At 71.2% G+C, this 114,323-nt stretch carries 105 protein-coding genes, 1 tRNA gene and 1 pseudogene; 47 read left to right on the plus strand and 60 right to left on the minus strand.

The annotated features are described in order from the left end of the window. Positions 1-57: 57 nt before the first annotated feature. The 3 genes from I2501_RS33040 to I2501_RS33050 all read right to left on the minus strand — a co-directional run bounded on the left by I2501_RS33040 (position 58) and on the right by I2501_RS33050 (position 3,301). Complete coding sequence (locus I2501_RS33040; protein ID WP_196196812.1) at positions 58-717, minus strand: hypothetical protein; 660 nt, start codon at positions 715-717, stop codon at positions 58-60. Positions 718-955: 238 nt separating this feature from the next. Then, on the minus strand, positions 956-2,038 hold the full coding sequence (locus I2501_RS33045) for a hypothetical protein (protein ID WP_196196811.1): 1,083 nt from the start codon (positions 2,036-2,038) through the stop codon (positions 956-958). A 210-nt stretch (positions 2,039-2,248) separates the two neighbouring features. Continuing rightward, positions 2,249-3,301, minus strand: coding sequence for a hypothetical protein (locus I2501_RS33050; protein WP_196196810.1), 1,053 nt, complete (start codon positions 3,299-3,301; stop codon positions 2,249-2,251). A gap of 209 nt (positions 3,302-3,510) precedes the next feature. On the opposite strand from I2501_RS33050, the gene I2501_RS33055 reads away from it, so the two are divergent. Continuing rightward, a complete protein-coding gene (locus I2501_RS33055; protein WP_196196809.1) occupies positions 3,511-3,873 on the plus strand; it encodes a hypothetical protein in 363 nt (120 codons plus the stop codon). A gap of 50 nt (positions 3,874-3,923) precedes the next feature. On the opposite strand, the gene I2501_RS33060 is transcribed toward I2501_RS33055, so the two are convergent. Both I2501_RS33060 and I2501_RS33065 read right to left on the minus strand, forming a co-directional pair. After that, positions 3,924-4,130, minus strand: a complete 207-nt coding sequence (locus I2501_RS33060; RefSeq protein WP_196196808.1) for a hypothetical protein — start codon at positions 4,128-4,130, stop codon at positions 3,924-3,926. Positions 4,131-4,234: 104 nt separating this feature from the next. Then, a complete protein-coding gene (locus I2501_RS33065) occupies positions 4,235-6,100 on the minus strand; it encodes an ArnT family glycosyltransferase (protein WP_196196807.1) in 1,866 nt (621 codons plus the stop codon). Between the two features lie 504 nt (positions 6,101-6,604). Here I2501_RS33065 and I2501_RS33070 point away from each other — a divergent pair. The 7 genes from I2501_RS33070 (at position 6,605) to I2501_RS33095 (ending at position 10,553) form a co-directional block, all read left to right on the plus strand. After that, the gene (locus tag I2501_RS33070; RefSeq protein WP_196196806.1) at positions 6,605-6,787 is read left to right on the plus strand and encodes a hypothetical protein; all 183 of its coding nucleotides are present in this window, start codon (positions 6,605-6,607) and stop codon (positions 6,785-6,787) included. A gap of 66 nt (positions 6,788-6,853) precedes the next feature. Beyond that, positions 6,854-6,988, plus strand: a complete 135-nt coding sequence (locus tag I2501_RS40405) for a hypothetical protein (RefSeq protein ID WP_268926987.1) — start codon at positions 6,854-6,856, stop codon at positions 6,986-6,988. A gap of 548 nt (positions 6,989-7,536) precedes the next feature. Further along, positions 7,537-7,926: a hypothetical protein gene (locus I2501_RS33075; protein ID WP_196196805.1), complete on the plus strand. Its 390-nt coding sequence runs from the start codon at positions 7,537-7,539 to the stop codon at positions 7,924-7,926. A 41-nt stretch (positions 7,927-7,967) separates the two neighbouring features. Then, positions 7,968-8,690, plus strand: a complete 723-nt coding sequence (locus tag I2501_RS33080) for a hypothetical protein (RefSeq protein ID WP_196196804.1) — start codon at positions 7,968-7,970, stop codon at positions 8,688-8,690. Between the two features lie 39 nt (positions 8,691-8,729). Next, positions 8,730-9,050: a type VII secretion target gene (locus tag I2501_RS33085; RefSeq protein ID WP_196196803.1), complete on the plus strand. Its 321-nt coding sequence runs from the start codon at positions 8,730-8,732 to the stop codon at positions 9,048-9,050. Beyond that, positions 9,050-9,790 carry a hypothetical protein gene (locus I2501_RS33090; protein ID WP_196196802.1) on the plus strand — a complete coding sequence of 247 codons (741 nt, stop codon included), beginning with the start codon at positions 9,050-9,052 and terminating at the stop codon, positions 9,788-9,790. The genes I2501_RS33085 and I2501_RS33090 overlap by 1 nt, the downstream gene beginning before the upstream one ends. Before the next feature lie 229 nt (positions 9,791-10,019). After that, positions 10,020-10,553, plus strand: coding sequence for a hypothetical protein (locus I2501_RS33095; RefSeq protein ID WP_196196801.1), 534 nt, complete (start codon positions 10,020-10,022; stop codon positions 10,551-10,553). A gap of 284 nt (positions 10,554-10,837) precedes the next feature. Here I2501_RS33095 and I2501_RS33100 read toward each other — a convergent pair whose 3' ends face one another. Further along, entirely contained in the window at positions 10,838-12,622 is a 1,785-nt protein-coding gene (locus I2501_RS33100; protein WP_196196800.1) for an ABC-F family ATP-binding cassette domain-containing protein, read from the minus strand. Positions 12,623-12,833: 211 nt separating this feature from the next. On the opposite strand from I2501_RS33100, the pseudogene I2501_RS33105 reads away from it, so the two are divergent. From I2501_RS33105 to I2501_RS33115, 3 genes and pseudogenes are all read left to right on the plus strand, one after another. Continuing rightward, positions 12,834-13,025 (plus strand): annotated as a pseudogene (locus I2501_RS33105) (Uma2 family endonuclease); the annotation flags it as partial. Between the two features lie 88 nt (positions 13,026-13,113). Next, positions 13,114-13,689: a Uma2 family endonuclease gene (locus I2501_RS33110; RefSeq protein WP_328806658.1), complete on the plus strand. Its 576-nt coding sequence runs from the start codon at positions 13,114-13,116 to the stop codon at positions 13,687-13,689. 53 nt (positions 13,690-13,742) lie between these two features. Continuing rightward, the gene (locus I2501_RS33115; RefSeq protein ID WP_196196798.1) at positions 13,743-14,477 is read left to right on the plus strand and encodes an SDR family NAD(P)-dependent oxidoreductase; all 735 of its coding nucleotides are present in this window, start codon (positions 13,743-13,745) and stop codon (positions 14,475-14,477) included. 11 nt (positions 14,478-14,488) lie between these two features. On the opposite strand, the gene I2501_RS33120 is transcribed toward I2501_RS33115, so the two are convergent. From I2501_RS33120 to rsmI, 7 genes are all read right to left on the minus strand, one after another. Further along, entirely contained in the window at positions 14,489-15,469 is a 981-nt protein-coding gene (locus I2501_RS33120) for a 4-(cytidine 5'-diphospho)-2-C-methyl-D-erythritol kinase (RefSeq protein WP_196196797.1), read from the minus strand. 109 nt (positions 15,470-15,578) lie between these two features. Then, entirely contained in the window at positions 15,579-16,454 is an 876-nt protein-coding gene (rsmA, locus tag I2501_RS33125) for a 16S rRNA (adenine(1518)-N(6)/adenine(1519)-N(6))-dimethyltransferase RsmA (protein WP_236047287.1), read from the minus strand. A gap of 191 nt (positions 16,455-16,645) precedes the next feature. Beyond that, entirely contained in the window at positions 16,646-17,392 is a 747-nt protein-coding gene (locus tag I2501_RS40845) for a transglycosylase family protein (protein WP_328806657.1), read from the minus strand. Between the two features lie 121 nt (positions 17,393-17,513). Further along, on the minus strand, positions 17,514-18,392 hold the full coding sequence (locus I2501_RS33135) for a TatD family hydrolase (protein WP_196196795.1): 879 nt from the start codon (positions 18,390-18,392) through the stop codon (positions 17,514-17,516). A gap of 178 nt (positions 18,393-18,570) precedes the next feature. Then, a complete protein-coding gene (gene metG / locus I2501_RS33140) occupies positions 18,571-20,172 on the minus strand; it encodes a methionine--tRNA ligase (protein WP_196196794.1) in 1,602 nt (533 codons plus the stop codon). A gap of 121 nt (positions 20,173-20,293) precedes the next feature. Next, positions 20,294-20,788 carry a hypothetical protein gene (locus I2501_RS33145; RefSeq protein ID WP_196196793.1) on the minus strand — a complete coding sequence of 165 codons (495 nt, stop codon included), beginning with the start codon at positions 20,786-20,788 and terminating at the stop codon, positions 20,294-20,296. A gap of 303 nt (positions 20,789-21,091) precedes the next feature. Beyond that, positions 21,092-21,949, minus strand: a complete 858-nt coding sequence (gene rsmI, locus I2501_RS33150) for a 16S rRNA (cytidine(1402)-2'-O)-methyltransferase (RefSeq protein WP_196196792.1) — start codon at positions 21,947-21,949, stop codon at positions 21,092-21,094. A 171-nt stretch (positions 21,950-22,120) separates the two neighbouring features. Between rsmI and I2501_RS33155 the strand changes: the two genes are divergently transcribed. Next, on the plus strand, positions 22,121-23,947 hold the full coding sequence (locus tag I2501_RS33155; protein ID WP_328806656.1) for a dolichyl-phosphate-mannose--protein mannosyltransferase: 1,827 nt from the start codon (positions 22,121-22,123) through the stop codon (positions 23,945-23,947). 172 nt (positions 23,948-24,119) lie between these two features. Further along, the gene (locus I2501_RS33160; protein ID WP_196196791.1) at positions 24,120-25,796 is read left to right on the plus strand and encodes a penicillin-binding transpeptidase domain-containing protein; all 1,677 of its coding nucleotides are present in this window, start codon (positions 24,120-24,122) and stop codon (positions 25,794-25,796) included. 28 nt (positions 25,797-25,824) lie between these two features. On the opposite strand, the gene I2501_RS33165 is transcribed toward I2501_RS33160, so the two are convergent. The 4 genes from I2501_RS33165 to I2501_RS33180 all read right to left on the minus strand — a co-directional run bounded on the left by I2501_RS33165 (position 25,825) and on the right by I2501_RS33180 (position 31,477). After that, complete coding sequence (locus I2501_RS33165; RefSeq protein WP_328806655.1) at positions 25,825-27,387, minus strand: N,N-dimethylformamidase beta subunit family domain-containing protein; 1,563 nt, start codon at positions 27,385-27,387, stop codon at positions 25,825-25,827. 161 nt (positions 27,388-27,548) lie between these two features. Next, a complete protein-coding gene (locus I2501_RS33170; protein ID WP_196196790.1) occupies positions 27,549-28,817 on the minus strand; it encodes a glycosyltransferase 87 family protein in 1,269 nt (422 codons plus the stop codon). A gap of 298 nt (positions 28,818-29,115) precedes the next feature. Next, positions 29,116-29,913, minus strand: coding sequence for a response regulator (locus I2501_RS33175; protein ID WP_196196789.1), 798 nt, complete (start codon positions 29,911-29,913; stop codon positions 29,116-29,118). Continuing rightward, complete coding sequence (locus I2501_RS33180) at positions 29,906-31,477, minus strand: sensor histidine kinase (RefSeq protein ID WP_196196788.1); 1,572 nt, start codon at positions 31,475-31,477, stop codon at positions 29,906-29,908. The genes I2501_RS33175 and I2501_RS33180 overlap by 8 nt, the downstream gene beginning before the upstream one ends. A 245-nt stretch (positions 31,478-31,722) precedes the next feature. Here I2501_RS33180 and I2501_RS33185 point away from each other — a divergent pair, with 245 nt between their 5' ends. Next, on the plus strand, positions 31,723-33,060 hold the full coding sequence (locus tag I2501_RS33185) for a glycoside hydrolase family 18 protein (protein ID WP_196196787.1): 1,338 nt from the start codon (positions 31,723-31,725) through the stop codon (positions 33,058-33,060). A gap of 61 nt (positions 33,061-33,121) precedes the next feature. Here the strand turns inward: I2501_RS33185 and I2501_RS33190 are convergent, their stop codons facing one another. From I2501_RS33190 to I2501_RS33230, 9 genes are all read right to left on the minus strand, one after another. After that, positions 33,122-34,621, minus strand: coding sequence for an APC family permease (locus tag I2501_RS33190; RefSeq protein ID WP_236047243.1), 1,500 nt, complete (start codon positions 34,619-34,621; stop codon positions 33,122-33,124). Between the two features lie 67 nt (positions 34,622-34,688). After that, positions 34,689-35,594, minus strand: coding sequence for a ribokinase (gene rbsK, locus I2501_RS33195; RefSeq protein WP_196196786.1), 906 nt, complete (start codon positions 35,592-35,594; stop codon positions 34,689-34,691). Between the two features lie 44 nt (positions 35,595-35,638). Further along, complete coding sequence (locus tag I2501_RS33200; protein WP_196196785.1) at positions 35,639-37,162, minus strand: penicillin-binding transpeptidase domain-containing protein; 1,524 nt, start codon at positions 37,160-37,162, stop codon at positions 35,639-35,641. Continuing rightward, positions 37,159-38,706, minus strand: coding sequence for an FtsW/RodA/SpoVE family cell cycle protein (locus I2501_RS33205; protein ID WP_196196784.1), 1,548 nt, complete (start codon positions 38,704-38,706; stop codon positions 37,159-37,161). Before I2501_RS33205 ends, I2501_RS33200 begins: the two co-directional genes overlap by 4 nt. 195 nt (positions 38,707-38,901) lie before the next feature. Further along, the gene (locus tag I2501_RS39945) at positions 38,902-39,405 is read right to left on the minus strand and encodes a DUF1269 domain-containing protein (protein ID WP_196196783.1); all 504 of its coding nucleotides are present in this window, start codon (positions 39,403-39,405) and stop codon (positions 38,902-38,904) included. Between the two features lie 44 nt (positions 39,406-39,449). Then, positions 39,450-40,928 carry a HAMP domain-containing sensor histidine kinase gene (locus tag I2501_RS33215; protein WP_196196782.1) on the minus strand — a complete coding sequence of 493 codons (1,479 nt, stop codon included), beginning with the start codon at positions 40,926-40,928 and terminating at the stop codon, positions 39,450-39,452. A gap of 31 nt (positions 40,929-40,959) precedes the next feature. After that, positions 40,960-41,685, minus strand: a complete 726-nt coding sequence (locus tag I2501_RS33220) for a response regulator transcription factor (RefSeq protein ID WP_196196781.1) — start codon at positions 41,683-41,685, stop codon at positions 40,960-40,962. Between the two features lie 201 nt (positions 41,686-41,886). After that, positions 41,887-42,147, minus strand: coding sequence for a hypothetical protein (locus I2501_RS33225; protein ID WP_328806654.1), 261 nt, complete (start codon positions 42,145-42,147; stop codon positions 41,887-41,889). Positions 42,148-42,315: 168 nt separating this feature from the next. After that, positions 42,316-42,786, minus strand: a complete 471-nt coding sequence (locus I2501_RS33230; protein ID WP_236047241.1) for a helix-turn-helix domain-containing protein — start codon at positions 42,784-42,786, stop codon at positions 42,316-42,318. A 206-nt stretch (positions 42,787-42,992) separates the two neighbouring features. Here I2501_RS33230 and I2501_RS33235 point away from each other — a divergent pair, with 206 nt between their 5' ends. The 10 genes from I2501_RS33235 (at position 42,993) to I2501_RS33280 (ending at position 52,550) form a co-directional block, all read left to right on the plus strand. After that, positions 42,993-43,211: a hypothetical protein gene (locus I2501_RS33235; RefSeq protein ID WP_196196779.1), complete on the plus strand. Its 219-nt coding sequence runs from the start codon at positions 42,993-42,995 to the stop codon at positions 43,209-43,211. 75 nt (positions 43,212-43,286) lie between these two features. Next, positions 43,287-43,505, plus strand: coding sequence for a hypothetical protein (locus I2501_RS33240; protein ID WP_196196778.1), 219 nt, complete (start codon positions 43,287-43,289; stop codon positions 43,503-43,505). A 141-nt stretch (positions 43,506-43,646) separates the two neighbouring features. After that, a complete protein-coding gene (locus I2501_RS33245) occupies positions 43,647-45,578 on the plus strand; it encodes a hypothetical protein (RefSeq protein WP_236047239.1) in 1,932 nt (643 codons plus the stop codon). Between the two features lie 23 nt (positions 45,579-45,601). Beyond that, positions 45,602-46,324, plus strand: a complete 723-nt coding sequence (locus tag I2501_RS33250) for a hypothetical protein (protein ID WP_196196777.1) — start codon at positions 45,602-45,604, stop codon at positions 46,322-46,324. 108 nt (positions 46,325-46,432) lie between these two features. Beyond that, a complete protein-coding gene (locus I2501_RS33255) occupies positions 46,433-46,828 on the plus strand; it encodes a RidA family protein (protein WP_196196838.1) in 396 nt (131 codons plus the stop codon). Between the two features lie 29 nt (positions 46,829-46,857). Then, positions 46,858-47,697, plus strand: coding sequence for a sulfurtransferase (locus I2501_RS33260; protein ID WP_196196776.1), 840 nt, complete (start codon positions 46,858-46,860; stop codon positions 47,695-47,697). After that, positions 47,694-48,275 (plus strand): hypothetical protein, encoded by a 582-nt coding sequence (locus I2501_RS33265; protein ID WP_196196775.1) that lies wholly within the window; start codon positions 47,694-47,696, stop codon positions 48,273-48,275. The genes I2501_RS33260 and I2501_RS33265 overlap by 4 nt, the downstream gene beginning before the upstream one ends. A 50-nt stretch (positions 48,276-48,325) precedes the next feature. Next, the gene (locus I2501_RS33270) at positions 48,326-49,243 is read left to right on the plus strand and encodes an Lrp/AsnC family transcriptional regulator (RefSeq protein WP_196196774.1); all 918 of its coding nucleotides are present in this window, start codon (positions 48,326-48,328) and stop codon (positions 49,241-49,243) included. A gap of 149 nt (positions 49,244-49,392) precedes the next feature. Then, a complete protein-coding gene (locus I2501_RS33275; RefSeq protein ID WP_196196773.1) occupies positions 49,393-50,886 on the plus strand; it encodes an APC family permease in 1,494 nt (497 codons plus the stop codon). Further along, a complete protein-coding gene (locus I2501_RS33280) occupies positions 50,883-52,550 on the plus strand; it encodes an amidohydrolase (protein WP_196196772.1) in 1,668 nt (555 codons plus the stop codon). The genes I2501_RS33275 and I2501_RS33280 overlap by 4 nt, the downstream gene beginning before the upstream one ends. Positions 52,551-52,578: 28 nt before the next feature. Here the strand turns inward: I2501_RS33280 and I2501_RS33285 are convergent, their stop codons facing one another. The 9 genes from I2501_RS33285 to I2501_RS33325 all read right to left on the minus strand — a co-directional run bounded on the left by I2501_RS33285 (position 52,579) and on the right by I2501_RS33325 (position 59,790). Next, the gene (locus I2501_RS33285; protein ID WP_196196771.1) at positions 52,579-53,184 is read right to left on the minus strand and encodes a GNAT family N-acetyltransferase; all 606 of its coding nucleotides are present in this window, start codon (positions 53,182-53,184) and stop codon (positions 52,579-52,581) included. Positions 53,185-53,436: 252 nt separating this feature from the next. After that, positions 53,437-53,510, minus strand: a tRNA-Ala gene (locus I2501_RS33290). A 46-nt stretch (positions 53,511-53,556) separates the two neighbouring features. After that, positions 53,557-54,624, minus strand: coding sequence for a divisome protein SepX/GlpR (gene sepX / locus I2501_RS33295; RefSeq protein ID WP_196196770.1), 1,068 nt, complete (start codon positions 54,622-54,624; stop codon positions 53,557-53,559). A 78-nt stretch (positions 54,625-54,702) separates the two neighbouring features. Then, positions 54,703-55,326 carry a GNAT family N-acetyltransferase gene (locus I2501_RS33300; RefSeq protein WP_196196837.1) on the minus strand — a complete coding sequence of 208 codons (624 nt, stop codon included), beginning with the start codon at positions 55,324-55,326 and terminating at the stop codon, positions 54,703-54,705. After that, a complete protein-coding gene (locus tag I2501_RS33305) occupies positions 55,323-55,874 on the minus strand; it encodes a MogA/MoaB family molybdenum cofactor biosynthesis protein (RefSeq protein WP_196196769.1) in 552 nt (183 codons plus the stop codon). The genes I2501_RS33300 and I2501_RS33305 overlap by 4 nt, the downstream gene beginning before the upstream one ends. Next, positions 55,871-56,497 carry a cyclic pyranopterin monophosphate synthase MoaC gene (gene moaC, locus I2501_RS33310; protein WP_196196768.1) on the minus strand — a complete coding sequence of 209 codons (627 nt, stop codon included), beginning with the start codon at positions 56,495-56,497 and terminating at the stop codon, positions 55,871-55,873. The genes I2501_RS33305 and moaC overlap by 4 nt, the downstream gene beginning before the upstream one ends. 50 nt (positions 56,498-56,547) lie before the next feature. Continuing rightward, entirely contained in the window at positions 56,548-57,975 is a 1,428-nt protein-coding gene (gene glp / locus I2501_RS33315; RefSeq protein ID WP_196196767.1) for a molybdotransferase-like divisome protein Glp, read from the minus strand. Between the two features lie 166 nt (positions 57,976-58,141). Further along, positions 58,142-59,095, minus strand: coding sequence for a UTP--glucose-1-phosphate uridylyltransferase (locus tag I2501_RS33320; protein WP_196196766.1), 954 nt, complete (start codon positions 59,093-59,095; stop codon positions 58,142-58,144). Beyond that, the gene (locus I2501_RS33325; protein ID WP_196196765.1) at positions 59,092-59,790 is read right to left on the minus strand and encodes a GGDEF domain-containing protein; all 699 of its coding nucleotides are present in this window, start codon (positions 59,788-59,790) and stop codon (positions 59,092-59,094) included. Before I2501_RS33325 ends, I2501_RS33320 begins: the two co-directional genes overlap by 4 nt. A gap of 104 nt (positions 59,791-59,894) precedes the next feature. On the opposite strand from I2501_RS33325, the gene I2501_RS33330 reads away from it, so the two are divergent. Next, entirely contained in the window at positions 59,895-60,533 is a 639-nt protein-coding gene (locus I2501_RS33330) for a 5-formyltetrahydrofolate cyclo-ligase (protein WP_196196764.1), read from the plus strand. 18 nt (positions 60,534-60,551) lie between these two features. On the opposite strand, the gene I2501_RS33335 is transcribed toward I2501_RS33330, so the two are convergent. Then, a complete protein-coding gene (locus I2501_RS33335; protein WP_196196763.1) occupies positions 60,552-63,404 on the minus strand; it encodes a penicillin acylase family protein in 2,853 nt (950 codons plus the stop codon). A gap of 409 nt (positions 63,405-63,813) precedes the next feature. On the opposite strand from I2501_RS33335, the gene I2501_RS33340 reads away from it, so the two are divergent. From I2501_RS33340 to I2501_RS33350, 3 genes are all read left to right on the plus strand, one after another. Beyond that, a complete protein-coding gene (locus tag I2501_RS33340; protein WP_328806650.1) occupies positions 63,814-65,313 on the plus strand; it encodes a potassium/proton antiporter in 1,500 nt (499 codons plus the stop codon). 95 nt (positions 65,314-65,408) lie between these two features. Next, positions 65,409-65,732: an FmdB family zinc ribbon protein gene (locus I2501_RS33345; protein WP_196196762.1), complete on the plus strand. Its 324-nt coding sequence runs from the start codon at positions 65,409-65,411 to the stop codon at positions 65,730-65,732. Positions 65,733-65,933: 201 nt separating this feature from the next. After that, positions 65,934-66,212: a hypothetical protein gene (locus I2501_RS33350; protein WP_196196761.1), complete on the plus strand. Its 279-nt coding sequence runs from the start codon at positions 65,934-65,936 to the stop codon at positions 66,210-66,212. Positions 66,213-66,221: 9 nt separating this feature from the next. On the opposite strand, the gene I2501_RS33355 is transcribed toward I2501_RS33350, so the two are convergent. Beyond that, complete coding sequence (locus I2501_RS33355; RefSeq protein WP_196196760.1) at positions 66,222-66,404, minus strand: hypothetical protein; 183 nt, start codon at positions 66,402-66,404, stop codon at positions 66,222-66,224. Positions 66,405-66,527: 123 nt separating this feature from the next. Next, positions 66,528-67,499 carry a sigma-70 family RNA polymerase sigma factor gene (locus tag I2501_RS33360; protein ID WP_196196759.1) on the minus strand — a complete coding sequence of 324 codons (972 nt, stop codon included), beginning with the start codon at positions 67,497-67,499 and terminating at the stop codon, positions 66,528-66,530. Between the two features lie 318 nt (positions 67,500-67,817). Here I2501_RS33360 and I2501_RS33365 point away from each other — a divergent pair, with 318 nt between their 5' ends. Next, positions 67,818-68,525 carry a phosphatase PAP2 family protein gene (locus I2501_RS33365; RefSeq protein WP_196196758.1) on the plus strand — a complete coding sequence of 236 codons (708 nt, stop codon included), beginning with the start codon at positions 67,818-67,820 and terminating at the stop codon, positions 68,523-68,525. A 100-nt stretch (positions 68,526-68,625) separates the two neighbouring features. On the opposite strand, the gene I2501_RS33370 is transcribed toward I2501_RS33365, so the two are convergent. Next, positions 68,626-69,912: a bifunctional glycosyltransferase family 2/GtrA family protein gene (locus tag I2501_RS33370; RefSeq protein WP_196196757.1), complete on the minus strand. Its 1,287-nt coding sequence runs from the start codon at positions 69,910-69,912 to the stop codon at positions 68,626-68,628. Between the two features lie 153 nt (positions 69,913-70,065). On the opposite strand from I2501_RS33370, the gene I2501_RS33375 reads away from it, so the two are divergent. Next, positions 70,066-71,043, plus strand: coding sequence for a DUF5996 family protein (locus I2501_RS33375; RefSeq protein ID WP_328806649.1), 978 nt, complete (start codon positions 70,066-70,068; stop codon positions 71,041-71,043). Positions 71,044-71,065: 22 nt separating this feature from the next. Here I2501_RS33375 and I2501_RS33380 read toward each other — a convergent pair whose 3' ends face one another. Further along, positions 71,066-72,652, minus strand: coding sequence for a FadD3 family acyl-CoA ligase (locus I2501_RS33380; RefSeq protein ID WP_196196756.1), 1,587 nt, complete (start codon positions 72,650-72,652; stop codon positions 71,066-71,068). A gap of 166 nt (positions 72,653-72,818) precedes the next feature. On the opposite strand from I2501_RS33380, the gene I2501_RS33385 reads away from it, so the two are divergent. From I2501_RS33385 to galE, 4 genes are all read left to right on the plus strand, one after another. Further along, positions 72,819-73,961, plus strand: coding sequence for a lipid-transfer protein (locus I2501_RS33385; RefSeq protein ID WP_196196755.1), 1,143 nt, complete (start codon positions 72,819-72,821; stop codon positions 73,959-73,961). A gap of 36 nt (positions 73,962-73,997) precedes the next feature. Further along, positions 73,998-74,459, plus strand: coding sequence for a Zn-ribbon domain-containing OB-fold protein (locus I2501_RS33390; protein ID WP_196196754.1), 462 nt, complete (start codon positions 73,998-74,000; stop codon positions 74,457-74,459). A gap of 289 nt (positions 74,460-74,748) precedes the next feature. Further along, positions 74,749-75,471 carry a polyprenol monophosphomannose synthase gene (locus tag I2501_RS33395; RefSeq protein ID WP_196196834.1) on the plus strand — a complete coding sequence of 241 codons (723 nt, stop codon included), beginning with the start codon at positions 74,749-74,751 and terminating at the stop codon, positions 75,469-75,471. 36 nt (positions 75,472-75,507) lie between these two features. After that, positions 75,508-76,485, plus strand: a complete 978-nt coding sequence (galE, locus tag I2501_RS33400) for a UDP-glucose 4-epimerase GalE (protein ID WP_196196753.1) — start codon at positions 75,508-75,510, stop codon at positions 76,483-76,485. Positions 76,486-76,692: 207 nt separating this feature from the next. Here galE and I2501_RS33405 read toward each other — a convergent pair whose 3' ends face one another. Then, positions 76,693-79,014, minus strand: coding sequence for an outer membrane protein assembly factor BamB family protein (locus tag I2501_RS33405; protein ID WP_196196752.1), 2,322 nt, complete (start codon positions 79,012-79,014; stop codon positions 76,693-76,695). Positions 79,015-79,351: 337 nt separating this feature from the next. Here I2501_RS33405 and I2501_RS33410 point away from each other — a divergent pair, with 337 nt between their 5' ends. Beyond that, complete coding sequence (locus I2501_RS33410) at positions 79,352-80,752, plus strand: SAM-dependent methyltransferase (RefSeq protein ID WP_196196751.1); 1,401 nt, start codon at positions 79,352-79,354, stop codon at positions 80,750-80,752. 59 nt (positions 80,753-80,811) lie between these two features. Continuing rightward, complete coding sequence (locus I2501_RS33415) at positions 80,812-81,459, plus strand: TetR family transcriptional regulator (RefSeq protein WP_196196750.1); 648 nt, start codon at positions 80,812-80,814, stop codon at positions 81,457-81,459. 334 nt (positions 81,460-81,793) lie between these two features. Here I2501_RS33415 and I2501_RS33420 read toward each other — a convergent pair whose 3' ends face one another. Beyond that, complete coding sequence (locus I2501_RS33420; protein ID WP_236047489.1) at positions 81,794-82,249, minus strand: nitroreductase family deazaflavin-dependent oxidoreductase; 456 nt, start codon at positions 82,247-82,249, stop codon at positions 81,794-81,796. 11 nt (positions 82,250-82,260) lie between these two features. Continuing rightward, positions 82,261-83,469, minus strand: coding sequence for an acyl-CoA dehydrogenase family protein (locus I2501_RS33425; RefSeq protein WP_196197298.1), 1,209 nt, complete (start codon positions 83,467-83,469; stop codon positions 82,261-82,263). A 127-nt stretch (positions 83,470-83,596) separates the two neighbouring features. Here I2501_RS33425 and I2501_RS33430 point away from each other — a divergent pair, with 127 nt between their 5' ends. Next, a complete protein-coding gene (locus tag I2501_RS33430; RefSeq protein ID WP_196197299.1) occupies positions 83,597-84,841 on the plus strand; it encodes a thiolase C-terminal domain-containing protein in 1,245 nt (414 codons plus the stop codon). A gap of 48 nt (positions 84,842-84,889) precedes the next feature. Here I2501_RS33430 and I2501_RS33435 read toward each other — a convergent pair whose 3' ends face one another. From I2501_RS33435 to I2501_RS33450, 4 genes are all read right to left on the minus strand, one after another. Next, the gene (locus I2501_RS33435) at positions 84,890-85,846 is read right to left on the minus strand and encodes a beta-ketoacyl-ACP synthase III (protein WP_196197300.1); all 957 of its coding nucleotides are present in this window, start codon (positions 85,844-85,846) and stop codon (positions 84,890-84,892) included. Between the two features lie 106 nt (positions 85,847-85,952). Continuing rightward, the gene (locus I2501_RS33440; RefSeq protein ID WP_236047491.1) at positions 85,953-86,861 is read right to left on the minus strand and encodes a L,D-transpeptidase family protein; all 909 of its coding nucleotides are present in this window, start codon (positions 86,859-86,861) and stop codon (positions 85,953-85,955) included. A gap of 297 nt (positions 86,862-87,158) precedes the next feature. After that, on the minus strand, positions 87,159-87,590 hold the full coding sequence (locus I2501_RS33445) for a Zn-ribbon domain-containing OB-fold protein (RefSeq protein ID WP_196197301.1): 432 nt from the start codon (positions 87,588-87,590) through the stop codon (positions 87,159-87,161). Between the two features lie 33 nt (positions 87,591-87,623). Further along, positions 87,624-88,079, minus strand: a complete 456-nt coding sequence (locus tag I2501_RS33450) for a DoxX family membrane protein (RefSeq protein ID WP_196197478.1) — start codon at positions 88,077-88,079, stop codon at positions 87,624-87,626. Positions 88,080-88,237: 158 nt separating this feature from the next. Here I2501_RS33450 and I2501_RS33455 point away from each other — a divergent pair, with 158 nt between their 5' ends. From I2501_RS33455 to I2501_RS33465, 3 genes are all read left to right on the plus strand, one after another. After that, positions 88,238-90,406 (plus strand): acetate--CoA ligase family protein, encoded by a 2,169-nt coding sequence (locus I2501_RS33455; protein ID WP_196197302.1) that lies wholly within the window; start codon positions 88,238-88,240, stop codon positions 90,404-90,406. 20 nt (positions 90,407-90,426) lie between these two features. Then, entirely contained in the window at positions 90,427-91,233 is an 807-nt protein-coding gene (locus I2501_RS33460; protein ID WP_196197479.1) for an enoyl-CoA hydratase/isomerase family protein, read from the plus strand. 78 nt (positions 91,234-91,311) lie between these two features. Further along, complete coding sequence (locus I2501_RS33465) at positions 91,312-91,929, plus strand: flavin reductase family protein (protein ID WP_196197303.1); 618 nt, start codon at positions 91,312-91,314, stop codon at positions 91,927-91,929. Positions 91,930-92,135: 206 nt separating this feature from the next. Here I2501_RS33465 and I2501_RS33470 read toward each other — a convergent pair whose 3' ends face one another. Genes I2501_RS33470 through I2501_RS33485 form a run of 4 tightly spaced genes read right to left on the minus strand, consistent with a single transcriptional unit; the run spans position 92,136 to position 96,885 of the window. Then, positions 92,136-93,203: a Zn-dependent alcohol dehydrogenase gene (locus tag I2501_RS33470; protein ID WP_196197304.1), complete on the minus strand. Its 1,068-nt coding sequence runs from the start codon at positions 93,201-93,203 to the stop codon at positions 92,136-92,138. A 34-nt stretch (positions 93,204-93,237) separates the two neighbouring features. Next, positions 93,238-94,749 carry an aldehyde dehydrogenase family protein gene (locus I2501_RS33475; RefSeq protein ID WP_196197305.1) on the minus strand — a complete coding sequence of 504 codons (1,512 nt, stop codon included), beginning with the start codon at positions 94,747-94,749 and terminating at the stop codon, positions 93,238-93,240. Positions 94,750-94,786: 37 nt separating this feature from the next. Then, entirely contained in the window at positions 94,787-95,956 is a 1,170-nt protein-coding gene (locus tag I2501_RS33480; protein WP_196197306.1) for an acyl-CoA dehydrogenase family protein, read from the minus strand. A 20-nt stretch (positions 95,957-95,976) separates the two neighbouring features. Further along, positions 95,977-96,885 (minus strand): SDR family oxidoreductase, encoded by a 909-nt coding sequence (locus I2501_RS33485; protein WP_196197307.1) that lies wholly within the window; start codon positions 96,883-96,885, stop codon positions 95,977-95,979. A 104-nt stretch (positions 96,886-96,989) separates the two neighbouring features. Between I2501_RS33485 and I2501_RS33490 the strand changes: the two genes are divergently transcribed. Next, on the plus strand, positions 96,990-97,925 hold the full coding sequence (locus tag I2501_RS33490; RefSeq protein WP_196197308.1) for a cyclase family protein: 936 nt from the start codon (positions 96,990-96,992) through the stop codon (positions 97,923-97,925). Between the two features lie 360 nt (positions 97,926-98,285). On the opposite strand, the gene I2501_RS33495 is transcribed toward I2501_RS33490, so the two are convergent. The 5 genes from I2501_RS33495 to I2501_RS33515 all read right to left on the minus strand — a co-directional run bounded on the left by I2501_RS33495 (position 98,286) and on the right by I2501_RS33515 (position 103,627). Continuing rightward, positions 98,286-99,332 carry a GDSL-type esterase/lipase family protein gene (locus tag I2501_RS33495; protein ID WP_196197309.1) on the minus strand — a complete coding sequence of 349 codons (1,047 nt, stop codon included), beginning with the start codon at positions 99,330-99,332 and terminating at the stop codon, positions 98,286-98,288. A gap of 88 nt (positions 99,333-99,420) precedes the next feature. Then, positions 99,421-99,897: an ATP-binding protein gene (locus I2501_RS33500; protein ID WP_328806721.1), complete on the minus strand. Its 477-nt coding sequence runs from the start codon at positions 99,895-99,897 to the stop codon at positions 99,421-99,423. 268 nt (positions 99,898-100,165) lie between these two features. Continuing rightward, entirely contained in the window at positions 100,166-101,095 is a 930-nt protein-coding gene (locus I2501_RS33505) for an acyl-CoA dehydrogenase (protein WP_196197310.1), read from the minus strand. 2 nt (positions 101,096-101,097) lie between these two features. After that, positions 101,098-102,246, minus strand: coding sequence for an acyl-CoA dehydrogenase family protein (locus I2501_RS33510; RefSeq protein ID WP_196197311.1), 1,149 nt, complete (start codon positions 102,244-102,246; stop codon positions 101,098-101,100). Positions 102,247-102,397: 151 nt separating this feature from the next. Further along, positions 102,398-103,627: an amidohydrolase family protein gene (locus tag I2501_RS33515; protein ID WP_196197312.1), complete on the minus strand. Its 1,230-nt coding sequence runs from the start codon at positions 103,625-103,627 to the stop codon at positions 102,398-102,400. Positions 103,628-103,718: 91 nt separating this feature from the next. On the opposite strand from I2501_RS33515, the gene I2501_RS33520 reads away from it, so the two are divergent. From I2501_RS33520 to I2501_RS33530, 3 genes are all read left to right on the plus strand, one after another. Further along, positions 103,719-104,420 (plus strand): isochorismatase family protein, encoded by a 702-nt coding sequence (locus I2501_RS33520; RefSeq protein WP_196197313.1) that lies wholly within the window; start codon positions 103,719-103,721, stop codon positions 104,418-104,420. After that, complete coding sequence (locus I2501_RS33525) at positions 104,417-106,006, plus strand: class I adenylate-forming enzyme family protein (protein ID WP_328806722.1); 1,590 nt, start codon at positions 104,417-104,419, stop codon at positions 106,004-106,006. The genes I2501_RS33520 and I2501_RS33525 overlap by 4 nt, the downstream gene beginning before the upstream one ends. A gap of 156 nt (positions 106,007-106,162) precedes the next feature. Then, positions 106,163-107,257 (plus strand): alpha/beta hydrolase, encoded by a 1,095-nt coding sequence (locus tag I2501_RS33530; RefSeq protein ID WP_196197314.1) that lies wholly within the window; start codon positions 106,163-106,165, stop codon positions 107,255-107,257. A 78-nt stretch (positions 107,258-107,335) separates the two neighbouring features. Here I2501_RS33530 and I2501_RS33535 read toward each other — a convergent pair whose 3' ends face one another. Together I2501_RS33535 and I2501_RS33540 are read right to left on the minus strand one after the other, a co-directional pair. After that, the gene (locus I2501_RS33535) at positions 107,336-109,483 is read right to left on the minus strand and encodes a bifunctional glycosyltransferase/CDP-glycerol:glycerophosphate glycerophosphotransferase (RefSeq protein WP_196197315.1); all 2,148 of its coding nucleotides are present in this window, start codon (positions 109,481-109,483) and stop codon (positions 107,336-107,338) included. Positions 109,484-109,604: 121 nt separating this feature from the next. Then, a complete protein-coding gene (locus I2501_RS33540) occupies positions 109,605-109,961 on the minus strand; it encodes an STAS domain-containing protein (RefSeq protein ID WP_196197316.1) in 357 nt (118 codons plus the stop codon). 271 nt (positions 109,962-110,232) lie between these two features. On the opposite strand from I2501_RS33540, the gene I2501_RS33545 reads away from it, so the two are divergent. The 3 genes from I2501_RS33545 to I2501_RS33555 all read left to right on the plus strand — a co-directional run bounded on the left by I2501_RS33545 (position 110,233) and on the right by I2501_RS33555 (position 112,654). After that, positions 110,233-110,889 carry a sigma-70 family RNA polymerase sigma factor gene (locus I2501_RS33545; protein ID WP_196197317.1) on the plus strand — a complete coding sequence of 219 codons (657 nt, stop codon included), beginning with the start codon at positions 110,233-110,235 and terminating at the stop codon, positions 110,887-110,889. Continuing rightward, the gene (locus tag I2501_RS33550) at positions 110,886-112,019 is read left to right on the plus strand and encodes a zf-HC2 domain-containing protein (RefSeq protein WP_196197318.1); all 1,134 of its coding nucleotides are present in this window, start codon (positions 110,886-110,888) and stop codon (positions 112,017-112,019) included. The genes I2501_RS33545 and I2501_RS33550 overlap by 4 nt, the downstream gene beginning before the upstream one ends. A 161-nt stretch (positions 112,020-112,180) precedes the next feature. Next, positions 112,181-112,654: a carboxymuconolactone decarboxylase family protein gene (locus I2501_RS33555; RefSeq protein ID WP_196197319.1), complete on the plus strand. Its 474-nt coding sequence runs from the start codon at positions 112,181-112,183 to the stop codon at positions 112,652-112,654. Positions 112,655-112,707: 53 nt separating this feature from the next. Here the strand turns inward: I2501_RS33555 and purU are convergent, their stop codons facing one another. Both purU and I2501_RS33565 read right to left on the minus strand, forming a co-directional pair. Beyond that, the gene (gene purU, locus I2501_RS33560; protein WP_328806723.1) at positions 112,708-113,577 is read right to left on the minus strand and encodes a formyltetrahydrofolate deformylase; all 870 of its coding nucleotides are present in this window, start codon (positions 113,575-113,577) and stop codon (positions 112,708-112,710) included. Positions 113,578-113,650: 73 nt separating this feature from the next. After that, positions 113,651-114,100 carry an SCO4402 family protein gene (locus I2501_RS33565; protein ID WP_196197321.1) on the minus strand — a complete coding sequence of 150 codons (450 nt, stop codon included), beginning with the start codon at positions 114,098-114,100 and terminating at the stop codon, positions 113,651-113,653. Positions 114,101-114,323: the final 223 nt, after the last annotated feature.

Genomic DNA, 114,323 nt, shown 5'->3' on the forward strand with positions numbered 1-114,323 from the left:
TACCTTCGAGATCACCCCGCCAGGCAACCCCATCAGACTGAGCTGACACGCTCACAGTCAGTCACTAATCGGGCTTGACACCTTCATTGGGAATCGGTAGTGCGCCTGGGGCTTCAGTGTGGGCACTGCGGACGGGAAGTCCAAGTGGTTGGTGCAGGGAATCTCCGCCGCCGCGACCTTCGCCAGCTTCAGGGCGATGTTCGCGAACCCGTTGAGTGCAGCCGCTGACATCGAGCCGTTCGGGTCGACGCCACCGTTCATAGATTGCGCGCTCACTACGCCGTACGTCCATCCACCCTGGATTCCAGTACAACGGAAGTAGATTTTCGGTACGACCGCATAGGGAGTCATCACCACTCCAGGAGCCAGGGGCAGCAAGGTGTCACCGGACGCGGCAACGCTGAGGGCATCGCTGCTGGCACCCGAGACGTCGGCCTCGGCAACCACGGCTCCGTTCCACCTGATATCGCACTCGTCCGGACCTAGCGTTTGGCGATTCGCGTACTTCAATGGAGGCGGCACCAGGGGGCCGGTAGTCACGGCGGTGACCTCACCGCTTATTCCTACCACAGGACGGATGTCGCTCTGATCGAGAATGCCCCAACAGGCGCTCTGGGGAAGCTTGACGATCGTCGACTGCCAGGGCTTCCACCACAGTCCGACGACCGCGCCAACGGCTACCACAGCAATCGCGGACAGCACCATGGATCTGCGCATTCGGGATATCTCCTTCCTCAACCTCTCTACTCCTCCGTCCTGCTGTCACTCGAAGCCCCGACCGTGTAGCTGTCCTGTGCCTGGGTTCCCGCATAGTCCTGGTAGTCATCGCCGCCGGAGTTCCATTGAGGTCCGGAAACTGCTTCTGAGCTGCCGGTGTCATGTTCCCGGACTTGTCGAACATCCAAGGAGGTGCTTCCTGGCGTGTTCGCTCCGTCGGCACCGGCGCGACGCACCCTCAGCTGAAGTTCGGGCCGAAGTGGCCGTCGTCGGCGACGTGCTGGATCCAGGCCGCCTTCGCGCCCGGCGAGGAGGCGACGCTCTGGACCGCTGCGAAGCCGCCGAGGAGAACGTCCACGTAGTAGGCGTTGCTCTGGGTCGGCGTGGTAGTCCAACTCCCGGTCAGTTGCTGGCCGGTGCGGATGTCGGCGCAGTGGGCGGAGAGGGAGAGCGGGTAGCTGACGCCGCCCGGGTCGGTGTACCAGTCGGACGCCGTCGCTTGGCCCGGCCCGCTGGGCTCGCACTCGAAGACCTGGCCGCTCGCGGTGGTCCGCGTGAGGATCCCCCTGATCGAGCCGTCAAGCTCCGGGAAGACGTAGAAGGTGGTGGCGGAGCCGTCGGCGTTGACCGACTGGGCGTAGTAGTAGCCGTTGTGCGGGGCCGGCACGATCGGCGGCGCGCCGAGTTCGAAGCTGCCGGACTGCGTCTCCTGCTCCGCTCCCCAGTTCGTGACGGCGGTCTTCGCCGTCTCGCCGGGGAAGATGATCCAGCCGTTGACCGTGCCGGTGCCGAGCGACTGGTTCCAGAACGAGGTCTGCCCGTCCCACATCGTCGGGTCGGTCAGGCCGCCGACCGGGCCGGAGAACCACAGGTCAGCGGCGGCGCCGAGGCTGATGTTCAGCTGGAGGTGGTAGGCGTGGCGTGCCGGGTCGTAGACGACCGACCCCTCGGGCGAGACGATCGACGGCGGGTTGTCCGAGACGGAGTAGCCCAGGGGAACCGGAACGGGCTCTTCGAACCAGCCGTTGGAGCCCTGCAGGGCCTGGTCGTCCGGCGGCACCGACCCGACCACGACGATCGCGGGGACCGGTGATCCCAGCGCCGGGGTGGTGTTGTAGCTCAGGAGCAGCTTCGCGCGACTGTTCGGATCCTGGGCGGCGAACCATACTTCGTTGTCTGCCTGGTCGGCCCGGTCGACGATCCCGGACGTAGAGCCGATACCGAAGGCACTCGGAGGCTCGGCCGCCCACGCCCCGACAGCCGCGAGCAGCGTCATGGCGAGCGCCGCCGCGAGGGCTCCGATGATGCGGCGAATGAGCATGTTCCGTCTCCTCCGAGGGGCCCTAGAGGCCAGGGACGCGATCCGGACGGGCATCGTGCGGCAGTCGGAGTCGGACGGGACTCCAACGGTCGGGGACCGCGTACCCACGGTCGGCTGAGGAAAACGACAGGGCCGAAACTCCCTAATGTCATCACATCTGAAGTGATGGCATATCAAATATGGTTCACCACAACCGTGTTGTGAATTTCTTCAGAGAGCGGCCGCGGCTGCGACGCCGACCGTTGATCCGCATGCTCGCGCAGGCGTGAGTGCCCCTCTCCCGTATGCGCAGGTCCCGGCCACGGCGGTGGGCCGGGCGCTGCGGAGGGCGGCTCGGACACGGGCGATGCCACGGGCGGTGACGGATGGGCCGATCGCCGGGTCGATGCCGCCGACGGGTGTACGTGGGCCCAGCCCTGCGCAGGAGCGGCAGATCCCCGGCCGCGGGGTCGGGGCGGCGCACGTGCCGCACGTGGGCGGTTGTCCTTGTGCCGGGACGGCGAAGCCGGGCGTGGGCGGGCGCTTGCGGGTGAGGCGGTTGCGGAGGAGCTTGGCCGGGGCGTGGAGAGGCGTGGGCAGGTCCGGCAACAGCGCATCGGCGAGGTCGCGTTCGGTCGCGCCGCGCACCAACCACTCGGCGACCAGCGGCGCGAGGGCCAGGGCCTCCGGCTCACCCACGCGCAGGCGCGGCTCCGACCGCAGGACGCGGAACAGCAGGGAGACCGCCTCCCGCACCACCGGCGTGACCTCGGCCTCGGCTACGGCCACGGAGGTAGCGGGCGCGGCAGGCGCAGTTGTCGCGGCGGGCGCCTCGTCATGGAGGGCCGGGAGGGAGGGAGGGTTTTCTCCCGGTCCTTTGTCTCCGTCCTTTGAAAGGGCGGCTGCGCGGCCGGTGCGCAGTTCACCGGATCCCGACTTCCCGGCAACCGGCTTCCCGCGGCTCAACGTCCGGCCGTCGCTCGGCACCGGAACCTGGGGTGTGTCGAAGACGTGGGCCTCACTGATGATCGTTCCGTCCGATTGGCGGACCTTCTCGACGCGGTAGTACCCGAAGCGCGCGAGCTCGCGCAGCGCCCGCGCGACCGCGCCGCGTCCCGTCGGGCTGGAGTCGGCGATGTGCCGGCCGTCCTCCCGCCACCCGTCCGGGCGGGACAGAAGGTCGACCAGGATGCCCTTGGCCAGGTACGACAATCGTCGGTCCTGCAACAGGAAGTTGGGCAGGACAGTGAAACCGCTCTTCCAGCGGGTACGATGAATACGCACGGGAGGTTCTGCTCCTGGTGCCGGACCCCGGGGTGTTACAGCACCGCCGGGGTCATCTATTCGGTTGGTGGACTAATGACGCTACCACCCCGGGCGGGCACCAATCACTTTTTCTGCATACATTGTGATCGAACGTCAGTATGGTGCCCTGGCGTTGCGGTGGAATCGCGAAGTTGACGCTCAATCAAACTGGCACAGGAGAGTCCCACATGGACGACGACAGAGAGACCATTCGCCAGGAAGCCTGCAGGGATGCGCTCGACACCATCCTGACCGTGGCCGACCGTCTCGACGTGGTCCGGCGCACGGAAGGCAACAGGGTGGACTCCCACATCACCTCGGCGCTGCACGCGATTCGGTTCGCTGCCGCGATCCTTCAGCCGACCGTCCCAGGTGCCCCACCCCTGGGCTTCCAATTCGCCGACGACAGCGAACACTTGCTGAGCCTGGCCGCGAGGTGGCGCGAAGCTGCCTTGGAACTGGGCGAGTTCGCGCCCGAGCCTCCCGAGCAGCCCGAGCGCCCCGAACGCAGCTCTCCGCTGCGGCTCGTCAGGCCGGTCGACCCGGCGTGAGGCAGCGAGGCGGTGAGGCGACCACGTGAGGCGACCACGTCGGACCGGATTCACATGAGGTGGACTTCCACGTTGAACCCCTGCGCCAGGACGGAGTTGAGGTGCTCTGCATGGGCGCCGAAGTACTGCCGCGCGTTGCTCTCCTCGGACGACAGCTCCAGCACCACGTAGTCGTCGGCGCTCTCGGTCTGCTGGCCGCAGATACAGCACCGAAGCCGCTGGTCGGGTCCCTTCGGTCCGGCCTGGCTGTCGTTCATTCCCATCTGCCCTTCGCAATCTGGTTGTCGACGTACGCCTGACGGGATGGCCGGCAACTGCCGGTCGGGGCCGGCGAAACCGTGGGTTCGGGTTCGGGTCCGCGTCAGCGTCGCCAGACGACGAAGCCCTCGCCCCGGTCCACCTTGGCCACGTGCCAGCCGTGCGGGACGTGGGGCCAGCTCGACGTGGCCGGGGCTCCACGTCGGGCGGGCAGTACGGCGACGTCCGCCGTCGGCGGGACCGGGGCCCGGCGGAAGTCGAGGATCCACATGCGCTCCTGGTAGAGCTCGAAGGGCTGCTCGCACTTCAGGACCCACGGCAGGCTGTAGCTCATGGCGACCCTGTCGCCGCTGTGCAGGCCGGCAGCGCGGGTGAATCCCATCGACAGCCAGCGCGGTACCTGCTGCGGCTCGGAGATCTCCACGGTGATCACCGTCGTCGCGGCCACGGCGAACCCGGCGAGGAGGACCACGGCGGAGCGGACACCTCGTCGCCGACCGAGCAGAGCGGTGGCCGCCACGCACACAGCGAACACAGCGACCGCCGCAAGTGTCGTCCGCACCAGGTGAAACGTCTGGTAGTCGCCCGCGAGGAAGGAGGAGTCCGGCAGGCCCCACAGCACGAACAGGTCGTGTCGCAGCCGCGTCCCCGCAAGCAGGAACACGCCTCCGCCGCACACCCCGATCAGTGCGAGCGCGCCCGCCGCGTACCGGAGCAGCGCCGTGCGCCGGAGGCGGTACAGGGCGGCGACGCCGACCACGAACAGCGCCGGGGCGAAGACCGAGAGATAGCGGGCGTAGACGTTGTCGTCGAGCCGGTGGTCCTCGGGCAGGGCCGTGGCAGCCGCACCCGCCACCAGCACCACGGTGATCAGCAGGACGGCGCTGACGACGCGGTCGGCCGGGGTCGCCCGGCGGCGCACCGCAACGGCCGCGCAGAGCGCTGCGCCGAGGGCGCCGATGCCCCACGTCGACGTGATGAGGTACCAGATCTGGCCGAGCACCCGGCCGGTGCTCCGGCCCAGCAGCGAGGTGTTGAGCAAGCCGTTCAGCGCGAACTGCCCCACGGTCGCCGGAGGGGTGTCGGAGAACCGTTGCTGCAGGTAGGCGGCGAGCAGTTCCGCGCCCAGGACCGCGACGGCCAGCGCGACACCCGCGGCAAGCGCGGCCCGCGACGGCACCCAGCGGCGGACCAGGGCGACCAGGAGCACCCCGATGCTGACCACAACCAGCACCACGCCGCGGTCGTGCACCGACATCGCGTAGCCCGCCGCGAGTCCGAAGCCCACGCCGTACCGTGCGCGAAGTTGAGTCCGGTCATCCTGGCGCTTCTGATGATCAGTCAGCAGTCCGTGCAGGCAAAGCAACCAGGCCAGCACAACGGATGGCAGGACCGACTCGGTCATCGCGAACTGCGAGTAGAAGACCACCGGCGGCAGCAGTCCGACCGTCCCCGCGACCGCCAGCGACGACCGACGCCCGATCCGCATCCGCCGCAGCGCCACAAACGCGAGCGGCACGATCAGCGCGCTGAGCAGCGCATTGGTGACCAGCACCAGCCGGTAGGCCGTGACCGGATTGCCCGCGATCGCCAACGCGGGTGCGATGAGCAGCGGGTAGCCCCCGGGGACCACCACCCCCGCAGGGCTGGCGGTGACCGATCCGCCCGCCAGAACGCGGGCGACGACCAGGTACGCCTCCTCGTCCGGGCCCACACTCGGCGCGACCTCGCCCCGGACCAAGTACAGCCGGAAGGCGACCTCGACGAGGTAGACCGCGAGGATCACGGCCGCCCAGAAGAACCGCTGCCGGGCCACCGGCCGGTCGGACCTGCCAAGATTCCGGAGCTTGCCGAGACTCCCGAGCCTGCCGCCTCTCCCGAGTTCGCCGAAGCTTTCGATCCGGGCGGGCGTGCGTGGGCGGGTGATCGACTGCACGAGTTCCGGCACCTCGGTGGTCGAGTCAGGCATGCAGGTTCACTTCCGCCAGGGGCCACGGTTACGCCGACCATTTCGGCGCACAGCCCATTCTGCGGTCTGCACAGCAACCTGACAGACACCGCCATGGTCGGGATTTCGGATGAACCGAGGCCAATTGCAGGTCAGACAGCGATAATTAGCCGACTCCTTTCCAGATTCTCACCATAATGAGACGCACATGGCGTTCCGAAGCCATCGAGCGTTCACGCATGGTCGGGCTTCCGAACGCGTCTTCCTCGACGCGCACGTACTGTCCAGACGCGACGTCACCGGCTGAGCCGGCGTCCGCCCCTCTGCGCTGGAGTGCCCACACTGACGCGACGACCGACCGGATGGCCCCGAACGCACACCTCGTCCCGCCGCCCGACCTGTAACGATGTCGCCGCCCTCGGGGTGGTCGATGGCGTGCCGGGTGCCACCGTTATCGTGTTCCGCACTCAACCGCGCCGGCATCTGCGGACGCGGAACGTGGGGAATGAGAACGGGGAAACGCAGTTGCTCATCCAGCAGCAGCAGTACGAAGTGAATCCGGAGGCCCTCCTGGGCCTTGCCGGGATGTACGACGGCGAGGCGTCCGCGCTCAACGGGCAGGTGGGGTCGTTCGCGGGCAGCGCCGAGGCCATCGGGCTGCTCGGCATCTGCGACGGGGCGCCTCAGGGGAAGCCGCAGCGACGCTAGACGGTCAGGATCCGAAGCTCAACGCAGCTGGCAACCAGCTATGGCATGCGACAGGGACTGCTCCTGGTGATCGACACGATCAACCCCAATCACCCGGCGACCTGGCATGGGTTCGTGTCCACGCTGGGCTTCCTTGCCTCGCTCGTGTTCCTGGCGCCTGGGGTGATCCTGCTCGTCAAGTTCCCCCAGCATGGAACGTAGGGCCCGCGCGTACGGGCCGGGTCTCGCTCTGATCGTCCTGGTTGCGCTGGTTGCGCTCGGCGGGTACGCGCTCGTGTGACCTGATGCCGACAATGGCTGACGCCGCGCCGATCTCAGCGGTGGAGCTTGGTTCAGTGGGCGTAGAGCTCACGGGGCAGGCTGACTTTGGCACCTGAATGACTTCTTTCAGGACGTGCAACGCCAGGTCGACGGGCGTTCGCCTCGGCATAGAGCAGCCTCGGGCCGACCCGCTTAAAGTCCCGTTCGGTACAACTTGCTGACCTGCTGTCAGCCTTGGAGTCCGCAGCTACTCCCTGATGCGCACACTAAGAACTCCCATGTTCTGCACAAATGAAAGCGCTTGTTGGCAGATGCATCCCATGGCCATGGCTGGAAGCCTCCAATGCACCACGGTTTCCACTTCGTCCTACTGCCGTGCGCCCCCTGGCCTGCAGCCCAGGGTCTGACCGTCCAGACGACCTCCGGTCGAACCCTTCTGCTACAATCGCCCGCTGACGAACAAGAGGCAACAGCGGGGGCTGGAAGACTTGCCTGCATCATCGAAGAACAAGCGCGGCATCGACAGCACTCTGCTGATCGTCGCCGGACTCATTGCTGAAATCGGCCTTGCACTGGCCCTGCTGATTTGGCATCAGAACTCAGCGTCCATTCAACATGGAGCCGTTCCGACCAGGTACGCGGTCACCTTGCTGCTGATTGCGTTGGTCGCGGTTCCCTTGACTTGCGCTGTAGCCCTGGCAAGGTTCCGCGTCTCCCAAGCTTGGCGCACCCTTCTCGGGATACTCGGCGCCGTGGTGGCAGGCTCTCTAGTACTCACAGCCTTCACTTCGTCCACCGCAGGCGTCGGGTATCTCTTGATCCCCCTTGCTGCGCTGCCCCTAGGCGTCATCGCCAAGTCCCTCTGGGAGACGAAGTAGTCACGTCCTCGATGACATGACTCAGGTGTATTGGAGAGTCCATGGCTGATCTTCCCGACGACTTCCGCCGGATGATGTCCCACGTCACGCAGCTCAACAGCGTGCTCGCTGCCGCCAAGTCCGCGGTGCCGGAGTCCTGTGAGGGTTCCGACCAGAGCGGCGCTGTCCGCGTCTTCTCGGGCCAGGGTGATGTCCCCCAGCAGGTCCAGCTAGCCACCGACTGGGAGCGTCGGCTGGGAGCGGGACAGCTGGGGGCCGCTGTGCTCGAGGCCGCCCAAGCGGCCGCCATGAAGCGACTCCAGGCCTGGGCGCAGGACTTCGGCGCAAGCAACTGGAAGGAGCGGGTCGGGGACGTACAGTCTGCCCCCACCGAGGAGACTCATTTCGAGACCGCAGACGCCATGTTGGACCTGTCCCAGGTAAGGCCAAGGCCGCTCGGGGAGCTTGCGGAGGAAGTGATGACCAGCCTGGAGCGGGTGTCGTCCAGTCTCTCAACTCCGTTGGAGGGCCGTGGCCAGGGCGGAGGAGGTGGAGTCGAAGTAGTAATCACGAAGAGTGGTCTAGCCTCTTGCGAGGTCAACGAGCGCTGGGCGGCTGGGCGCACGTCGACGGCAATTTCGCAGGCGCTCAACTCTGCTTTCGACTCTGCACGGCTGGCACTCACGGAGGCGGAGGCCAGCGCGCCAGCCGCGGGCGCAGACCGGTTGCTACGTGAAGCACTAGCTCTACTCAGCGACCGCAGTCGCCTGGCCGAAGGTTCCTGAGGGACTTCCAGTTCCACGGATGAGAAGAGGGGGACTGTGGTGGCAGGCAACAACGGCTACCAGGTCACGACGGACGACCTGCGCACGGATGCGAATGCCTGGGAACAGCAGGCAGAGCAGATGGGCGCCGTCGTGAGCAGAGTAAACGAGCTCAAGATGGACCGCGTCCAGGCAGGAATCTTCCAGTTGGCAGTCAGCCCGTATGTCGAAGTCATTCAGGCCGTCCAAGAGCGTTCGCAGGAAGGACAGAAGGCGATGAACGATATCGCAGGTGGACTTCGACAGGTTGCCGCCAACTATGAACACCAGGAACAGAGCCACGTCGCATCGTTCCGGAACATCGGCTCGGGGATGAACTAATGGCAGCTTTCAGCGAGGCTCAGTACAAGTCCGTCGTCAACGACCTGACTTCTGGCCTAGGAGATCTGTCCGCAAAGCTCGCCACAGTGCCTGGCAAGACCAGTGCCGCGGCGAACCGCTGGTGGATCCCCGAGCCGGTGGCCGAAGCAATCGTATGGTGCGGCAATAAGCTCATTGAGCTGGGCGAATGGCTCCTCAAGAACATCAAGGAGCTCCTCGAGGGGGCTGTGGCACCAGTCTACATGTTCATCCACGGATACCAGTGGGAGAGCATCAAAGGCATTGCCAACTCGGTCTCGGGCAACATTCAGCCCAGCGTTCTCGGTGCTACCGGCAGTTGGCAAGGAGACGCCGCGACCGCGTATGGCAACGAGATCACCCCTCAATCCACCGCTGCAGCCTCAATTGGCACCATGGCCGACTCGACATCTACCGCGCTCTATGTCTGCGCCGGCGCAGGTCTGGCCTTCTACATCGCCCTCGGTGCGATCGTGGTTAAGTTCATCGGCGCGCTGGCGACGGCGATCATCGCCCTTGGAACGGCTGTCTTCTCCTGGGCTGGTCTCCTTATCGTGGTTGAGGAAGCTGGTGTGAATACCGGGCTGATCGGCGCCGCAGTGGCCGGGCTGCTCACCGTGCTCGGGGCTGAGGCCAACGAAATGGGGGCACTGCACGGAACGGCGGTCGGCAGCACGGCCTTCCCGCTGGGTCACTGGCCCGTTGCAATCGCCGGAACTTGACCGAAGCAACTCCTCAGCTCTGTCGTTGCTTCGCAAACAGCGTCCTGGCTCATGGGTATTGATTGCCTGTGCCCTATTCACGCGCCCACAGCAAACAGCGAGCCCTCACCGCAATCAGGCGGTGAGGGCGTCGGCTGTCCAGAAGTGCAGGTGCTCGAGGCGTTAGTCGAGGCCCCGACGCAACGCCTTACCTCGGACACCAGCACACACTCAGACGGACAGTGACGGCATGCGAGAAACAACCCTGAACGAGTTCGCTGTGCAGATGCTGTCCCTGGCACCGAACGCCAGATTCTCCGCGCGTATCAGCTCCGCGCCACGGCCGTTCTCGCTCGCCGTCTGGCTCGGGCGTCTTTACGGGTATATCTACAGCGAAGCCGAGCAGCCTGTGATCACAACCGGGCGCTATGAGAACTACCTTGTGGGTTACGAGCTGATCTTCACGCGCAACGACGAGCCCGGTGCGCGACGACGCGCTGAATGGATGCGCAACCCCGCTGGCGATCCTATCTACCGACCGCCAGTCGTCTGGCACCTGGACGGCGGCATGGGCTTCTGCCCTCCCGGCTGGCACCCCGCGACGCGACTCATCATCACTCCCGAGGTCGAGGCGTCGCTCCGCTACGACGACGAGCAGTTCATCCGCACGCTCAACCTTCCATGGACGAGCAAGGTAGGTCGGGGTCACCTGGCCCCACTCCCCCCGTTGCCTCCTCCCCCGCCTCCACCGGGCACCATCGCCTACCCGGATGAGCATCGATGAGTCCACCCGGTTGAAAGGGGCACCTGGCAGAGAGGCCCTGCCACCGCGAACCCCATCTCGTGCCTGTCGTGGATTTTTCCCAGCCGTGGACGGCCGGTCTCATCCCAACGACGGTCTTCACACCGGTGGATGAGCCAGCAGCACGCCGACGGGCCGGGAAGATGCGCAACTCCGCAGCCGATGCCGCCTACCCAGCACCCGTAGCCTGGCATCTCAACGGCGGCGCGCGGCTCTGCCCGCCCGGCTTGACTGGAGCCTCCCACCCCTAGACCCGCCGGGGACGCTCACGCGTCCTCGGCGAGCTCCAGCCACTGCATCTCCAGCTCGTCGCGCTCGTCCTTCACGGCCCGCAACTGCGCGTCCAGCTCCGCAATCTTGCCGAAGTCGGCGGCGTGCTCGGCCATCTGGGCGTGGAGCTTGGTCTCCTTCTCCTCCAGCTTCGAGAGCTGACGCTCGATCCGCTGGAGTTCCTTCTTCGCCACGCGCGTGTCGCCGCCGGTCTTCTTCGGGGCCGGGGCCGGGGCCGTGGCCTCGACCAGGGCGGCGCGGCGTTCCAGGTACTCGTCGATGCCGCGCGGGAGCATCCGCAGGCGGCGGTCGCCGAGCAGTGCCCAGACAGTGTCCGTGGTCCGCTCGATGAAAAAGCGGTCGTGGGAGATCACGACGAGCGAGCCGGGCCAGCCGTCGAGGAGGTCCTCCAACTGGTTGAGGGTCTCGATGTCGAGGTCGTTGGTCGGCTCGTCCATGAACAGGACGTTCGGCTCGTCCATCAGCAGACGCAGCAGCTGCAGCCGACGGCGCTCACCACCCGACAGGTCGCTGACCGGCGTCCACTGCTTCTCCTTGGTGAACCCGAAGGTCTCGCACAGCTGACTTGCCGACATCTCCCGGCCCTTGCCGAGGTCGACGCGGCCGCGGATCTGCTCGACCGCCTCCAACACGCGCAGCGTGCCCGGGAGTTCGGCGACCTCCTGGGACAGGTAGGCGAGCTTGACGGTCTTGCCGACGACGACCTTGCCGCTCGCCGGCTGCTTCTCGCCGTCGCTCGCCCACGCCGTCTGCATCGCGCGCATCAGCGAGGTCTTGCCCGCGCCGTTGACGCCGACCAGGCCGATGCGGTCGCCCGGGCCGAGCTGCCAGGAGAGACGTTCCAGCAGCAGCTTGTCACCGGCCTTGACGGTCACGTCCTCCAGGTCGAAGACGGTCTTGCCGAGCCGCGAGTTGGCGAACCCCATCAGCTCGACCTTGTCGCGCGGCGGCGGCACGTCCGCGATCAGCTCGTTGGCCGCCTCGACGCGGAACCGCGGCTTGGAGGTGCGGGCGGGCGCGCCGCGGCGGAGCCAGGCGAGCTCCTTGCGGACCAGGTTCTGCCGCTTGGTCTCCTCCGTCGCCGCGATGCGGGCGCGCTCGGCGCGGGCGAAGACGTAGTCGGAGTAGCCGCCCTCGTACTCGTGGACGGCGCCGGACTGGACGTCCCACATGCGGGTGCAGACCTGGTCGAGGAACCAGCGGTCGTGGGTGACGACGACGAGCGCGGTGCGGCGCTCCTGCAGGTGGCGGGCGAGCCAGGCGATGCCCTCGACGTCGAGGTGGTTGGTGGGCTCGTCGAGGACGAGCAGGTCGTGGTCCTCGATCAGCAGCTTCGCGAGCGCGATGCGGCGGCGCTCGCCACCGGAGAGCGGGCCGATGACGGTGTCGAGGCCCTGCGGGAAGCCGGAGAGGTCCAGGCCGTCGAAGAGGCCGGTGAGCACGTCGCGGATCTTGGCGTCGCCCGCCCACTGGTGGTCGGCCTTGTCGCCGACGACCTCGTGGCGGATGGTGGCCTTCGGGTCCAGCGCGTCGCCCTGGGCCAGCACGCCGATGCGCAGGCCGGTCACGTGCGTGACGCGGCCGCCGTCCGGCTCCTCGCTCTTGGCCATGATCTGCGTCAGCGTCGTCTTCCCGTCGCCGTTGCGGCCGACGACGCCGATCCGGTCACCCTCGCTGACGCCGACGGACACGCCGTCGAGCACGGCTCGGGTGCCGAAGATCTTGCTGACACCTTCGACGGTGACGAGGTTGACTGCCACGAATGCTGCGCTCCTGAGCGACTACGCGTACTTCGGATGACTACGACGGATGACCGACGTCCCAGCCTAGTCGCCCCGCGCCACCCCCGTCCGCGCGGTTGTTCGTGGCGTGCCCTGGCACCGTGCGTATCGTTGGACAAGGCGACTGTCCGCGTCCACGCGGCAGCGGGGAGGAGCGCCACGGTGACCATCGCACTTCACGACGACAGGGTCCGTCTACGCGCTCGCGAAGGGGCCGGTCTACCTGATCGTCGACCCGTACACGGCCCAGTGCCACGTGTTCACGCTGCCCAAGGACGGCGAGTACCGGAACGAGCTGACGCTCGACTTCGGCGACCCGGTCGACCTGACCGGGACGGTCGTCGGCCTCGTCCTCACGACGGACCAGTTCCCGCGCGACTGAGCGTTCAGTGATGTCGCTCGGTGAGCGCCGTCCGTGCCCACCGTCGTGACATGCTGGGTCGGAAGGCTGTCGACGGATGGAGCGTGCCTTGAGTACCGCACTGCCGGCATGGATGTATCCCCCCCGCGAGAGCGGCTGGGAGGCAGATGACCTCGATCTGCTCCCACCCGACGCGCCCCGCCACATCGAGCTGCTGGACGGAGCTCTGGTCTTCAACATGTCACCCCAGCGCAGTTGGCATGACCGGGTGATCCGTCGGCTCACAGCGGCCTTGGAGGGAACCATCCCGTCGGGCTGGACCGTCGAGGCGCAGATGACGATCAAGCTGAACCGGCGCAGCAGGCCTGAGCCCGATGTCATCGCCGCCTCCGTGCCTTACACCCCGGACCGCACGCGATTCCTGCCGGAGGAGGTGGCGCTCGTCGTCGAGGTCGTCTCCGCTGAGTCGGAGGACCGGGATCGCCGGTACAAGCCCGTGCTTTACGCCGATGCCGGCATCCGGCACTTCTGGCGCATCGAGGACGAGAGCGGCAGCCCGGCCGTCCACACCTACGAACTGGACGACACCACTCGCGCGTACGTCGCCACCGGAGTCCACCGTGAACGCCTGGACCTGCCGGTTCCCTTCAAGATCAGCGTCGACGTGGCGGATCTCGCACGCTGAGGCTTGATCGAAAGCTCGAAGGCCTCAGGCTGACGGGGAGGGGACGCGAAGCGATGGCGCGCACAGTCGTGGTGACGGGCGGAAGCAGTGGGATCGGCCGGGCGGTGGCTGCCCGGTTCGTGGCGGAGGGCGACGGGACGCGGGTGTTCGTGACCGGGCGTCGCAAGGAGCGGCTGGACGAGGTCGCCGCCGAGCTCGGGGTCACCGGCGTGGTGTGCGACGGCACCGACCCGGCGGCCGTCGCCCGGCTCGCGGAGCAGGTCCGCGAGCAGACCGGCGAGCAGGGCGGCGAGCGGGTCGACGTGCTGGTGAACGCGGCGGGCGGGCTCGCGTCGACGCCGGAGGGCGGCGGGCTGCTGGAGCAGTGGGAGGCGATGTACCGGCTCAACGTGATGACCGCCGTGCTCACCACGGACGCGTTGAAGGACCAACTCGTGGCCGGGAGCACGGTGATCAGCATCGGCACCATCGGCGCCGAGCGGCGCGGCGGCTCCTACGGCGCGGCGAAGGCGGCGTTGCAGGCCTGGAACGGGTTTCTCTCAGCGGAGTTGGGCCCGCGCGGGGTCACCGCCAACGTGGTCTCCTGCGGCTACATCGCCGACACCGAGTTCTTCCAGGGCGCGATGACGCCGGAGCGCCACGCCGCGCTGGTCGCCGAGACCCACAACGGCCGTCCGGGCACGCCCGCCGACGTCGCGGAGACGATCCACTTCCTCGCCTCCCCGGGCGCCCGCCACATCACCGGGCAGACGCTGCACGTCAACGGCGGGGCCTTCACGACACGCTAGTTGACGTGACGTCAGCTCAGCTGTGCTCCGGGAACGGGCCCGACCGCAGTCCTGACGTTGCGACAGGTGCCGGACGCGGCAAGGGCGCTGGCGACAGCGGCGGCGTCCGACGCGTCCTTGGTCAGGAAGGCGCAGGTCGGGCCGGAGCCGGAGACGAGGGCGCCGATCGCGCCCGCGTCCGTGCCGGCGCGGAGAGTGTCCGCGAGCGAGGGACGGAGCGAAAGAGCCGCCGCCTGAAGGTCGTTGCTGAGTGCCGCGCCCAGCGCGGCGGGGTCGCCGGTGGCCAGGGCGTCCAGCAGGGCGCGGTCCGCGGCGGGGGTCGGCACGTGGGACTCGTCCGCTCCGCCCGGGCCACCGGCCAGCTCGCGCAGGCGGTCACACTCCCCGTAGACGGCGGGCGTGGAGAGGCCGCCGTCGGCGACGGCGAAGACCCAGTGGAACGCGCCCTGCGTCGGCACCGGCGTCAGCTGCTCGCCGCGTCCCTCGCCGAGGGCGACCCCGCCGTGCAGCGAGAACGGCACGTCGCTGCCGAGCTCAGCGGCCAGCGCGAACAGCGTCTCGCGCGGGGTGTCGAGCCCCCACAGCGCGTCGCAGGCCAGCAGCGCCGCCGCGCCGTCCGCGCTGCCGCCGGCCATGCCGCCCGCGACCGGGATGTCCTTGGCGATGTGCAGCCGCACGTCCGCCGCGACGCCGTGGTGCGTGGCCAGCGCCTGCGCCGCGCGGGCGGCGAGGTTGGTGCCGTCGGTCGGCACGACGCCGGCGTCCGGACCCTCGACGGTGATCGTCACGCCTTCACCCGGCTCGCCCGGGCGGGCGGTGACCTCGTCGAAGAGGCCGACCGCGAAGAAGACCGTGGCCAGCGCGTGGAACCCGTCGGCCCGTCGCCCGCCCACCGCGAGCTGCACGTTGACCTTGGCAGGCACGCGGACGGTGACGGGGGCGGCAGTGCCTGCGTCGATGCCTGCGTCGGCGTGGTGATCGGCGGCGGTCATGGCGGAGGAACTCCTGGCGCTCATCAGGTGGACATCGGAACGAGGGGGATCCGGGGTGACGGGGTGGCTGAGGTGACCGGCCGGGTGACCGCCACAGCGGGCGTGACCGCTACAGCGGCGGGTGTTCGGAGGCGGGCTTCGCTGCCGGTTCCGGCTTGTGCTCGGCGATCGCCACGAACTGTTCCACCGTCAGCGCCTCGCCGCGCAGCCGGTGGTCGACGCCGGCCGCACTCAGCGCGGCCTCGGCGGCGGCCGGGCTGCCCGCCCACCCGGCGAGCGCGGCGCGCAGCGTCTTCCGGCGCTGCGCGAAGGCCGCGTCGACGACCGCGAAGACGTCCTCGCGCGCGGCGCTGGTCTTCACCGGCTCGTCGCGGCGGATCAGCGAGACCAGCCCGGAGTCGACGTTCGGCGCGGGCCAGAAGACGTTCCGCCCGATCGCCCCGGCGCGCTTGACGCGCGCGTACCACTGGGCCTTGACCGACGGGACGCCGTAGACCTTGTTGCCGGGCTGCGCGGCGAGCCGGTCCGCGACCTCCGACTGCACCATGACGAGGGTGCGCTCGATGCTCGGGAAGGTCTCCAGCATGTGCAGCAGCACCGGAACCGCGACGTTGTAAGGGAGGTTGGCGACCAGCGCGGTCGGCGCGGGGCCGGGCAGCTCGGTCACGGTCATCGCGTCCGCGTGCACCAGCGCGAAGCGGTCCGCGCGCTCCGGCATCCGGGCGGCGATGGTGGCGGGCAGATGCTGGGCGAGCAGCGGGTCGATCTCGACGGCCGTCACCCGGTCGGCCACCTCCAGCAGCCCGAGCGTCAGCGACCCGAGCCCGGGCCCGACCTCCACCACGACGTCCTTGGGCCCCACCTCGGCGGCCCGGACGATGCGGCGCACGGTGTTGGCGTCGATGACGAAGTTCTGCCCGCGCTGCTTGGTCGGCCGCACGCCGAGCGCTCCGGCCAGCTCACGGACGTCGGCGGGGCCCAGCAACGCGGAGTCGGCGGCGGGCGCCGACGCGCCGGAGGACTCGGCAGCGGACTCGGCGGATTCGGGATCGGTGGTGCTCACCCGGCAAGGATACGGGCCGGAGGACACGCTCAGCGCTGGGTCGGAGTCGCGGCGGTGCCGCGCCGCGCGCCGCGCGCCGAGGGACGTGCGGAGGGACGTGCGGAGCGAAGGGATCAGCGCTCGGCGCGGCGGCCGCAGGTGGGCCAGGGCGAGATGCCGCGTTCGCGGTAGAGGGCGCGGGCGCGGGTGGTCTGTTCCGACGGGGAGGCGTCCTGGGGCAGGCCGTGGCCACCGAGGCTGTGCCAGGTGTGGGCGTCGAACTGGTAGAGCCCGCCGTAGCGGCCGCTCGCGTCGGTGACGTGCGCGTTGCCGCCGGACTCGCACCGCGCCAGCGCCGCCCAGTTCAACCCCCCGCCGGTGAACGGGATGTCCTCCTCGGACCGCCCGCGATGGCGTCCGCGCGGTGTGGACTCCTCGCCCCAGGAGTTCTGCGCCGCGGACTCCGCAGCGGACTCCGCGGCCGACTCCGCACCGAAGGGGTCCATCGAGCGGCGGTGCGGCCGGGCGTGCCGGGCGCGGTGCGCCCGGGTCGAGGCGTCCGACGCGTCCGACGCGGCGGCAGGCTCGTTGACGTGGTGCGGGGCGAGCAGCTCGCGCAGCAGTGGGGTGTCGGCGGGCGCGGTCGGCATCACGGTGCCAGGACCCAGCTGCTGGGTGGGAACCGGGTCCGCCACCGTGTCCGGCGTCGTGTCCGCGGCCTCGCTGACACGGTCGGCGTCACCCGCGTGCGGCGGCTGCTCCGCGAGGAACGCGCCGGTCCCGCCCACCAGGAGGGCGAGAATCAGCGCCTGCGGCAGCGCGCGCGGCGAACGGACAGCCGAATGGGCAGCCGCGTGGGCACCGGTCGAGGGCTTGTTCACGGGTTGCCCAACGAGCGCGTCGCGACGGCGGTCACTGGGCCGGTCGGGTGGCGACGCGTTCGCTCGCCTGCTCGGAGGCCGAACTCAACGTCGAGCTCAGCAGTCGAGCTCAGCGTCGAGCTCAGTAGTCGAAGGCGCGCGCTGTGTTGGCGTCGACGGCGGCGGCCATCTCGTCCTCGCCGATGCCCCTGACCTCGGCCATCGCCCGCAGCGTCACCGGGATCAGGTACGGCGCGTTCGGCCGCCCACGGAACGGCGCGGGGGTGAGGAAGGGCGCGTCGGTCTCGACCAGAATCCGGTCCAGCGGGGTGACCGCGAGCGCGGCGCGCAGGTGCTTGTTGGCCGGGAAGGTGACCGGCCCGGCGAAGGAGAGGTAGTAGCCGGCCTCCGCGCAGACCTTGGCCATCTCCTCGTCGCCCGAGTAGCAGTGGAAGACGGTCCGCTCCGGCGCGCCCTCCTCGACCAGGATGCGCAGCACGTCCTCGTGCGCGTCCCGGTCGTGGATGACCAGGGCCTTGCCGTGCCTCTTCGCCAGGGCGATGTGACGTCGGAACGACTCCTGCTGCACCTCGACGCCCTCGGGCCCGGTCCGGAAGTAGTCCAGCCCGGTCTCCCCCACACCGCGCACGTGCGGCAGCGCGGCCAGCGCGTCGATCTCCTCGATCGCCGCGTCCAACGCGGCCATGCCGCCGGGTCCGCGCTTCTGTCCGCTCCACCCGTCCGGGTCACCGAGGACGATCCGCGGGGCCTCGTTGGGGTGCAGGGACACGGTCGCGTGGACGTTCTCGTGCTTCTCCGCGAGCTCGGCGGCCCAGCGCGACCCCGGGATGTCACACCCGACCTGTACGACGGTGGTGACGCCGACGGACGCGGCCTTGGCGAGGATCTCCTCCGGCGTCGCGTCCTGCATGTCCAGGTGCGTGTGCGAGTCTGCGACCGCGACCCGGAGCGCGTCGGGCACCGGCGGCGGCGTGCGGTCTTCGCTCTTCGAGCGGGCCACGGGGAGATCCTTTCAAGACGGGGGACGTTGCAATCAGCCAGGGGCGCGGGGCTCTACTGATATGCGGCTCCGCCGCGCGGGCGCGACAAGCCACTCAATGTGGTGTGTCGCCGAACGAGCAGGCCCATCCCCACAGGGTGGTTGCTCGCGCAGTTCCCCGCGCCCCTGGACGGTGCAACTACTTCTTGTCTTCGAGGCGCGGGAAGAGGATCTCGCCCTTGGTGACGGTCACCCCCGCCGGGAGCGTGCCCCAGCGCGCGGCCTCGTCCACCCGCTGCGCGCCGAGCGCGCCCAGCACGCTCTCCGCGCCGAGGGAGTCCCAGAGCAGGCCGGCGACCCGCGGCATGACCGGGTTCAGCAGGACGGCCAGCGCCCGGAGCGACTCCGCCGCCGCGTAGAGGATCGTGGCGAGGCGGGCCTGGCCCTCGGGCGACTCGTCCTTGGCGACCTTCCACGGCTCCTGCTCGGTGAGGTAGCCGTTGACCTGCTTGACGAAGTCGAAGATCGCGCCGATGCCGCCCGCGAAGTCCAGCTTCTCGCCGATCTTGTCGTCCGCCTCGGCGACGGCCTTGGCCAGGCCCTCCACCAGCGCGGCCTCGGCCGGGCCGGACGCGGTCGCCTCGGGCAGGACGCCGCCGAAGTACTTGCCGACCATCGCCGCGACGCGCGAGGCGAGGTTGCCGAAGTCGTTGGCCAGCTCGGAGGTGTAGCGGGCGGAGAAGTCCTCCCACGAGAACGAGCCGTCCGTGCCGAACGGGATCGCGCGCAGGAAGTAGTAGCGGTAGGCGTCCACGCCGAAGTGCTTGGTCAGGTCCTGCGGCGCGATGCCGGTCAGGTTCGACTTGCTCATCTTCTCGCCGCCGACCATCAGCCAGCCGTTGGCGACCACGCGCTTGGGCAGCGGCAGGCCGTTGGCCATCAGCATGGCGGGCCAGATCACCGCGTGGAAGCGGAGGATGTCCTTTCCGACCAGGTGCACGTCGGCCGGGAAGGTCGCGTCGAACTTCGCCTGGTCGGAGCCGTAGCCGACGGCCGTGGCGTAGTTGAGCAGGGCGTCGACCCACACGTAGATGACGTGCTTCGGGTCCCAGGGGATCTGGACGCCCCAGTCGAAGGTGGAGCGGGAGATGGAGAGGTCCTGGAGGCCCTGCTCGACGAAGCGGACGACCTCGTTGCGTGCGGACTCGGGCTGGATGAAGCCCGGGTTGGCCGCGTAGAACTCCAGCAGCTTCGGGCCGTACTCGGAGAGCTTGAAGAAGTAGTTCTCCTCCTTCAGCATCTCCACGGGCTTCTTGTGGATCGGGCAGAGCTTCTGGCCGGCGAACTCGCCCTCGCCGTCCAGGAGTTCACCCGGAGCCTTGTACTCCTCGCAGCCGACGCAGTACGGGCCCTCGTAACCGCCCTGGTAGATCTCGCCCTTGTCGTAGAGGTCCTGGACGAACTCCTGCACCCGGGCCGTGTGGCGGTCCTCGGTGGTGCGGATGAAGTCGTCGTTGGCGATCTCCAGGTGCTCCCAGAGCGGCTTCCAGGCCTCCTCGACCAGCTTGTCGCACCACTCCTGCGGAGTGACGCCGTTGGCCTCGGCGGTGCGCATGATCTTCTGACCGTGCTCGTCCGTGCCGGTGAGGTACCACACCTGCTCGCCGCGCTGGCGGTGCCAGCGGGTCAGCACGTCGCCTGCGACGGTGGTGTAGGCGTGGCCCAGGTGCGGGCGGTCGTTGACGTAGTAGATCGGCGTCGAGACGTAGTAGCTCTTACCGGGATTCTGGACGGCGGTCATGCCGTAATGGTATCGGGCCGGGCCCTGCCCCTCGTCCGCGTGATCAGCCCTTGAGAGGGACGCTCAGCGGGAGGGGCGGGAGCGACCCGGAATCAGCCTGCTCAGCCCTGCTGAGCCGCGTTCACCCGTGGCGACGGCGCAGGTGCCAGTGGAACGGGAGGTGCAGCCGGCGCCTCGGACGGGGCTCCGCCGGCGCGAGCGGGGTGGGCCCCTCGACGCCCTCCGCGTTCCCCTCCGCATTCACCTCCGCCGCCTTCTCCCCGCTCGTCGCCTTCGCGGCGGCCCGCGGGTGGCGCGGCTCGCGCGGCGGACGCGGAGTCGCGGGGGCCGCGGCCTGGGCCGCGCTCCAGCTGGCGACGGCCGAGGCCACCCGGCCGGCGGCCATGATGCGGACGTGCTCGCCGCCGCAGCCGGGGCAGGACGGGTGGGTCAGCGGGGACGGGACCGGCACGCCGTTGGCCCGGTAGCGATAGACCATCCGACCGTTGACGTCGACCGCATGCTCGATCTCGTACGCCTGTTCCCAGCCGTAGCCGCAGTTCAGACAGGCGAAGGAGTAGGCCTCATGGGCCGTCTCCATGGGCGGTCGGCTGCTCGGCGCGGAGGTTTCGCTCATCACGTGCTCCCGGTGCCCGCCGGAGCCCTCGCCCCGGCCGGGACTTTCTCGTCCCATGGTTTCCCGGAGAAATGCCGTCGATCACGGTGGCGCGAATTCTTTGGGGAGAGTTGGTTCTTCTTGACGCGGCCGGGATCTGCACAGATGGATTCCGGGGCGTTTCTTTAGCCGTTATTTGCCTATTCCGACACCGTACGCCCCTTTCACTCCGGACGTAAGCGGGGACGCCACAGCCTGAGCCGCACTCGAACGGCGCAGAGAAGTCGCAGACCAGGACCCCTCCGTACACGGCGCATGCGCCGGTTACGCACGCCCCGGAGCGGCGCTCTTCGCGGCCACCACCGCGTCGAAGACCTCGCGCTTGGGAAGGCCCGCCTCGGTGGCCACGGCGGCGATCGCCTCCTTGCGGTGCTCGCCCGCGTCCACCCGGACGGCGACCCGGCGGGCCAGCTCTGCGGCGTCCACCGCGGCGGGTGCGGCGGCTGGGGCGCCCGAGACGACGACGGTGATCTCGCCCCGGACGCCCTCCTCGGCCCACGCGGCGAGCTCGGCCAGCGTTCCGCGCTTGACCTCCTCGTACGTCTTGGTCAGCTCGCGGCAGACGGCTGCGGCCCGCTCCCCGCCGAACGTCTGGGCCATCGCGGTCAGCGAGTCGTCGATCCGGTGCGGCGACTCGAAGAAGACCATGGTCCGCGGCTCGGCCACGAGCTCACGCAGCCGCGCGGAGCGCTCCCCGCCCTTGCGCGGCAGGAAGCCCTCGAAGCAGAACCGGTCCACCGGCAGCCCGGACAGTGCGAGCGCGGTCAGCACCGCGGACGGGCCGGGGACAGCGGTGATCCGCACGCCCGCGTCGACGGCCGCCGCGACCAGCCGGTACCCGGGGTCGGAGACCGAGGGCATCCCCGCGTCGGTGACCAGCAGCACCCGGGCGCCGTTCTGCAGCGCCTCGACCAGCTCCGGGGTCCGGCCGACCTCGTTCCCCTCGAAGTACGACACCACCCGCCCAGTGGGGGCCACGCCCAGCGCCTGCGAGAGACGGCGCAGGCGCCGCGTGTCCTCGGCGGCGACGACGTCGGCCTCGGCCAGCTCCTTGGCGAGACGCGGCGGGGCGTCCTCGACGTCGCCGATGGGGGTGCCTGCGAGAACGAGTAGACCAGTCACCCGCCCATCGTCCCATCCTCTCGCCGCTTCCTCCGCGAGCGGGACAGTCGTGCGCGAATCCCGACAAGACCACCACCGGTCCCACCCGTCCCGCGTCCGTCACGCGCCGGTCCGGCGCCTGTCCGGGATCCGGACCCTCGCGTCGACAGGTTCCGCCCCTACGATGCTCGCGTGGATGAACACAGGACGGACACGCTGACCGCTGCGGCGCCCGGGGACGCCCGGGACGACGGCACGCCCGGTGCGAGCCCGCGCCGTCGGCATCCGCTGACGACCTGGCAGCGTCGGCTCGGCCGGTACGGCTACCGCGCCGCCGACCCGACGCCGCTGCGGGAGCGGCTGGTGCCGCCGATGCCGGACGGCCCCGGCGTCGACGTCGGCGCGCCGTCGCCGGTGCTGGCCAGGCTGGGTCTGCGGATCCCGCCGGGGCTGTGGCTGTTCCTGTGCCGCTGGGCGGGGTGGATCGGGCCGCTGGCGATCACTCTGGTCGCCGGGATCACGATCTTCTGGAACCTGGGCAACCCGCACGCGATCATCTTCGACGAGACCTACTACGCCAAGGACTCCTGGTCCATCTGGCACTTCGGGTACGAGCGCAACTGGGCGGACAACGCCAACACGCTGATCATGCAGCACCCGCAGAAGATCCCGACGCCGACCGGCGCCGAGTTCATCGCGCACCCGCCGGCGGGCAAGTGGGTGATCGGCATCGGAGAGATGATCTTCGGGCTCAACCCCTTCGGCTGGCGCTTCATGGTCGCCGTGCTGGGCACCCTGGCCGTGCTGATGGTCTGCCGGATCGGCCGCCGTCTGTTCCGCTCCACGCTGCTGGGCTGCGTCGCCGGTCTGCTGCTGACCTGCGACGGCATGCACTTCGTGATGAGCCGGACCGGCCTGCTGGACCAGGTGGTCATGTTCTGGGCGCTCTGCGCCTTCGGACTGCTGCTGATCGACCGGGACCGCAGCCGGGCGCGCCTGGCCGACCTGGTCGGCGCGACCGCCGACAACCCGGACGCGGCGCCGAACGACGAGCTGGCCACCGCCGCCCGCCTGGGCTGGCGTCCCTACCGGCTGCTGGCGGGCGTCTGCCTGGGCCTGGACTGCGCCACCAAGTGGAACGGCCTCTGGTTCGTCGCCTTCTTCGGCGTGATGACGGTGCTGTGGGACGCGGGGGCACGCAAGGCCGCGGGTGCACGGCGGCCCTACCGGACCGCGCTGCTCCACGACACGCCGCTGGCGTTCGTCTGGATGGTGCCGGTGGCCCTGGTCACCTACGTCGCGGCCTGGTCCGGCTGGCTGTTCACCAGCGGCGGCTACGACCGCACCTGGGCCGACGGCCGCAAGGGCCTGTCCCCCTCGTCGATCGGCCCGCTGCACAACCTGCCGCAGTTCGACATGAGCTGGGTGCCCGCGCCGCTGCGCAGCCTGTGGCACTACCACTCGGAGATCTGGAACTTCAACACCAACCTGCACACCCCGCACACCTACATGTCCAACCCCTGGAGCTGGTTGGTCAACGGGCGGCCGGTCTCCTTCTACTACGAGTCGCCGACCAACGGTCAGAGCGGCTGCCACGTGGCGCAGTGCTCCAGCGAGGTGCTGGCGATCGGCACCCCGCTGCTGTGGTGGACGGCGACCTTCGCGCTGGTCTACTGCCTGTACCGGTGGCTGCTGCGCCGCGACTGGCGGGCGGGCGCGATCGCCTGCGGCATCCTGGCGGGCTACCTGCCGTGGTTCCAGTGGCAGCAGCGGACGATCTTCCTCTTCTACACGATCGCCTTCGAGCCGTACCTGGCGCTCGCGGTGGCGTTCCTGATCGGCGCGCTGCTCGGTTCGGCGCGGGCGCGGGGGGACCGGCGACTGCTGGGCGGCATCGCGGCGGGCGTGCTGGTCGTGGCGATCATGGCCAACTTCCTCTACTTCCTCCCGCTTTACGACGCCCAGGTCATTCCGATCGACAGTTGGCGCGCGCGGATGTGGTGGCCGACCTGGATCTGACCTGCCGTCGGATTCCCCGCTCACCATCCAGATCTGGATTCAGGGGGCACGAACGGGTCACAGAGTCCGCACAAGTTCATCGATTCCCCCTGCCATGACCGGCCTGGCACGCATACGATCCGATTGATTGGGTCGTATGTGTGCCATCAGGCACGGGGGGATTCGGCAGACAATGAACAAAGCGGCGAAAATCGCCGTCGCCACCACGGTGACGGCCATGCTGGCAGGCGGCGCGTACGCCGCGTTCAACATCGTGCACGCCGTGGTCGGGGGCGGCGGTGACAGCAGCGACACGAGCTCGGCGGCGAACGTCGATCCGACCGCGATGGCCACCAAACCGCCCAGCAACACGGACGCACAGAAGCTCGCCACCGCCTTCCTGCAGACCTGGCAGAGCGGCCCCGCCCACTACGGCGGCGCGGCCAGCGACACCGACTTCCCCACCAACGCACTAGCGGCACTGCAGAGTTACCACGACGGGCTGGCCCTCACCGGCATCGCCTTCACCGGCATCACCGCCGCAGGCCCCGACCCGCAACTGACCGGCGCGACCAAGGTGAACTTCACCGTCACGGCCCAGGTCAAGGGCGGCACCTGGACCTATCCGGGCACGCTGGACGTGGTGCAGAGTGCCAGCGGCGGCACCCAGGCCGTGCACTGGGCGTCCTCCGTGCTCTACCCCAAGCTGACTGACGGCCAGAACGTCACGGCCGGGCCGATCCCCAATGCCTCCGGCGGGTCGGCCACCGTCCTGGACGACAAGGGCAAGCCGCTCACGGCTGCGCAGTTCCCGTCCCTGGCGGACATCCTGAACCAGCTGCGCGCGAACGGCGCGGGCCTGGCCACCGGGTCGTCCGGCAGCGGCGTGTCTGTCGTCGACTCCGCCGGCAGCCCGGCCGGCATCACCGCCACGGTCTTCCAGGCGCCGACCGGGGCCGTCCTCAAGACCACCCTGGACGCGGGGCTCCAGGCCGCCGCCGAACGCGCCGTGCAGGACAACCACATCAACGGCATGCCCTCCGGCGTGGTGGCGATCGACCACCACACCGGGGAGATCCGGGCGATCGCCTACAGCGGCAGCACCGACCTGGCCATCAACGACTGGTCGGCCCCCGGCTCGACCATGAAGATCATCACTGCTGCCACGCTGATGGACCAGGCGGGCATGAACCCGGACACCCCGGCCTCCTGCCCGCCCACCACCCAGGTCAACGGCCAGCTCTTCCACAACGTGGACAACGAGCACGCAACCGGCTCCGACATGCGGACCGCGTTCGAGATGTCCTGCAACACCGCCTTCATCGACCTGCTCGACAACGCCTGGGGTACCCACAACCAGCCGCACCTGGACTCGGTCGCCAACGAGGCGACGGACGTCTTCGGCATCGGCAGCTGGCACATCGGTGTCGCCAGCAGGGACCCGCAGATCCAGGCCGCGCCGAACCGCAACTTCCTGGCCGGGGACGCCATCGGACAGGGCGACGACGCCGCCAGCCCGTTGGTGATGGCCTCGGTGGCGGCCACAGTCGCCCACGGCGGGTTCCTGCAGCCGATCCTGGTCCCCGGGCTGCCGCAGACCCCGGCGCCGCAGCAGATGAACCCGACGACCGCACAGAACCTGCGCGACATGATGCGCGACACCGCCCAGTACGGCACCGCCGCACCCCGCACCGCGGGCATGAGCGGCGTCGGCGCCAAGACCGGCACGGCCGAGGTCGGCAACAGCACGAACGGCTGGTTCGTCGCCTTCGACGACAACATCGCGGTGGCGGCCGAGGTGGTCGGCGGCAGCACGGGCGTGGGCTCCGCCGGCTATGTCGCCACGGACGTCCTCCAGGCCGACCAGTGACGGTCCGTCAATCGACGTTGCCGACGCGTCAGACGCTCGACCCGTAGACGTCCTGCAGGTTGTCCCTCGGGGCCGGGCGGTGGTTGGCCGCCGGGCCCTGGGCGAAGGCGGTGAGCAGGTTCTCCGTCGCCTTGGTGACGAAGCGCGCCGTGCGCGCGTCCATGCCGTGGTCGCCGTAGTCGTCGTGGCCGCCCGCCATCAGGCCCTCGACCCAGCGCATCGTGCCCGAGGCGAAGACGCCCGCACCGCTGCGGGCGGTGTAGTAGGCCGTGTCCGAGTGGCTGTGGTTGCCGTTGCAGACCAGCGGCGAGTGGGCCAGGATCTCGATCGGCCGCGGCGTCGGCGCGCTCGGGGTGACCCGGTCGTACTCGACGCCGATCAGGTGCGCGAACGAGTCGCCCGCCTTCACCCCCGTGCCCGCGAAGAGCCAGTGGTCGGGGGTCTGCACCACGTAGGGGGCGTCGGTCGGGTAGCCCTCGTAGAAGACGCCGGTCATCGACGACTCCGGGTCGGGGGCGGGGCCGGAGCGGAAATCGGTGGTGGTCAGCGCCCGGTCGGTCCAGTAGACCGGGTCGTCGCGGTAGTCCGTCTTGTAGCAGACCACCGTCCGCCCGGCGTCCTCGATCCGAATCCGGCGGAAGCAGGTGTTCGCGCCGAGGAAGGCAACGTTGGTGCCGGTGTCCCTGGCCTTGGTGACGTAGCCGCGCTGCTCCGGGGTCCAGTACTCGTCGTGGCCGAGGGAGATCAGCGCCGTCGCCCCGCTCAGGATCGACGGATCGTTGTGCACGTCGACGCCCGTCGTGTAGGCAACCGGCAGGCCGAGCCGCTCCGCGAGGACGACCAGGGCGCGCTCGTAGACCAGGAACTTGACCGCACCGTTGTCGTCGTAGGGCCGGGCGAAGGAGACCTTGAGCGCCCGGGCGTCGTAGCTGCCGTCCGCACCCTGGTAGAGGCTGGTGCCGCCCCAGGTGTTGTACGCCTGCCAGGTCGCGGTGCCGTGCATCACCAGCACCTTGCCCTGGGCGGACGCCGACCGGACCACCAGCGGGATCCAGCGCTGAGCGCGGTTCTCGGCGTCCAGGCGCAGCAGGTAGGCGCCCTCCGGCCAGCCGGTGGTGTCGACGGTGAGGCTGGGCTTCCAGCGGACCTGGACGGTGCGGGTCGCGCCGACGATCTGCGACGGCGGCTGCCGGTGTCCGGCGATCCGCCCGGACTTCCAGACCAGCCGGGCCTGGTCGCCGCCGTACCAGCCGACGCGGTAGGCGGAGACGGTGAAGCCGGGCGCCGTGGTGGAGACGCGCAGCGTCAGCTTCTCGCCCGGACGGAGGGACGCCTGGTCGGCGAAGCCCTCGACGTCCTCCTGCGCGCCCTGGTGGGTCATCCGCCAGTCGGCAGCGCCGGGCTTGGCGTTCTCGCGGGCGGTCGCGTTCGCCGCGGAGGCGGGCGACGCGTCCACCGACTTGGCGGACGTCGCGTGCGTGGCCGTCGAACCGGAGTCGCACGCGGCGAGACCCAGCCCGGCCCCGGTGGCGGCTGCTGCCGCTCCCAGCACCGTCCGACGCCGCACTCCCCGCCGACCTTCGTCCTGCACCGCCGGTTCCCCTTCCCACAACCGTTGCTACGAACATTCCATGTGTTTCCTGAATGTTCGACTCCCCGCGACGACGATACGCCGGGGGACCGACTCCGGCGTCCGGGAATCGGCCGCGTGGAAGAGCGCCGCAGGTGGGAGAGGTGGCCGCAGATGCCGCGTCAGGACTCGCCGACGCCCGCCAGGACCCCGGTGCCGTCCTCGTCGTCCGTGCGGTCGAACGGCCCCGGTTCGGCGTCCGGCGCGTCCGGGCCGGCGTGGAGCGCGAGCCTGGGCCACAGGAAGAGCAGCGCGGGCAGCTGGAGGTAGCCGAACCGCCCCGCCGGGGCCAGTAGGAACGCGGTGGCGACGCCCAGCGCCAGCCGGTCGCACGCGGCCCGCGCGTTCTGCGGCGGGCGAACCACCAGCCACACGCAGATGGCCAGGCCACCCAGCCCGAGCAGGGCGAGCGAACCCATGCGCCCGGCCGGGCCCAGCTCCGCCAGCAGATGGCCGGGCAGCGGGCTGTCCGCCGGGGTCCGCACCGAGGAGAGGCCGAGCGGGAACCGGATCACCTGCTCCAGCATCGTCCCCGGGAAAGCGACGGCGAACGGAACCACCAACACGCCGCCCACGATCGCCGTCCACAGCGCACTGCGGCGCACCGCGCGCCAGCCGCCGACCTGGTAGAGCAGCAGCAGACCGACCGGCACCGCCGGCCAGGCGGTCCACTTGATCGCGCAGACCAGCCCCAGCACCACGCCCGCCCGGGCCGCGTACCCGCGTCCGGCCAGCGCCATGGCGAAGCAGCAGCCGCCGATCATCGGAAGGTCGACACCGCTGACCGCCGCGGGCAGCGCGACCAGCGGCGAGGCGAGCACCGCTCCCAGCGGCACGGCCAGCCCCGCGGTGCTGCCGCCGCGCAGCAGCTTCCAGGTGGCGACGAGGAAGCCCAGGAAGGCGAGCAGGAACCAGATCCGGACGTCCCCCAGCGCCCCCGGCAGCACCAGGTGCGGCAGGCCGAACAGGGCCATGCCGGGCAGATAGGGCGTGTAGCCCCGCCAGTCCTGCGGATGGAGTATGTAGGGCGACCCGGTGTGCAGCAGCCTGGTCGCCGACTGCTGAACCACCCAGATCTCCGACTGCCCCTCGTTGCGGGCCAGCAGCACGGCCATCGGCACGACCAGCGCGAAGGTGAGCGCCAGCGCGACCGCGACCCGGAACGCACGCGCGCGAGGCAGCAGCGCCGCCGCCAACGCGGCGAGGCCGTACCCGACGGCGGCGGACCAGCCCCAGTAGCGCTGGGCCGGGATGTTGGAGATCAGCGGGAACCCCAGGGCCCAACCGCCGCAGACGAGGGCGCCCAGCACCCAGAGCGTGCGACGGACCAGCCAGGTGCCCTCCGGGCCGACGAAAGCGGCGGCGAACCGCTCGACGCGCGGCCGCGGCACCCTGAGGCGGGTGGCGGCTCTGCTTGCCTCCCCCAAGCGCGCCCGCAAACGCTGCCTCGAACGCTCCCCCGACCGGGCATGAGTCGTCGTCACGATCCCAAGCCTAGAAAGGGACATACCGCGCTGTCGTCACGCTGAAGGGTTGTTCACCCATCCACCCCCAGGTAGGGGTCCGCATGGTCCCGTAAGCCGACCACGAACGGGTTCACTCCCCGGGTTCACGCCCCGGTTGATTCCGGTTCCCTGTCGACGCCGTACGCCGTTCATTCGGGCTGTGCGGTTCACCGGGCTGCGCCGTTCACTCGGGCTGGTCGGTGCCGCCCGCGAGGCCGTGCTCGTAGGCGAAGACCACGGCCTGGGTGCGGTCGCGCAGCTCCAGCTTGGCCAGGATCCGGCCCACATGGGTCTTGATGGTCTGTTCGGAGAGGACCAGCTCGTCCGCGATCTCCGCGTTGGACAGCCCGCGGGCCACCTGGCGCAGGACGTCCAGCTCGCGCGCGGTGAGCGCGGAGACCGCCTCCGGCCGGAGGTTCCCCGCGCGGCGACGGCGTGCCACGTCGGCGATCAGACGCCGGGTCACCGACGGGGCGAGCAGCGCCTGCCCGGCCGCGATCACCCGGACGGCGTTGATCAGGTCCCGTGCGGGCGCGTCCTTGAGCAGGAATCCGCTGGCCCCGCGCGCCAGTGCCTCGTACACGTATTCGTCGAGGTCGAAAGTGGTCAGGATGAGGACGCGCGGTCCGTCCTCCCCGGCCGCGTCGATGATGGCGCCGGTGGCCGTCAGGCCGTCCATGCCCGGCATCCGGATGTCCATCACCACGACGTCGGGCCGGAGTTCACGCGCCAGCCGGATCGCCCGGACGCCGTCGCCGGCCTCGCCGACCAGCTCGATGTCGGACGCCGTGCACAGCAGCGCGCCGAGCCCGTCCCTGACCATCTCCTGGTCGTCCACGAGCAGCACCCGGATCGGGTCGCCCGAGCGGTCCAGCACCTGCCGGGCCTGCTCGTGGGCCTGCTCCGCGCCAGGTTGAGCGCCCCGTTCTGCGCCCGGTACTGCGCCCGGTTCCGCGCCCGGCTCCGGAACCGCCTCAGCCATCGCCCCCGCCCCGGTCATCGATCACCTCGCCCGTCAGGCCGCCCGTGCGGCGGTTCCTGTCCGATTCTCCATGGCGATGGCGTCTCCAGGGCGCCTGGCCGTCCACCGACACGTCGGAGAGTTCGCGAGTGTCGTCGTCCTGCGTCCGTTCGGCCTCAGGCAGCTCGGCGGCGGGAGGCGGTGCGAAGGCCTCGTCCGGCGTCGCGAAGAGGAGCCGGTTCAGCCGCTCCTCCAGGCTGCCGTCGAGACCAGCGGGGAGACCGGCGGCGGCCAGGCCGCCGTCCACCGGCCCGTCCGTCGGCAGTTCGGCGCTCACCTCGAAGCCGCCGTCGGCACGCGGCCCCGCCCGCAACGTGCCGCCGAGCAGCGCGGCGCGTTCGCGCATGCCGGTCAGTCCGTGCCCGCCGTTGCCGCCCGGCGGGACCGCCTCGACGCGGGCGACGGTGCCGCCGTCGTCGGCGACGTTGACCCGGACTTCGGAGCGGGTGCGGTGCACCTCGATGGCAACGCGGGCCCCGGGCGCATGGCGGCCCGCGTTGCTCAGCGCCTCCTGGACGATCCGGTACGCCGAGACGTCGACCACGCCCGGCGTCCGCTCCGGGCCGCCGGTCAGTGTGAGGTCGACCTGCATGCCCGCCTGGCGGGCGGCGCGGACCATGTCGGGGATGCTGTCGATCCCCGGCTGCGGCGCGCGCTCGGCGCCCTCGTCCTCCTCGCGGAGCAGCCCGATCACCCGGCGCATCTCGGTGAGCGCGGTGGTGGACGCCTCCCGGATGGCGGCCAGGGTGCGCCGGGTCTGCTCGGGCAGGCCCGGCTCCTTGTACGGCGCGGCCTCGGCCTGGATCGCGATCATCGACATGTGGTGGGCGACGACGTCGTGGAGCTCGCGGGCGATCCGGCTGCGCTCCTCCAGCACCGCCTGCCGCGCCAGCCCGGCTCTGCGCTGCTGCTCGGCCTGCTCCAGATGGCGCTCCGCCTCCAGCCGGGAGTGGATCGACTCCCCCAGCACCAGCACGAGGGTCACCGCCACCACCGCGACGGCGAAGACCACCGGCGGCATCCCGACCAGCAGCGTCGCGGGCAGCAGTACGGCGCCCGCGACCAGCACGTCCACCGCGAAGGCGATCTCGCGGCCGTAGCGCTGCGCGACCACGAAGAGCAGCACGACGTAGCCGCAGCAGGAGCCGACCGGCCAGGGCCAGAACGGTGTGGGGACGTGCCCCACCTCGGCGAAGGTCGCCAGCGTCATGCCGAGCGTGCAGATCCGCCAGGCGGCCAGCGGCCGGGCGACGACGAGGAGCAGCGGCAGCGTCTGCACCGCCGCGAGCGCCCAGGCCAGGCTGCCGGGCACCAGCCCGGTCAGCTGCTCGTTGGCCGTCACGGCCAGGACCGCGACCACCAGCGAACCGGCCACGGCGAGCCCGATCCGCGCGGACAGGTTCAGCCCGGGGGCCAGTGCCACCGGCCGGTCCGGCGCCGCCCACGCGGCATCCCGGATCAGCCGCGCGCCGCGGCTACCCCGCCGCCAGACCCGCGCTGCCTGCTCCTGCAGTGCTCCGCCCATGACGACTTCAGCGTAGGCCCTGACGGGCCGCAACGGCCGGACGACGGACGGTCGGGGCGGCCGCGTCCCGTCACTGCTCGGGAGGCGCGCGGCAACCCACTCACAGCATCAGAACGCGGCCATTGACCCTCTGCCAGATTGGCCTATACCTTCCCTCTCATTGGTCTATGCCAATGCCGCTGCTCCGCACCGTCTCGCGGTCCTCCCCGCACCGCCTCCGCGCTCCATCCCGCCGAGGAGAGTCCATGCCTGCGATCCGTCGCGCCTCCGTCAGAAGAACCGCCGTCGCCACCGCCGCGGCGGCCTGCGCCCTCGCGCTGCTCGGTGGAGCACCCGCCCACGCCGCCGCGCCTGCCTCCAGCACCAGTAGCAGTGACCGCGGCAACAACCAGAAGCAGCTGATCGGTTACTTCACCCAGTGGGGCATCTACTCCGGCTTCGACGAGAAGAACCTGATCACCTCCGGTGAGATCAAGCACCTCACCGAGCTCGACTACGCGTTCAGCAACATCTCCGCCGACGGCCTCTGCGCGAGTGGCGACAGCTGGGCCGACTACCAGCGTCCGTTCGCCGCCACCGAGTCCGTCAACGGCCAGGCCGACGCCTCCGGCCAGGCGCTGATGGGCAACTTCAACCAGCTGCGCGAGCTCAAGGCCGCCTACCCGCACCTCAAGATCGTGATGTCGATCGGCGGCTGGTCCTGGTCCGGCAACTTCTCCGCAGTCGCCGCCACCGCCGCGTCGCGGCAGAAGTTCGTCGCCTCCTGCGTCGACCAGTACCTCAAGGGGGACATCCCCGGCCTGCCCGCCGGGGCCGCCGCCGGGATCTTCGACGGGTTCGCGATCGACTGGGAGTACCCGGACGAGCCCGGCAACGGCAACCCCTACGGGCCCCAGGACACCGCGAACTTCACCTCCCTGATGCAGGAGTTCCGCACCCAGCTGACCGCCGCCGGGGCGCAGAGCGGCGAGCGCTACCTGCTCACCGCCAACACCTCGGCCAGCCCTGCCGTCGCCGCCAAGGTGCAGCTCCGCCAGGTGGCCAAGGTCGTCGACTGGTTCAACGTCATGACCTTCGACTACCACGGCAGTTGGGAGCCTGCCGGCCCGACCGACTTCGCCTCTGGGTTGACCCAGGACCCGCGCGACCCCAACCCGGCGAACAACCGGTTCAGCGTCGCCCAGGCCGTGTCGTACTACGAATCCCAGGGCGTCCAGCCGAGCAAGATCGGCATCGCCATCCCCTACTACGCCCACGAGTGGACCGGCGTGGCCCCGGGACCGAACGGGGACGGCCTCTTCCAGACCGCCACCGCGGGCGGCGGCACGCCGAACTACAACCAGGTCGTCACCGCACCCGGCAAGACCTACTGGGACCCGCTGGCCCAGGAGCCCTACAAGTACGACGCGGCCTCCGGCACCTTCTACACCTACGACAACCCGCTCTCCGTCTTCATCAAGGGCCGGTACATCCAGGACCAGGGCCTGCGCGGCACCTTCGTCTGGTCCATGGACGGCGACACCAGCGACGGCAGCCTGACCGCCGCTCTCGGCGCAGGGCTCGGCATCGGTTCCGACAACTGACCCTCCGACATTTGCCCCTCCCACCACCGTCCCTGCGCGGCGCGGACCGACACCCGACCCGTCAGTCCGCGCCGCGTAGGCGCGAGTGCTTGATGCTGTACCCGAAGTAGATCAACGCCGCCCCCGTGAGCCACGCCGCGAAGAACCCGAAGGTCAACGTGTGCAGCCCCGAGATCACATAGATACACGCCGCCACTGACAGCAGCGGTGTGACCGGGAAGCCCGGCACCCGGAACCCGCGCGGCATGTCCGGGTGCGTGCGGCGCAGCACCATCACGCCGATCGAGACGACGGTGAACGCCACCAGCGTGCCCAGGCTGGTCAGGTCGGCGAGCACGTCGAGCGGCACGAAACCGGCCAGCAGCGACACGCCGATGCTCACCACCACGGTGTTCCAGACCGGCGTCCCGGTGCGCGGCGAGACGCTGGCGAAGGCGGGCGGCAGCATCCCGTCCCGGCCCATCGTGTAGAGGATGCGGGTCTGGCCGTAGATGACGACGAGGGTGACGCTGAAGATCGAGGCGATCGCCCCCAGCGCGAACATGATGGACGGCCAGGTCTGTCCGGTGACGTCCCGCAGGATCTGGGCCAGGCCCGCCTGCTGGCCCTGGAACAGCGTCCACTTCTGCGCGCCGACGGCCGCCAGCGCCACCGCGATGTACAGGGCGGTGACCACGATCAGCGCGATGAGGATCGCGCGGGGCAGCGTCCGGTGCGGCTCGCGGACCTCCTCGCCCGCCGTGGAGACGGCGTCCAGCCCGATGAAGGAGAAGAAGATGCTGGACGCGGCGGTGCTGATGCCCGAGAAGCCGAGCGGCGCGAAGGGCTTGAGGTTGGAGCTCTGGAAGCCACTGAAGGCGATCGCCACGAACAGCAGCAGGACGACGAGCTTGACCCCGACCATCACCGCGTTGAGCGTCGCGGACTCCTTGGTGCCGCGCACCAGCAGCAGGCAGCAGAGCGTCACCAGCACCATCGCCGGCACGTTGACGTAGCCGCCGTCGCCGGGCGGCTGGGCGATCACGTTCGGCAGGGTGAATCCGAAGGCGTCGTGGAAGAACTCGTTGAGGTACTGCCCCCACCCGACCGACACCGCCGAGGCAGACACCCCGTACTCCAGCAGCAGGCAGGCCCCGACCCCGAACGCGACGATCTCGCCGAGCGTGGCGTAGGCGTACGAGTACGAGGAGCCGGACACCGGGATCGCCGAGGCCAGTTCGGCGTAGCAGAGCGCAGTGAGCCCGGCCGTGATCGCCGCGATGACGAAGGAGACGACGACGGCCGGACCCGCCTCCGGCACCGAGGTGTTGAGCACGAAGAAGATGCCGGTGCCGACGGTCGCGCCGATCCCGATCGCGGAGAGCTGCAGCAGCCCGATCGACCGCGTCAGATGCGGGCCGGTCCCCGCCGGCGTCCCACCGGCCCCCGGTGGCGGGGTCTCGATGTCGCCGCTGCTCTCGGCCATCAGCTGGGCCACCGACTTCCGACGCAGCAGCTGCTTGGCCAGCGGAGTGGAGGGCGGCGTGGGCGGGGTGGCCAAAGGGACGTTCGGGGGCGTCATATGACGTATCGTCGCATGAAAAACGGACAAACTCTGACAAACAATACGGGCCAGCGGCCGTCGCCCGTCAGAGTTCGCCGAGCTCCCTGGCCAGCTCCTCGCGCGTCGGCAGCGACGGCTGCGCGCCCGCGAGGGTCGTGCTCAGCGCGGCGGCGACGTTGGCCCGCCGGACCGCCTCGTGCAGCTCACGTCCCTCGACCAGACCGGCGGCCAGCGCCCCGCAGAACGCGTCGCCCGCCGCCGTGGTGTCCAGCGGCCGGACCGGGTGCGGCGGGACCAGCAGCACCGCGCCGTCCTCGCAGAGCAGCGCGCCGTCCGCGCCGAGGGTGACCACGACCGCCGCAGGACCGCGCAGTTGGCGGGCCGCGTCGGCGACGGCGTGCAGGTCGGGGAGCGGATGGCCGACCAGCGCGGCCAGCTCGGCGCGGTTGGGGACCAGGATGTCGACCATGTGCAGCAGGTCGACGGTCAGCTCCCGCGCGGGAGCGGGGTTGAGCAGCACGGTGCCGCCCGCGAGCCGTGCCGCGGCGGCCACCGTCTCCGGCGGGATCTCGTGCTGCAGCAACGTCACCGTGGCGTCCCGGAGCAGGGATCCCTCGGTGGCGCAGTGCTCCGGGTGCAGCGCGTTGTTGGCGCCGGGGCTGACGATGATGGAGTTCTCGCCGGTCAGCTCGTCGACCGCGATCAGCGCCCGCCCGGTCGGCACCCCGTCGACCGGCTCGACCCGGGTGACGTCCACGCCCTCGCGCTCCAGCGCGCCCCGCATCCGCGCGCCCGCCTCGTCCGCGCCCACCCGGCCCAGCATGGCCACGGCCGCGCCCAGACGCGCGGCGGCGACGGCCTGGTTGGCGCCCTTGCCGCCCGGATGCTCGGCCAGGTCCCCGCCCAGCACCGTCTCCCCCGGCAGCGGATGCCGCGCCACCGGGACGACCAGGTCGAGATTGAGGCTTCCGACGACTGCGATCTTCGGCATGACGCCCACCTTAGAGGCTGCCGGGTCCGTCCGACGCAGACATGTCAGCCGTTGAGCACGGCCTGCATCACGGCCTTGGCGATCGGGGCCGCCAGGCCGCCGCCGCTGATGTCCGCGCGGTTGGCGTTGCCGTCCTCGATCACCACGGCCACCGCGACGGGCGAGGGCGCGGACGCGGTCGGCTTGGCGTAGGAGATGAACCAGGCATACGGCGTACCGGAGTTGCCGACCCCGTTCTGCGCCGTCCCGGTCTTGCCACCCACGACGACGCCCGGGATCTGCGCGTTGGTCCCGGTGCCCTGGTTGACCACGTTCACCATGGCCTGCTGGATCTCGGACGCCACCTGAGACGAGACCGGCCGGCTGAACGTCCGGTCACCGAAGGTCTGGACAGTCGTGCCGTTGCTTCGGGTGATCCGGTCCAGCAGCCGGGGTTGCATCAGCGTCCCGTTGTTCGCGACCGCCGCCGCGACCTCCGCCATCTGCAACGGCGTCGCGGCCGTGTCGTACTGGCCGATCGAGGAGAGCGCGAGGAAGGCCTGGCTGGTCAGGCCGGTGTCGAAGTTGCTCTTCACCACACCGACGGGAACCGTCTGGTTCGTCTGGTTGAAGCCGAAGGCCTGGGCCGTCTTCACCATGCCCGCCTCGCCGACGTCAACGCCGACCTTGGCGAAGACGGTGTTGCAGGAGACCTGGAGCGCGTAGTCGAGCGTCGCGTCGGCGCACGGCAGGCCGGGGTTCTCGTTGGTGATCGCGTGGTTCGTGTCGTTCGGGGTGAACGGGTCGGGCGAGTTGGTCGGCACGTCGATACCGGTGTAGAGACCGTTCTGCAGCGCCGCGGCGAGCGTGACCACCTTGAACGTCGAGCCGGGCGGGTACGTCTGCCGCAGCGCGCGGTTGAGCATCGGCGTGGTGCTGTCCGCGTTGAGCGTGGTCCAGTCGTCGACCGTCGACTGGCCCGCGCCGGTCAGGCCGTTGGGGTCGTAGGAGGGCGTGCTGGCCAGCGCCAGGATCCGGCCGGTCGTCGGGTCGATGGCGGCGACGGCGCCGCGCTTGTTGCCCAACCCCTGGAAGGCGGCCTGCTGCGCCTGGGGGTTGATGGTGGTGAAGACGTCGCCGCCGGGCACCTTGGCCCGGGAGACCGCGTCCCACAGCGCGTTGGTGGACAGCCTGCTGTCCTGGCCGGTGAGCACGTCGTCCTCGACGCCCTCCAGCAGCGTGTTGCCGTAGGTCTGCGAGGAGAATCCGGTGACGGGCGCGTAGAGCGGGCCGTCGGTGTAGGTGCGCTGGTAGTCGTAGAGTCCGCCGGTCGCCTTGGAGCCGGTGACCGCTCTGCCCGCGACGTAGATGTCGCCGCGCGGCTGGCCGTAGCGGGCGATGACGCTGCGCTGGTTGGCGGTGTTGTCGTTCAGCGACTTCGCCTGGAAGAACTGAAGCCGCGTCATGTTGACCAGCAGCGCGAGGATCAGGACGAGGCAGAACAGGCCGGCCCGGCGACCGGTCCGGCTGAGCGACAGCCGGACCGCCCCGCGCGCAGGCGTCTTCGGGCTGCCGGGGCTGCTGCTCATACCTTCGGCACCCCCTGCGTCTCCTCGCCGTCGGGGCCCTCGCCGTCGCCGTCTTCGGTTTCTTCCCGCTCCGGCCCGTCCGGTCCGGCCTTGCGGAGGCGTCTGGGCCACACAGGCCGCCTCGCCTCGCGGCTCTCCCTGCTCTCCCTGCTCTCGAGGGCCTCCTGGATCTCCTCGATCTCGTCCGGTTCCATCGGCGCGACCGGCGCCTCCGGGCGGCGGGCGGCATCGCTCAGCCGGATCAGCAGCGCGATCAGGATCCAGTTGGTGACCAGCGACGATCCGCCCTGCGCCAGGAACGGCATGGTCATCCCGGTCAGCGGGATCAGGTCCGTCACGCCACCCCCGACCACGAAGACCTGCAGCGCCAGCAGCGTCGCCAGGCCGATCGCCAACAGCCGCCCGAACGGGTCCCACAGCAGCCGCCCGGTCCGGTAGCCCCGGACGACCAGGATCGCGTAGAGCAGCAGCAGTGCCGCCAGGCCGACCAGGCCGAGCTCCTCGCCGAAGGTCGCCAGGATCCAGTCGGACTTCATGGCGAAGCCGATCAGGTAGGAGTGGCCGAGCCCCAGGCCCGTGCCGAGCAGGCCACCGGCCGCGAAGGCGAACATCGACTGCGCCAACTGGCTCGGCCCCTGGCCCTGTTGGATGGTCCGCATCGGGTTGAGCCAGTCGACGAAGCGGACGTGCACGTGCGGCTCCCAGAGCGCCACCGGCACGACCGCGATCCCGACCAGCACCAGGCCGACGGCGATCCAGCCGATCCGGCCGGTCGCCACATAGAGCATGACCACGAAGAGGCCGAAGAAGAGCAGCAGCGTCCCCAGGTCCTGCTCCAGGAAGAGGATCGCCGCGCTGGCCAGCCAGATCAGCACGATCGGGCCGAGGTTGCGGCCCCGCGGCAGCTCCAGCTTCCACACCTTGCGGCCGGTCAGCGCCAGGGCGTCCCGGGCGACGGCCAGATAGGCGGCGAAGAAGATCGCCAGCGCGATCTTCGCGATTTCCCCGGGCTGGAACGAGAGCGGGCCGATCTTGATCCAGATCTTCGCCCCGTAGACCGCGGGCAGGAAGATCGGAACGATCATCAGCAACAGCGTGGCGAAGGCCAGCACGTAGGCGTAGCGCTGCAGCACGCGGTAGTCGCGCAGCAGGAGCACCACGCCGATGAAGCAGAGCACCCCGACGGCCGACCAGACCAGCTGGGTGGGCGCGGAGGCGCTGCCGGGCGTGGCCCGGTCCAGTCGGTAGATGACCACCAGGCCGAGGCCGTTGAGCAGCACCGCGATCGGCAGCAGCAGCGGATCGGCGTAGCGGGCCCGGAACCTGACGGTCAGATGGGCCGCAAGCGCCAGGACGCCGAGTCCCACCGCGTACTTCACCGTGTCCGACGGGACCTTGCCGTCGATGTCGTAGCCGACGTCGGCGTACCCGTACGCGGAGATCGCCACCGCGACCACCACCAGGGCCAGTTCGATCCAACGGCGGGAGCGGGGCTTCGGGGCGGCGTCGGGTGCGGGGGTCGCCTGGGCGGCGGTCGCTGCCATCGAGGAATTCTCGGTCGCTTCGATTCGGTCAGTCGAGAGGTCGGTACATCGCTGGGTCCGTCAGTCGACAGGTCGGCACAGACAGCGGCCTCGGCTGGACGGACGGCTGCCCGAGGCGGCCCAGGAGCGACACCGTCCGGGCAGCCGGGATGTCGGCTGCCCGGACGTGCGTGTCGCCGCGCGGGGGCGGAGGGGTCAGGCGTGGGCCGCGGACTGGGCAGCGGCCACGGCCTCCTTGAGGTGCTCCTCGTCGGCCGGGCTGAGGGAGGTCTGGATCAGCTGGCCGCCGAAGGGGGCGAGCTCCGGCAGGACCTTCTCGGTCACGGCGTCGCTGACCAGGGTGAAGACCGCCGCCGCGCCCGGCGTCAGGTGCTGGCCGACCTGGCGCATGAAGTTGTCGTCGACGCCGAAGTCCTGGGCCGAGCCGACTGCCGCGCCCGTCGCGCCGCCGATGGCCGCGCCGAGGAACGGCATGAAGAAGAGGAGGCCGATCAGGCCGCCCCAGAGCGCGCCGCCCGCTGCGGCCGCACCCGTGGTGCTGACGGCCTGGTGGAGCTTGACCTTGCCGTCGGGGCGGCGCTCGACGACGACGGCGTCCTCCACCTTGATCAGCTTCTGCTTCTGCAGCTCGATCAGCTTGTTGCGGACCTGCTCGGCGGTGGCCACGTCGGGGTAGGCGACGGCGATGAGGTTGCTCACGGGGGTCCTTCCCAGCGTCCAGAGAATGGGTCTCTGGTGGGAATCTACCGAGCTACTCCTGATTTGTCCGATTTATTCTCCGCGTGTCGGGCCCGCAGCCCGAGCGTCGGCAGATCCGCGCGACCGACCGCCGGAGGAGCGGGCTGGGGCTCGCGCAGCGTGAAGCCGATCTCCGCGCCGCCGCCGACCCGGTTGCGGGCGAAGACCTCGCCGCCGTGCTCCTCGACCACCTCGCGGACGATGGAGAGCCCCAGGCCCGAGCCGGGCAGACTCCGGGCGGCCGTGGCCCGGTAGAAGCGGTCGAAGATCCGGTCCAGGTCCTCCGGGTCGACGCCAGGACCCCGGTCCAGGACGCTGATCCGGTCGGCGCGGACCACGACCAGGATCTCCTCGGGCCCGCTGGAGAACTTGGCCGCGTTCTCCACCAAGTTGGTCAGCGCGCGCTGCAACGCCTGCGGACGCACCGTCCGCACCACCGGGAGCGCGTCCACCACGATCTCGCGTCCGGTCCGACGACGCGTCAGATCGGCGACGCGTTCGGCCAGCTCGTCGAGCTCGGTCTGGGTGGGCAGCTCGGTGCTGCGGCGGTCGTTGGCCAGCTCCACCAGCTCGTTGACCAGGACCGTCAGCTCCCGCGTCTCGGTCTCCAGATCGTCAAGCAGCGCGGCCCTGGACGCCGGGGGGAGCCGGTCCATCCGGCGCAGCGCCGCGATGTTGGTGCGCAGCGAGGTCAGCGGGGTGCGCAGCTCGTGGCCGGCGTCCTGGACCAGGCGTCGCTGGTCGTCCTTGGAACGGGCCAGTCTGCCGAGCATGTCCTCGAAGGCGCGGGCGAGTCTGCCGATCTCGTCCCGGCCGCGCTGCGGCACGTCGAGAGAGAGCTCCCCGGTGATGGCGACCTGTTCGGCGGTCGCGGTCAGCCGCACCAGCCGTCGGGTGATCCGACCGGCCACCCACCACCCCGCGGCACCGGCCGCGACGACCACGGCTCCCGCCAGCGACGCGATGCGCAGCATCAGCGAGTCGAGCAGCGCGTCCGTGGCGCTGAGCCGCTCGGAGATCATCACCGCTCCGCGTCCGCCGCCCAGCGAGACCGTGACGACCCGATAGCGGTCGCCGCCGGTGAACTCGGTGATGTCGCGGCTGCGGCCGGGCTGGTGGGCTGCGGCGAGCTCCTTGTCCTGCTTGCTGACCGGGAGCGGGTCCGGCTTGCCCCACTGGAGCACGCCGCCGTCCTCGCCGAGGACCTGGATGCCGATGTCACCGGACTGGGTCACCTGGTCGGAGAGCTGGTCCTTGCTCTCCTGCTTGGCCAGGAAGTCCTGCGCGGTGAGCGTCATCGAGCCGACGTCGCTCTTGAGCGTGGTGAGCGACTGCGAGAACTCCTTCGCCCGGTCGTTGCGGATCAGCGCCGCGGCGGAGCTGTAGCCGAGCGCCCCGACCAGCACCGCGACGAGCGCCGCCAGCGCAGCGAACGCGACGGCGAAACGGACTCTCAGGCCGACGTCGGCCCGCACCCAGTTCATCCCTGGACCTTACGGCAGTTCATACCCGGCCTTACGGCTCGCGCAGCGTGTAGCCCACTCCGCGGACGGTGTGGATCAGCGGCGTGCGCTCCGGGGTGTCCAGCTTGCGGCGCAGGTAGCCGATGTAGACGGCCAGGTTCTTCGAGCCGGGGCCGAAGTCGTAACCCCAGATCCGGTCGTAGACCGTGCTGTGGTCCAGCACGATGCCCGCGTTGCGGGCCAGCAGCTCCAGCAGGTCGTACTCGGTGCGCGAGAGCTGGATCTCCTCGCCGCCGCGCCAGACCCGGCGGGCGGTCGAGTCGATCTTGAGGTCGTCCACCTCGATCAGGTCGTGCCCGGCCAGGATGCCCTCGGCCTCGGACCCGTTGTCGTCCGAGGTCACCGCGGGCGCGGCGGCACGCCGGAGCAGGGCACGGAGCCGGGCCAGCAGCTCCTCCGCCTCGAAGGGCTTGACCATGTAGTCGTCCGCGCCCGCGTCCAGACCGGCGACGCGGTCGGAGGTCTCCACCCGCGCCGTCAGCATCAGGATCGGCACGTGGTCACCCTCGGCGCGGAGCACGCGGCAGACGGCCAGACCGTCGATCCCGGGCATCATGACGTCCAGCACCACCACATCCGGGCGTTGCTTGTGCACGGAGGCCAGCGCCTCGATGCCGTCGGACACCGGAGTCACCTGGTAACCCTCCAGCGTCAGCAGGCGGTCCAGCGAATCACGGATGGCCCGGTCGTCCTCGGCCAGCAGAACAGTCGACGTCACGACACCGATTGTCCACGACAGGATGAGGAAGGGGTAAGAGACACCCGTTCACCGGAGGTTCACCCCTGCCCCGGCTGGGCCGCCCCATCAGCCCTCGGTCCGGCCACGGCGGCGGAGACTGCCGTCGCGTCCATGGAGGGCGGAGCCGGCGAGCTGGTCCTGACCCATCGTGTGACGGTGCGTCAGGCCATCCTGGGCCGTTCAGCCCGCGTAGACCGTGAGCACCGCCCCGTCGATCTCGACCCGGCGCGTCCCGCTGACGTCGCCACGGCGCAGGGCCTCCAGGCAGCGGCGGAACAGCACCATCTCCCCACTGTCCAGGACGGCGGCAGCCAGATCCAGCACCTCCACCAGATTCTGATCCGTCAGATCCGCGGGCAGCTCCCCCGACAGCAGCACCACGGACTCCCCCGTACGCCCCCGGACCACAGCGGTGGTGGGGCCTCCTTGCACGACCAGCACGTTTCCCCCTGGCCTTCGCGCCATTGAGCGCAGGAGTCTCCGGCAGCCCCGGAGCCCCTGTGGCGCAGACGGTAGCCCGGTTCATGCCGGTTTGCCCGGGGCAATCGCCGAATTCCCTCTTTCCGGTCGGACTCGGACAGCGACGCAACCGTTTCCGTCAGCCGCGCGTCAAGGTACGACCGTGTCGCCTGCACCGCCCGCATCGTCTTCGGTGTCGTCGGTGCGCCGGCCGCGCTCCAGCAGGGATTCGACCAGCGCCGCCACATGCCGCCGGTCCTGCGCCGAGAGCTGCTGCACGCTGGCGATCAGCACATCGACCTCGGGGTCGGGCGCCGCCTCGTAGACGTGGATGCCGCACGCCTCGGCGGCGGCCCTGCGGACGGTGTCAAGCGGCAGCTCCAGCCCGCGCGCCAGACCCTCCAGGGTGTTCGGCTGCGGCATCCGCACCAGCCGGTCGGCGGTGGCGAGATGATGCACGGTCGACCTCGGAATGGCACCGCGACGTGCCACGTCGCCGTACGACCAACCCTGCCGGTCCAGCCGTTCCCGCATGAGCGCCTGCAGCGCGTTGGACACCCTGATTCCCTTCTCCAGCCTGCGGTGGCGCGCCCCCGATTCTAGGGCGATCACCCCTTCCATGACCGGCGCATACCGCCCGACCTGCAAACTTCTCTCTGTTGCGAGCCTGTTACAGAGAGTTGCCAAAAGCCGCTTGCGCAGTGCCCGACGCGGCCACTACTGTCCAATCTCGTTGGACAGCTCGTCCGACAGGATTGGACAGGTGGCCGCACGGCGTCGGCCTTCGTCCGGTCCGGCCCATCACTGATTCGTCCCAAGGGGGACTCATGAGCATGGACATTACCGAGCTCGAGGCGGAGTCGGCCGAGCTGCTGCCGGGCCGCGAGGCCCTCGGTCGCCTGAAGTTCAACTTCACCAAGACCGTCAACGTCACCAAGCACGTCGCCACCGTCAACGCGCACAACCACTCGACCGCGCTGAACATCGGCTCCAACTGTTCGACGGCGGCCTCCGACGCCAGCCAGGCGATCACGATCCACCAGTAGCACCACCGCAAGAAGAGCACCACGGCAAGAACTGCACCACCGCACGCAGACACCACACACGACAGGAGTCACACCATGAGCATGAACATCACCGAGCTCGAGGCGGAGTCGGCCGAGCTGCTGCCGGGGCGCGAGGCCCTCGGTCGCCTGAAGTTCAACTTCACCAAGACCGTCAACGTCACCAAGCACGTCGCCACCGTCAACGCGCACAACCACTCGACCGCGGTGAACATCGGCTCCAACGGCGCCGACGCGGAGTCCGAGGCCGCCCAGACCATCGTGATCTCCCAGTAGCTCCGAGCGGTCCCAGCGCTCCGCAGTTCCACCTCCGCGGTGCCACGCGGAACAGGCTCCATGTCGTGGGCCGGCCCAGGTTGCCCGACAACCCCTCCGGGGCTGGGTCGGCCCACGCCTACGGGGGAAGGACACATCCGCATGACCGTCACTACTGAGGCCGAGGCGCTGGTCCCCGGCCCTGGTGGCTTCGCGACGCCGGTGCCCGTGCCGTTGGCCCGGTCCCCGTTGACGGAGACGCTGGTCGACTCCCTCGCCGGCTCGTCGACCGAGGCGCTGGACTGGCCTTTGCCCGTGCCGCGGTTGAGTGCGGGTCTGCGACTGCACGGCGAATACCAGGGGTCGGGGTTCACCGAGCCCCGGTACATCGCGCGCCGCGGCGACGGCCAGGTCGTGCAGCTGTCACGGCTGCTGCACCTGGTGGCGCGCGCGATCGACGGGGTGCGGGACACCGAGGGGATCTCGCACCGGGTGAGCGGACTGTTCGGCCGGGAGGTCAGCGCGGAGAACGTGCTGTTCCTGATCGACAACAAGCTCATCCCGCTGGGCGTGGCCGTCCCTTGGGACCAGGAGCACGACGAGGTCGACGACGCACCGCGTTCCGATCTGTTGCTGGCCCTGAAGGGGCACAAGGTCCTGTTCACCCCGCGCCGGGTCAACCGGATCGGGCGGGCGCTGGCCTGGCTGCACCGCCCGCCGGTGGTCGCCCTCGTGCTCCTGGCCGCGCTGGCCCAGGACGTCTGGCTGTTCGCGCTGCACGGGGCGATGACCCCGCTGCTGCAGGTCCTGGACCAACCCGTGCTGCTGCTGGCCGTCTTCGCACTGACGGTCGCCTCCCTCATGTTCCACGAGTTCGGCCACGCCTCCGCCTGCCGCTACGGAGGGGCCAGACCGGGCTGCATCGGCTGCGGGCTCTTCCTGATCTGGCCTTCCCTCTACACCGACGTCACCGACGTCTACCGCATCGGCCGGGCCGGACGGATCCGCACCGACCTGGGCGGCGTCTACTTCAACGTCGTCTTCATGCTGGCCCTCACCGCCGGCTACGTGGTGACCGGACAGCCTTTCCTGTTGTGCGCGGTCTACCTGGGCCACTTCGAGATCCTCGAACAACTCATGCCCGCGGTCCGCCTGGACGGCTACTACATCCTGGGCGACCTGGCCGGCATCCCCGACCTCTACGGGAAGATCCGCCCCATCCTGGCCGGCGCGATCCCCGGCAGGCCCGTCCCTCCCGAGGTCGCGGGCCTCAAGCGCTCCGCGCGGACCATCGTGACCTGCTGGGTCGCCACCATGGTCCCGCTGCTGGCCGTCGACCTGGGCTACGCCCTGTGGAACCTGCCGCGCATTCTGAGCACCAGCGTGCGCTCGCTCACCGAGCAACTCGCGGGCACCGGCGACGCGCTGGCGCACGGTCAGGTCGCGGCCGGAACCGTCGGCCTGCTCGGCTGTCTCATGCTGATCTGCCCGCTCGCCGGGACGACCTACCTCTCGGTCCGGCTGACGGGACGCCTCCTCCGGGCGGCGCGCCGGGCGACGGCGCAGAACCCCAGGCTCCGTATCGCCCTGTGCGCCCTGGCGACGCTCACCGTCGCCGGGCTGACCACGGCGTGGGTGATCGGCGTGACGCCGAAGCCCATCCCCGCCCAGCCGCCGATCATCCCCGTGCTCCAGCCCGGTGTTCCCACTGCGGTGCCCACGCCCACGCCCACAACTCCCGCGCCGCAGCCGCCCGGCAGTACGGGTTCTGGTACCGGCACGGGCGGGCGCAGCCGTCACGGCTCCGACTCGAGCCCGACCGCGCTGCCCTCGGTCTCGGCATCGGCATCGGCATCGGCCTCCCCTTCCGCAAGCGCGACGGTCACGGCTTCCCCTTCGGCCGCACCGACACCCAGGCCGACGGTCAGCCCGTCCGCCTCGGCATCCCCGACCCGGCCCGTCGTCGGCCCGACGACCAAGCCGACGGGAGTGGCGAGCGCCTCCCCCTCAGCGTCCGTATCGGCGACTCCCCCGCCCGTGACGACGACACCGAGCGCCCCTGCCACCGCCGGCGCGCTCAAGCCCACCCCCTAGCAGGTAGCAGCGAGGAGTCCACCATGGCTATGGAACTCAACCACCACCGCAAAGTCCGGATCCGCGTCGGCTCGGTGCGACGCGCCGTGCGCTTCGGTCTGCTGGTCACCGCCGGCCTCGGCACTCTGGGCGCCACCACGGGCGTCGCCCAGGCGGTCGGCCCCAACGGCGGTGCGCTGGACGGCACCGCGGTGCGCGGCGTCGCCGTGGCCGACGACGGCGCGTTCACGCTGGCCACGCGTGCCCACGAGTCCCGCTTCCAGGACTCCTTCACCGTCCACCAGTTCGGTGCGGTGTACTCGGCCACCGCCGACAACCAGGCCACCGCATACACCTCCTGGTGCTCGGCGGACGACCCGTGCCGGTCCGTCTCACTGTCCTTCCAGATCGTCACCATGGCCGGGACCGACATCCACCTGGACGCGCACAACCGCAGCACCGCAGCCAACGTCCACTGCCCGGGCTGCGAATCCCTCGCCGGGGCTTACCAGTTCATCGTCTCCACCCCGCGCCCGTTCACCCTCGGCGTCTCGGCGCAGCGCCAGTTCGCGGAGATCCACCGCAAGCTGGACGCCCTCGGCCGGTCCTCCGCGCCGGTGGCCGAGGTCCGGCAGCAGGCCGACGCGCTCGCGGCCCAGGTGACCGCCCTCCTCCGAGCGGCCGCGGCGACTGCGCCCAAGGGACCGGGCGTGAACGCCCTGGCGGAGCTGGAGCCCCAGGTGACGGTCCATCGCGTCTGGGCTTGACGAGGGCTACCCCCGCGGGCGCGCGGCCCGTGCCGCGCGCCCGCGCTGTCGGCGCGACAATCTCCTCCGGTTGCCCCGTGAGGGTGGTAGACAGGCGGTGTGACTTCCATGCGCCACCTCGTCCGCCCGGACGGCATGCCTCCAGCGAACGGCTACAGCCATGCCGTGGTGGCCCAAGGGCCGCTGATCGCGATCTCCGGCCAGGTTCCCCTCGACGCCGAGGGCAGGCTCGTCGGGGCCGAAGGCGACGCGGTCGCCCAGCTCCGCCAGGTCTTCCGCAACATCGGCACCGCCCTGAACGCCTCCGGGGCGGACTGGCGGCACGTCATCAAGTTGACCGTCTACCTGGTGGATCTCGACGACCTCCAGGCCTTCCGCACGGTCAGGGACGAGTTCGTCGACACCGTGCAGCCTCCGGCCAGTTCGCTGGTCCAGGTCAGCGCGCTGGTGCACCCCGGGTTCCGGGTCGAGGTCGACGCCTTGGCAGTTCTCACCGCGCCGTAAGAGCCGCGACGAACCGAGAGGCGACGCTCATGTCCCTGTCCCTGGACCTCCCCGGTCCCCTGGTCGGCGTCGAGTGGCTGGCGGAGCGGCTCGGCAGCGCCGACCTGCTGGTGCTCGACGCGAGCGTGGGCGGGCACCGGCGCGAGGTGCCCGCGATTCCGGGTGCGCGCCTCTTCGATCTGGACGGGCCGATGTCCGACCGGAGCAGCCCGCTGCCGCACACCATGCCCGGCGCCGAGGAGTTGGCGCGCGAGCTGCGCGCGCTCGGGCTGAACGCGTCGAGCACGGTCGTGGTCTACGACAACGCGGGCATCTACTCGTCCGCCCGCGCCTGGTGGATGCTGCGCGCGGTCGGCTTCGACCGCGTCGCCGTGCTCGACGGCGGCCTGCCCGCCTGGTCCGCGGCAGGGCTGCCCGAACAGACGGAGCTGCAGCACCCCGCCGCGCCCGGCACGTTCACGGCGCGCCCGCAGCCCGGGATGTTCGTCGACAGTCGGGCGGTGCTGGCCGCCCTGTCCGACCCCTCGGCGTCAGTGCTGGACGCGCGGGCGCACGAGCGCTACACCGGCGAGGCGCCGGAACCCCGGGAGGGTCTGCGCGGCGGCCATATGCCGGGCGCGCGGAACCTGCCGTTCACCGCGCTCCAGGACGCCACCGGCCGCCTCCTCCCGCCGGAGGAGCTCCGGTCCCGGTTCGGCCCGACGCCGTCCCAGCTGCTGTTCAGCTGCGGCTCGGGCGTCACCGCCTGCGTGCTCGCGCTCGGGGCCACGGTCGCCGGGCTGGACGGCGCGTCCCAACTCGCGGTCTACGACGGGTCGTGGAGCGAGTGGGGTCTGCCGTCCGACCTGCCCGTCGTGACGGGCCCATGACCGCCGGGGCAGGCGAGGCCGGCGAGCGGCGGAAGCCCGTCCTCTTCCTGGACATCGACGGCCCGCTCAACCCCTATGCGGCCATGCCGGACCACCTCCCGACGGGCTACCAGGAACACCACCTGATGCCGCCCCGCTGGGAGGAGATGGAACGCGCCCGACTCGAAGCCTGGGGCCGCCCCTGGGCAGAGCCACGACCGCTCCCGGTCTGGCTCAACCCCGCGCACGGCGCACAGCTGGCGGCCCTCCCCTACGAGCTGGCCTGGGCCTCCACCTGGGAGGAGGACGCCAACGGCTTCGTCGGGCCGCTGATCGGTCTGCCTCCGCTCCCCTGGATCACCTGGGAGGGCACGCTGATCGGCGAGCCGGGCCCGCTCTACTGGAAGACCCCCGAGGTCGTCGCGGCGGCGGCCGGTCGTCCCTTTGCCTGGGTCGACGACGAGGTGACCGCGGCCGACGAGACGTGGGTGGCCACCCACCATCCGGCCCCGGCCCTGCTGTTGCGCATCGACCCGAACGTGGGCCTGCGTGAGCCGGACTTCGAGCGCCTCCGCGCCTGGGCCGCCGGGCTACGGTGAGGCAGGTCCCGTCCACCGACCGCCCGTCCACCGAGTGCCTGGAGCCCGCGATGTTCGACGCCACCGATGCCGCCCTGGTCGCGGTGCTGCAACGGGACGGGCGTACCTCCTTCCAGGACCTGGCGACGGCGGTCGGCATCTCCCGCGAGGCGGCCCGCGCCCGGGTGCAGCGGCTGCTGGAACGGCGCGAGGTCCGGGTCGTGGGCATCGTCGCGCCGGAGGTGCTCGGCCTGCGCACGCTGGCCCACGTCTCCGTGGAGGTCGTAGGCGACAGCGCCGAGGCGGCCCGGACGCTGGCCGGACGCGGTGCGGTGATGTTCCTGTCCCGCACGGCGGGCCGCCGCCATCTGGTCGCCGACGTGCGCGTCCGCGACACCGCGGCGCTGGAAACGGAGCTGGCGCTGCTCCGCGCGGCTCCCGGCGTGCGCGGGATCGAGGTCTTCCGCTGCACGGAGCTGGTCAGGGACGCCTACTCGCCCGCCGTGCCGAGGCCGTCGCTGCACGGCCCACTGGAGCTGGACGACCGGGACCGGATGCTGCTCGCCCTGCTCCAGCGCGACGGTCGCAGCAGCTACGCCGACCTGGCGGCGCGGATCGGGCTCTCCCAGGCGGCCACCCGCGCCCGGGTGCTGCGGATGCTGGACGCCGGCGCGGTGCACGTGACCGGCCTGGTCGCGTCGGCGGCGATCGGCGTCCGCGAGGCCGCCGGGATCGGGCTCGGCGTCGGCGGACCGGTCGGCCCCGTCGCAGAGGCGGCCTCGGCCCTGGAGGGGGTCAACTTTGTGATGTCCGGAAACGGGCGGTTCGATCTGGTCTGCGGGGTCGACGCCCCGGACCGCGCCCGGCTGCTCGCCACGCTGGACCGGCTGCAGGGGCTGGCGGGCGTCAACCGGTCCGAATCGTGGGTCCACCTGGACATCGTCAAGGAGGACTACACACACGTTTCGCCGCTCCGACCGGCGGATTGATATCCGTACTCGCCGGTGACAAATGAATCGCCCAAATCAAGCGCAATGCACTGCGATTAGTTATCCCAGTGATATTGACGCCATCTTTTCACCTGCCTTTCAATGGCCGGACCCCCACACCGCGTCCGCCCGCTGAAAGTCGGTGCCCGATGCCCGCGCCCTCGCCCACTCCCGGCTCCTCCTCCGCCGATCCCGTCCGGCCCGCCGAACTCCCTCGCTCGCTCGGCGTCTTCGGCGCCGTCATGCTCACGCTCTCCTGTGTCACCCCGGCCTCCTCGCTCTTCATCGTCGTGCCGCCGCTGCTGACCTCGCTGGGCAGCGGCACCGTCGAGGCGCTGCTGATCGCGGCCGTGCTCTCGCTCGGAGTCGGCCTCTGCTACGCCGAGTTGGGCACGCTGGTGCCGAGCGCGGGCGGCGAGTACTCGATCGTCGGGCAGCTGCTGGGCCGGATGACGGGCTGGCTGGTCTTCGTCATCTCGATCGTCTCGCTGATCGTCATCCCGCCGATCATCGCGCTCGGCACGTCCGACTACATCGGCGCCGTCGTCCACGTCGACCCGCGCTACGCGGGTGGCGCGGTGATGCTGATCTCGGTGCTGGTCGGCGTGCTGGACATCAAGTCGAACGCCCTGATCACCGGCATCTTCCTGGGCATCGAGATGCTCGCCGCGGCCGTGGTCAGCGTGCTGGGCTTCGCCCACGCGCGGCAGCCGGTCTCGTCGCTGCTGCACGCCGTCGTGCCCGACGGGCACGGCCACACCTCCCCGCTGACCGTCGGGCTGCTCGTCTCCGGGCTCGCCGTCGCCCTGTTCACCTACAACGGCTTCGGCACCGCCATCTACCTCTCCGAGGACCTGGTCGAGCCGCGCCGCACCGTGGCCCGGACCGTGCTGTGGTCGCTGCTCGCGGGCGTGGTCGTCATCACCGTTCCGGTGGCCGCGATCTGCCTCGGTGTCAGTTCGCCGGACCAGCTCGCCTCGGGGGACCTGGTCGCGATCGTGACCTCCTGGGCGGGCAGCGGCGTCGGGACCTTCGTCAGCCTCTGCATCGCCGCGGCCATCCTCAACGCGGTCATCGTGATGGTGCTGCAGAACGGCCGCGTGCTCTTCGCCTCCGCGCGCGACCGCACCTGGCCCGACCCGCTCAACCGCGCGCTCGGCCGGATCCACCCGCGTTGGGGCTCGCCGTGGGTCGCCACCCTCGGGATCGGCCTGCCGGGCGTGGTGCTCGCGCTGGCCGTCGACATCAACTCGCTGCTCGGCTTCACCGGCGTGGTCGTCGCCGTCATCTACCTGCTGCTCGGCGTCGCCGCCCTCGCCGCCCGGACGAAGCGTCACCGGGCCACCCAGGCCTGGCGGATGCCGCTGTGGCCGATCCCGCCGCTGATCACCACGGTCGCGCTGGCCTACGTGCTGACGCAGCAGACCGCGCACGACCTGACGATCACCGGCATCGTCCTCGCGGTCGGCGCGCTCTACTGGCTGCTCTACCTGCGTCCGCGCCACGCAACCCACTGGCAGCTCAGCCTGCCCGCCGACCAGCGCACCGACGCCGCGCCGCAGTCCGGCCCGGACGCCGAATCCGCCGTGTCCCCCGCCGCCATCTCGGCCGACGCCTCGGCCCTCAGCTCGGAGAACCCGTGAACGACAGCGCAGCCCCCGCCGACCTGATCATCCACAACGCCCACGTCCACACCGTCGACCCCGCGCTCCCCCGCGCCGAGGCCCTGGCCGTCCGCGACGGCGTCATCACCTGGGTCGGCGACGAGGCCGACTGGTCCCACCTGCGCGGACCGGCGACCGAGGTCGTCGACGCCGGAGGCCGCCTGCTGCTGCCGGGCTTCGTCGACGCGCACAACCACGTCCGCCTCGGCTCGGACTCCGCCTGCGTCCAACTGGCAGGCGCCCGCACGCTGGAGGAGATCGGCGCACGGATCACCGCCTGGCTGGACGCGCACCCGGACGCTCACTGGGTGGAGGCCGAGGCCTTCGACTACTCGGCGATCCCCGACGGCCGCATGCCCACCGCGGCGGACCTCGACCGGTTCACCGGCGACCGTCCGGCGCTGGTGCTGAGCTACGACGTCCACACCGCCTGGCTCAACACGGCTGCGCTGCGCCTGCTCGGCATCGACGCCTCGGTCGAGCAGACGCCGTACGGCACCGTGCAGAAGGATCCGGCGACCGGCCGACCCACCGGGTTCCTCACCGACTTCGCCGTGCGCGGCCTGTCCCGCGACGGCCACCGCGCGCTCCAGGCGGCGGGCGTCCCGTGGGCGCATCCGGACCGGCAGTACCAACGGCTGTGCGGCAGCCTGGACATGGCCGCGCGCTTCGGCATCACCACGGTCGTCGAGCCGCAGAACTCCCTCGACGACCTGGAGTTGTTCCAGCGCGCCGCAGCCGAGGGCCGGCTGCGCTCCCGCCTCGTCGCCGCGCTCTTCCACCCGCGCGGGACCACCCAGCGCGACCTGGCGGAGTTCCTCAACGCCGCCCGTCACCACGCCGACGACCGGATGCGCGTCCGCGCGCTCAAGCTCTACATCGACGATGTCGTCGAGCCGCACACGGCCGCGCTGCTCGAGCCCTACGCCGGGCACGCCCACCACCGCGGCGAGACCTTCTACCCGCCGCAGGAGTTCGCCGACACCGTCGCCGAGTTGGACGCGCTCGGGTTCCAGCTCTTCGTGCACGCCACCGGCGACCGCGGCATCCGCACCGTGCTGGACGCCTTCGAGCACGCGCGCGACGTCAACGGCACGCGTGACTCCCGCCACCAGGTCGTCCACGTCGAGTGCCTGGACCCGGCGGACCTGCCGCGCTTCGCCGAACTCGGCGTCGTCGCCTGCATGCAGCCGCGTCACTGCGCGCCCGACATCGCGGGTCCGGGCCAGGACTGGGCGGAGGCGGTGGGCAAGGAACGCTGGTCCAAGGCCTGGCCGATGCGCAGCCTGCACCGCGCGGGCACCCGGCTCGCCTTCTCCAGCGACTGGAACGTCGCCGAGATGGACCCGATGGTCGGCATCTACACGGCGGTCACCCGCCAGGGCCTCAACGGCGGCCCGGCCTGGATGCCGGAGGAGACCGTCGACCTGACGACGGCCCTGCACGGCTACACCATGGGCAGCGCCTGGGCGAACCACCTGGACGACCGGCTCGGCTCCCTCACCCCGGGCAAGCACGCCGACCTGGTCCTGCTCTCCCGGGACCTCTTCGCGATCAGCGACCCGCGCGAGATCCTCGACACCCACGTCGAACTCTCCACGGTGGGGGGCGAGATCGTGCACCGCGCGCCGTCGTTCGGCTGAGCGCCGGGCCGGGCCGCCTGGACCAGCGTCAGCCCTCCTCGTCCCGGAACTTCGGGTAGCGGAGGATGACCAACTGCTCGTCGGGGTTGAGCACATACGGGACGCGCAGGCCCGACGGCTCGAAGCCGACGCGGCGGTAGAAGGCCTGGGCACGGACGTTGGCCTCGTGGACGCCCAACGTCAGGTGGCCGACGTCGATGTGGCGGCGGGCGAAGTCGACCGCCGCCGCCACCAGTTCGGCCGCCGGTCCGTGCGGGCCCCGGTGGGCGGGGGTCACGTAGACCCCGTGGATATGGGCGTGGTCCACCACGTCCGGAATCGGCGCCGCGCCCGCCATGCCCAACCAGGCGCCGCCCGGATCGACCGCGACGAAGAGCGCGGCGTTCCGGGCGGAAGCCCCCGATACGGTCTGGGCCTTCCAGGCCGTATCGGGGAGGTCCTCACTTGCGGCACGGGTGGTGCTGAACGCCGACGGGGCGTCGTCGAGCGCCTCCAGCCGCAGTGCGCGGAGCTCCCGCCACTCACCGGGGGTGACCCGGCGGACCTGGAACGGAGTGCGCTGGGCGTGCGCGCGGGAGTGCGCGTTGGATTGCGCCTGGGAGTGTGCCTCTGACTGCGTCTGCGGCTCGGCCATGGGGACGATGATCCCGCACCGCCCACCGACCGGGCCGCCCCGGTCCTCAACCGCGGACCAGAACCACCTTGCCGAGGTTGCTGCGGGACTCGATGACCTCGTCGGCCCCCAGGGACCGTACGAACGCGGCTTTCTCAGAGATCCCCAGCCGCACCGGTGATGCGCGTCACACCCACGCCAGTCACACGGCCAACAGCGCCCGCACCATATGCCAGAGGCCCGGTCGGATCAACCGACCGGGCCTCTGTTGGGTGGAGCTGAGGGGATTCGAACCCCTGACCCCCTCGATGCGAACGAGGTGCGCTACCGGACTGCGCCACAGCCCCAACGAGAAGAAACTCTAGCAGGTCCGGAGGGGTACTCGTGACCGGGTTACTCGTTGGCGGCGCGAGGGGCGTCGTCGGCGTACTGGTCGAAGAGCGGGGTCGCCGGGGGCTGGACCGGGCGGCGCGGCGGGACCGGGGGCTGGGCCTGGCTGCGGGGCGCGCGTGCCGAGGAGTAGGTGTCCGGCGCGGAGAGGTCCAGGCCCAGGGTGGCGCGCGGGGCGACCGGGGCCGTGACATAGGTGGGCAGCGGCACCGGGACCGGGTTCCAGGCGTCGTCGCCCGGACGTCCCGTCGACGGCGAGGCATGCTCGGGCCGGTCGTCGTCCGCCCAAGGCTCGGGCGTCGACGGCGTCGGCCCGGTCGGCCGTGCCGATCGCGCAGACCGCGCCGTCCGCGCCGCCTGCCCTGCCGCGCCCGCTGAGGCGGCGAGCGCACCCGTGCCGGACGTGGTCGCCTCGCCGGGAGTCGCGGCAGCCCGCGGGGACGGCGCGGGCGGCGCCGGGTGCGCCACCGTCTCCGCCTCCTGCACGCGGCGCGAGGCCGCCTGCTGGCGGACGCGCTGGGCCGCCTCGGCGGCGAGACGGTGGTCGAGCTTCACCTCGTAGCGGCGGCGCTCCTGTCGACGCATCTGCGCGATGTAGAGCGAGAAGAGCACCGCCGGGACGGCGGGGATCCAGAGCAGCGCGACACCGCCGACCGCAGCCACGACCATGCCGACCGTGAACGCCGCGAAGAGCACCATCACCATGCGCCGACGCCGCGCCAGCAGCGCCGCACGCCGACGCGACGCCGTACCGGCGACCGACGGAGCGGCGGCAACGGGCGCAGAAGGCGCAGCATGCACAGGCGGTGCGGAAGGCGCAGGAGGCGTGGCCGCGGGGCGTCGCGGCTCGGCCGGGAGGTCGGCGGGCGGGTTGAGCCCCTGGGTCTCCTCCAGTTGGCGGGAGATCTTCCGCTCCATCGCCGCGCGACCCGACAGCAGCCTGATGGCCGTGCTGAACCGTTCCGTCGGACGTGCCTCGTTGAGCTCGTCCTGACGGCGGAGCCACATGGGGACCAGATACGCGGCCCAGGCCCCAACAATGACCGCGTAAATGAGGCCGCTACTGCTCACGCTTCACACCGTACGGGCGTGAGGGACGGCCGGGCGGCTATTTCGACCGGTGTGTCGCTGAATCTTCTTCATATCGACCTATTTATGTGGATGGTGACTCTCAATCCGGTGCCAGCGGGCCAGCATTCCCTCGGGTACCTCGTCGACGGTGAGGGCGTAGACCAGGTGGTCCCGCCAGCCGCCGTCGATGTGCAGGTAGCGCGGGCGCAGGCCCTCCTCGCGGAAGCCCAGCTTCTCGACCACACGGCGGCTCGGGCTGTTCTCCGGCCGGATGCACACCTCGATGCGGTGCAGCCCCATAGCCCCGAAGCAATGGTCCACGGAAAGCGCGACCACCGTCGGGATGATGCCGCGACCGGCATATGCCTCGTCGATCCAGTAGCCGATGTTCGCCGAGCACATCGACCCCCAGGTGATTCCCCCGACGGTCAACTGCCCTACCAGGCGGCCCTGGTAGGTGACCACGAACGGCAGCATCCGTCCGGCGTGCGCCTCCCCGCGCAGGAAGCGCACCATCTGACGGTACGTCGGGCGCAGCGCGGGCGGTTGTCCGGCGCGGGCGGGCGGAACGGTGGCCTCCCAGCGGCGCAGCCAGTCGCGGTTGCGGCGGCTGACCTCCTGCCAGGAACGCTGGTCGCGCATGCGGATGGGACGCAGCCCGATCGGCCCGTCCTGCAGCTCCACCGGCCAGAAGGCGTTCAGTGCGGGCCTCCTCTGCCGTGCTCCTGTCCCTGGGGAACGGCGGTCGGCGCGCCGCCCGGCGCGTGGTCGCCGCCCGCGATCTGGTCGACGGCGTGGGACAGCAGCGGGCCCAGCACGGCCAGGCCGTCCTTGACGCCGCCCGGCGACCCCGGGAGGTTGACGATCAGCGTGCTCCCGGCCACCCCGGAGAGCCCGCGCGACAGAGCCGCCGTCGGCACCCCGTTCTCCCGCCCGTAAGCGCGGATCGCCTCGGCGATGCCGGGCACGGGACGGGTGATGACCTGCGCGGTCATCTCCGGCGTCAGATCCAGCGGCGTCAGGCCCGTGCCGCCCGTGGTCACCACGACGTCGTAGCTGTCGGCGACCGCCTTGCGCAGGGCGATCAGCACCGGGTCGCCGTCGGGGACGACCACCGGGCCGACCACGCGGCAGCCGAGCCCGGCCAGACCGGACGCGATCAGCGGCCCGCCGCGGTCCTCGTAGACACCCGCGTGCGCGCGGTTGGAGACGGTCAGCACAAAGGCCTTGATCGGGCGCTGCCCTGTCATGACGTCACCTCTTCGTCACCCGTGACACCGACGCCGGCGATCCGGCCGTCGACCAGCTCCTCGCGGCGCCAGTCGCCGCTCTTGCCGCCGGTCTTCTCCTCCACCTGGACCGCCTCGATCCGGGCGCCCTTGTCGACGGCCTTGACCATGTCGATCACGGTCAACCCGGCGACGGCGACGGCGGTCAGCGCCTCCATCTCGACGCCGGTGCGGTCGGCGGTGCGCACGGTGGCCGCGATCTCGACAGCGTCGTCGGCGACCTCCAGCTCCACCGTGACGCCGGAGACGGCGATCGGATGGCAGAGCGGGATCAGGTCGGGCGTGCGCTTGGCGCCCATGATCCCGGCGATCCTGGCCACCGAGAGGGCGTCGCCCTTGGGCACGCCCTCACCGCGCAGCAGCTCCACGACCCGGGGCGAGACGACCACGCGACCGGTGGCCCGCGCGGTGCGCGCCGTGGTGGCCTTCGCGGAGACGTCGACCATCCTGGCCGCACCCGAGGCGTCGACATGGGTCAGGCCGGACCCTGACGGGACGGGATTGCTGGTGGTCACTGTGTGCTCCTGCGATCGCGACGGGCGGGTGCGGCGCCAGAGTATCGCTGAGACCACAGAACGTCGCATCGTCGGATCAGTGGAGCACCGCAGCGGGAAAGCCGGGAGGGCCTGGGCGGTCAGTCCAGCAGGACGGTCTCCACCTCGGCGCCCGCCGCGACCGACGTCGCGTCCTCGGGGACCACGATCAGCGCGTTGGCGTGCGCGAGGGCGCCGAGCAGATGGGAACCCGCGCCGCCGACCGGCGTCACCGTGCCCGCGGCCGGGTCGTACGAGCCGCGGGCGAACTGGCGTCGGCCCGCCGGTGAGCCGAGGCCCTCGGTGAGCCGGGCGGTCACCACCGGCCGGTGGATGTCCGTCGCGCCCAGCATCGCGCGGATCGCCGGGCGGACGAAGAGCTCGAAGGAGAGGTAGGCGCTCACCGGGTTGCCGGGCAGAGCCAGGATCGGCACCGGCCCGTCGGACCCCTCAAGCACGCCGAAGCCCTGCGGCTTTCCCGGCTGCATCCGGAGCTTGCGGAAGGAGACCCGCTCCCCCAGCGCCTCCTTGACCACGTCGTACGCGCCGACGCTGACGCCGCCGCTGGTGACGATCAGGTCCGCGCGGATCAGCTGGTCGTCGATGACCTCGCGCAGCCGCTCGGCGTCGTCCGGGACGCCGCCCACCCGGTACGCGATCGCTCCGGCGTCCCGCGCGGCGGCGGTCAACGCGAAGCTGTTGGAGTCCGTGATCTGGCCGGGGCCGACCGGCGAGCCGGGCTGGACCAGCTCGCTGCCGGTGGAGAGGACCACGACGCGCGGACGCGGGCGCACCAGGACACGATCCCGGCCGATCGCCGCGAGCAGGCCGATCTGCGTCGGGCCGAGACGCGTTCCCGCCGGGAGCAACGACTGGCCCTCGGCGATGTCGTCACCACGTCGCCGGACGAAGGCGCCGGACTCGACCGGCTGGAAGATCCGCACCTCGCCGCCGGAGGTGACCGGCTCGCCGCCCTGCGGGGCCATGGTGGTGGCGGCCTCCGCCGAGCCGGTGCCCGCGTCCGTCCACTCGACGGGAACGACGGCCTCGGCGCCGGGCGGCATCGGCGCGCCCGTCATGATCCGCGCGCACTGGCCCGGACCGATCACCGGCAGCGCGGCGGCGCCCGCCGCGACGTCGCCGACGACGGTCAGCACGGAGGGGTAGTCCTTGGTCGCCCCGTCCAGGTCGGCGACGCGCACGGCGTAGCCGTCCATCGAGCTGTTGTCGAAGGGGGGCAGCGCGACGCCGGAGACCAGCTCGTCGACGGTCAGGCAGCCCTGGGCCTCCAGCAGCTGCAGCTCCAGCGGCGGCAGCGGCGCGACCTGGGCGACGGCGGTCAGGATGTCGGCGAGGTGCTCGTCGACCGTCCACAGCCGCCCGTCGCCGGACTTCTCCGCGCCCGGCGCCGCCTCGGCCGCGCACGGGTCCTCCGGGATCCCGGCGTCACCGGCCCGGCCGTGGCCATGGCCATGCGCGTGGTCGTGCGCATGCCCGTGGTCGTGGCCGTGGTGTTCGTGGTCGGTCATGGTGCGCTCCCCCGTGGCGGTGCGGTTCGGTGCTGCGGGCCCGGCGCGCAGCCGGGCCGTGTGACGCAGCCGACACTACCCGCCACCGCCGACAACCCGCGGACCGTCCGCCCGCCGGACACGCGAAGGCCCCGCAGGACACGCGAAGGCCCGGGCGCGGCAGGTGTCAGAGCGCGCCGGTGGCGCCGTCCAGCTCGCCGCTGCCGACGAACTCCTTGAGCCAGGCGCGGAACTCCGGACCGAGGTCCTCGCGCTCGCAGGCCAGCCGGACGATGGCGCGCAGGTAGTCGCCCTTGTCGCCGGTGTCGTAGCGGCGGCCACGGAAGATCACGCCGTGCACCGGACCGCCGCGGCCCGGCGTGCGCTGGGAGAGGACCCGGAGCGCGTCGGTGAGCTGGATCTCGCCGTTCTTGCCGGGCGGCGTGTCGCGCAGCACGTCGAAGACGGACGGGTCGAGCACGTAGCGGCCGATGACGGCGTAGTTGCTCGGGGCCTCGCCGGGGGCGGGCTTCTCGACCAGGTCGGTGATCCGGACGATGTCCTCGTCGCCGCCGAGCTCGCCGTGCCACTCCGCCGGGCGGATCGAGGCGCAGCCGTAGAGGTGGGCCAGCGCCGGGTCGACCTCGATCAGCGCCACGACGCTGCCGCCGAGCTCGCGCTGGACGTCGATCATCTTCGACAGCAGCGGGTCGCGCGGGTCGATCAGGTCGTCGCCGAGGAGCACCGCGAACGGCTGGTCGGCGACGTGCGGCTCCGCGCAGAGCACCGCGTGGCCCAGACCCTTGGGGTCGCCCTGGCGCACGTAGTGCATGGTGGCCAGCTCGCTGGACTCACGGACGCGGTCCAGCTTGGCCTGGTCGCCCTTGCGCGCGAGCTGCTCCTCCAGCTCGTAGGCCCGGTCGAAGTGATCCTCCAGCGGGCGCTTGTTACGGCCAGTGATCATCAGCACATCGGTCAGCCCGGCCGACGCCGCCTCCTCCACGACGTACTGGATCGCGGGCTTGTCGACCACCGGCAGCATCTCCTTCGGAGTCGCCTTGGTGGCCGGCAGGAAGCGGGTGCCGAGACCTGCCGCGGGGATGACCGCCTTGGTGATCTGGCGCGTACGAGCTTTCGTCATACGGACGACTTTAGCTGCCGGACTGTGTCCGCCAGATATCTCTCCCCTGTCAAAGACTTGTCAGCGGCCCTCAGCAACAGCGCCGCATGCGAACCGTCCCTGGGCAGCAGGCCGATGCCGACCCGGGCCGACAAGCCGTTGCCGGGGAGACTTCCACACTCGTTCTGGTGGACCGGGACGGAGGGCAGCGCCAGCGGGTGTCGGCGGACCGTCCAGGACAGCCGGTCGGCCACGGTCATGGCCCCCTTCTCGTCCGTCTCCGGCAGCAGCACCAGGAACTCCTCGCCGCCGTAGCGGCCGAAGACGTCCTCCTCGCGCACCTCCATGGCCAGCCGCTGGGCCAGGTCGCGCAGCACCGCCCCGGCCCGCTGGTAGCCGTGCTCGCGCCGGATGTCGGCGAAGCCCTCGATCTCCAGCAGCAGGACCGCGAGGACCCGCTCGTCGGGACGGCGTTTGCAGCGGGCGATCTCCCGGTCCAGCGCCAGTTGCAGGTAGCGGTAGTTCCAGACCCCGGTCAGCGGGTCGGTGCAGGAGGTGCGCTCCAGCTCGGCGCGGCCGGTGCGGAGCGCGGCGAGCTCCTCGCTCCGGACGGCGAGCAGCGCCCGGGCGCGGGCACGACCGCGCCGGAGCAGCCAGGCAGCGAGCAGCGCGGGAAGGCAGACAACAGCGAGGATGTCCGCGAGGACCGGCAGCATGGTCGTCCCTCCGCCCACATCAGGGCCCGCATCAGGGCCCGCAATCAGGACCGGCACGACGACGGACCGAACAGCACCGACGAGACGGAAGGCCGTCCCATCCGATGGATAACGACAAGAAGGCCCTGAGGTCACGCCTGCTCGCCGCACGCGCCGCGATGTCACCCGTCGAGCGGCACACCGCTGCGGACGCCCTGGCGAGGAGGGCACTGGAGTTCGTCAGCCAGGCCTTCACACGGACCTCGACGCAGCCCTCCACGCAGCCGTTCACGACGGAGACGGCGGCCATCACGGTCGCCTGCTACGTCTCGATGGGCTCCGAGCCCGGCACCCGTCCGCTGCTCGACGCGCTGCGCGGGCAGGGCGTGCGGGTGCTGCTGCCGGTGCTGCTGCCGGACAACGACCTGGACTGGGCGGTCTACCAGGGCGCGGAGGGCCTCGCCCCGGCCCGGCTCGGGCTGCTGGAGCCGACCGGTCCGCGACTCGGCGTGGACGCCGTCGCCGCCGCGGACCTGGTGCTGCTCCCCGGCCTGGCCGTCGACCCCGCGACGGGACTGCGGCTCGGCCGCGGCGGTGGCAGCTACGACCGGGTGCTGGCCCGGCTGGCGGCGGCCGACTCGGCGGCCCGGCTGGTCACCCTGCTCTTCGACACCGAGCTGCTGCCCGGCCTGCCGACGGAAGCACACGACCGCCCGGTGGACGCCGTGGTGACGCCCGACCGGACGGTCGTGTTCGATTCCTGACCTCGCGTCAGGAGTGCCTCAGGGCGCCAGCGTGAGCGTGGCCTTGCCCGCCGTCTGGACCTGCTGCTTGCTGTAGGCCCAGGTCAGCATCTGGCCGTTGGCCCACAGCTGCATCTGGTCGTCGTAGTTCGCGCTGAACGCGTGCCCGGACGCGCCGCCGATGTTGATCCACCGCGAGGCGTCGAAGTCGGACAGGTCGACGATCATGCGCATCGACGGGGCCTCGTCCACGGTGAAGCCGTTGGCCGCGTCCCAGCTGGACGCGTCGACCGCCGCGCTGCCGCCGCTCAGCTCATAGGGGCCGCGGTTGAGCAGCCAGTGGACCGCGCCCGAGGCGATGTTCGAGTTGTCCGTGCCGAGGGTGCGCTCCTGGAGCTCCAGGGTGTGGATCCGGCCCCAGCTCCAGGTGCTGATGTCCTTGCCCATCAGCGAGGTCAGCTGCTTGCGGGCGTCGACCATGGCCTGGGCCAGCAGGTTGTCCCGGCCGGAGTACTGCTTGCCGGTGGCGTCGGTCCAGTTCCACCACTCGCTGTTCGGCTGGTCCAGCAGCGCGCCGACCACGGTGGTCCACTGGTCGTTGCCGTCCGGCTGGGCGGTGGCGTCGTCGCGCAGACCGCAGGTGCGGACGCGCTGCGGCTGGCCGTTGACGTCGTCCGCCGGGAGGCCCTGCTGGCTGGCGGGCACCACCATGATGCAGTCGGTGGTGGAGCGCACGGCCGCCGGGAACTTCTGGTCGAAGGCCAGGTGCAGCAGGTTCGACCAGACCGCGTTGTAGTAGGCCGCCGCCGCAGATCCCGCGTCCTGCTGGAAGTTCCAGCCGCGCAGCAGGTCCTGGGCCTGGGTGTAGTAGGAGCCGTTCAGCTTCACGTTGAGCAGGTACGGGACCAGGGACTTGGCGAAGACGCTGGTGTCGTCCTCCTGGATCGAGGCCATGTCGTCCGGCGAGATCTTGCCGCCGCCGTTGAGCTTGCCCTGGATCAGCGTGTCGATCTGCTTGGCGCGGGTGCCGTAGTCCCAGTCATTGGTGATCAGGTACGGGTAGTTGGGGTCCACCGCTGCCTGGTTGGCCGTCACGATGTAGCCCTCGGGCGGGTTCTCCACCCACGGCAGCGCGTCGAACGGCACATACTGGCCGGTCCACTTGTAGCGCGAGTCCCAGCCCGGCTGCGGGTAGGTGCCGTCGTCGCCGGAGATCTTCGGGCGGATCGGGACCTGGCCCGGCATCTGGTAACCGATGTTGCCCTTGGTGTCGGCGTAGATCAGGTTCTGCGCCGGGACCGAGAAGTCCTTTGCCGCACCGCGGAACTCGCCGAAGTTCTGCGCCTTGTCGAGCTCGAAGACCGCGTCCATGGTCTTGTTCGGCGTCAGCGCGGTCCACTTGAGCGCGATCGCGTAGCCGCCGCCACGCGGGGGCGCGGCGCCGTCGACGGGTGCGCTGGAACCCGCGGCCTGCTCCTGCGTGCTGTGGTCGGAGATGATCGGCATGCCGTCCTGGGTGGACCTGACGGTGATCGTCTGCGGCGAGCTTCCGGCGACCGGGATGGTGACCTGATGGGTCACCAGCGGGATGTTCTTCCCGTCGTAGAGGTAGGTGCCGTCGCTGTTGACCTGCTCCAGGTAGAGGTCCTGGACGTCGCTGCCGACGTTGGTGAACCCCCAGGAGACGGTCTGGTTGTGGCCGATGATCACGCCGGGCATGCCGGGGAAGGTGAAGCCGGTGACGTCGAACGGGCACTGCGCGTCGACCGTGGTGCAGTGCAGGCCCATCTGGTACCAGATGGACGGCATCTGCGGCGACAGGTGCGGGTCGTTGGCCAGCAGCGGCTTGCCCGTGGTGGTGTGCGCGCCGTCGACCACCCAGGAGTTGGAACCGATGCCCGCCGCGCCGGGGCGGCCGAGCATGGTCGGCAGCGCGGAGAGGTTGTTCCCCAGCGCCTCCGCGGCCGTCTGCGCGCCCTGCGCCGCGGTGCTGCCACCGGCCGTCTGGTACGACGCGTTGGTCGCGCCGCCCGGCTTGCTCGACGTGCCCGAGGAGTTGGACCCGTTCGACGAACTGGAGCTCGACGAGCCGGAGTCGGAGGTCACCGGCGCGGTCCGGGCGCCCTCGGCCGGCGTGTAGGTGCCGTCCTTGACCTCACCGGTCTTCAGGATCGTGCCGTTGGTGGTGTACGGGTACGACGGGTAGAGCTGCGAGATCTCCTGCGAGGTGAACGTCCCCGACAGCAGCGAACGGTCGATCTCCTGCTGCATGTTGCCGCTCAGGTCCCAGGCCATCGCCGTCAGCCAGGAGACCGAGTCGACCGGCGTCCACGGCGCGGGCTTGTAGCCGCTGTGGGCGACGCCCAGCAGCGCGTACTCCAACGAGGCACCGGCCCCGCCCGGGTGCTGCTTGAGCCACGCGTTGACGCCGTCGGTGTAGGCGGTCAGGTAGTCCTTGGTGCTCTGCGAGAGCTGGGTGTCCCACTCCTTCTGCGCGACGCCCTGCCAGTCCATGGTCCGGATGAAGGCGTCGGTCTGCAGCTGCCCCGCGCCGAACATGGACGAGAGCGTCCCGCCGGTGATGTGACGGTCCACATCCATCTGCCAGAACCGGTCCTGCGCCTGCACGTAGCCCTGGGCCATGAACAGGTCCTCGGGGCTGGACGCGTAGATCTGCGGGATGCCCGAGGAGTCACGGATCACCTGGACCGGGCCGGTGACGCCCTGGAGGTGGATCGTGCCGGTGGTCTGCGGCAGCGACGCGCGCACCTGGCGCACGCCGTACCAGCTGCCGAAGGCGACGCCGCCGACGAGCAGCAGCACGACCAGCACCACCATGAGACGAAGACGGCGGGACTTCTTGGGGCGCTTGGGACGGGAGGAGCGGGGCATCAGGGTCCTTGTGAGGGGCAGTGACTTTACCGCGGCGTACCGCGCGAAGCGGCGGTGCTGACGCTAACACCCGAAGCGGAACCGATGACGCGCGGCGGTCGCGCCGCGAGCGGAGCGGCCGTGCGAGGCGGGTGCCGGGCTGCTGCCTGCCCAGAGCCCGCCAGGCAGCTGCCCGGGGCCTGCCTAGGGCCTGCTCGCGGCCTGCTCCCGGCCTGGTCGAACAGCGGCGGAGCGGTCGCCGACCGCTGCCGGACACCGTGTCCGCGCAGGTGACCACCCTTTGGACCGGTCGGAGAATACGCCGTCAGATCGGTAAAATCTTGCTCCAGACAAGTGGAAGCAACGATTCTGCTGTGAACCCCCGCTGCCCTCCGGGAAGCGGCAGGCCCAGCGCGCGAGGTGCCCCTGCGTGTCCGTCCACCGGCTCGACCTGCTCCTCCTGCTGTTCTCCCTGGTGTTGCTGGTGGCCGTGGCCGCGGTCCGGCTCTCCTCCCGCAGCGGGCTCCCCAGCCTGCTCCTCTACCTGGGCATCGGCGTCCTGCTCGGCCATGACGGCATCGGCAGCATCACCTTCGACAACGCCGAGCTCACCCAGGTCCTGGGCTACGCCGCGCTGGTGGTGATCCTGGCCGAGGGTGGCCTGGGCACCCGCTGGACCGACATCAGACCGGCCGTGCCGGCCGCCGCGGTGCTCGCCACCGTCGGCACCGCGATCAGCGTCGGCGTCGTCGCGATCGGCGCGCACCTGTTCACCGGGGCGGACTGGCGCGTCTCGCTGCTGCTCGGCGCGGTCGTCTCGTCGACCGACGCCGCGGCGGTCTTCTCGGTGCTGCGCCGCGTCCCGCTCCCGTCGCGGCTGAGCGGACTGTTGGAGGCCGAGTCCGGGTTCAACGACGCCCCCGTGGTGATCCTGGTCGTCGCCTTCGCCACCTCCGGGCCGGTCGACTCCTGGTACGTGCTGATCGGCACGGTCGTCGGCGAGCTCGCCGTCGGCATCGTGGTCGGCCTGGTCGTGGGTCGCCTCGGGGCGCTGACGCTGCGCCATGTCGCGCTGCCCTCCTCGGGCCTCTACCCGATCGCGGTCGTCGCGCTGACGATCCTCGCCTACGCGGGCGGCGCGCTGCTGGACGGCTCCGGCTTCCTCGCCACCTACATCTGCGCCCTGCTGCTCGGCAACGCCCGGCTCCCCCACGGTCCGGCCACCCGTGGCTTCGCCGAGGGCCTGGCCTGGATCGCGCAGATCAGCATGTTCGTGATGCTGGGCCTGCTGGTGAACCCACGCACCATGGGCGACGCGATAGTCCCGGCGCTGGTGGTCGGCCTGGTCCTGGTGCTCGCAGCGCGTCCGGCCTCGGTCCTGCTGACCCTGACGCCGTTCCGGATCGCCTTGCGCGAGCAGGCGCTGCTGAGCTGGGCCGGGCTGCGCGGCGCGGTGCCGATCGTGCTGGCCACGATCCCGGTGGTGCACAACGTGCCGGGAGCGGGCCAGCTGTTCAACACGGTCTTCCTGCTGGTGGTGGTCTTCACCCTGATCCAGGGCCCGACCCTGCCCTGGGTGGCCCGTGCCCTGCGGATCTCCGACTCCGCCCACGCCGACGACCTGGAGGTGGAGTCGGCCCCGCTGGACCGTCTTCAGGGCCACCTGCTCTCCGTCTCGGTCGGGCCCGAGTCGCGGCTCGGGGGCGTCGAGATCCACGAGCTGCGCCTGCCGAAGGGCGCGGCGGTGACGCTGATCGTGCGGGACGGAGAGAGCTTCGTCCCCGGACCGACCACACTGCTGCGGCACGGCGACGACCTGCTGGTGGTGGCCACCGACCAGGTCCGCGACCGCGCCGAACGGCGGCTCCGGGCGGTCGACCGCGGCGGCAAGCTGGCCGGCTGGCTCAGCGGCAGCCGCACGGAGTACTGAGGCTCACACCCCCGATCAGTGGACTTCTCCACCCGGAATACCGCATCATTGAGGATCGTTAGCACTCATAGCCTTAGAGTGCCAGGAGGAAACAAGTGCCGACGTACCAGTACCAGTGCACCCAGTGCGGCAGCGGTCTCGAGGCCGTGCAGAAGTTCAGCGACGCCGCGCTGACCGAGTGCCCCGAGTGCGGCGGCAAGCTGCGCAAGATCTTCTCGGCGGTGGGCGTGGTCTTCAAGGGATCCGGCTTCTACCGGACCGACAGCCGCTCGTCGTCGTCCAGCAGCATCTCCTCCTCGGGCTCGTCGTCGAGCTCGTCGAGCTCCGCAGGATCGTCGTCCACCGGGTCGTCGTCCTCGTCGAGCTCCTCCACGGGCTCGTCGAGCTCGTCCTCCGGCTCTGCGGGTTCCGCGGCCTGAGCCCGGCCCTGGGTCCGACCCGGCCAGGCTGCACAGAGCTGCATGACAGAGGCGCGTGCCTCCGTCATGCAGCTCACCCTTTTGAGGAGAAGTTCTCCACAGCCCGGAGTTGTCCACAGGCTGTGCGGTCCCTCCTGGTTCTGGTCCTCGCCTCGCGGCAGCGTTGTCCTCGCAGCGAAGAACAGCTCCGAGGAGGCCAGCATGTCCCTGTCGATCCCGCCCACGAACTGCATCGCCGCGTTCCCGCCCATCCGCGCGGGACGCGGTCGGCATCGGCTGCCCGGTCCGGTGCGGCGGCGGCCGGGGCCCGTCGCCGCCGGGCTGCTCGTCGCGGCGACGACACTGGCCGTCGGTTCGTTGCGGCAACCCCCAGGGCCGGGTGAATCGGCGCCCACCGCCGGAGCGCGCGCCCATGCGCAGACGGGTGCGTTTCCGCAGGTCGCAGCCGAGCCGCCGCCCGCCGCACCGCCGCACGGCTGAGTGGGGCTACTACTTGTCGCCGTGGTGCGGCGGGGTCTCGCTCAGGTACCAGTCCAGGTCGCGGCGCTGCGACCCCTCGGTGCGCTCCTCGCCCCAGCCCGCGTCGCTGTCGTCCTTGCTGCGCCCGGTGACGGGGTCGTCGAAGACGATCCTGCGCTTGGCCCTGGTCTGCTCGTCATCCTTGCCGCTCATCCCTCCAGGGTAGGCGGCACGGATACGGACGCCGAAAGGGAGAGCCCCCGCTCCGCCTGGGGCGGAACGGGGGCTCTGTGGATCTTGGCTCTGGGGATCGGATCTTGGGCTCTGAGGATCTTGCTACGCGGCCTCGAAGCCCGCGTGGTCGGCGATCTTGCGGAGTTCGGCGAGCGCGTGCTTCTCGATCTGGCGGATGCGCTCACGGGTCAGGCCGTGCTGCTTGCCCACCTCGGTCAGCGTCCGCTCGCGGCCGTCCTCCATGCCGTAGCGGGAGCGGATGATCGAGGCGGTGCGGTCGTCCAGCCGGTCAATGAGCCGTTCCAGCTCCTCACGACGCATCATCACCATGACGGCGTCCTCGGGGGACTCCGCGCCGGTGTCCTCGACCAGGTCGCCGAACTGGGTCTCGCCGTCGTCGTCGACGGTCATGTTGAGGCTGACCGGGTCGCGCGCCCAGTCCAGCACGTCCTTGATCCGCTCCTCGGTGGTGTCCAGCTCGGCCGCGACCTCGGACGGCTCGGCCTCGCGCCCGAGCTCCTTGGACTTCTCGCGCTGGACGCGACGGATCCGGCCCAGCTCCTCGACCAGGTGGACGGGGAGGCGGATGGTGCGTGACTGGTCGGCGATCGACCGGGTGATCGCCTGACGGATCCACCAGGTGGCGTAGGTGGAGAACTTGAAGCCCTTGCCGAAGTCGAACTTCTCGACGGCGCGGACGAGTCCGGCGTTGCCCTCCTGGATCAGGTCCAGCAGCGGCAGGCCGCTGCGCGGGTAGCGACGGGCGACGGCAACGACCAGGCGCAGGTTGGACCGGATGAAGATGTCCTTCGCCCGCTGCCCGTCCGCGGCTATCGCACGCAGCTCGTCCTCGGTGGCGTCGCCGACCGTCCGCCCCTCGTCGAGAAGGTGCTCGGCGAAGACGCCGGCCTCGATCCGGGTGGACAGCTGTACCTCCTGCTCCGCGTCAAGAAGCGGGGTGCGCGCGATCTCGTCCAGGTACATACCGACGAGGTCGCGGTCGGCCTCACCTGCGGTCGGCCGCACGGAGCGACTCCGATCGGCCTTGTCGCGGACGACGGCACGGGTGGCCATACGTACTCCCTCGGGGACGTGACGGGCCTGGCTGGCCCGTACCTGGGAACTGCTTACGTAACGACTCAACGACGAGTTCCGAAGAAGCATTCCCGAAGTGGTGTTTTTCTTCGTCGATAGCAGTATGCTGGCGGGTTATTCCCGATCATCGACGCAGCGTCATCGGCCGATCACGGCGGGGCTGGCGTCCGGTTCTGTCACTCTCTGAGACGATTGTCCGCCTGGCGTTGGTTCCCCGCGCGACGAAATTGGCGACGAAATCGCGGTCGCCGACTCCGTGGGCCGGAGCCGATCAGAGTCGAGCAGAGGGAGCCTGACGTGCGGGAATGGCGCCTGTGGGCGGGCGCGGCAGTGTTCCTGCTGCTCTTCGGCGTCGTGCTGGCTCTCGTCGAGGTGCCCTGGCAGCCGCTGCTCCGGTTCGACCTCTCCGTGGACCAGCACCTGCACGACACCGCCCTGCGCCACGCCGCCTGGACCGGCTCGATGCGCACGATCAGCGCGGTCCTGGAGCCGACGGTGCTGCGGGTGGTGCTGGCCGGGGTGATCGTCTGGCTCTGGTGGCGCGGCGCGCGGATCGCCGCCGTCTGGGCGACGGCCTGCGGAGTGGTTCAGGCCGCGCTGGAGGTCGGGCTCAAGGACGCCGTGGCTCGCCCCCGCCCGGCGCTGCCGCATCCCGTGGCGGTGGCCACGGACTGGGCGTTCCCGTCCGGGCACGCGATGACGGCGGCGACGGTCCTGCCGCTGCTGGTCGCGATGGCCTGGCCCCGGCTGCTCCGACCTGCCGCGCGCGTCCTGGCCGCGACGGTGGCGGGCGGGCTGGTGCTGCTGGTCAGCTGGACCCGCATCGGGCTCGGCGTGCACTGGCCCAGCGATGTGCTGGCCGGCTGGTTCCTGGCCGGGTTCACGCTGTGCGCGGTGACGGCGGCGGTCGACACCTGGCGTCCCGGCCGGCGTGACGCCGAGCTCCGTGGCCTGCGCCCACGCGCCTCCCAGCGGGTCCAGCGAAGCACGGCGGACCCGCTGTGAGGCGGAGGAGGCGGGCGGACCAGCCGGCGGACCAGCAACTCTGCGCGCACTGACAGAGCGTGGGCACGCAGTGGGCACTCGGCGGGCACTCAGTGGGCGCTCAGCGGTGCAACTCCTGCTCGATCGTGTTCAGTTCGGCGTCACGGGCCTGCCGCGCGGCGCGGCGCGGGTGGAACACCCAGGCGCGCAGCAACACGAAGCGCACGACCGTGGACAGCCCGTTCGCCGCCACCAGCCAGACCAACTCCACCAGGTGCGACGCGTGCGGCGACACCGCGCCGGCCAGCGCGAGCGCGAGCGTGCTCAGCACCAGCCCGATCAGGAACGCGATCCCGCCCTCGACCTGGTGCCGCAGCCCGTCCCGGGAGCCGGTCACCCCGAAGGTGAAGCGGCGGTTCGCGGCGGTGTTGGCGATGGCGGTCACGAACAGAGCGACGGCGTTGGCCAGTTCGGCCGGGGCCGCCTGACGCAGCAGCAGGTAGAGCACCAGGTACGCGAGGGTGCTCAGCACGCCGATCACCGCGAAGCTGGAGAGCTGCCACCGCATCCCGGTCGGCAGCTGCGCCCGGCTGACACGCGGCGGGACCGGCAGTCTGGTGGCGCCGGAGAGTGCCTTGCGGCCCACCCGCCACATGCCCTTGAGGTCGTCCTTGACGGTCCGCACGATGTCGACGCGACTGTCCGGGTCGTCGATCCAGTCCACCGGCACCTCGTGGATCCGCAGGCCGCTGCGCTCCGCGAGCAGCAGCAGCTCGGTGTCGAAGAACCAGGTCTCGTCCTCGACCTCGGCCAGCAGCGCCTGCACGACCTCGGTGCGGGCGGCCTTGAAGCCGCACTGCGCGTCGGAGAACTTGGCCGCGAGGGTGGCCCGGAGCAGGAAGTTGTAGGTCCGCGAGATGATCTCCCGCTTCGGCCCCCGGACGACGGCGGAACCTCGGTGCAGCCGGGACCCGATGGCCAGATCGCTGTGCCCGGACAGCAGCGGCGCGACCAGCGGGAGGAAGGCCTCCAGCCCGGTCGAGAGGTCGACGTCCATATAGCTGACGACGTCCGCGTCGCTGCTCCCCCAGACGTGCCGCAGCGCGCGGCCGCGGCCCTTCTGGTCCAGGTGCACGAGCCGCACGTCCGGTAGGTCCGCGGCGAGCTCGTCGGCGACCTGACGGGTGCGGTCGGTGCTGGCGTTGTCCGCGATGGTGATGCGGAAGCGGTAGGGGAAGTTCTCGCGCAGGTAGCCGTGCAGCGTACGGATGCTCTGCGCGAGGACATGCTCTTCGTTGTAGACGGGGACGACCACCTCGACCAGCTTGGTGGTGGTGCCGTCCCTTTCCGTTCCTGGAGGGGCGGACTGCGCCGCGAAGCGCGCCGCCAGCGCGGGCGAATGGTTCATGCCCAGAACTGTTCGCCGACGCCCTGTGCTGGAGCTGTGCTGCGCGTAGGCGCAAGGTAGGCGTTGGCGGCCGAACGGGCGGCGCCCCTGCCCGGCTGGGAGAATGGATGCGCCCGACCGTCGCACGCTGTGCCACGACGCAGGGAGTCACCCGTGAGCGTGAGCGAACGTCCTCGTACCTGGCCCGCGCTGGAGTTCGCGGAGCTGGCGCCGATGGTCGACTACCTGAACCGGCTGGTCCAGGTCGGCGGCAAGTACTCCCTGGACGAGCCGTTCGAGGTCGGCTGGGGCGACATCGTGCTGGAGTGCACACCGCGCGGGCTGCGCACCCGCACGTACCGCACCGCGGGCGCGACCTTCACGGTCCACCACCGTCTGCTCGACGGCGACGTGGTCATCGAGGCCGACAGCGGCACCCGCACGATCCCGCTGACCGGCGATCCCCGCGCCCCCGGTTCCGTCGCCTCGTTCTACACCGCGTTCTGCACGGCCGCCGCCGAGCTCGGCATCGCGCCGCCGCCGAGCCCGCTGATCTGCGAGATCCCCGGCGCGCCGCCGACCTTCGACGACGACCATGCCGCGCGCACCTGGGACGCGGACGCGGCGCGCCTGATCTGGCAGGGCTTCGACCTCGCCGCGCACGGGCTGGAAGCGTGGCAGGCCCCGTTCATCGGGCACCGCCCGCGGGTCGGCGTGATGTGGGGCGGCTTCGACCTGTCCGCCACGCGCTTCCGGCACCAGCCCACGAAGCCGGTCGCGGACCGCCCGTCGTTCATGCAGAGCGGCGAGCTGTACGCCTACGTGTCGGTGGGCTTCTGCTTCGACACCACCCGCGGCGCTGACAAGGATCCCGCTGCGGAGCGCATCGGCCTGTACGGGTACATCTGGCCGCAGCCCGACGGCCTGGACGGCCGGAGCTGGGGCGTCGAGGGCGCAGCCTGGCGTCCGGACCTCGGCCTGGTGCTGCTGCCGTGGCCGACGCTGCGGCGGCAGCCCGATCCGCACCAGGCCGTCGTCGCCTTCGGCGACGCGGTGTACGACGCCGCCGTCGCCACGGCGGGCTGGCCGGCCGACGCCCTCGGCCCGCGCGTCGACGGCTGGCACATGAGCAGGACGCCGCCTCCCGGTTGAGCCCCGCGCTGTCAGGGCGTGCCTACGTCCTGCTCCTCAGTTCACCCTTGAGCACCTTGCCGGAGGCGTTCCGCGGCAGTTCCGTCACGAAGACGACGTCCCTCGGCACCTTGTAGTTCGCCATCTCCCGCCTGCACCAGGCGATCAGCTCCGTGCCCGCCTCGGCGTCGGCCGCGCTCCGTGGGACCACGAAGGCCCGGCCCACCTCGCCGAGGCGCGCGTCGGGGACGCCCACCACCGCCGCGTCCGCGACGAGCGGGTGTCGGGTGAGAACCCGTTCGATCTCCGCCGGATAGGCGTTGAAGCCGCCGACGGTGTACATGTCCTTGAGGCGGTCCGTGATCCGCAGGTTGCCGTCGGCGTCCAGGACGCCGACGTCGCCGGTGCGGAGCCAGCCGTCCGGGGTGAAGGCGTCGGCCGTGCCCGCCGGGTCCTCGAAGTACTCGCGCATCACCGTGTAGCCGCGGACCTGGACCTCGCCCGGCGCACCGGGCGGCTGGTCCTTGCCGTCCGCGTCGCGCACGCGCACCTCCACGCCCGGGATGGCGCGGCCCGAGGTCGCCGCCACCGTGTCCGGCGCGTCGTCGCGGCGGCACATGGTGACCATGCCGCTGGACTCGGTCAGGCCGTAGGCCGTCAGCACCGTGGCCAGGCCGAGCTCCTCGCGGATGCGGGTGACCAGCTCCAGCGGGACGACCGCCGCGCCGGTGACGGCGAGGCGGAGCGAGGACAGGTCGTGGCGGTGGCGCGCCGGGTGGTCCAGCAGGGACTGGTAGATCGTGGGCGCGCCCGGCAGGACGGTGACGCGTTCGGTGGAGATCTTGGCCAGTACCGCCTCGATGTCGAAGACGGGCTGCGGCAGGATCGTCGCGCCGCTCATCAGGCAGGCGAGGATGCCCGCCTTCCAACCGAAGGTGTGCGTGAACGGGTTGACCACCAGGTAGCGGTCGCCCTCGACCAGCCCGGCCAGCTCCGCCCAGGTGCCGAAGGCGCGCAGGGTCTGGACGTGCGTGGTGACCGCGCCCTTGGGGAGGCCGGTCGTGCCGGAGGTGAACATGATGTCCGCCGGGTCGTCCGGGCGGACCGCCGCGATGCGCTCACGGACGGCGCGTTCGGGTATGTCCGCGCCACCGGCCAGGAAGTCGTGCCAGCCGAGCAGCCCCTCCGGGACGGCCTGCGGCCCGCTCTCGCCGAGCAGCACGGTCGTCCGCAGGTCGGGCAGCGGGCCTGCGGCCTTCAAGGCCGCGACGTAGCTGACGCCGAGGAAGTTGGGGGTGACGAAGAGCATCCCGGCCCGTGTCCGGCGCAGCAGTTCGGCCGCCTCGCCGCCCTTGAGGCGGGTGCCCAGCGGAACCAGGACCGCGCCCGCGCTGACCGCGCCGAGCGCCGCGACGACGTAGTCGGGGGTGTTGGGCGCCCAGATGCCGACCCGGTCGCCGGGACGCACCCCGGCAGCCATCACGCCCGCGGCTGCCCGCCGTACCCGCTGGGCGAGTTCGCGGTAGCCGACCCGGGTGCGCGGGCCGACGACGGCCTCGGCGTCGCCGTAGCGGTCACCCGCCCGTTGGACCAGCTCGGCGATCGTTCCCCACTCCTGGTCCGCTCGCATCGGTCCGCCCTCCGCCCGACTGCCGCAATATGACTGCACGTCAGATTAGGGTGGCGACGGCCTTCCCGGAAGGGTGCACGACGCCTATTCTGACGAGGCGTCAGATAATCAAGGACGCACCGGTTCAAGCACACACCGCCGGGGCGCGGGGAGAGCGGGGGCAGCCATGCTCAAGGACCGCACGGCCATCGTCGGCATCGGCCAGACACGCTTCGCCAAGCACCTGGAGGAGTCCGAGAAGGCCCTCGCCTGCCGTGCCGTGCTGGCCGCGCTGGCGGACGCCGGGATCGAGCCGCACGAGGTGGACGCGCTCGCCTCCTACACCATGGAGGAGACCGACGAGGTCGAGCTGGCCAAGGCCATCGGCGCGGGCGACGTCACCTTCTTCTCCCGGATCGGCTTCGGCGGCGGCGGCTCCTGCGCCACCGTCGCACACCTGGCCATGGCCGTCGCCACCGGACAGGCCAGCGTCGGCGTCGCCTGGCGCAGCCGCAAGCGCGGCAGCGGCAAGCGGCCGTGGACCAACACCGCCCAGCAGCTGCCGACCCCGGCCCAGTGGACCCGGCCCTTCGGCCTGCTGCGCCCGGCCGACGAGATCGGCATGCTGGCCCGCCGCTACATGCACGAGTACGGCGCGACCCGGGACCACCTCTTCAACGTGGCGCTGGCCTGCCGCAACCGGGCCAACCAGAACCCCGACGCGATCATGTACGACCGGCCGCTGACCCGCGAGATGTACATGGACGCCCGCTGGATCAGCGAACCGCTCTGCCTCTACGACAACTGCCTGGAGACCGACGGCGCGCTCGCCTGCGTCGTGGTCAGCGCCGAGCGGGCGCGCGACTGCCGGACCAAGCCGGTCTACCTGCACTCGGTGGCGCAGGGCCTGCCCGCGCAGCACCACGGGATGGTCAACTACTGGAACGACGACCCGCTGACCGGCCCCGCCTGGGCCGCCGCCCGACAGCTGTGGAAGACCGCCGACTTCGGCCCCGAGGACGTCGACGTGGCGCAGATCTACGACGCCTTCACGCCGCTGATCCCGCTCTCCCTGGAGGGCTACGGCTTCTGCGGACGCGGCGAGGGCGCGGCGTGGACGGAGGGCGGCGCGCTGGAGCTGGGCGGACGGCTGCCGATCAACACCGGCGGCGGCGGGCTCTCCGAGGGCTACGTCCACGGCTTCAACCTGATCAACGAGGGCGTCAAGCAGCTGCGCGGCAGCTCCACGGCGCAGGTCCCCGACGCCGGAACATGCCTGGTCACCGCGGGCGAGGGCGTGCCCACCTCGGCCCTGCTGCTGCGCGCCTGAGCCCCGGAAACCCTTCGACTCGACGAGAGGATCCGCATGGACACCCTGACCGCCGACGGCCTGCTGCTGCCCTGGCCCGACGACGACGGCGAACCGTTCTGGGAGTACGCCCGGCGCGGCGAACTGCGGATCCAGGCCTGCGCGGACTGCGGGCGCCTCCGGTTCCCGCCGCGTCCGTGCTGCCCCCACTGCGGCAGCTTCGAGGACGAGTGGCGGCTGATGTCGGGGCGCGGGCGGATCTGGTCCTACGTCGTCGCCCATCCCCCGCTGCTGCCCGCCTACGCGGAGCGTGCTCCCTACCCGGTCGTCCTGGTGGAGCTGGACGAGGACCCGACCGTCCGCCTGGTCGGCACGGTCACCTCGTCCGTGCGGCGCCCCAACGCGCCGTGGGACGCGGTTCCGCCGCAGCGACTGCGGATCGGAGCGCCGGTCCAGGTGGTCTTCCAGGCGATGACGCCGGAGGTGACCGTCCCCCGCTGGGCGCTGTGCACGGGGTGAGCCCCGAGGGACGAAGAGCGAAGAGCGGAGTCAAAGCCGCTCCCGTCGCGAACTCCTGCAAACGGGTGAAACAAGGTAAAGAGCGCCGACCTCGGGAACAATGCGTTTCTTCCCGGTGAACTAGCTACGCTCCTGACCGTACTCTCGTCTGGATGGGTTACAGTCCAAGGTCGTCCGTGCCGCGTTCCGCAGCGTTCGCACAGGCCCGTAAAGAGGACCAGGAGCCATCGTGACCAGCAAGCCCGTCGAGCTGCCCGACGACTGGGCGGAGACGCCCGTGACCGTCGTCATGCCGACCTACAACGAGATCGGCAGCCTCGAGGCCACTGTCGAGCAGGTGATGGCACTCAAGCTGCCCGGCCTGCACCTCAAGATCGTCGACGACAGCAGCCCTGACGGCACTGGTGAGCTCGCCGAAAAGCTCGCCCAGCGCCATCTGTTGGACGGCAAGCCGCGCATCAGCGTGCTGCACCGCAAGGGTAAGGACGGCCTGGGCAAGGCGTACGCCGCCGGTATGTCCCTGGCCGTCGAGGAGGGTGCCCACTTCGTCGTCCAGATGGACGCCGACGGCAGCCACCCCGCCGAGGCCATCCCCCAGATGCTCGGCACCGCACTGGCCACCGGCGCCGGTCTGGTCGTCGGCAGCCGCTACGTCCCCGGCGGCGAGCTCGCCGACGAGTGGGGCTGGCACCGCCGCCTGCTGTCGCGGTGGGCCAACACCTACGCCGGGACCATCCTCTCCACCCGCGTCCGGGACATCACCGCAGGCTTCAACCTGTGGAGCGCGGAGACCATCCGCGCGGTCGACCTGGCCACGCTGGAGAGTGCCGGCTACAGCTTCCAGGTGGAGCTCAAGTTCCGTGCCGTCCACGCCGGTTTCAGCGCGATGGAGGTGCCGATCCGCTTCGAGGAGCGCCGCGCGGGCGAGTCCAAGATGAGCTTCGCGGTCCAGCTGGAGTCGGCCGTGGTGCCGTGGCGTCTGCGCCTGCGGGCCCGCAAGCACAAGCGCTGACACAGACGGCGGGTGCCGCCGCGTAGAGTGACGGGCATGACTTGGCTCGTCACCGGCGGTGCCGGCTACATCGGTGCCCACGTCGTCCGTGCGATGGTCGAGGCAGGCCACGGGGTGGTCGTCCTCGACGACCTCAGCACGGGCGACGTGGCGCGTCTGCCCGCGGACGTACCGCTGGTCGTCGGCTCGACCCTCGACCGCCCGCTGCTCGGCACCGTGCTGCGCGAGCACGCGGTGGTCGGGGTGCTGCACGTCGCGGCGAAGAAGCAGGTGGGCGAGTCGGTCGAGCAACCCCTGCGGTACTACCGGGAGAACGTCGAGGGCCTCCGCGTCGTGCTGGAGGCCGCGGTGGACGCGGGCGTGGGCCGCTTCCTGCTCTCCTCCTCGGCGGCGGTCTACGGGATGCCGGACGTCGACCTGGTCACCGAGGACACCCCCTGCCGCCCGATCAGCCCCTACGGCGAGACGAAGCTGGCGGGCGAGTGGCTGGTCCGCGCGACCGGCCGTGCGGCCGGCATGGGCACGGTGTCGCTGCGGTACTTCAACGTCGCGGGTGCGGCGGCCCCGGAGCTGGCCGATCCGGGCGCGTTCAACCTGGTCCCGATGGTCTTCGAACGCCTCGACGCGGGCGAGCCGCCGCGCGTCTTCGGCGACGACTACCCGACCCCCGACGGCACCTGCATCCGCGACTACATCCACGTCGCGGACATCGCCTCCGCGCACGTCGCCGCGGTGCGGCGGCTCACGGAGCGGCCGGACAGCACCGATCTCGTCCTCAACATCGGCCGTGGGGAAGGCGTTTCGGTCCACGAGATGCTCGCCGTCATCGGCGAGGTCACCGGCCTCGACACCACCCCCGTCGTCACCCCCCGCCGCGCGGGCGACCCGGCCCGCGTCGTCGCCTCCGCCGAGCGGATCGCCCAGGAGCTGGGCTGGAAGGCGAGGTTCGGCGTCGCCGAGATGGTCTCCTCCGCGTGGTCCGGCTGGCGCCGGCAGCACCCTGCGCAGAGCTGAGGTTTGCACTTACCTCAGGGGCGCGGGGAACTGCGCGAGTAACCACCCTGTGCGGATGGCCCTGCGCGTTGAGGACCATCCGCATGCGGGTGGCTTATCGCGCCCACGCGGCGGAGCCGCACATCAGCAGAGCCCCGCGCCCCTGGGTAGTGCAACTTGCTGCGGTAGGCGCATATCAGCGGAGCCCCGCGCCCCTGACGCGCAGCCTTACGGCTGCTTGGTCGCGGTGCCGAGCGCGGCGTCCAGCGCGTAGACGCAGTGGTCCTTGCTGAAGGCGAAGACCTTGCCGTCCGCCGCGACCGGGGTGCCGGTGATCTCGCCGCCGGTGTCGAGCTTCCAGCGGAGACGGCCCGTGGCCAGGTCGAGGGTGTGCAGGGAGTGGTCACGGCTGCCGACGTGGACGAGGCCGTCCGCCGAGGCGGGGACGCCGGCCAGCTCCGCGCGAGCGGCGTAGCGCCAGTGCTCCGCACCCGTGCGGGCGTCGAACGCGTGGACCGTGTCGCCGCTGCTCACCAGCAGCACTCCCCCGGCGAGGACGACCGGGTCCGCGCCCTGGCGACCGCCCGTGCGGACGTGCCAGCGCAGTGATCCCGTCGCCGTGTCGAGGGCGAAGACGGTGCCGAGGTAGTCGGCGAAGAAGACCCCCTCCTCGGTGACCACCGGCGAGGTGAACAGCGCGACCGGGGCGTCGAAGCGCCACCGCTCCTGGCCCGTGGCCTCGTCCAGGGCCAGCACTCTGGTGCCGTTGCAGACGTGGACCACGCCGCGGTGGAGCACCGGTCGGGAGGGGACGTCCTCGCCGAGCGGCAGCGCCCACTGCAGCTGACCCGACGTCAACTCGACCGAGCGGAGCCGACCGCCGCCGTAGTAGTAGACCGAGTCGCCGAGGACGCAGGGGCCGGACAGGCTGTTCTCGTAGTCCTGCTGGGCGTCCTTCGCCTGCCACATCTCGCTGCCGTCGATCGCGGAGCGGACCTGGACGCCGCCGCCGCGCGTGCCGGCGACGATCGCGCCGCCCGCCGCGTCCAGCGTGTAGGTCCAGCCGTCCAGTGCGACGCGCCAGCGCTCGCTGCCGTCGGCGGCATGGAGGGTGAACAGGTTCGGACCGTCGGCGGCGTGGACGCGGCCGTCCGCGACGGCGAGCGCCCAGGCGACGTCGCCGGTGCGGAAGCGGCGGCGTCCGCTGGCGATGTCCAGGGCATGGACCTCGAAGCTGGTGACGTAGAGGACGCCGTCCGCGACCACCGGCGAGCCCCAGACGTCGTGCGACATCCGGAACCGCCACGGCCGCCACGGAGCGGCTTGGGCCGCCTGCGCGACGTGCGTGGGCTGGGCGGCCGGCTGAGCGGCGGGCTGCGCCGCCTGCTGGGCCACGGGCGCGGGTGCGGCGTGGGCGCCGCCCTTGCGGACCCAGCCGGTGCCGGGCGGCATGACCGGCGGGGCGGGCTCACCGGCCGGGACGCGGACCCCCGGTCCGATCGGCGAGGGGACTCCGGGCAGGAGCACCTTGGGCGCGGCCTCGGTACGCGGGTCCACCCCGGTCGCGCCGACGGGCGCGGCCACCGGAGCGGGGACGGGCGTCGGAGCAGGCCCGGGATCCGGAATCGGCGCCTGCGCCGGAGGCGGAGGCGGGGTGCGACGGCCGCGCTTGGCGTCGATCAGGGCGAGCGCCGACGGGGGCAGCCACTCGCGGGAGTCGTCCTCGCCGCCGTCGCCGCTGGCGTACAGGTGCGGGCCGAGCTCGGCCGCGATCTGGGCCGGGGACGGGCGACGTTCAGGGGCTGGGCGCAGGCAGGCCTTGACCAGCGGCGCCAGGTCCTGCGGCAGGCCGGAGAGGTCCGGCGACTCGCGCAGCAGCATGAAGACCGTCTCCACCGGGTTGGCCCCGTGGTACGGCGCGTGCCCGGTGGCCGAGAAGACCAGCAGCGAGCCGAGCGAGAAGACGTCCGAGGCGCCGGTGACGCCCCGGCTGTCCCTGGCCTGCTCCGGCGACATGTACGCGGGCGTGCCGACCGCCACGTTCGTCATGGTCAGCCGGGTGTGCGAGACCCCGGCCGCGATGCCGAAGTCGATCACGCGCGGGCCGTCCTCGGTGACCAGCACGTTCGACGGCTTCAGGTCACGGTGGACCAGCCCGGCCGCGTGGATCGACTGGAGCGCCTCGGCGATCCCCGCGATCAGCCAGCGCACGGTGGCCACCGGCAGCGGTCCGCACTCGGTGACCAGGTCCTCCAGCGACGGCGCCGGAATGTAGGCGGTCGCCAGCCACGGCACCGCCGCGTCCGCGTCCGCGTCGACGACGGCAGCGGTGTAGAAACCGCTGACCGTCCGCGCCGCCGCGATCTCGCGGGCGAAGCGCACCCGGAACAGCTGGTCCTCGGCCAGCTCTCCCCGCACCGTCTTGATGGCGACTCGGCGCCCCGCCGCCGAGCGCGCCAGGTACACCAAGCCCATCCCGCCCGCGCCGAGCCGGCCCAGCACCTCGAAGGGCCCGATCCTCCTCGGATCGTGCGCCGTCAGCTGGTCCACGTCCTCAGCACCTCCCCGTTGGGTCACATCCGCGCCCACCCGGGGGCGCACACTGATTCTCCACGGCGGACCCCCCTGCGGACCAACCCATCCGGCAGGACATCAGCCACAACACCGCAACAGTCCGCGCAACGGGACGCAACGGTCCGGATCTTCGACCGTCGTCACACCCCGATCACACCCTCCATTGCACCCGCCAGAGCGGGACTCTGCGGCATCCGGTCGGCCTTCGTCACGACTCGCTGCCAAATACAACGGAATGCCCTCACAACCGGTGGTCAGCGATCTAGATTGGGGACGGACCATCACGTGCCGACGCGTCGTGAGAGGAGCCGTGATGACGAGCGACAGTGCACTCGCGCTGCGCGAACTACTCACCGAACTACTCGGTGCCGAGCCTCCGTTCCGCCTGCGGACCTGGGACAACGCCGAGGCGGGCCCACCGGACGCACCGCTGCTGACCGTCGCGAACCGGCGAGCGCTGCGTCACCTGTTGTGGGCGCCCAACGAGCTGGGCCTGGCCCGCGCCTATGTCGCGGGCGACCTGGCGATCGCGGAGGACGGCACCGGCGGACCGGGCCTTCCGGGGGACGACGAGGAGCTGTTCGAGCTGCTCCGCCGGCTCGCCCATCTCGCCGAGAACCGCCCCGAACTGTCGCTGCGCCCGTCCACACGGACCCTGGTCGGCCCGGAGGGACGCCGGATGGTGGGCGCGGCGCTGCGCCTGGGCGCGATCGGTCCGCGTCCGCCGATCCCGCCGGAGGAGGCGCGGCGCAAGTCCGGCCCGGTCCACACGCTGCGCCGCGACCGGGCCGCCATCAGTCACCACTACGACGTCGGCAACGACTTCTACCGCCTGGTGCTGGGCCCCTCGCTGGTCTACTCGTGCGCGTACTGGCCGCCCGGGACCACCACGCTGGAGGGCGCGCAGGAGGCCAAGCTGGACCTCATCTGCCGCAAGCTGGGCCTGCACCAGCTGGGCGAGGGTGCCCGGCTGCTGGACGTCGGCTGCGGCTGGGGCTCGATGCTGCTGCACGCGGCGCAGCACTACGGCGTCACCGGCGTCGGCGTCACCCTCTCGGCCGAGCAGGCGCGCGGGGCGCGGGAGCGGATCGCGGAGGCCGGGCTGACGGACCGGCTGGAGATCAGACTGCAGGACTACCGCGAGGTCGATGACGGTCCGTTCGACGCGATCTCCAGCATCGGCATGGCCGAGCATGTGGGCGCGGAGCAGTACCGCCGCTACGCCCGCACCCTGCACGGGCTGCTGCGGCCGGGCGGACGCCTGCTCAACCATCAGATCGCCCGCCGTCCCGGCCGCCCGGGCGAGCCGTACCGGCTCAGCCCGTTCATCGCGGCCTACGTGTTCCCCGACGGCGAGCTGGCCCCGGTGGGCAGCACGGTCGAATGGCTGGAAGACGCCGGTTTCGAGGTCCGCGACGTTGAGTCGCTGCGCGAGCACTACGCGCTGACGCTGCGCCGCTGGGTGGCCAACCTGCGCGAGGAGTGGCCCCAGGCGGTCAAGCTGGCGGGCCTCGGCCGGGCCCGGGTCTGGCGGCTCTACATGGCCGCCTGCGCGCTGGCCTTCGAGGAGAACCGGATCGGGATCAACCAGGTGCTGGCCGTCAGAACGGACCCGGAGGGCCGCAGTGGACTCCCGCTCAGCCGCGGGGCGTGGCTCGGCGAGGACCTGCCGGCGCCTCCGTCAGCGGGCCCCTCAGCGGGCCCGTCAGCCTGACGGAGCATTCAGATTTCCGTCCGAATAGCGCCCGGATCTTGCCACGGTAAACTGACGGCATGACAGGACAAGTTCGCACCGTCGATGGGCGTGTCGCCGGACGGCGCGGGCAGGCGACGCGGCAGAAGCTGCTCGACTGCCTTCGCGAGATGCTGGCGACCTCGCCCTACCGGGACGTCAAGGTCATCGACGTCGCCCGGATGGCGGGTACCTCCCCCGCAACCTTCTACCAGTACTTCCCCGACGTCGAGGGCGCTGTCCTCGAGATCGCGGATGACATGGCCAAGGACGGCGCCGGCCTCAAGGACCTGGTCGCCGACAAGTCGTGGGTCGGCAAAGCCGGCTACCAGACGGCAGAGGAGCTGGTCGACGGCTTCCTCTCCTTCTGGCGCGACAACGAGGCCATCCTCCGTGTCGTGACGTTGGGCTCGGCCGAAGGGGACAAGCGGTTCTTCAAGATCCGCATGAAGATCCTCAACGCCGTGACCAACTCGCTCACGGACTCCCTCAAGGCCATGCAGGCCTCTGGCAAGGCGGACAAGTCGGTCAGCGCGCCGGCTGTCGCCGGCTCCCTGGTGGCGATGCTGGCCGCCGTCGCGGAGCACCAGAAGGGGTTCGACTCCTGGGGCGTCAAGGCCAAGGAGCTCACCCCGAACCTGGCCCTGCTGGTCTACCTCGGCATGACCGGCAAGAAGCCGCCGAAGTAGCCCTCGAGCACAGGCTTCACCCTTCATGACGGAGCCATGGGCCCGGTCGCCTGTCCGCCGGCGCTAGCGCCGGGCTGTGCCTCGGGGGAGGTACGTCCAGCGCATCCATGCTCCGTTCCCACTAGGGCGGTACCGTCTCTGACCTGACGGTGCCGCCCTTGACCTTTTCCTTTGCCGTGGGTCAACACCAGGGAAAGTTGCACTCCCCAGGGGCGCGGGGAACTGCGCGAGTAACCACCCTGTGCGGATGGCCCTGCACGTTGAGGACCATCCGCATGCCGGTGGTTTGTCGCGCAGTTCCCCGCGCCCCTAGGTAGTGCAACGGACCCTCTGCTCAATCCCCTCTGGGTTCCAGCTGAAAAACCCGGATCTGCCGCTCCACCCGTGCTTGGTACTGCGCGTACGGCGGCCACATCCGCAGCAGCGCCGACCACGCCGCCTCCCGCTCGTCGCCCTCCAGCATGCGGGCGCGGACCGCGCTGGTGCGACCCCGGTGCTCGACAGTGGCCTCCGCGTCCGCCAGCAGGTTTCCCGTCCAGGCCGGGTGGGACGTGCGTCCGAAATTGCTGCCGACCACGAGGAACGTCCCGTCCTCGCGCGGCATGCACGCGAGTGGCGTGGTCCGCGGTTCGCCGCTCTTCCGGCCCGTCGTCGTCAGGAACAACGACGGGAGCATCCACTGACTCAGCATGAACTTGCCGCCGCTCAGCCGGTGCACCGCCTTGTCGAGGCGGGGGACGATGCTGGGGGCGATCTTCGCGAAGGTCGGTGTCGCCGAGACCTTCTGCATCAGGGTCTCCATCACCTCGGCTCGCCTCCCGCCAGGACGCCCGCCAGTTCCGCCGCCCGCGCGCGCAGCAGATGCGGTGGGCCGAAGAGCAGTTCGTCGGCTGCCGCGCGCTTGAAGTACAGGTGCGCGTCGTGTTCCCAGGTGATGGCGATGCCGCCGTGCAGCTGGATCGCCTCCGCCGCCGCGACCCGCTGCGCCGTCAGCGCGTGGGCGAGGGCGAGCAGCGCGGGGACGGGTTGGTCGGGGCCCGCCCACGCGGCGTAGAGCATCGCGCTGCGGGCGGTCTCGACCGCGACGTAGACGTCGGCCAGCCGATGCTTGACGGCCTGGAACGAGCCGATCGCGCGCCCGAACTGCTGCCTGACCTGCACGTATTCGACGGTCCTCGCCAGCGCCTGCGCCGCCGCGCCCACCGCCTCCGCAGCGACGGCGATCGCCGCCTCGCGGCCGAGCCGGGTCAGCGCGGGGCCCACGTCCACGGTCGGGTCGCCGAGTGGCTGTGCCGGCACGTCGCGGAGTTCGACGCGGCCGACGCTGCGGGTCTGGTCGATGCCCGCGCTGCGTTCGCGATGGACGCCGGGGGTGTCGGCCGGGACGACGAAGAGCACCGTCCGGCTGCGCGGGAAGCCGCCGGTGTGCGCCGCGACGACCAGCAGGTCCGCGCGGGCGCCGTCCAGCGCGTACTCGGCCTCGCCGTAGAGGGACCAGGAGCCGTCCTCGGCGGACGGCACGGGCTTGGCCTGGACGCCGCCCGCGCGTCCGCCGCCCGAGGGGACGTCCCCGGGCAGGGGCGCGGTGCGCGGGTCCGGCGCCAGGCCGAGGGCCAGCGCGGGGGTTCCGGGCAGGACCAGCGCGGCGGTCTGCGCGCCGGAGGCGAGCGCGGGCAGCAGCGCGTCGCGCTGCTCCTCCGTGCCGCAGGCGGTGATCGCTCCCGCCGCCAGCACCGAGCTGGCCAGCAGCGGCGAGGAGAGCAGCACCCGACCTGCCTCCTCGCAGGCGAGCGCCAGCTCGACCCGGCCCAGCCCGGTGCCGCCATGGCGCTCGGGCAGGGCCAGCCCGGCCAGGCCGAGTTGCTCGGCGAGGCGTTTCCACAGTTCCACGTCGTAGCCGAGGGACGACGCCGCCGCGACGCGGACCTCGTCCGGCCCGGCCTGCTTGGCGAGGGCGTCGCGCAGGGCGCGGGCTATCTCGTCCTGTTCCTGGGTGAGTGCGGGATCCATGCCGCCTCCTGGCCTCGGGGCAAGGGCTGAGCGTGCCGGAACGGATAACTGACGGATCGTCATCCTAGGAGCAGGCACCCGGGACGCACAGGGGCGCGGGCCAGAAATCTGATGTATCGTCAGATCTATGACTGCTGCTGCTCCCAGCGCTCCGCGGCCGGGTCGACTCGGCCATCCCGTCCCCGACGACGCGCCGCTCGGCGGCGGGCGACGCAGGCGGGTGGCGGTCGTCGGCGTCGCCCTGAGCGACTGCGGGCGGGTCGACGAGCTGACGCCCTATCAACTCCACGCGCAGGCGGCACGTCGGGCGTTGGCCGACTCCGGGTTGTCCAAGGACGTGATCGACGGGGTGGCCTCGGCGGGGCTCGGGATCCTCGCGCCGGTCGAGGTCTCCGAGTACCTCGGCTTGCGGCCCACCTGGACCGACTCCACCTCGGTCGGCGGCTCCACCTGGGAGGTCATGGCCGCGCACGCCGCCGACGCGATCGCGGCGGGGCACGCCAACGCGGTGCTGCTGGTCTACGGGTCCACGGCGCGCGCCGACCTCAAGGCACGGCGGCGGACGGCGGGGATCGCGCTCGGCGCGCGCGGCCCGCTGCAGTTCGAGGCGCCCTACGGGCACACGCTGATCGCCAAGTACGCGATGGCGGCCCGCCGCCACATGCACGAGTACGGCACCACGCTGGAGCAGTTGGCGGGCGTCGCCGTCCAGGCCCGCGCCAACGCGGCGGCCAACCCGGACGCGATGTACCGGGACCCGATCACCGTCGACGAGGTGCTGGCCGGGCCGATGATGGCCGACCCGTTCACCAAGCTGCACTGCTGCATCCGCTCGGACGGCGGCTGCGCGGTGCTGCTCGCCGCAGAGGACTACGTCCCGGACACGGTGCACGACCCGGTCTGGGTGCTGGGCACGGGCGAGTACCTGAGCCACAGCGCGATGTCGGAGTGGGAGGACTTCACCGTCTCCCCCACCGCGCACTCCGGCCGGCTCGCCTACGAGCGGGCCGGGGTGACGCCGGACGACATCGACCTGACCGAGCTCTACGACGCCTTCACCTACATGCCGTTGGTGGCACTCGAGGACCTCGGCTTCTGCGCCAAGGGCGAGGGCGGCGCCTTCGTCGACGCCAAGCCGGGCCGCCTGCTCCGCGACGGCGAGCTGCCCACCAACACCGACGGCGGCGGCCTCTCGGCCTGCCACCCTGGCATGCGCGGCCTCTTCCTGATCGTCGAGGCGGTCCGCCAACTCCGCCACGAGTACGCCACCACCGCCCCCGACCGCCAAGTCCCGAACCACCCACGACTCGCCCTGGTCAGCGGCACCGGCGGCTGGTTCTGCAGCTCGGGCACGCTGATCCTGGGGCGGTAGCGGCAGCAGCGCACGGGCCCACACCGCCGCCAGCACCGCGCTCCGCGCTCAGGGGCAGCGGATCACCTGGCCGGCGTAGGCCAGGCCGCCGCCGAAGCCGAAGAGGAGGACCGGGGCGCCGGAGGGGATCTCGCCGCGTTCGACGAGCTTGGAGAGGGCGAGCGGGACGGAGGCCGCCGAGGTGTTGCCGGATTCAACGACGTCGCGGGCGACGACCGCGTCCGGGGAGAGGCCGAGGCGGCTCGCGATGGCGTCGATGATGCGCAGGTTGGCCTGGTGCGGGACGAAGGCGGCGAGCTCGTCCGGGCGGACGCCCGCGCGTTCGCAGGCCTGGCGGGCGATCGGGGCGATCTGGGTGGTCGCCCAGCGGAAGACGGCCTGGCCCTGCTGGCTGATGGTCGGGTCCCAGCCGTCGATCCGGACCGCGTCGCCTCGGGTGGGGTCCGAGCCCCAGACGACCGGGCCGACGCCCGGGGCCGTTCCGGCGTCGGTGTCGGTCGCCTCAAGGACGGCCGCGCCCGCGCCGTCCGCGAAGATCACGCAGGTGCTGCGGTCGGTCCAGTCGACGGTGTCGGACATCTTCTCCGCGCCGATCACCAGCGCGCGGCGCGCGGCTCCGGCGCGGAGCGCGTGGTCGGCGGTGGCCAGGGCGTAGGAGAAGCCGGAGCAGACCGTGTTGACGTCGAACGCCGCCGGAGCGGGGATGCCGAGGCGGGCCGCGACCTGGGCGGCCGTGTTGGGGCTGCGGTCCTTGGCCGTGCAGGTGGCGACCACGACCAGGTCGACCGAGACGGCGTCGAAGCCGCTGGCGGCCAGCGCCTTGTCGGCGGCGCGGGTGGCCAGGTCGGCCACGGTCTCGTCGGGGGCGGCGATGTGGCGGGTGCGGATCCCGACGCGCGAGGTGATCCACTCGTCGTTGGTCTCCACCATGGCGGCGAGGTCGTCGTTGGTGAGCACCTTGGACGGCTGGTAGTGCCCCAGCGCGACGATGCGAGATCCGTTCATGCAACCACTCAAGCCGGTTACCGACGGGTCTCCGAAGAGGCTGCGAACAGGATCGACGTGTCGCAGCTGTAGATCCCGGACAAATTGCTTGGGATCGCTGGGCGCGCTACTGCGCCAGCGAGGCCGCGTCGCCCATCACGATGACCGGGTGCTTGCCCGGGTCCAGGTCCCGGAGCAGTATCGCCATGTCCGGCTTGGCGAGCGCGACGCAGCCGTGCGTGGGGCCGCCGTGGTCGACGTGGACCCAGATGCCGCCGCCGCGCGAGGCGCCCATCGGGCGCTCGGGGCTGAGCGGCGAGGTGCCGGGGACGTGGTTGTAGTTGATCGCGACCACGTAGTCGAACGCGTCGGCCAGCGACTCGCCCTCGAAGCCGGTGCCCGGGGACGTGAACGCCGTGGAGTGCAGGTAGGGCAGCTTGGTGCCGGGGTTCGCGTCCAGGCCGCCGGCGTCGGTCAGGCTGAAGACGCCGATCGGGCTGTGCAGGTCGCCCGCGTGGTGGTCGGTGGTCCAGCCGTCCAGGGCGTTGCGGGCGGGCCAGGTCGGGCCGGGGAGCCAGCTGCCGTCGGCGGCACGGGTGTAGAGCACCGCCGTGCCCGTGTTCTGGTTCCTGCCCTTGCCGGTGACCAGCAGGACCTGCTGCGCGTCGGCGGGGATCTGGCCGAGGAACCCCTGTCCGAGGCCCGGCAGTTGCCGCAGCTCGGACGCGGGCGCTGCGCGGTCGACGGAGCGGGAGGCGTCGCCCTGACCCGTCCGCGCGGGCACCGGCGCAGCGCTCGCTGCTGCCTGCGCGTCAGCGCTGTCCGTGTGGTGGGGGTGCATCAGACCGGCCACCGCCATCACCGCGACCGCCGCGACCGATCCCACGCCGAGGAAGCTCGTGCGCCGCAGCCGCTTGCGCCGGGCCTGGGCTCGGGCCGCCGCACGGGCCTGGGCGCGCGTGGGACGCGGAGCGTCCTCGGACGCCTGGGCGGCGGCCTGGTACGACGCGGAGCCGGTTCGTAGGTGGCTGGACATAGAGGGGATCCTCGCAGGTGATCGACGTGACGCGGACCGTGGAGCCGCCCTGCAGCCACCCTTCGGGTCGTCCGCCGGCGCCCTTGTGCCCCGGCATCACCCTCGCCACGCTACCCCCATCGAGTGATCACCCTCGGCAGCGGCATGCGGCGGTCGGCCCGTTTTTGACCCCGGATCAGCCGACCGCCCGTCCGTCCCCTCGACCGCTGACGCACCGTCCACCGGGCTGGATGGCGGACGGTGTCCGTCCGCACACACATCACCCGATGTGTCTAAGTTCACAGGTGGTACTCAGGTTCACGCCGGGCGGAAGACAGGCACCTTGGGACCCGGCTGACCGTCAGCGGCGAACGCCTCGAAGGCGACCAGAAGCGACATACCGACCTGAAGCCGCGTCGGTTCGCAGTCGACCAGCGTGGTCATCATCCGCGGACCCTCCGCCAGGTCGACCACCGCGGCGACATACGGAACCCGCTCGCGGAACGGCGGCAGGTCGTTGGCGTGGACGACGGACCAGGTGTAGAGCGTGGCCCGCCCGGAGGCGGGCTCCCAGCGGACGTCCTCGCTCCAGCAGTGCGGGCAGAACTCGCGCGGATAGTGGTGCGCCCGACCGCAGGCAGCGCAGCGGCGCAGCAGCAGTTGCCCCGGCGAGGCCGCGGCAGCGTCCCAGTACGGCTGCGTGAAGGCGTCGGGTTCCGGCAGGTCGGTGCGGTGGGGCGCGGTCGTCACGGTGTCAGCTCCCGGAGAACGATGAGTAGGGGGTCACGCGCCGAAGAGGTGCAGGACGCGGTCGAGCGACCAGCACTGCCAGCTCATCGCCAGCAGGCAGACCAGGGAGACCAGCGCCATCATCAGGTTCTGCCCCTGCTCGGCCCAGTCGTGGATCATCAGCACGAAGTAGAGGAGGTTGAGCAGCAGTCCGCAGGCCAGGGCGATCGGACTGAGCAGTCCGACGGTCAGCCCGAGGCCCAGCGCCAGCTCCGCGAAGACGACGACGTAGGCCATCGCCTTGGGCCTGGGCGCGACGATCCGGTCGAAGGACGAGCGGACGAACGGCCAACGGTGGCGCGAGGCGACGTCCTTGGCCCAGTCGATGCCGGTGGAGCGCTGCAGCCAGCCCTTCTTGTCCTTGTGCCGCCAGCTCTCCAGCCACCACAGCCCGAGGCCGATGCGGAGCACCGCGAACCACTGCCCGGCCGACAACCCGTACGTGTGCACCGTCTGCACCCGAAGTCACCCCTTGCGAGCTTCCGGCCAGGATTACTGACGCTCCGTCAGTTCTCTGGCCCCGGACTCTTCCTGCGACGCTCCCCCGACAGTAATCTGATGGTACGTCAGATTCTCTTGCCCGCCCACAGTCAGGATCGGAGGCAGCCATGCGGGACCCGGACATCGACACCGGCGCCGACACCGACGTGAGCGGCCGGCCCCTGCGCCCGCGAACGGTCGACCTGGACCGCTTCTTCCGCCCCACCTCCGTCGCCGTCATCGGCGCCTCGGACACACCGGGCCGCCCCAACACCGGGATCACCCGGCAGTTGCGCGCCTGGTCGGAGCGGGTCGGCGCACGGATGCACGCGGTCAACCCCGGCCGGGAGACGGTCGACGGACTGCCCTGCTACCCCGACCTCGCGTCCATCCCGTCCGAGCCCGGCGAGGACCCGATCGACCTGGCGGTGATCCTGCTGGCCGACCCGGCCGCGGTGGTGCCGCAGTTGGTCGAGGCCAAGGTGCGGTTCGCGGTCGCTTTCGCGTCCGGCTTCGCCGAGACCGGCGAGGAGGGCCGGGCGGCCCAGCGCCGCCTGGAACAGCTGATCGCGGACGCGCCCACGGGCCTTCGGCTGCTCGGCCCGAACACCAACCTCAACGCCTTCGAGCGGTTCCGCGACGACCTGAGCGGCCCGGCCATCGCGCTGATCACCCAGAGCGGCCACCAGGGCCGTCCCCTCTTCACCCTCCAGGAGCTCGGCATCCGACTGAGCCACTGGGCGCCGACCGGCAACGAGGCCGACCTCGAAGTCGCCGACTTCGTCCAGTGGTTCGCCGACCAGCCGGAGATCGGCGCGATCGCCGCCTACATCGAGGGCATCAAGGACGGCCGCGGCTTCCTGCTCGCCGCCGACCACGCGGCCCGGCGCGGCGTCCCGGTGGTCGCGGTCAAGGTCGGCCGCACCGACGAGGGCGCGCGGATGGCGCAGTCCCACACCGGCAAACTGACCGGCGCGGACGACGTGGTGGACGCGGCGTTCAAGCAGTACGGCGTGATCCGGGTGGACGGACTGGACGAACTCCAGGACACCGCAGCCCTGTTGGCGCGGGCCAAGCCGCCGACGGCACCGGGCGTCGTCGTCTACTCCATCTCCGGCGGCACCGGCGCGCACCTGGCGGACATGGCCTCGGCGGCCGGGCTCACCCTGCCGCAGCTCGGCCAGGCCAAGCAGGACGAACTGCACCAGTGGATCCCCGAGTACCTGAGCGTGGCCAACCCCGTCGACAACGGCGGCCACCCGGTGGGCGACTGGCGCGGCCGGAAGATCCTCGACGCGATCCTGGCCGACCCCGACGTGGGCGTGCTGATCTGCCCGATCACCGGCCCCTTCCCGCCGATGAGCGACAAGCTGGCGCAGGATTTGGTCGAGGTCGCCGAGACGACGGACAAGCTGGTCTGCGTCATCTGGGGCTCCCCGCTCGGGACCGAGGAGGCGTACCGGACCACGCTGCTGGGCTCGTCCCGGGTCGCGGTGTTCCGTACCTTCGGCAACTGCGTCAAGGCGGTTGCCGCCTACCTCAGGCACCACGAGTTCGTCAGCGACTACCACTCCCCCTTCGACGCCGCGCCGCGCGAGTCGTGCGCGGGCAAGGCGAAGGCGCAGCGGGTGCTGAAGCCGGGCGAGCAGCTCAGCGAGTTCGCCGCCAAGCAGCTGCTGCGCGCCTACGGCATCCGGGTGCCGCGCGAGCAGCTGGTCAACAGCGCGGCGGGCGCGGTGCGGGCGGCCGGGGTGGTCGGCTATCCGGTGGTGCTCAAGGGATCCGCGCCCGGGGTCGCCCACAAGACCGAGCTCGGGCTGGTCAAGGTCGGTCTCACCAGCGCCAGTCAGGTCCGCGACGCGTTCCGCGAGCTGACCGACAACGCGCGGGCGGCCGGGATACCCCGGCTGGACGGGGTGCTGGTCTGCCAGATGGTCGGCGCGGGCGTGGAGATGGTCGTCGGCATGGGCCGGGACGTCACCTTCGGCCCGACGGTGACGGTGGGCATGGGCGGCGTCTTCGTCGAGGTGCTGCGCGACACCGCCGTCCGGGTCCCACCCTTCGGCCCCGCCGACGTCCACGCGATGCTGCGTGAACTGCGCTGCTGGCCCCTGCTGGAGGGGGTGCGCGGACTGCCGCCGATGGACGTCGACGCGCTGGTGGACGTCGTGCTGCGGGTGCAGCGGATGGCGCTGGAGCTCGGCGACGACCTGGGCGAACTCGACATCAACCCGCTGGTGGTGCTGGAACGGGGCAAGGGAGCGGTGGCCTTGGACGCCTTGGCGGTGTGCCGGTGAGCGGGTTGCCGCTGAACGAGCTGCCGGTGAGCGAGCTGCTGGTGGAGTCGGCGGGCGCGGTGCGGCGGTTGACGCTGAACCGGCCCGACGCGCTGAACGCGATCACCGCGACGATGCGGGAGCGGCTGATCGCCGAGCTGGAGGCGGCGTCCGCCGATCCGGCGGTGCGGGTGGTCGTGCTGACCGGAGCCGGGCGGGCGTTCTGCTCCGGCGCGGACCTGAGCGGCGGCGCTGGCGGCGCGGGCGGCTCGACCGGTGAGCGGGTGGCCGGGGGCGTGGCGCGGATGCTGCGGCGCGGCGTGCAGCGGATGGTCGCCGCCGTGCTGGACTGCGAGAAGCCGGTGCTCTGCGCGCTCAACGGCGTGGCGGCGGGGGTGGGCGCGCAACTCGCGCTCGCCTGCGACCTGGTCGTCGCGGCGGAGAACGCGTCGCTGTTGCAGGTCTTCGCGCGGCGCGGGTTGGTACCGGACGGCGGCGCGGCGTATCTGCTGGCGCGGCTGGTCGGGCCGCAGCGGGCGAAGGAGCTGCTCTTCTTCGGGGACAAGGTGCGGGCGACGGAGGCCGAACGGCTTGGCCTGGTCAACCGGGTGGTGCCTGCGGAGGAGCTGGAGAAGACCGTGACCGAGTGGGCCGAGCGCTTGGCCGCCGGACCGACGCGGGCGTTCGCGCTGACCAAGGCGCTGGTCAACGCCTCGCTGGACGCCGACCGCGCGACGGCCTTCGCGGCGGAGGCGGTCGCGCAGGAGATCAACATGACGACGGCCGACGCCCAGGAGGGCGTGCGGGCGTTCGTCGAACGGCGGGACGCCCGGTTCGAGGGGCGTTGACCCCTCCTTTCCTGGTTCTCCTGAGGGAGCGACGCTCCGTCAGCTCTACTGGCAGTACCGGACACCCGGAGGATTCCCATGGGGCACGAAGGCATGGCGGTGGCGGCGGTCCGCTACCTGCGGGAGACCGGCGCGCCCCTGAGCGCCGGTCCGATGGCGACCCCGCTGCACGCGGTGGTCGAGGGCGAACCCGAGCTGGAGGCCGACGCCCGCGCGATGCGCGAGGCGCTCGGCCACTTCGCCACCGGCATCACCGTCATCACGGCAACGGCGGAGGACGGGTCACCGGTCGGCTTCGCCTGCCAGTCCTTCGCCTCGCTGTCGCTGGACCCGCCACTGGTCTGCTTCAACGTGGCACGCACGTCGTCGAGTTGGCCACGCATCGCGAAGGCGGGCGCGTTCTGCGTCAACGTGCTGGCGCATGACCAGCACGAGTTGTGCCGGTCCTTCGCGGTCAGCGCGTCGACGGGCGCGGACAAGTTCGCCGGCGTGGGGTGGGAGCGGTCCGCGGCGACGGGGTCGCCACGGCTGGACGGGGCGTTGGCGTGGGTCGACTGCACGGTGCATGCGGTGCACACCGGTGGCGACCATTTGATCGTGCTGGGCCGGGTGCGCGAGCTGGCGGCACCGCGGGGCGGGGAGGCCGGGCCGCTGGTGTTCTATCGCAGTGCGTTCCGGCTCCTTCAGGACGACTGACACGCTGTAGTTGCACTACTTAGGGGCGCGGGGAACTGCGCGACAATCCCCCTGGCCTTCGGCCGGGAGGTGCCCCCATCCGGCATGCGGATGGTCCTCAACGAGCAGGGCCATCCGCACAGGGTGGTTGCTCGCGCCCACGCGGCGGAGCCGCACATCAGCAGAGCCTCGCGCCCCTGGATAGTGCAACGTCCCATGTCAGCCGATCAGAACGTCAGCACCGCCCGCGCCACTCCGCCCGTGTGCGTCGCCTCTGCCGCCTCCTCGAACGACTCGACGGGGAACGTGCACGTCACCAACTCGTCGAGCAGCAGCCGGCCCGCGCCGTACAGCTGCGCGTAACGCGCGATGTCGCGCTGCGGTCGGGACGACCCGTAGCGGCAGCCCAGGATGGACTTGTCCAGGAACAGTTCCGCCGGGCGGAACTGCGCCTCGGCCTCGACGCCGGGCATGCCCAGCAGGACCGCCTGACCGTGGCGGTCGATCATGTCGATGGCCTGCCGGGTCAGCGCGGTCGGACCCACGCACTCGAAGGCGTGGTCGACGCCGTACGGGACCAGCGCGCGGACCGCCGCCACCGTGTCGTCCACCGCGCGCGCGTCGACGAAGTCCGTCGCGCCGAAGGTACGGGCGATGGACTCCTTCTCCGCCACCGCGTCGATCGCGATGATCCGTGAGGCGCCCGCGATCCGCGCGCCCTGGATGACGTTGAGGCCGATGCCGCCGCAGCCGATCACCGCGACGGTGTCGCCGATCTCCACCTTGGCGCGGTTCAGCACCGCGCCCACACCCGTGAGCACGCCGCAGCCGATCAGCGCCGCCGAGGTGAACGGGATGCCCCGGTCGATCGGCACCACCTGGACCGCCTTGACCACCGTCCGCTCCGCGAAGACGGACGTGGAGGCGAAGTTGTAGAGCGGCTGCCCGTCGCGGGTGAAGGGCTTGCCGGGCATGCCGATCGCCTTGCGGCACATGGTCGGCCGACCGCGTCCGCACTCGCGGCAGGTGCCGCAGCTGGCCAGGGTGGAGAGGGCGACGTGGTCGCCCGGCTGGACGTGGGCCACCCCCTCGCCGACGGACTCGACGGTGCCCGCGCCCTCGTGCCCGAGGACCACCGGGACGGGGAACGGGATGGTCCCGTCGATCACGGACAGGTCACTGTGGCACAGGCCCGCCGCCGCGATCCTCACCATGACCTCGCCCGGGCCCGGCTCACGCACCGTCAGGTCGTCCACCACCTGCGGGGCCTTGCCGTCGAAGATGACGCCTTTCATGGTGCCTTCCCTTCCTCCTGAACGGGTCCGCCGCTCAGGACTGCCAGACGACGGCCTGCTGCTCGCTGTAGGCGTGGAGGCCGTAGGAGCCTCCGTCGCGGCCGACCCCGCTCTGCTTGAAGCCGCCGAACGGCGTCTCCGGGTGGCGCTGCGCGGTGTTGATGCCGACGTTGCCGGTGCGCAGCCGGGCGGCCAGCGTGTAGGCGCGGGCGGCGTCGGCGGTGAAGATGTAGTCGTAGAGGCCGTACTCGGTGGAGTTGGCGATGGTGATCGCCTCCTCCTCGTCGTCGAACGGGATCACCACGACGACCGGGCCGAAGACCTCCTCGCGGGCGATGGTCATCTCCGGTGTCACGTCGGCCAGCAGGGTCGGCGCGACGAAGAAGCCGGTGCCCGGCAGGTCGGCCGCGTCGGCGGTGCGCTCCTTGCGGGTACCGCCGGTGACCAGGCGCGCGCCCTCGCCGATCGCGCCCGCGATGTAGCCCTCGACGCGGTCGCGGTGGACCGCCGAGACGACCGGGCCGACCACCGTCTTCGGGGACAGCGGGTCGCCGACCGGCAGCCGCGCGGCGAACTGCGCCAGCCCGGCCACCAGTTCGTCGTAGCGGGAGCGGTGGACCAGCGCGCGGGTGGGCGCGGTGCAGATCTGGCCGGAGTGGAAGGCCCAGGTCGAGCCGATGGCCATGACCGCCTTGCCGAGGTCGGCATCCTCCAGCAAGATGGCCGCGCCTTTGCCGCCCAGCTCCATCAGCAACCGCTTCATGGTCGCGCCGCCGTCGGTGGCGATCCGGCGGCCGACGGTGGTCGAGCCGGTGAAGCTGATCATGTCGACGTCGGGCGAGGCGACGAGCGCCGCGCCGGCGGCCGAGCCCGAGTCCGTGACCACGTTGAAGATCCCGGCGGGCGCGCCCGCGTCCAGGAAGATCTCGCCCAACTTGAGGCAGGCCAGCGGGTCCTGGGGCGCGGGCTTGGCGACGACGGTGTTGCCCATCGCCAGCGCGGGCGCGAGCTTCCCGGCCAGGTTGACGATCGGGAAGTTGTAGGAGGTGATGCAGCCGACCACGCCGACGGGACGCCGCGCGGCGGCGGCATTGGTCAGCCCGCCCGCGGCGAGCGGGGTCGCCGCTACGGGATGCGCGGGGAAGGAGTCGACGGTCGGCTCCAGCGCGCCGCGCGCGTAGCGGCGGAACCGGTCCGCGACGACCGGCAGTTGCATAGTCGAGGCGACGCGGATGGTCGCGCCGGTCTCGGCCTGGAGCAGGGGCACGAACTCCTCGGCGCGCTCCGTCACCAGGTCGGCGATCCGCTCCAGCAGGGCCGCGCGGGCGGCGGGCGAGGTGGCGGCCCAGTGCTTCTGCGCCCGCCGCGCGGCGGCGATCGCGGCGGCGACGTCCGAGGCGGACGCCTCGGGTGCGTGGCCGACCAGGGACTCGGTGCCGGGGTTGATGACCGGGTACGTCCCGTCGCCGCCCTCGCGCCAGGTGTTGTCGATGAAGAGCCGGTGCGTGTCGGGATGGTGCGCTTCCTGCTTGTGCGCAGTGGTCATGCGGAGCACGTCCTTACCGGAGTGGAGGGGAGCCGGGTCAGCCTCGGGGCAGTCCGAGGACGCGCTCGGCGATGATGTTCCGCTGGATCTGGTCGCTGCCGCCGTAGATGGTGTCGGCGCGGGAGAAGAGCAGCGTGTGCTGGGCGGACGTGAGCGGGTAGCCGTCGACTTGGTGGGCCCGGCCGCCCGCGAACGCGCCCGGCAGGCCCTGGACCTGGACGGCCAGCTCGCCGAGCCGCTGGTGCCAGTTGGCCCACACCAGCTTGGCGACCGCCGCCGTGGCCGGCTCGGCGGTACCGAGAGTCCGCAGCGCGTTGGCCCGCATCACCTGGAGGTCCGCCCACTGGCGGGTCAGCGCCTCACGCAGCACCGGATCCCTGTCGGCGCCGGTCAGCGCCGCGGCGCGGAGGACCGCGTCCAGCTCGCGGGCGTAGCCGATCTGACGGCCCAGCATGCCCGCGCCGCGCTCGAAGGAGAGCAGCGTCATGGCGATCCGCCAGCCGTCGCCGACCGCGCCGAGCACGTCGACGGCGCGAGCCTGATCGAAGAAGACCTCGCTGAACTCGCTGACACCGTTGAGCTGTCGGATCGGGCGGACCTCGATCCGCGCGCCGTTCGGACCGGGCTGGTCCATCGGGAGCAGCAGCAGGCTGAGCCCGGCGTGACGCTGCGAACCCGGCTCGGTCCGGGCCAGCACGAAGCACCAGTCCGCCCACTGCGACAGCGAGGTCCAGGTCTTCTGTCCGCTGACCAGCCAGTCCCCCGACCCGTCCTCGGCCGGGACGGCGGAGGTGCGGACACCCGCCAGGTCGGAGCCGGCGTCCGGTTCGCTGTAGCCCTGGCACCAGATCGTCCCGCCCGAGGCGATGCCCGGCAGGTAGCGCTCACGCTGCTCCGCCGTGCCGTGCGCCAGCAGCGTCGGAGCGAGCAGCTGCTCGCCCACGATGCCGAGCGGGTCCGGGGCCTGGGCCCGCGCGTACTCCTCGAACCAGACGACCTGCCGGGTCAGGCTGTCGTCGGGCCAGCCCAGGCCGATCCAGCCGCCCGCGCCCAGCTCCCGCTCCCAGGCCCGCCGCCGCTCGGCGTCCTCGGGGACCTTGGCCCCGCGCAGGTCGGAGAAGGCGCCGCCTGCGCCGAGCCGTGCTTCCAGCCACTCCCTCGCCCGTGCGCGGAACTCCTCGTCCGCGGCGTCGAATGCGAAATCCATCGCCACCCACCTGCCGTCCGTTACGCGTTGGGACGCTCGTCGGCGGCAGCGGCCTTGGCCATCGCCTCCAGCTGCGCGAGCATCGGCATCGGGTCGACGCCGACGGTGCCGGGGAGGAAGTCGGCGATCCGCTCCGGCGTCCAGCCGCCCTGCTCCGCGTACATGGCGCGGAGTTCGCGCGGCTGCGCCCAGACCGCGATCTTCGGGCCGGCCACCGTGTAGACCTGACCGGTGATTTCCTTTGCCTGTGCGGAGAGCAGGTAGACCACCAGGGCCGCCACGTCCTCCGGCTCGCCGATCTCCTTGAGCTCCATCGGGACGTTGGCCGACATCCTGGTGCGCGCCACCGGGGCCACGCAGTTGGCGGTCACGCCGTACTTGTGGAGCCCCAGCGCGGCGCTGCGGACCAGCGAGATGATGCCGCCCTTGGCCGCGCTGTAGTTGGCCTGGCTGACCGACCCCTGGTGGTTGCCGCTGGTGAAGCCGATCAGCGTGCCGCCGCCCTGCTTGCGCATCAGCGCGGACGCGGCACGGAAGACGGTGAAGGTGCCCTTGAGGTGGGTGGCGATGACCGGGTCCCACTCCTCCTCGGACATGTTGAAGAGCATCCGCTCGCGCAGGATCCCGGCCACGCAGACCACGCCGTCGAGCCGTCCGAACGCCTCGACGGCCGCTCGGACGACGCGTTCGCCGCCCGCCATGGTGGCGATGTCGTCGGCGACGGCTATCGCCTCGCCGCCCGCCGCCTCGATCTCCTTGACCACCTCGTCCGCCACCTCGCTGGTCGGCGCGGAGCCGTCGATGCCGACGCCGTAGTCGTTGACCACGACCTTCGCGCCCTCGGCGGCGCAGGCGAGCGCCACCGCACGCCCGATGCCGCGTCCGGCCCCGGTGACCGCAACCACCTTGTCGCGCAGGAACTCAGCCACGCCGTACCCCTCCTCAAGAATCTGACGGACCGTTAGATTCTAGGAGCGAGAAGAGACGAACGGGAAGAGACGATCGGCAAGACCGGAAAGAGGAGGCGAAGCGCATGCCCGCACCCAGCGACTTCGACGCGTTCCGTGACATCGCCAAGCGCATCTCCAACTGGGGACGCTGGGGCGCCGAGGACGAGATCGGCACGCTGAACCTGATCACGCCGGAGGTCGTCCGCGCGGCGGCTGCCTGCGTCCGCACCGGCAAGCGGTTCGAGCTGGCCCTGCCGCTGCAACAGCAGGGCGTGCAGAACGGGATGATCCCGGGCCGGGTCAACCCGCTGCACAGCATGGTCGCGCTCAACTTCGAGATGTTCGGCCCGGGCGCGATCGCCACCAGCGACGACGTGGCCACGCTCGGCCTGCAGGCGGGCACCCACTGGGACGGCCTGGGCCATGTCAGCCACGGCGGCCGGATCTACAACAACCGCCCCGCGGACTTCATCAACGCCCAGGAGGGCGCCACCCGTTCCGGCATCGAGAAGGCGACGCCGCTGGTCACCCGGGGCGTGCTGCTGGACGTCGCCCGGGTGCACGACGTCGGCCGGCTGCCCGGCGACCACGTGGTCACCCCCGAGGACCTGGACGCGGCGGAGGAGGCGGCCGGGACGCAGGTCCGGGCCGGGGACGTGGTGCTGATCCGTACCGGCCAGATCCAGCTCTACCTGGGCGGCGACCGCGACGCCTACGCCTTCCCCTCTCCCGGCCTCGGGCTGCGCTGCCCCGAGTGGTTCCACGACCGGGACGTGGTGGCGGTGGCCAACGACACGCTCACCTTCGAGATCTTCCCGCCCGAGATCGACGGCCTCTACCTGCCCGTCCACGCCCTGGATCTGGTGGAGATGGGCATGATGCAGGGCCAGAACTGGAACCTGGAGGAGCTGGCACGGGACTGCGCCGAGGACGGCGTCCACGAGTTCCTGCTCGCCGCGCCGCCGGAGCCGTTCACGGGCGGCGTGGGCGCGCCGGTGGCGCCGATCGCGGTGAAGTAGTCGGCTCGCCTCGGAGGTTGCCCGACAGCCCCGCAGAACCCTCGGGGGTGGCGCGGCGCCGTGCGCGGATTTCTTCACGCGGCACGGCGCCCCGCCACCTCTCCCCCGACCTGCGGCCGGGGGCGCCCCCGTCGACGCCTGGGCCCTGACCAGCGTCGACGCGATTCGCACTCGCCAAGGATGCGGGCAGCACAAAGGACCGGGCGCCCTTGACGTCCCCTCGCAACGAATCGCTGAATCCAAGCGTGATCAGGCGGACACGTCACGTCAATGGCTTGTCCGGAATTCGGATTGGTTGCGTACGGTTTGAGACTTCATCCGTTCGTTGCAGTAACCGGAGTCGGGCCTCCTGCAACACCGTCACCGGCCGGTCTCGGCCGCCGCATATCGGCGTCCCATCTCCTGCTGATGGGCGGCGTCCGGGTGCAGGCCGTCGGGCAGCACGCCGCGGGCGGCGTCCGCGGCGGAGCACAGTTCGCGGCCGTCCATCCAGGTCAGCGCGGTGTCACCGCGCTTGCGGAGCAGTTCGACGGAGCGCTGAAGCACCTCGCGCAGCTGAGCGAGCGTGAGATCGCCGAAGCGCTCCAGCATTCCGTCCGCGAGTTCGGTCTCTCGTTCGCCACCGAACACAGGTCCGACAACAGTGATCGGAACATCCGGTCGGCGGGAGCGAATTTCGGCCAACAGCCCGTGCACAGCGGGAGCGAAGGTTCGTTCGCGCAGGGCAGCCGTGTTGTAGACGTTGATACCGAGTTCCAACGTCATGAAATCTGCTGGGTGTTTTGCCAGCATTCGCCCGACCAGAGGGTCGAGCAGGCAGCCGCCACCGTAACCGAGATTGGTCAGGTTCCGGTCGAGCAACCGCGCCGCCGTGGCCGGCCAGGTCTGCGTCGGAGCGGCGGCGTAGCCGTGGGTGATGCTGCTGCCGTAGACGGTCCAGCGCGGACGCGGGTCGGGCGCGGGGTGCAGCGGCGCACCGTCGAGCGCACGCAGTCCGCGCAGGCGGACGGCGGGGGCGATGGGCAGCGCGATCTCGACGTCCTTCATCCCGGCGGGCAGCCCGCCGAAGACCGCCCCGGCGACGCCGAGCGCCGTCGACCGCACCAACTCGCCGTCCACGGACAGGTCGCACCAGGCCTCGAAGACCGGACCGCCCTGGAGTTGGACGGACTCCGCGTCCAGCAGCAGCCGGGTGGACGCGGTGCGCACCCGCAGCCGGATACCGCTCGGGCACATGGCGGGCAGCACCACCGCCGGGTGGTGCAGGTCGAGATCGGCGACGGGCAGCCGCCAGGGCAGCGTCCAGGACCGGTCAGCGGCCCACTCGACGTCGATGACGCCTTCGAGTGCGCGGGCGACCTCGGTCACGCCCCACGAAGTCGCAGCCCACGGGGTCGTAGCGTTCACCCCGTCCCCGTTCCCGCTCTACCTGTCGATCAACCGCGCCAAGGATCAACCGAGCCGCGCCGCCTGCTGGTTGCCAGAGCTCCGGTTGTCAGAGCTCCGCGGCGAGCAGCGCCTCGGTGTCGAACGCGAGACCGTCGGCCGGGCACGGGGCGTCCGGCGCCAGTTCGCACCAGACCCGTTTGCCGCTGCCGTCCGGGAACCAGCCCCAACGGGTCGTCAGGAAACTGACCAGCTCCAGCCCGCGTCCGTTGGTCGACTCGTCGGCGGCGGCGCGCGGTGCGGGCGGTACGTCGGACGCGTCGGTGACCTCGACGCGCACCGGTCGGTGCCCGGCGTCGCCGCCGACGGGGAAGACCAGCCGGAGCACCGCCGGGGAGCCGGTGTGCACCACCGCGTTGGTGACCAGTTCGGAGACGACCAGGACCAGGGTCTCCGCGATCGGGGCGTCCGGTGCGAAGCCGCAACCGGTGAGACGGCTGCGCGCCCAACGGCGGGCGCGGCCCACCTCCGCCGGGTCGGCCTGGACCGCCGTCTGGACCTGAAGCACCTGTGCCTGCACCTGCACTTGTCACACCACCCGTGCTTGCGGGATCAACCGGGCCGAGCGACCGCGCGAGCCGCCTACCGGCGCGTTTGCGTCCAAGCATGATCCCGCCCCATGCCGGGCAGCATGGTCTTCGGGCATATTCCAGTCGAGGAGCCGCCCGGAGGTGCATACTGCCCCGGCCGCTCCGCCACCCGGGACGAACAGCTTGCTGCGCACTCCCGTGAGCGTAATCGACGCGCGCCGCGACGCCCGGAAACTGGGGGGCGTCGCGGCAAAACCACCCTTCCTACAAGTGTTCAGCGGTGCCGCCGACAGGGCTGTCGGCCGGACCGTCCGCCAGACCCTCGGCCAGTCGGTCGAGGCACAAGTCGCGGTCGGCGCAGGCCTGTTCCCACGCCCAGGCCCGCTTGAGCAGCAGGTGCACCGAGGCTTCCCAGGTGAACCCCATACCGCCGTGGACCTGAAGACAGTCCCGCGCGCCGTGCACGGCGGCGTCGTCCGCGAGCAGCTTGGCTCCGCCGATCTCACCCGCGTCGCCGGAGACCGCCGCGGCGTAGACGGCGACCCGGGCCAACTCCGCGCGCGCCAGCATGTCGGCGCACAGGTGTTGTACGGCCTGGAACGCCCCGATCGGCTGTCCGAACTGCTCGCGCTGCTGCGCGTAGCGGACGGCGTCCGCGACCGTCCGGGCGGCGAGTCCCGCCTGGAGCGCGGCGGTCAGCACCGTCGCCTCGGCGGCGACGCGGCACGCGGTGGGCGGGTCGAGACGCTGTCGCGGGGCGGGGAGCGGTCCGGTGACGTGCCACAGCGGCGTCTGCGGGTCGACCGCGCGGGCCGGTTCGGCGTCCAGCGTCCCCGGTTCGAGGACGGTCACCCCGTCGTCGTTCAGGAGCAGCACGTGGTCGAGCGTCGGCAGGTGCGGGACGAGCAGCGGTCCGCGGGCCGGGACGCGGACCGCCTCGGCGCGGCCGGTCAGCCCGAGCGTGGCGGCCAACTCCGTGCCGACCAACGGCCCTGGGACGAGGGCGCGTCCGGCCTCCTCGAAGGCGAGGACCGCCTCCGGCAGCCCGAGCCCGACCCCGCCGTCCACCTCCGGCACGCGCAGCGTGAACAGCCCGACGTCGACCAGGTCGCCCCACTCCGGCGCGCCGTCCTTCAGCAGGTCGCGCAGGCCCGTCTGAAGCGCACGCTGGTCGTCGGTCAGCTGGAAGTGCATCGTCACCGTCCCTTCGGCAGGCCCAGAATGCGCTGGGCGACGATGTTGCGCTGGATCTGCGAGGTCCCGGCGGCGATGGTGTAGGAGAGGCCCTGCAACCGCTGCGCCGTCCACGGCCCGTCCACCAGCGCCTCCGCGCCGACGACGCGGGCGGCCAGGTCCTGGAGCCGCTGCCGCGCCTCGCTGAACCGCAGCTTGAACACACTCCCGCCCGCGCCCGGGACGCCGCGCGACGCCGCCTCGGACACGTTCCACTGCACCAGCCGCCACAGCGCGGTGAACTCCGCGGCGAGCGCGGCGAGCGAGCGGCGGAGTTCGACGTCGTCCCAGGCGCCGTTCTGCCGTGCGACGCGGGCGAGTTCGCGTACCTCCCGCTGGCAGGCGACGGCTTCGCTGGCGAAGGCCGTCCCGCGCTCGAAGCAGAGGGTGACCATGGTGACCCGCCAGCCGTCGTTCTCCTCCCCGACCCGGTTGGCGACCGGCACCCGCACCTCGTCCAGGAACAGCTCGGCGAACTCGGTCGTCCCGGCCAGCGTCCGCAACGGCCGGACGGTGACGCCCGGACTGTCCATCCGCATGGCCAGCCAGGTGATGCCGCGATGCTTGGGCGCGGCGGGGTCGGTGCGCACCAACAGCTCGCACCAGTCGGCGACTTCGGCGTGCGAGGTCCAGATCTTGCTGCCGGTGACGACGTAGTCGTCCCCGTCCCGGACGGCCCTGGTCCGGAGCGCGGCGAGGTCGCTGCCCGCGCCGGGTTCGCTGAACCCCTGGCACCAGATCTCGTCCCCGCGCAGGATCGGCGGCAGCAGCCGTTCGCGCTGCGCGGGGGTCCCCTCGGCGGCGATGGTCGGCCCGGCGTGCAGGAGGCCGACGAAGTTGGCCCCGACGTAGGGCGCGCCCGCGCGCTCAGTCTCTTCGAGGAAGATCAGGTGCTCGGACGGCGTCGCGCCACGGCCTCCGGCGTCCTCGGGCCAGTGGATACCGGCATAGCCTGCGTCGAAGAGTCGCCGCTGCCAGGCCGTGTCGTAGGCACGGCGGCCGGGCCAATCCGAGGGATCGGGTGGCGCGGGGAGTTCGGGGAGGGTCTTGCCGAGCCATTCGCGTAGGTGCCGACGGTAGTCGGCTTCGGCAGGGGTATCACTGAGCTGCACCTGTGCACTCTCCTTGTGCTGCAGCCACCAGGGGCGCGGGGAACTGCGCGAGAAACCACCGTGTGCGGATGGCCCTGCTCGATCGGCGCGCCAGGTGGGTGGGTGGGTTATCGCGTAGTTCCCCGCGCCCCTAGGTAGTGCAACGTCCCCGCTAGCGAAGGTTTCCGTTCGCGTCCAGGTGCTTGTCCAGGTCGAGCTGCAGCATGCGAATCGCGTTGCCGCGCAGCACCTTGTAGACGACCTCCGGCGCCAAGCCGGCCATGTGCTCCTCGGCGACAGCCTTCGTCTCCGGCCACGTCGAGTCCACGTGCGGGTAGTCCGTCTCGAAGGTCACGTTGTCCACGCCCACCGTGTCCAGCGAGGCGACCCCGTGCCGGTCACGGAAGAAGCAGGCGAAGATCTGCCGGTAGTAGTACGTCGACGGCGGCTCGGGGATCACGTCCCGGACCCCGCCCCACGCGCGGTGCTCGCGCCAGACGTCGTCCGCGCGCTCCAGCGCGTAGGGGATCCAGCCCATCTGGCCCTCGCTGTACGCGAGCTTCAGCCTCGGGAACTTCACCAGCACGCCGGAGAAGAGGAAGTCCGTCATCGACGCCATCGCATTGTTGAAGCTCAGCGTCGCCTGCACCGCCGGGGGCGCGTCCGGGGAGGCGGCCGGCATCTGCGAGGACGAGCCGATGTGCATGTTGACCACCGTGCCGGTCTCCTCGCAGGCGGCGAAGAACGGGTCCCAGTAGCCGGAGTGGATCGACGGCAGGCCCAGGTAGGTCGGGATCTCGCTGAAGGTCACCGCCCGCACGCCTCGTGCGGCGTTGCGCCGGATCTCGGCGACGGCCAACTCGACGTCCCAGAGCGGTATCAGGCACAGCGGGATCAGCCGACCGCCGCTGTCGCCGCACCACTCCTCGACCATCCAGTCGTTGTAGGCGCGCACGCAGGCCAGCGCGACCTCCTTGTCCTTCGCCTCGGCGAAGGTCTGACCGCAGAACCGCGGGAAGGTCGGGAAGCACAGGGAGGCCTCGACGTGGTTGCTCTCCATGTCCAGAAGGCGCGCCTTGGGATCCCAGCAGCCGCGACGCATCTCGTCACGGGTGATCCCGTCCAGCGTCATCTCGTCCCGCGAGAAGCCAACGGCGGCGATGTTGCGCTTGTACGGGAACTGGAGGTCCTCGTAGATCCACCAGTCGGTCGGCGGTCCGTCCGGGTCCATGCTGATCCGGTACTTGCCGCCCACGTACTCCAGTTGACCGATACCGGCACGGAGCGGCTGCGGGCCGCGGTCGCGGTACTTGGCCGGGAGCCACGTGTCGAAGAGATGCGCCGGCTCGATCACGTGGTCGTCGACGCTCACCACCATCGGAAGTTCGGCGGAGTTATCCATGCGAGGCACCCTCTCCACAACCCTTTACCTGACGGTCCGTCAGATTCAGACTAGTGACGGACAGCTGAAGCGGCAAGCGAGCGAGGACCGGATGGGTGTAGAGGGAAAGAAACGGCTGGACCGGCAACGTGACCTGCTCGACCGACTGCTCGACCCGGCGCGCACCGCCGTCATCACCTGCGAGTGTCAGCAGGGCGTGCTCGGCGAGGAGGCGGTCTTCCCCGCGCTGGCCGAGGCCGCGGCCAAGACCGGGCTGGTGGGGAACGTCCGACTGCTCTGCGAGGCCGCCCGCGCGGCCCGCGTGCCCGTCGTCCACTGCACCGCCGAGCGCCGCGCGGACGGGCTGGGCGCCAACACCAACGCCCGGCTCTTCGCCGCGGCCGCGCGCACGCCCTTCGACCCCGCCCTGCACGCCGGCATCGGCGCGGACCCGGAGCGCGACCTGGTCCTCCCCCGGCTGCACGGCCTCGGGCCGTTCCAGGACACAGGCCTCGCGTCCGCGCTGCGCAACCTCGGGGCCACGACCGTGGTCGTCACCGGCGTCTCGGTCAACGTCGCGCTGCTGGAGCTGACCCTGGGCGCGGTCGACGCCGGACTGCAGGTGGTGATCCCGACCGACGCCGTCGCCGGGACCCCGCCCGAGTACGCCGAGGCCGTGCTGGCCAACACCCTCGCCCTCGTCGCCACCCTCACCGACACCGCCACCGTGGCGGCCGTACTGGCCGCCAGAGCCGCCACAGCTGCCGGAGCCGCCGGAGCTGCCGGAGCTGCCGGACCAAGGAGAGACTCGTGACCCTCGCCGACGCCGGATCGCTGTGGGACCTGCTGGAACAACGCGTCGCGGCCACGCCGGACGCGCCGATGCTGATCCAGGCCGCCGACACCCCCGCAGGCGACGCCGACGCCGACACCGCAGGCGAGCCGGACCGGCAGCTGACGTACCGTCAGGTCCGCGACCGCGCCGAGCGGATCGCCGCGGGGCTGCGCGCCGAGTACGGGATCGAGGACGGCACGCCGGTCGCCTGGCAGTTGCCCACGCGGATCGAGACGGTGCTCGTCTCGCTCGCCCTCTCCCGGCTCGGCGCGGTGCAGACGCCGATCATCGCCATCTACCGGGGCGCGGAGGTCGGCCACATCCTCGGCGAGTCCCACGCGCGGCTCTACCTCGTCCCCGGCGTCTGGCGCGGCTTCGACTACGTGACGATGGCCGAGGAGCTGACCCGGGGCTGGCAGCGGCCACCGGCAGTCCGTGTCCTCTACGACGACGCCGACCTGCCCGACGGCGACCCGGTCACCCTGCCGCCCGCGCCGCGCGCGGACCTGGACGACGCGCACGCGCCGGTGCGGTGGGTCTACTACACCTCCGGCATCACCTCCGCGCCCAAGGGCGCCCGGCACACCGACCGGACGCTGATCGCGGGCGGCAGCGGCTTCGCGCGGGCGCTGGACATGGGCCCGGACGACGTCGGCTCGATCGCCTTCCCCTACGCCCACATCGGCGGCCCCGACTACCTGGTCGCGCTGCTGGTGCACGGCTTCCCCGCGCTGCTGCTGGAGGTCTTCGCGCTGCCCGACGTGCTGCCCGCGTACCGGCGCAACGGCGTCACCATGGCGGGCGGCAGCACCGCGTTCTACTCCGCGTTCCTGGCCGAACAGCGCAAACTGCCGCCCGGCGAGCGGCTGATACCGACGCTGCGGATCATCTCGGGCGGCGGCGCGCCGATGCCCCCCGAGCTCCACCGGGAGGTCACCGAGGAGATGGGCGTGGTCCTCGCGCACGGCTACGGCATGACCGAGGCCCCCGCCATCACCATGGGCTCCCCCCGCGACACCCCCGAGCAGCTGGCGTTCACCGAGGGCCACCCGGTGCGCGGCTGCGAGGTGAGGGTCGAGGACGGCGAGATGTGGCTGCGCGGCCCGATGGTCTGCCGCGGCTACACCGACGCCGAGCTGACGGCCCAGGCCTTCACCGCCGACGGCTGGTTCCGCACGGGTGATCTCGGTCACGTCCGCCCGGACGGGCACGTCCGGCTGACCGGTCGGCTGAAGGACATCATCATCCGCAAGGGGGAGAACATCTCCGCCAAGGAGATCGAGGACCTCCTCTACCAGGACCCGCGCGTCGGCGACGTCGCCGTGATCGGCCTGCCGGACCCGGTGCGCGGCGAACGCGTCTGCGCGGTGGTGGAGCGGAAGCAGGGCGTCGAACCGCCGTCGCTGGCAGATGTGGCGGCACGGCTGCGGGCGGCCGGGCTCATGACGCAGAAGATCCCGGAGCAGTTGGAGGTCGTCGAGGCGCTGCCGCGCAACGAGACGCTGCGGAAGGTGCTGAAGCACCAGCTGCGGGACATGTTCGCCGGGCTTCCGTGGGAGGGGTAGCCGGGCGAGCGAAACCCCCGCCGACCGACTGTTCGGGGTTCATCCGCGGGTATGAAGACGCTGTCAATCAGCTGAGTAGGCTCGAACGAGCTCGAAAGTCTGGTTCTCGCCCGGTAGTCGCACCAGGAGACGGCGGGAGTTTCCTGAAAGGTCGCGATGAGCCTCACCGGTACACCCTTCTTCGTGCTGACCGTCGTCCTCGTGGTCGTCGCCCTGGCCGCGCTGTTCGGGCTGTGGAACCGAATACCCGGCCCGGGCGCGGCCAGACTGGCGGCCAGATTCGGGCTGGCCGTCCTGAGCCAGCTCACCGCCGTGGTCATGGTGCTGGTCTACCTCAACAACAGCATGGGGCCGTTCTACGACAGCTGGAGCGACCTCTTCGGCGGCAGCACGACGGTCAGCGACACCGCGCTCTCCGGCAACAACGGCCACCACGGCGGCGACGGCGTCGCGCCCGGCGGCAAGCTGACCTTCTCCTCCTACCTCCCCGGCGTGCTGAAGACCCGCACGGTCGGCGCGTCCTCCGGCATCGAGGGCAGCCTCTACGTCTGGCTTCCGCCGCAGTACCACGACCCCGCGTACGCGAACACCGACTTCCCGGTGGTCGAACTGCTCCCCGGCACGCCGGGCACGCCGCAGGCGTGGTTCGGGACGATGAAGGTCCAGGACGAGATGAGCAAGCTGATGGCCGCGGGCACGGTCAAGCCCATGATCATGGTCTCGGCCAAGCTGAACGTCCTCGGCGGCAACACCGACCCCGGCTGCGCGGACATCCCGGGCGTGGCCCGGACCGCGACGTGGCTCTCGCGGGACGTGCCGGCGCTGATCCGGTCCAACTTCCGCGCCGCGAAGGCACCGTCGCAGTGGGCGATCATGGGCTACTCCGCGGGTGCGTACTGCGCGGTCAACCTGACGGTCCAGCACCCGGACGTCTTCGGCTCGGCGGTCAGCCTGTCGGGCTACAACACGCCCGAATCCCCCCTGGTCACGAACAACTTGGGGCTGAGCCGCGCCAACGACCCGGTGTACCAGCTGAAGCACGCGAAGAAGCAGCCGCCCGTGTCGTTCCTGATGGGCGGCAGCCTCCAGGACCAGGGCACGGTGCCTGCGGCGAAGGCGCTGCTCGCGGTCCTGCGGACGCCGGGCGACAGCCGCCTGGTCACCGTCCGCGAGGGCGGTCACACCCCCACGGTGTGGCGGGAGATGCTGCCCGATGCACTGACCTGGCTGTCGGCGCGGACGTCCGGTTGAACGGTTGGGGGCGCGGGGAACTGCTGATGTGCGGCTCCGCCGCGTAGGTAGTGCAACGTCCCTCGTGCCCAACCCCGACTACTGCACGGGGAATACCCGCCGCACGACCCGTTCCGCCGCGCCGCCGTCTTCCAGCGCGCAGAACTTCGCGCGGAACGCGCCCCGCAGCTTCTCCGTCTCCCACGTGTCCGCGCCGCCGCCCACGCGGAGCAGCTCGGCCAGCTCCTCCGGCGTCGACGCGACCGCGCCCGGGGGCTCGGCCATCAGGTCGAAGTACGTGCCGCGGACGCGCTGGTACTCGTCCCAGTCCGGGGCGAAGACGACGATCGGGCGGTCCAGGACCGCGTAGTCGAACATCGTCGAGGAGTAGTCGGTGACCAGGATGTCCGCCGCCAGGTAGAGGTCCTCGACGACGGGGTACGCCGAGACGTCGACCACCCCCACGTCGTCCGGCCGGAGGCCCGCGTCGTCGTAGAAGTAGTGGGCGCGCATCAGCAGCGTCGTGCGGGGGCCGAGACTGCGGGCGAGGGTGACGATGTCGAGGGCGGGGACGAAGGTGTCCTGCTGCTCGCGGTGGGTGGGGGTGTAGAGGACGACCCGCTGGTCGGCGGGGATGCCCAACTTCTCGCGCACCGCGGCGATCTCCGCCGCGTCCGCGTTGGCCAGGCGGTCGTTGCGCGGGTAGCCCGTCTCCAGGACCTCGTAGGGGCCCGGGTAGGCGCGGCCGAAGGCGTCCGTCGCGAAGGGGCTCGGCGAGACCAGGTAGTCCCAGCGGGCGACGTGTTCCAGCAGGCGGTCCCAGTCCATGTCGCCTGCGGCCAGCGGGCGGGACTTCAGGTCCAGGCCCAAGTACTTGAGCGGGGTGCCGTGTTGGGTCTGGACGTGCACCGAGCCGGACCGCTTGGTCATCGTGTGCGGGAAGTTGACGTTGTTGACCAGGTACTTGGCCGTCGCCATCAGCTTGAAGTAGCGCGGCGTGTTGGCCACCACGTACGGGACGCCCTCCGGCAGCCCCTTGGCCTGGGCCGCCGTCTCGACCACCCAGACGCCCTTGACCTGCGGGGCGAGCTCGCGCATCGCCTCGTAGATCGCGGCCGGGTTGCAGGCGTAACCCCGGTACCAGTAGGCCGCGAAGACGGCGAGGTTCTCGTTGAGCGGGAGCCGGCGGTAGGTCTCGTAGAGGCCGCGGCGGCCCGCGCCGCGTACCGCCCGCTTCAGGGTGTTCGGCAGGGTGCGCGGCAGCGCGCGCAGCGGGCGCAGGCGCTGGTACGCGCCCCACGCGCCGCGGTCGACCAGCCGGTACTGCACGCCGCGCAGGCCCTTGGGGTAGGCGTAGCCCGCCGGTCGCCGGCGGTGGAAGTGCGCGACGGTGCGGCGGAAGAACTCCTCGCGGAGCCGCTCCGGGACCAGGCCGGGGGTGTCCAGCACGGTGACGGCCTGCTTGACCGTGCGGTCGAAGACGGCCCGGCGCAGTTCGGCCGGGATCTCCGGGTGGCGCTCCATGAACGTGAAGATCGCCTCGTACTGCGGGAACGCGTCCGCGTGCTTGGGCGAGGCGGTGTTGGTGATCGCCCCGGCGCGCTGGCGGCGGTAGAAGTAGAGGTCCTTGTCCAGGTAGCTGAGCTTCTGCGCGCCCAGCAGCAGTGGATAGGTGACCGAGATGTCCTCGTAGTAGCCGCCGCCGAACTGGACCTCCAGCGACGCCAGGTACTCGCGGCGGATCACCTTGTTCCAGACGGACATGATCATCTGCAGCAGGCCGGGCCGGTCGGCCAGGGTGAAGACCTCCGGCAGCGGCGGCTCGACCAGCAGGCGGCGCCAAGTGTCCGGCTCGGTCGTCCCGTCCGGGAAGGTGCGGGCGAAACCGGTGATCAGCACGTCGGGGCGGATCTCCGCGAGCCGCGCGGCGACCAGGTCCACCGCGCCGTCGGCCAGCCAGTCGTCGCTGTCAACGAACCACACGTAGTCGCCGGTGGCGTACTTGAGACCGACCTCACGCGCGCCGCCGAGACCGCGGTTGACGGCCAGGTGCCGCACGGTGAGGCGGGAGTCGCGCTCGGCATAGGCGTCGAGGATCGCGCCGCTGCGGTCGGGCGAGCAGTCGTCGACGGCGATCACCTGAAGTGAGGGCAGGTCGGCGGAGAGGAGGGAGTCCAGGCAGCGCGGAAGGTAGTCGGCGACGCCGTACACGGGCAGCACGATGCTGAGGGAAACTCCGGTACTCACAGCTGGTGGCGCTCCTGGTCCTGCGGCGGCGGTGCATGCGGGGCAACCCGATGCTAGTTCACCGCGCCTTCACGTCGGACCGACCGATGAAACCCCTGCTCAGAAGCGGCTCAGAAGGCGGTCAGAACGGTCGCTCGTCGGAGACCGTGAACAGCCGCCGTACGCCGAGCGCCGCGAAGACCCGGTGCACCTGCGACGGCACCGCACCGGAGGCGGGGTCCACCCGCGGCATGACCAACCGCAGTTCGCCGCCGCAGGATCGCATCAGCCGCCGGGCGGCGATCAGCACCCCGACGCCCGTCGAGTCGCAGAAGCGGACGTCCGTGAGATCGACCACCAGCTTTCTGGACCCGTTCGCCACGGCCTCGCGCACCGCCTCGCGGACCCGGCCGCCCGAGCCGAGGTCGAGATCGCCGGAGACGCTCAGCAGCACCCAGTCGTCCTGTTCGTACCGTTCCACGGTCACGTTCGTCGTCATCACGGTGCCCACGACTCTCCGACTCTTCAGCTGTCCGACCGTCCGGGTTCCCCCCGCTACCAGGACATCACTGATGGTGATGGTGCTTCAGGGTAGCCCTCGGTCCCTCGCTCTGACACTGCGTGCCACCATGCGCGCACACTTGATTCTTCAAACATTCGGACGACCGGCACATCGCGGCGCTAGATTCGACCTGAGGAGTTCTCTGAGGAATTCCCCGAGGAGTCACCTGAGCAGTCGCTGAACTGGTACCGACGGAGCGGTGGTGCTGATGACGAGTCCGGCGCCGATCCGTTGGGACCGGCAGATCCAGCGACGGCTCGCGCGCGGCGAGGAGTCCGCCCTCGGCGAGCTCTACGACCAGTTCGCGCCGCTCGTGCACGGACTCGCCAACCGCGTGCTGGGCGACCAGGCCGCCGCTGAGCAGATCACCAGGGACGTCTTCGCCCACGTCTGGGAGCACCCGGAGAGCTTCGACCCGGCCCAGGGCTCGATGCGTTCCTGGATCGGGACGCTGACCCACCGCCGCGCGGTGGAGCGCCTCCGCCGCGAGCACGCGGCCGCCGCCGGGGAGCAGGACGGCGGCGTGGACGGCCCGTTGGAGCCGCCCAGCGTCGAGGAGGAGATCCTGGCCGCGGCCACGGCCGCCCGCGTGCAGTACGTGGTCGGCTCGCTGCCGCAGGCGCTGCGGGAGACGCTGCTGCTCACGTACTTCGGCGGGCGCACCTACGGCGAGGCGGCGACCGAGCTGGGCGTCACGCCCGCCACCGCCAAGCACCGGATGCGGCTGGGCCTGCAACTGCTGGCCACCGCGCTGTCGACCAGCCCGACGGAGCCGACCGGGGCAACCGCGCCCAGTGATGCCGCCGGGTCCGCCGACTACGCGGAGCCTGCCGGGTCCACCGAGCCGACGGAGCCCGCCCGATGAGCGGCCACGAGGCACTGCGCAGCCTCCTCGGCGCCTGGGCCCTCGACGCCTGCCGGCCGGACGAGGCGGCACGCCTCGAAGCGCACCTCGCCGACTGCCCGTCCTGCGCCGAGGAGGCGCACCGGCTGCGGGACGCCGCCGGCTGGCTCTCCTCCGACGAGCCGCTCGACCCGGATCCGGGCCTGCGCCGCCAGGTCATGGCCGGCTGTCTGGAGATACGCGACGCGGACTTCCGCGTCCCCTCCTACGCCGACCCGTACGTCGCCGAGACGGCCCGCCTGGACGCGCTGCTGCGCGACCTGGGCGAGCTGGACTGGCTGGAGCAGGCCCAACTGACGTGGCACGGCGGCTCCGAGCAGCGCCGCCCGGCCGAGGTGCTGTCCCATCTCGCCGCGGTGGACGGCGTCCTGGCCGACGCGCTTGGCCTGCCGGATCCGCTGGACCGGGTGACCGAGCCGAAGCCCGCCGAAGCGGCGGACGGGCCGGGCGGCCACGTCGACGTGCTGGTCGCACGGACGACGGCGCTGCGCGAGGCGCAGTCGCGGCGACCGCCGGAGTCGGTCCGCGCGATGTGGCGTGCGCAGACGCGGGCGGTGGTCGAGACGGCGGCGCTGGCGGCCGAGGCCGACCCGGTGGTGGCGGAGGACGGCGTCGACTACGGCGCGTTCGAGCTGCGGGTGGCGGACTCGTTCCTGGACCGCGCCTTCGAGTGCTGGATCCACGCCGACGACATCGCGGAGGCGGTCAGCTATCCGTACCACCCGCCGCGCGGCGCGCACATGCGGCAACTCATCGGCCTGGCAGTGCGGTTGCTGCCGCTGGCGATGTCCGCGCTGCGCGCCTCCGGCGAGGCGACATCGCCGGACCCGGTGCCGGGCGAGCAGTCGCGCGTGGTGAAGCTGATCGTCGAGGGCCGCGGCGAGGGCGAGTGGCTGATCCCGATCGACGCCCCGGGCTGGGTTCCCCCGACGGACGTCGAACCCACCGCGACGCTGGCGATCGACGGCGTGGAGTTCTGCTTCCTCTGCGCGGCACGCCGGGACCCGCACCGCGTCCCGGTCGGCATCAAGGGCGATGCGCCAGCGGCCCGCGACCTGCTCGCGGCAGCCCGGCTGCTCTCCCGGCCCTGACGGCGACAGCCCGGCCCCGACTGCGACAGCCCGGCCCTGACTGTGGCCTGAATCACCACTGTTCGGCCGGTCGCCCGTCACACTCCTCCGGGCTGCGGTGTCATCCCTGCAGAAGCGCCTTACGGCGGAGCAGCAGGCGACAGAGCAGCTAGGAGATCGACATGGACGCCCGACTCAACCTCTTCGGCACCACCGTCGCGCCCAAGTTCAGCAAGTACATCAACGCGGCCGGGAAGGTCGTCACCGACTCGACCCTGCCCGCCGCCACGCAGGAGCTGGTGAAGATCCGGGCCAGCCAGATCAACGGCTGCGGCATGTGCCTGGACATGCACACCAAGGACGCGGCAGCGGCGGGCGAGACGGCCCAGCGCCTCAACCTGGTCGCGGCCTGGCGCGAGGCCACCGTCTTCACCGAGGCCGAGAAGGCCGCGTTGGAGCTGACCGAGGCGGGCACCCGCCTCGCCGACGCGCCCGGCGGCGTCCCGGACGACGTGTGGGCGAAGGCCGCCAAGCACTACGACGACGAGCAACTGGCCGCACTGGTCAGCCTGATCGCGCTGATCAACGTCTACAACCGGCTCAACGTGATCGTCCGGCAGCCGGCCGGAAGCTACCAGCCGGGTCAGTGGAGCTGACCGTGCGCAGTCCCTGACGGAAGCCGGCGGAAGCTCGCGGAACGTAGCGGAAACTAGCGGAAGACGACCGTGCGCGAGCCGTTGAGCAGGACGCGGTGCTCCGCGTGCCACTTCACGGCGCGGGCCAGCGCCTGGCACTCGACGTCACGTCCCAGGGCGACCAGCTTCTGGGGCGTGACCTCGTGCGAGACGCGGACGACCTCCTGCTCGATGATCGGGCCCTCGTCGAGCGCCGCGGTCACGTAGTGAGCGGTCGCGCCGATCAGCTTCACGCCGCGGGCGTGCGCCTGGTGGTAGGGCTTGGCGCCCTTGAAGCTCGGCAGGAACGAGTGGTGGATGTTGATCGCGCGTCCGGTCAGCGCCTTGCACAGGTCGTCGGAGAGCACCTGCATGTAGCGGGCCAGCACGACCAGGTCCACGCGCTCCTCGTCGACGACGCGCAGCAGCGCCGCCTCCGCCTCGGCCTTGGTGTCCGGGGTGACCGGGATGTGGTGGAACGGCACGCCGTAGGAGGCGGCCAGGTCCTCGAAGTCGCGGTGGTTGGAGACGACGGCGGCGATCTCCACCGGCAGCGCGCCCGAACTGGCGCGGAACAGCAGGTCGTTCAGGCAGTGCCCGAACTTGCTGACCAGCAGCAGCACCCGCATCCTGGCCTCGGCCTCGTGGATCTGCCACTCCATGTGGAAGGCGTCACCCGTCGCCGCGAAGCTGGCGCGCAGCTTCTCCAGGTTCACCGGCGGCTCGGCGGAGAAGTGCACCCGCATGAAGAACAGCCCGCTGTCCGCGTCGCCGAACTGCTGACTGTCCACGATGTTGCAGCCCGTGAGGAACAGGTAGCTGGACACCGCGTGCACGATGCCCTGCTTGTCGGGGCAGGACAGGGTCAGGATGTACTGCTCGGCGTTCTGCTCGGCCTCGGCCACCGGACTGCTTCTCCTTACGCGACGAACCTGGGCCCCAGGGTCCCACATCACGCCGGTGGAGCCGCGTGGCGTCTCACCCTCCGGAGCGGGTCAGGGCGGCGAGCTGGGCGAGGGAGCGGGGCAGCGTGTCCGGGTCCTCCTCGTCGGCGAGGGCGAGCCGGACGTGCGCCTCGCGGCAGGCGCGGACCGCCTCGGGCCAGGCGTGGTGCTCCAGGTAGGCGGAGACGGGCGCGTCGGAACCGATCTGGTGCATGATCCGGAGCACCCGCAGCACCGCCGTGTCGACGAGCGCGGCCTCGGTGGAGTCGCGGAAGATCGTGCCGACGTACTTCTCTGCGGACCAGCGGTCCAGCCAGGTGTCCTCGACCAGGCGGTAGACGGCGTCGGTGACGTCTCCGTAGCCCTCCCGGCCGACCGCCCAGCAGTCCTGTTGGAAACGCAGATCGCCGAGCATGTGCAGCGCTGAGCGGACTCGGGCCCGCCAACGCCACCAGGGAATGTCAGTGAGCGGCATGCCGCCCATCCTCCTGGAGCGGGTGCCGGTTCGAGAAGCCCTCACCGGAGCTTCGTCGGAAGCCTCGACCGAAGTGTGACCCGAAGCGTTATCCGAAGCCTTACCCGGAGCCTGTGCGCCTTGCATGGTGCACGATCCTACGTTCTACGCGCGCAATCACTCCTTGTTCACATCGCAGTCACCTTGCGTTGGTGTCGATGCCGTCCCGGCGTCCGATATGCCATCAAGGGTG

It is taken from the genome of Streptacidiphilus fuscans, assembly GCF_015690355.1.
GTDB lineage: Bacteria > Actinomycetota > Actinomycetes > Streptomycetales > Streptomycetaceae > Streptacidiphilus > Streptacidiphilus fuscans.

Coding starts and splice junctions, on each gene's coding strand:
- I2501_RS33550 (WP_196197318.1), top strand. CDS start 110,886: ATGAGCGGCCACGAGGCACTGCGCAGCCTCCTCGGCGCCTGGGCCCTC.
- rbsK (WP_196196786.1), bottom strand. CDS start 35,594: ATGCCGAAGATCGCAGTCGTCGGAAGCCTCAATCTCGACCTGGTCGTC.
- I2501_RS33270 (WP_196196774.1), top strand. CDS start 48,326: ATGTTCGACGCCACCGATGCCGCCCTGGTCGCGGTGCTGCAACGGGAC.
- I2501_RS33480 (WP_196197306.1), bottom strand. CDS start 95,956: ATGGATTTCGCATTCGACGCCGCGGACGAGGAGTTCCGCGCACGGGCG.
- I2501_RS33545 (WP_196197317.1), top strand. CDS start 110,233: ATGACGAGTCCGGCGCCGATCCGTTGGGACCGGCAGATCCAGCGACGG.
- I2501_RS33255 (WP_196196838.1), top strand. CDS start 46,433: ATGCGCCACCTCGTCCGCCCGGACGGCATGCCTCCAGCGAACGGCTAC.
- I2501_RS33320 (WP_196196766.1), bottom strand. CDS start 59,095: ATGACGAAAGCTCGTACGCGCCAGATCACCAAGGCGGTCATCCCCGCG.
- I2501_RS33505 (WP_196197310.1), bottom strand. CDS start 101,095: ATGCACTTCCAGCTGACCGACGACCAGCGTGCGCTTCAGACGGGCCTG.
- I2501_RS33230 (WP_236047241.1), bottom strand. CDS start 42,786: ATGGAAGGGGTGATCGCCCTAGAATCGGGGGCGCGCCACCGCAGGCTG.
- I2501_RS33260 (WP_196196776.1), top strand. CDS start 46,858: ATGTCCCTGTCCCTGGACCTCCCCGGTCCCCTGGTCGGCGTCGAGTGG.
- I2501_RS33180 (WP_196196788.1), bottom strand. CDS start 31,477: ATGGGCGGAGCACTGCAGGAGCAGGCAGCGCGGGTCTGGCGGCGGGGT.
- metG (WP_196196794.1), bottom strand. CDS start 20,172: ATGACCGCCGTCCAGAATCCCGGTAAGAGCTACTACGTCTCGACGCCG.
- I2501_RS33380 (WP_196196756.1), bottom strand. CDS start 72,652: ATGCGAGCGGACCAGGAGTGGGGAACGATCGCCGAGCTGGTCCAACGG.
- I2501_RS33250 (WP_196196777.1), top strand. CDS start 45,602: ATGGCTATGGAACTCAACCACCACCGCAAAGTCCGGATCCGCGTCGGC.
- I2501_RS33120 (WP_196196797.1), bottom strand. CDS start 15,469: ATGACCGCCGCCGATCACCACGCCGACGCAGGCATCGACGCAGGCACT.
- I2501_RS33520 (WP_196197313.1), top strand. CDS start 103,719: ATGGGTGTAGAGGGAAAGAAACGGCTGGACCGGCAACGTGACCTGCTC.
- I2501_RS33355 (WP_196196760.1), bottom strand. CDS start 66,404: ATGAGCGGCAAGGATGACGAGCAGACCAGGGCCAAGCGCAGGATCGTC.
- I2501_RS33190 (WP_236047243.1), bottom strand. CDS start 34,621: ATGACGCCCCCGAACGTCCCTTTGGCCACCCCGCCCACGCCGCCCTCC.
- I2501_RS33200 (WP_196196785.1), bottom strand. CDS start 37,162: ATGAGCAGCAGCCCCGGCAGCCCGAAGACGCCTGCGCGCGGGGCGGTC.
- I2501_RS33465 (WP_196197303.1), top strand. CDS start 91,312: ATGGGGCACGAAGGCATGGCGGTGGCGGCGGTCCGCTACCTGCGGGAG.
- I2501_RS33475 (WP_196197305.1), bottom strand. CDS start 94,749: ATGACCACTGCGCACAAGCAGGAAGCGCACCATCCCGACACGCACCGG.
- I2501_RS33470 (WP_196197304.1), bottom strand. CDS start 93,203: ATGAAAGGCGTCATCTTCGACGGCAAGGCCCCGCAGGTGGTGGACGAC.
- I2501_RS33565 (WP_196197321.1), bottom strand. CDS start 114,100: ATGGGCGGCATGCCGCTCACTGACATTCCCTGGTGGCGTTGGCGGGCC.
- I2501_RS33395 (WP_196196834.1), top strand. CDS start 74,749: ATGCCGACCTACAACGAGATCGGCAGCCTCGAGGCCACTGTCGAGCAG.
- I2501_RS33420 (WP_236047489.1), bottom strand. CDS start 82,249: ATGCAGAAGGTCTCGGCGACACCGACCTTCGCGAAGATCGCCCCCAGC.
- I2501_RS33350 (WP_196196761.1), top strand. CDS start 65,934: ATGTCCCTGTCGATCCCGCCCACGAACTGCATCGCCGCGTTCCCGCCC.
- I2501_RS33095 (WP_196196801.1), top strand. CDS start 10,020: ATGCGAGAAACAACCCTGAACGAGTTCGCTGTGCAGATGCTGTCCCTG.
- I2501_RS33185 (WP_196196787.1), top strand. CDS start 31,723: ATGCCTGCGATCCGTCGCGCCTCCGTCAGAAGAACCGCCGTCGCCACC.
- I2501_RS33455 (WP_196197302.1), top strand. CDS start 88,238: ATGCGGGACCCGGACATCGACACCGGCGCCGACACCGACGTGAGCGGC.
- I2501_RS33555 (WP_196197319.1), top strand. CDS start 112,181: ATGGACGCCCGACTCAACCTCTTCGGCACCACCGTCGCGCCCAAGTTC.
- I2501_RS33435 (WP_196197300.1), bottom strand. CDS start 85,846: ATGAACGGATCTCGCATCGTCGCGCTGGGGCACTACCAGCCGTCCAAG.
- I2501_RS33325 (WP_196196765.1), bottom strand. CDS start 59,790: ATGCTGCCGGTCCTCGCGGACATCCTCGCTGTTGTCTGCCTTCCCGCG.
- I2501_RS33515 (WP_196197312.1), bottom strand. CDS start 103,627: ATGGATAACTCCGCCGAACTTCCGATGGTGGTGAGCGTCGACGACCAC.
- I2501_RS33060 (WP_196196808.1), bottom strand. CDS start 4,130: ATGAACGACAGCCAGGCCGGACCGAAGGGACCCGACCAGCGGCTTCGG.
- glp (WP_196196767.1), bottom strand. CDS start 57,975: ATGACCGACCACGAACACCACGGCCACGACCACGGGCATGCGCACGAC.
- I2501_RS33145 (WP_196196793.1), bottom strand. CDS start 20,788: ATGAGCGAAACCTCCGCGCCGAGCAGCCGACCGCCCATGGAGACGGCC.
- I2501_RS33055 (WP_196196809.1), top strand. CDS start 3,511: ATGGACGACGACAGAGAGACCATTCGCCAGGAAGCCTGCAGGGATGCG.
- I2501_RS33370 (WP_196196757.1), bottom strand. CDS start 69,912: ATGAACCATTCGCCCGCGCTGGCGGCGCGCTTCGCGGCGCAGTCCGCC.
- moaC (WP_196196768.1), bottom strand. CDS start 56,497: ATGCGACGTTCTGTGGTCTCAGCGATACTCTGGCGCCGCACCCGCCCG.
- I2501_RS33335 (WP_196196763.1), bottom strand. CDS start 63,404: ATGCCCCGCTCCTCCCGTCCCAAGCGCCCCAAGAAGTCCCGCCGTCTT.
- I2501_RS33385 (WP_196196755.1), top strand. CDS start 72,819: ATGCTCAAGGACCGCACGGCCATCGTCGGCATCGGCCAGACACGCTTC.
- I2501_RS33065 (WP_196196807.1), bottom strand. CDS start 6,100: ATGCCTGACTCGACCACCGAGGTGCCGGAACTCGTGCAGTCGATCACC.
- I2501_RS33265 (WP_196196775.1), top strand. CDS start 47,694: ATGACCGCCGGGGCAGGCGAGGCCGGCGAGCGGCGGAAGCCCGTCCTC.
- I2501_RS33410 (WP_196196751.1), top strand. CDS start 79,352: ATGACGAGCGACAGTGCACTCGCGCTGCGCGAACTACTCACCGAACTA.
- I2501_RS33540 (WP_196197316.1), bottom strand. CDS start 109,961: ATGACGACGAACGTGACCGTGGAACGGTACGAACAGGACGACTGGGTG.
- I2501_RS33040 (WP_196196812.1), bottom strand. CDS start 717: ATGCGCAGATCCATGGTGCTGTCCGCGATTGCTGTGGTAGCCGTTGGC.
- I2501_RS33330 (WP_196196764.1), top strand. CDS start 59,895: ATGGATAACGACAAGAAGGCCCTGAGGTCACGCCTGCTCGCCGCACGC.
- galE (WP_196196753.1), top strand. CDS start 75,508: ATGACTTGGCTCGTCACCGGCGGTGCCGGCTACATCGGTGCCCACGTC.
- I2501_RS33080 (WP_196196804.1), top strand. CDS start 7,968: ATGGCTGATCTTCCCGACGACTTCCGCCGGATGATGTCCCACGTCACG.
- I2501_RS33175 (WP_196196789.1), bottom strand. CDS start 29,913: ATGGCTGAGGCGGTTCCGGAGCCGGGCGCGGAACCGGGCGCAGTACCG.
- I2501_RS33115 (WP_196196798.1), top strand. CDS start 13,743: ATGGCGCGCACAGTCGTGGTGACGGGCGGAAGCAGTGGGATCGGCCGG.
- I2501_RS33090 (WP_196196802.1), top strand. CDS start 9,050: ATGGCAGCTTTCAGCGAGGCTCAGTACAAGTCCGTCGTCAACGACCTG.
- I2501_RS33490 (WP_196197308.1), top strand. CDS start 96,990: ATGCCCGCACCCAGCGACTTCGACGCGTTCCGTGACATCGCCAAGCGC.
- I2501_RS33160 (WP_196196791.1), top strand. CDS start 24,120: ATGAACAAAGCGGCGAAAATCGCCGTCGCCACCACGGTGACGGCCATG.
- I2501_RS33275 (WP_196196773.1), top strand. CDS start 49,393: ATGCCCGCGCCCTCGCCCACTCCCGGCTCCTCCTCCGCCGATCCCGTC.
- I2501_RS33045 (WP_196196811.1), bottom strand. CDS start 2,038: ATGCTCATTCGCCGCATCATCGGAGCCCTCGCGGCGGCGCTCGCCATG.
- I2501_RS33440 (WP_236047491.1), bottom strand. CDS start 86,861: ATGTCCAGCCACCTACGAACCGGCTCCGCGTCGTACCAGGCCGCCGCC.
- I2501_RS33285 (WP_196196771.1), bottom strand. CDS start 53,184: ATGGCCGAGCCGCAGACGCAGTCAGAGGCACACTCCCAGGCGCAATCC.
- I2501_RS33425 (WP_196197298.1), bottom strand. CDS start 83,469: ATGGATCCCGCACTCACCCAGGAACAGGACGAGATAGCCCGCGCCCTG.
- I2501_RS33305 (WP_196196769.1), bottom strand. CDS start 55,874: ATGACAGGGCAGCGCCCGATCAAGGCCTTTGTGCTGACCGTCTCCAAC.
- I2501_RS33415 (WP_196196750.1), top strand. CDS start 80,812: ATGACAGGACAAGTTCGCACCGTCGATGGGCGTGTCGCCGGACGGCGC.
- I2501_RS33430 (WP_196197299.1), top strand. CDS start 83,597: ATGACTGCTGCTGCTCCCAGCGCTCCGCGGCCGGGTCGACTCGGCCAT.
- I2501_RS33245 (WP_236047239.1), top strand. CDS start 43,647: ATGACCGTCACTACTGAGGCCGAGGCGCTGGTCCCCGGCCCTGGTGGC.
- I2501_RS33360 (WP_196196759.1), bottom strand. CDS start 67,499: ATGGCCACCCGTGCCGTCGTCCGCGACAAGGCCGATCGGAGTCGCTCC.
- I2501_RS33205 (WP_196196784.1), bottom strand. CDS start 38,706: ATGGCAGCGACCGCCGCCCAGGCGACCCCCGCACCCGACGCCGCCCCG.
- I2501_RS33390 (WP_196196754.1), top strand. CDS start 73,998: ATGGACACCCTGACCGCCGACGGCCTGCTGCTGCCCTGGCCCGACGAC.
- I2501_RS33530 (WP_196197314.1), top strand. CDS start 106,163: ATGAGCCTCACCGGTACACCCTTCTTCGTGCTGACCGTCGTCCTCGTG.
- I2501_RS33235 (WP_196196779.1), top strand. CDS start 42,993: ATGAGCATGGACATTACCGAGCTCGAGGCGGAGTCGGCCGAGCTGCTG.
- I2501_RS33215 (WP_196196782.1), bottom strand. CDS start 40,928: ATGAACTGGGTGCGGGCCGACGTCGGCCTGAGAGTCCGTTTCGCCGTC.
- I2501_RS33240 (WP_196196778.1), top strand. CDS start 43,287: ATGAGCATGAACATCACCGAGCTCGAGGCGGAGTCGGCCGAGCTGCTG.